The sequence below is a fragment of the Acinetobacter colistiniresistens genome (genome assembly GCF_000413935.1).
In the GTDB taxonomy this organism is placed as follows: Bacteria; Pseudomonadota; Gammaproteobacteria; order Pseudomonadales; family Moraxellaceae; genus Acinetobacter; species Acinetobacter colistiniresistens.
This window is the reverse complement of the sequence record NZ_KE340379.1, coordinates 1-82527: the sequence shown is the minus strand read 5'-3', so window position 1 is coordinate 82527 and position 82527 is coordinate 1. Positions and strand designations below refer to the sequence as shown.

67 protein-coding genes, 1 tRNA gene, 4 pseudogenes and 1 other annotated feature are annotated in these 82527 nt (G+C 39.5%); of the genes and pseudogenes, 28 read left to right on the top strand and 44 right to left on the bottom strand.

The annotated features are described in order from the left end of the window. Nucleotides 1-82 precede the first annotated feature (82 nt). A pseudogene (locus tag F907_RS12955) lies at nt 83-391 on the bottom strand (YqaJ viral recombinase family protein); the annotation flags it as partial. Between the two features lie 196 nt (nt 392-587). After that, nucleotides 588-1712 (bottom strand): hypothetical protein, encoded by a 1125-nt coding sequence (locus tag F907_RS12960; protein WP_005150491.1) that lies wholly within the window; start codon nt 1710-1712, stop codon nt 588-590. A 537-nt stretch (nt 1713-2249) separates the two neighbouring features. Between F907_RS12960 and F907_RS12965 the strand changes: the two genes are divergently transcribed. Next, nucleotides 2250-2570 carry a pyrimidine/purine nucleoside phosphorylase gene (locus F907_RS12965; protein ID WP_005146015.1) on the top strand — a complete coding sequence of 107 codons (321 nt, stop codon included), beginning with the start codon at nt 2250-2252 and terminating at the stop codon, nt 2568-2570. 312 nt (nt 2571-2882) lie between these two features. Here the strand turns inward: F907_RS12965 and F907_RS12970 are convergent, their stop codons facing one another. From F907_RS12970 to F907_RS12980, 3 genes are all read right to left on the bottom strand, one after another. After that, nucleotides 2883-3125: an AlpA family phage regulatory protein gene (locus tag F907_RS12970; protein WP_005146011.1), complete on the bottom strand. Its 243-nt coding sequence runs from the start codon at nt 3123-3125 to the stop codon at nt 2883-2885. Between the two features lie 142 nt (nt 3126-3267). Beyond that, complete coding sequence (locus F907_RS12975; RefSeq protein ID WP_005202028.1) at nt 3268-4227, bottom strand: hypothetical protein; 960 nt, start codon at nt 4225-4227, stop codon at nt 3268-3270. Nucleotides 4228-4291: 64 nt separating this feature from the next. Further along, nucleotides 4292-5218, bottom strand: a complete 927-nt coding sequence (locus F907_RS12980) for an inovirus-type Gp2 protein (RefSeq protein WP_005150481.1) — start codon at nt 5216-5218, stop codon at nt 4292-4294. Between the two features lie 917 nt (nt 5219-6135). Between F907_RS12980 and F907_RS12990 the strand changes: the two genes are divergently transcribed. Then, nucleotides 6136-7355, top strand: a protein-coding gene (locus F907_RS12990) for an IS3-like element ISAba19 family transposase (RefSeq protein WP_087486619.1) whose coding sequence is annotated in 2 segments (ribosomal slippage) — nt 6136-6412 and nt 6412-7355 — 1221 coding nt in all. Because the reading frame shifts where the segments join, the coding sequence is not laid out codon by codon here. Then, nucleotides 6411-6527: a sequence feature (AL1L pseudoknot), on the top strand. It overlaps the preceding gene by 117 nt. A 36-nt stretch (nt 7356-7391) precedes the next feature. Here F907_RS12990 and F907_RS12995 read toward each other — a convergent pair. Next, on the bottom strand, nt 7392-9491 hold the full coding sequence (locus tag F907_RS12995; protein ID WP_032861978.1) for a hypothetical protein: 2100 nt from the start codon (nt 9489-9491) through the stop codon (nt 7392-7394). A 275-nt stretch (nt 9492-9766) separates the two neighbouring features. Between F907_RS12995 and F907_RS13000 the strand changes: the two genes are divergently transcribed. Next, nucleotides 9767-10510: a hypothetical protein gene (locus F907_RS13000; protein ID WP_228129549.1), complete on the top strand. Its 744-nt coding sequence runs from the start codon at nt 9767-9769 to the stop codon at nt 10508-10510. 260 nt (nt 10511-10770) lie between these two features. On the opposite strand, the gene F907_RS13005 is transcribed toward F907_RS13000, so the two are convergent. Continuing rightward, entirely contained in the window at nt 10771-11622 is an 852-nt protein-coding gene (locus tag F907_RS13005) for a hypothetical protein (protein WP_005150475.1), read from the bottom strand. Nucleotides 11623-11825: 203 nt separating this feature from the next. Here F907_RS13005 and F907_RS13010 point away from each other — a divergent pair, with 203 nt between their 5' ends. From F907_RS13010 to F907_RS13020, 3 genes are all read left to right on the top strand, one after another. Further along, the gene (locus F907_RS13010) at nt 11826-12092 is read left to right on the top strand and encodes a helix-turn-helix transcriptional regulator (RefSeq protein ID WP_005150474.1); all 267 of its coding nucleotides are present in this window, start codon (nt 11826-11828) and stop codon (nt 12090-12092) included. Nucleotides 12093-12435: 343 nt separating this feature from the next. Beyond that, nucleotides 12436-12699: a type II toxin-antitoxin system Phd/YefM family antitoxin gene (locus F907_RS13015; protein ID WP_004671839.1), complete on the top strand. Its 264-nt coding sequence runs from the start codon at nt 12436-12438 to the stop codon at nt 12697-12699. Then, complete coding sequence (locus F907_RS13020; protein WP_005150473.1) at nt 12683-12946, top strand: Txe/YoeB family addiction module toxin; 264 nt, start codon at nt 12683-12685, stop codon at nt 12944-12946. Before F907_RS13015 ends, F907_RS13020 begins: the two co-directional genes overlap by 17 nt. 157 nt (nt 12947-13103) lie before the next feature. On the opposite strand, the gene F907_RS13025 is transcribed toward F907_RS13020, so the two are convergent. Further along, nucleotides 13104-13652 (bottom strand): ComEC/Rec2 family competence protein, encoded by a 549-nt coding sequence (locus F907_RS13025; protein WP_228129548.1) that lies wholly within the window; start codon nt 13650-13652, stop codon nt 13104-13106. 102 nt (nt 13653-13754) lie between these two features. Between F907_RS13025 and F907_RS13035 the strand changes: the two genes are divergently transcribed. Further along, a protein-coding gene (locus F907_RS13035) for an IS3-like element ISAba22 family transposase (protein ID WP_085944217.1) occupies nt 13755-14920 on the top strand; the annotation gives its coding sequence in 2 pieces (ribosomal slippage) (nt 13755-14013 and nt 14013-14920; 1167 coding nt in all). A 39-nt stretch (nt 14921-14959) separates the two neighbouring features. Here F907_RS13035 and F907_RS13040 read toward each other — a convergent pair. Next, the gene (locus F907_RS13040) at nt 14960-15481 is read right to left on the bottom strand and encodes an MBL fold metallo-hydrolase (protein WP_016651608.1); all 522 of its coding nucleotides are present in this window, start codon (nt 15479-15481) and stop codon (nt 14960-14962) included. 269 nt (nt 15482-15750) lie between these two features. On the opposite strand from F907_RS13040, the gene F907_RS13045 reads away from it, so the two are divergent. Further along, the gene (locus F907_RS13045) at nt 15751-16497 is read left to right on the top strand and encodes a hypothetical protein (RefSeq protein WP_005150471.1); all 747 of its coding nucleotides are present in this window, start codon (nt 15751-15753) and stop codon (nt 16495-16497) included. A 202-nt stretch (nt 16498-16699) separates the two neighbouring features. Here the strand turns inward: F907_RS13045 and F907_RS13050 are convergent, their stop codons facing one another. Then, nucleotides 16700-17905: a tyrosine-type recombinase/integrase gene (locus F907_RS13050; RefSeq protein ID WP_005150469.1), complete on the bottom strand. Its 1206-nt coding sequence runs from the start codon at nt 17903-17905 to the stop codon at nt 16700-16702. A gap of 330 nt (nt 17906-18235) precedes the next feature. Here F907_RS13050 and F907_RS13055 point away from each other — a divergent pair, with 330 nt between their 5' ends. Then, nucleotides 18236-19510 carry a tyrosine-type recombinase/integrase gene (locus F907_RS13055; RefSeq protein ID WP_016651607.1) on the top strand — a complete coding sequence of 425 codons (1275 nt, stop codon included), beginning with the start codon at nt 18236-18238 and terminating at the stop codon, nt 19508-19510. 123 nt (nt 19511-19633) lie between these two features. Here F907_RS13055 and F907_RS13060 read toward each other — a convergent pair whose 3' ends face one another. Beyond that, nucleotides 19634-19957: a nucleotidyl transferase AbiEii/AbiGii toxin family protein gene (locus F907_RS13060; protein ID WP_016651606.1), complete on the bottom strand. Its 324-nt coding sequence runs from the start codon at nt 19955-19957 to the stop codon at nt 19634-19636. Here F907_RS13060 and F907_RS18375 point away from each other — a divergent pair. Both F907_RS18375 and F907_RS13065 read left to right on the top strand, forming a co-directional pair. Then, nucleotides 19933-20130 (top strand): annotated as a pseudogene (locus F907_RS18375) (IS4-like element ISAba33 family transposase); the annotation flags it as partial. The gene F907_RS13060 and the pseudogene F907_RS18375 overlap by 25 nt on opposite strands. A 93-nt stretch (nt 20131-20223) precedes the next feature. Next, entirely contained in the window at nt 20224-21348 is a 1125-nt protein-coding gene (locus tag F907_RS13065; protein ID WP_016651605.1) for a Fic family protein, read from the top strand. Nucleotides 21349-21365: 17 nt separating this feature from the next. Here the strand turns inward: F907_RS13065 and F907_RS13070 are convergent, their stop codons facing one another. The 7 genes and pseudogenes from F907_RS13070 to F907_RS13085 form a co-directional block, all read right to left on the bottom strand. Continuing rightward, a complete protein-coding gene (locus F907_RS13070) occupies nt 21366-24242 on the bottom strand; it encodes a type I restriction endonuclease subunit R (RefSeq protein WP_016651604.1) in 2877 nt (958 codons plus the stop codon). A gap of 180 nt (nt 24243-24422) precedes the next feature. After that, nucleotides 24423-24752, bottom strand: a complete 330-nt coding sequence (locus tag F907_RS13075) for a hypothetical protein (protein ID WP_016651603.1) — start codon at nt 24750-24752, stop codon at nt 24423-24425. 53 nt (nt 24753-24805) lie between these two features. Beyond that, nucleotides 24806-25615, bottom strand: coding sequence for a hypothetical protein (locus F907_RS18250; protein WP_016651602.1), 810 nt, complete (start codon nt 25613-25615; stop codon nt 24806-24808). Nucleotides 25616-25624: 9 nt separating this feature from the next. Continuing rightward, nucleotides 25625-26737, bottom strand: a complete 1113-nt coding sequence (locus tag F907_RS13080) for a hypothetical protein (RefSeq protein WP_016651601.1) — start codon at nt 26735-26737, stop codon at nt 25625-25627. A 44-nt stretch (nt 26738-26781) separates the two neighbouring features. Next, nucleotides 26782-27525, bottom strand: a pseudogene (locus F907_RS19435) (restriction endonuclease subunit S); the annotation flags it as partial. After that, a pseudogene (locus F907_RS19430) lies at nt 27514-27981 on the bottom strand (restriction endonuclease subunit S); the annotation flags it as partial. The pseudogenes F907_RS19430 and F907_RS19435, both read right to left, overlap by 12 nt. Further along, nucleotides 27981-29549, bottom strand: coding sequence for a type I restriction-modification system subunit M (locus F907_RS13085; protein ID WP_016651599.1), 1569 nt, complete (start codon nt 29547-29549; stop codon nt 27981-27983). The pseudogene F907_RS19430 and the gene F907_RS13085, both read right to left, overlap by 1 nt. A 378-nt stretch (nt 29550-29927) precedes the next feature. On the opposite strand from F907_RS13085, the gene F907_RS13090 reads away from it, so the two are divergent. Next, nucleotides 29928-30620 carry a hypothetical protein gene (locus tag F907_RS13090; RefSeq protein WP_016651598.1) on the top strand — a complete coding sequence of 231 codons (693 nt, stop codon included), beginning with the start codon at nt 29928-29930 and terminating at the stop codon, nt 30618-30620. Nucleotides 30621-30684: 64 nt separating this feature from the next. On the opposite strand, the gene F907_RS13095 is transcribed toward F907_RS13090, so the two are convergent. From F907_RS13095 to greB, 9 genes are all read right to left on the bottom strand, one after another. Beyond that, a complete protein-coding gene (locus tag F907_RS13095) occupies nt 30685-30909 on the bottom strand; it encodes an AlpA family phage regulatory protein (protein ID WP_016651597.1) in 225 nt (74 codons plus the stop codon). Nucleotides 30910-30991: 82 nt separating this feature from the next. Beyond that, nucleotides 30992-31903 carry a recombination directionality factor gene (locus F907_RS13100; protein WP_016651596.1) on the bottom strand — a complete coding sequence of 304 codons (912 nt, stop codon included), beginning with the start codon at nt 31901-31903 and terminating at the stop codon, nt 30992-30994. A gap of 242 nt (nt 31904-32145) precedes the next feature. Beyond that, nucleotides 32146-33180 carry a YqaJ viral recombinase family nuclease gene (locus F907_RS13105; protein WP_016651595.1) on the bottom strand — a complete coding sequence of 345 codons (1035 nt, stop codon included), beginning with the start codon at nt 33178-33180 and terminating at the stop codon, nt 32146-32148. Nucleotides 33181-33333: 153 nt separating this feature from the next. Beyond that, nucleotides 33334-34368 (bottom strand): DUF932 domain-containing protein, encoded by a 1035-nt coding sequence (locus F907_RS13110; protein WP_016651594.1) that lies wholly within the window; start codon nt 34366-34368, stop codon nt 33334-33336. A 17-nt stretch (nt 34369-34385) separates the two neighbouring features. Continuing rightward, entirely contained in the window at nt 34386-34652 is a 267-nt protein-coding gene (locus F907_RS18365; protein WP_016651593.1) for a hypothetical protein, read from the bottom strand. 127 nt (nt 34653-34779) lie between these two features. After that, nucleotides 34780-35628, bottom strand: a complete 849-nt coding sequence (locus F907_RS13115; RefSeq protein ID WP_016651592.1) for a YagK/YfjJ domain-containing protein — start codon at nt 35626-35628, stop codon at nt 34780-34782. Between the two features lie 420 nt (nt 35629-36048). Continuing rightward, on the bottom strand, nt 36049-38565 hold the full coding sequence (locus F907_RS13120; RefSeq protein WP_016651591.1) for a hypothetical protein: 2517 nt from the start codon (nt 38563-38565) through the stop codon (nt 36049-36051). Between the two features lie 700 nt (nt 38566-39265). After that, nucleotides 39266-39355, bottom strand: a tRNA-Ser gene (locus F907_RS13125). Between the two features lie 96 nt (nt 39356-39451). Further along, on the bottom strand, nt 39452-39940 hold the full coding sequence (greB, locus tag F907_RS13130; RefSeq protein ID WP_016651590.1) for a transcription elongation factor GreB: 489 nt from the start codon (nt 39938-39940) through the stop codon (nt 39452-39454). A gap of 372 nt (nt 39941-40312) precedes the next feature. On the opposite strand from greB, the gene F907_RS13135 reads away from it, so the two are divergent. Then, on the top strand, nt 40313-41422 hold the full coding sequence (locus tag F907_RS13135; protein ID WP_005269701.1) for an MltF family protein: 1110 nt from the start codon (nt 40313-40315) through the stop codon (nt 41420-41422). Nucleotides 41423-41476: 54 nt separating this feature from the next. Here the strand turns inward: F907_RS13135 and F907_RS13140 are convergent, their stop codons facing one another. Together F907_RS13140 and ttcA are read right to left on the bottom strand one after the other, a co-directional pair. Continuing rightward, on the bottom strand, nt 41477-41860 hold the full coding sequence (locus tag F907_RS13140; protein WP_004651955.1) for an SCP2 sterol-binding domain-containing protein: 384 nt from the start codon (nt 41858-41860) through the stop codon (nt 41477-41479). Between the two features lie 196 nt (nt 41861-42056). After that, entirely contained in the window at nt 42057-42962 is a 906-nt protein-coding gene (gene ttcA, locus F907_RS13145; protein ID WP_005243687.1) for a tRNA 2-thiocytidine(32) synthetase TtcA, read from the bottom strand. Between the two features lie 497 nt (nt 42963-43459). Between ttcA and F907_RS13150 the strand changes: the two genes are divergently transcribed. Beyond that, on the top strand, nt 43460-44341 hold the full coding sequence (locus F907_RS13150) for a lytic transglycosylase domain-containing protein (RefSeq protein ID WP_016651589.1): 882 nt from the start codon (nt 43460-43462) through the stop codon (nt 44339-44341). A gap of 217 nt (nt 44342-44558) precedes the next feature. Then, complete coding sequence (gene htpX / locus F907_RS13155) at nt 44559-45464, top strand: protease HtpX (RefSeq protein ID WP_004660837.1); 906 nt, start codon at nt 44559-44561, stop codon at nt 45462-45464. A 59-nt stretch (nt 45465-45523) separates the two neighbouring features. Here htpX and F907_RS13160 read toward each other — a convergent pair whose 3' ends face one another. The 3 genes from F907_RS13160 to F907_RS13170 all read right to left on the bottom strand — a co-directional run bounded on the left by F907_RS13160 (nt 45524) and on the right by F907_RS13170 (nt 50926). Further along, on the bottom strand, nt 45524-46117 hold the full coding sequence (locus tag F907_RS13160; protein WP_005269696.1) for a DUF4112 domain-containing protein: 594 nt from the start codon (nt 46115-46117) through the stop codon (nt 45524-45526). A gap of 77 nt (nt 46118-46194) precedes the next feature. Beyond that, a complete protein-coding gene (gene mgtE / locus F907_RS13165; RefSeq protein ID WP_005269694.1) occupies nt 46195-47532 on the bottom strand; it encodes a magnesium transporter in 1338 nt (445 codons plus the stop codon). A gap of 289 nt (nt 47533-47821) precedes the next feature. Next, nucleotides 47822-50926, bottom strand: a complete 3105-nt coding sequence (locus F907_RS13170; protein WP_005269690.1) for an efflux RND transporter permease subunit — start codon at nt 50924-50926, stop codon at nt 47822-47824. 329 nt (nt 50927-51255) lie between these two features. On the opposite strand from F907_RS13170, the gene F907_RS13175 reads away from it, so the two are divergent. Continuing rightward, the gene (locus F907_RS13175) at nt 51256-52869 is read left to right on the top strand and encodes a phosphoethanolamine transferase (RefSeq protein WP_016651588.1); all 1614 of its coding nucleotides are present in this window, start codon (nt 51256-51258) and stop codon (nt 52867-52869) included. 173 nt (nt 52870-53042) lie between these two features. After that, the gene (locus F907_RS13180) at nt 53043-54185 is read left to right on the top strand and encodes a glycerophosphodiester phosphodiesterase (RefSeq protein WP_032861874.1); all 1143 of its coding nucleotides are present in this window, start codon (nt 53043-53045) and stop codon (nt 54183-54185) included. Between the two features lie 41 nt (nt 54186-54226). Here F907_RS13180 and pnuC read toward each other — a convergent pair whose 3' ends face one another. Further along, nucleotides 54227-54829, bottom strand: coding sequence for a nicotinamide riboside transporter PnuC (pnuC, locus tag F907_RS13185; protein WP_032861872.1), 603 nt, complete (start codon nt 54827-54829; stop codon nt 54227-54229). 138 nt (nt 54830-54967) lie between these two features. Between pnuC and F907_RS19355 the strand changes: the two genes are divergently transcribed. From F907_RS19355 to F907_RS13195, 3 genes are all read left to right on the top strand, one after another. Further along, the gene (locus F907_RS19355; RefSeq protein WP_258958081.1) at nt 54968-55099 is read left to right on the top strand and encodes a hypothetical protein; all 132 of its coding nucleotides are present in this window, start codon (nt 54968-54970) and stop codon (nt 55097-55099) included. 96 nt (nt 55100-55195) lie between these two features. Next, nucleotides 55196-56146 (top strand): DMT family transporter, encoded by a 951-nt coding sequence (locus F907_RS13190; protein ID WP_016651585.1) that lies wholly within the window; start codon nt 55196-55198, stop codon nt 56144-56146. A 123-nt stretch (nt 56147-56269) separates the two neighbouring features. Beyond that, nucleotides 56270-57871 carry a CocE/NonD family hydrolase gene (locus F907_RS13195; RefSeq protein WP_016651584.1) on the top strand — a complete coding sequence of 534 codons (1602 nt, stop codon included), beginning with the start codon at nt 56270-56272 and terminating at the stop codon, nt 57869-57871. A gap of 35 nt (nt 57872-57906) precedes the next feature. On the opposite strand, the gene F907_RS13200 is transcribed toward F907_RS13195, so the two are convergent. The 6 genes from F907_RS13200 to rlmE all read right to left on the bottom strand — a co-directional run bounded on the left by F907_RS13200 (nt 57907) and on the right by rlmE (nt 64628). Then, the gene (locus tag F907_RS13200) at nt 57907-58221 is read right to left on the bottom strand and encodes a DUF5713 family protein (protein ID WP_005269684.1); all 315 of its coding nucleotides are present in this window, start codon (nt 58219-58221) and stop codon (nt 57907-57909) included. A 111-nt stretch (nt 58222-58332) separates the two neighbouring features. Then, the gene (locus tag F907_RS13205; RefSeq protein WP_016651583.1) at nt 58333-59973 is read right to left on the bottom strand and encodes a vWA domain-containing protein; all 1641 of its coding nucleotides are present in this window, start codon (nt 59971-59973) and stop codon (nt 58333-58335) included. Between the two features lie 133 nt (nt 59974-60106). Continuing rightward, the gene (locus tag F907_RS13210; RefSeq protein ID WP_005243710.1) at nt 60107-60865 is read right to left on the bottom strand and encodes an SIMPL domain-containing protein; all 759 of its coding nucleotides are present in this window, start codon (nt 60863-60865) and stop codon (nt 60107-60109) included. A 96-nt stretch (nt 60866-60961) separates the two neighbouring features. Then, complete coding sequence (folP, locus tag F907_RS13215) at nt 60962-61813, bottom strand: dihydropteroate synthase (protein ID WP_016651582.1); 852 nt, start codon at nt 61811-61813, stop codon at nt 60962-60964. A 132-nt stretch (nt 61814-61945) separates the two neighbouring features. Next, nucleotides 61946-63841: an ATP-dependent zinc metalloprotease FtsH gene (gene ftsH, locus F907_RS13220; protein WP_004651936.1), complete on the bottom strand. Its 1896-nt coding sequence runs from the start codon at nt 63839-63841 to the stop codon at nt 61946-61948. 136 nt (nt 63842-63977) lie between these two features. Next, the gene (gene rlmE, locus F907_RS13225) at nt 63978-64628 is read right to left on the bottom strand and encodes a 23S rRNA (uridine(2552)-2'-O)-methyltransferase RlmE (protein WP_005243712.1); all 651 of its coding nucleotides are present in this window, start codon (nt 64626-64628) and stop codon (nt 63978-63980) included. A 229-nt stretch (nt 64629-64857) separates the two neighbouring features. On the opposite strand from rlmE, the gene yhbY reads away from it, so the two are divergent. Next, nucleotides 64858-65184: a ribosome assembly RNA-binding protein YhbY gene (gene yhbY / locus F907_RS13230; RefSeq protein ID WP_016651581.1), complete on the top strand. Its 327-nt coding sequence runs from the start codon at nt 64858-64860 to the stop codon at nt 65182-65184. A gap of 5 nt (nt 65185-65189) precedes the next feature. Then, nucleotides 65190-65726: a DOMON-like domain-containing protein gene (locus F907_RS13235; protein ID WP_005243715.1), complete on the top strand. Its 537-nt coding sequence runs from the start codon at nt 65190-65192 to the stop codon at nt 65724-65726. Between the two features lie 45 nt (nt 65727-65771). Here the strand turns inward: F907_RS13235 and F907_RS13240 are convergent, their stop codons facing one another. After that, nucleotides 65772-66353 (bottom strand): hypothetical protein, encoded by a 582-nt coding sequence (locus tag F907_RS13240; RefSeq protein WP_016651580.1) that lies wholly within the window; start codon nt 66351-66353, stop codon nt 65772-65774. Nucleotides 66354-66712: 359 nt separating this feature from the next. On the opposite strand from F907_RS13240, the gene carA reads away from it, so the two are divergent. The 5 genes from carA (at nt 66713) to F907_RS13265 (ending at nt 73332) form a co-directional block, all read left to right on the top strand. Beyond that, complete coding sequence (gene carA / locus F907_RS13245; RefSeq protein WP_016651579.1) at nt 66713-67852, top strand: glutamine-hydrolyzing carbamoyl-phosphate synthase small subunit; 1140 nt, start codon at nt 66713-66715, stop codon at nt 67850-67852. A 14-nt stretch (nt 67853-67866) separates the two neighbouring features. Next, on the top strand, nt 67867-71100 hold the full coding sequence (gene carB / locus F907_RS13250) for a carbamoyl-phosphate synthase large subunit (protein ID WP_005243726.1): 3234 nt from the start codon (nt 67867-67869) through the stop codon (nt 71098-71100). Between the two features lie 92 nt (nt 71101-71192). Next, nucleotides 71193-71669, top strand: a complete 477-nt coding sequence (gene greA, locus F907_RS13255) for a transcription elongation factor GreA (RefSeq protein WP_016543034.1) — start codon at nt 71193-71195, stop codon at nt 71667-71669. A 370-nt stretch (nt 71670-72039) separates the two neighbouring features. After that, the gene (locus tag F907_RS13260; RefSeq protein WP_016651578.1) at nt 72040-72660 is read left to right on the top strand and encodes a CatB-related O-acetyltransferase; all 621 of its coding nucleotides are present in this window, start codon (nt 72040-72042) and stop codon (nt 72658-72660) included. A 234-nt stretch (nt 72661-72894) separates the two neighbouring features. Next, nucleotides 72895-73332, top strand: coding sequence for a universal stress protein (locus F907_RS13265; protein ID WP_016651577.1), 438 nt, complete (start codon nt 72895-72897; stop codon nt 73330-73332). A gap of 102 nt (nt 73333-73434) precedes the next feature. Here F907_RS13265 and F907_RS13270 read toward each other — a convergent pair whose 3' ends face one another. Further along, nucleotides 73435-73755 (bottom strand): MGMT family protein, encoded by a 321-nt coding sequence (locus F907_RS13270; RefSeq protein ID WP_005243740.1) that lies wholly within the window; start codon nt 73753-73755, stop codon nt 73435-73437. Nucleotides 73756-73846: 91 nt separating this feature from the next. Here F907_RS13270 and F907_RS13275 point away from each other — a divergent pair, with 91 nt between their 5' ends. Beyond that, nucleotides 73847-74572 carry a zinc metalloprotease gene (locus F907_RS13275; protein WP_016651576.1) on the top strand — a complete coding sequence of 242 codons (726 nt, stop codon included), beginning with the start codon at nt 73847-73849 and terminating at the stop codon, nt 74570-74572. On the opposite strand, the gene F907_RS13280 is transcribed toward F907_RS13275, so the two are convergent. From F907_RS13280 to F907_RS13290, 3 genes are all read right to left on the bottom strand, one after another. Next, entirely contained in the window at nt 74569-76290 is a 1722-nt protein-coding gene (locus tag F907_RS13280) for a CapA family protein (RefSeq protein WP_016651575.1), read from the bottom strand. The genes F907_RS13275 and F907_RS13280 overlap by 4 nt on opposite strands. A gap of 11 nt (nt 76291-76301) precedes the next feature. After that, nucleotides 76302-77975: a glycoside hydrolase family protein gene (locus F907_RS13285; protein ID WP_016651574.1), complete on the bottom strand. Its 1674-nt coding sequence runs from the start codon at nt 77973-77975 to the stop codon at nt 76302-76304. Nucleotides 77976-78090: 115 nt separating this feature from the next. Next, nucleotides 78091-82527: BapA/Bap/LapF family large adhesin (locus F907_RS13290; RefSeq protein WP_016651573.1), on the bottom strand; the 4437-nt coding region annotated here is incomplete at its 5' end.

Below are 82527 nucleotides of genomic sequence, written 5' to 3'. Positions count from 1 at the left end.
AACCGCTCTTTCTCTAATTTCGGGGGTATAGTTTGGTTTTGTCATCGGGATAGTCTCTCAGAATATTGACTCTCCGACAAACCCGGTACGGTTCAACCTTATACCTCTCTTCAAGCAACTGATTAAATAGGTAATTGGCTTGTTCATTTTGAGTCAGGTCTTCCACTGTTAATGGAATCTGTTCTGGGTAAAGCTGTTGCAAGGCTTTGGCTGCTGAATCAGAGGCATCTACACTGGGTGGAATACCTGTTTCCACACATTGCCAAAAGTGGCGTTCGGCATTGATAATGTGCTGAATCACGGTTTCATTACGTGTCACTTTATAGATTTTAGTTTCATGCCCACAGATCAAAGCACATATATGTGCTGCCTGTTTTCCTGTCACGGCTAACCCACCGAAGTGATTGCTTTCATTGGATAGGTATTTGCATTGGCAAAGGCTTCCCTGAAATAGATCCCTTGCGTCGTCAGACACAATCCATTCTTGCCATGTCCTTACTGCCACATCCATACAAGCTACCGAGTAACAACAGACCACACAGGAGTTGGATATTTCGAACGGATTTATTTTTAAAGATCTCTAACATTTACAGTGTCCCCTCGATATCACTTGACCCTGCATTGAGGTTAAGCTGGGTGATTTCTTCCTCAGTTGGTGGTCTGACTTCTAATTCAGGTTCAGCTTGCTGCTGTTCAGGATTACGGTAATGCTTAAGCCCAAACTGGAAGGACAACTTTTGTTTGAGTGAGTATGGTTGTTCTGAATTGAGATTCTTGTTGGACTCATCTGCATTCAATGGTCGGGTGGTCAAATACAGTTGTGACGGATTAATCGTTGCAAGGCGTAGATAGCGATCATTGTTGTTGTGCTGATAGAGGATGGCTTGTTCTAAAACCAATTGCCCTTGCTGCATACTCAAAATAAAACCGAGATAGTTTCGCTTATCTCGTTCATCACGTAGATTGCCTAGGATAATTTCAGCATTTTTGGGTGATGCACTAAATACTAGATTGAGCTTGGATACAGTCGAATCGTAGTAGCCCGCAGCATTGGTGCTCGATGCCTGTATATGCATGACTTGCCGATCCGCATCATACTGAGCTGAGTCTTCACTAGATGGACTAAGTACATTGATCGCAATTGGGTAAGCCAAATAATTTAAGGCATCCTCCAATCGTCCAAGGTCAACATTGAGATTGGCTGTGGCTTTTTTTAAAGTGGCTTGTTCTGCCTGAATCCGTTGCTGGTATTGCTCCGTAGTTTCAAATTCGCCTTTGCTCTCTCCTGTAACTGGGGTCTTCAGCATTCGTGCATGGTTAATCACCAGATCATTAGCACTGGCAAATAGGTCATTCTTTGGAAATTCCAGTAAGGATTGCTGACTTGGTTTTTCTATCCCTAAGACCAAAATTTGATTCGGCTTGAGTTGCAGTTTTTCTCGGAATTGTAGCAATGCAGATCGATTGCCTGATTGGGCATGCAGATAGTCACGGAAGCCTGAGACATCTGCTTCGGGCAGTTGTTGTTGATTTAAGAAAGGTTGTAATGCTTTAGCTTCGACCAGAACAGGTCGATGTGTTGGTTCAAGTCGTTGGCTGAGTGCTACATTTTCGTCAGGGCTTAAAACTTCAGTGGAAGAATTTTTATTTCCACAGCCGATCAGTAAAAATGATCCGAGCACACAGACAAACAGAGGATGGACATCCTTCATTTGTTTACCCCAGATAAAATTATTGTTTTATGTATGCTGTTATTGGTTTAGTGATGACAAAGCCGTACACAGCACTGAGGTAAAAATAGAATGATAATTTAAGAATGTAGTGCACATGGTCGACTCCGTTATCAACTTGGAGTTCTGCCCAAAATACAAAGATTATGGTGGCAGAACGAGAAAGGGTTGACGGACTGGGTAAGACTCCAGCACACCCGAAGGTGTCCCTCTCTCGCCCTACCGCAACGAGAGAAGGACGAGAAGTACACACAAAGTCAGCCCTCAGAAGGGAAAACTCTGATGTCGTCTTACAAAACGGTCCGTCAAAACCGACTGACAATGTAGGTCAGCAAGCAAAGGATAATCAGCGAAGTAAAGGGTGTCAATACGTTTAGCTGTTTATAGCTTATTCGACACGCCATAATGTAAGTGAATCAACCATGATCTAGTCAGAATTTATCAATCATTAAATCCTTGAGAATTTTTAGTATAATTTATTAATATAGTCTCAATACATTAAATATTAGGAACCAGCCTATGTCAGAGCAATTTGATTTTATTTCAATAAAAAAGAAAGCCAATGTTCATTTTAATGGCGCATCGATCAGCCATGCTATTGTATTAAAAGACGGAACTAAAAAAACTTTAGGTGTAATTCTTCCATCTGAGGAACCACTAACTTTTAAGACTCATCTAGCCGAACGTATGGAAATTATCTCTGGGGAATGTAGTGTGCAAATTGGTCATGTGCCTGACATAAAAATCTTTAAATCTGGTGAGTCGTTTCAAATCCCAGCCCATAGCCAATTTAAGATTCATACAAGTGAAGTCGTAGATTATATTTGTCATTTTGAATAACAAATAAACTTAATATACCCAAAATCATAGTGTTCTATTCTGATATATAATTTACCAGTAGTAAACTTGACGGAGATAAATGTTGCGACCCAAATGTATTCGTGGTCCAAAGTATAGGCAAGAATATTCTCATCCATATAACGAATTCACCTTTCGTGATCAATAAAAAGATGAACAGCCCCGTTTCTGTAAACAAATCTTAGATTTTACCCCACCTCAAGCATTCTTCATTGCTGAATAAATTTTTCCTTATTTTGCTTACGCGCTTGTATTACAACTGATGGGGCAACAATCTTAATTCATAGCTTTTATTCAATTAGTACTGATTCCACGTTCACTGATCTTTTTATCAATCCACGTATTCACTTCATGCGCAACCCAACCAACTCGATTGCTCGTTAAATTAATCTGCTGCGGAAAACTGGCTTCGTAATATTTTGATTTGGGGTCTAGAAGTGAATAAATTATGGCACGACTCAGCCCTGTGATTTCAACTAGTTGCCTGATGTTTAAAATTTGATTGATCTGAAATGTTTGTGAATTTAACGCGTTCATCTGATGTACTCAGATGTGGTATGAAGGCGTGCTTTCTGCACATATCATGTCCATCACCGTAAAAAAATATATGCCCTCAAACTCCTCTGTATCTAATCAAATAGATACAGAGGTCAATTGTTTTACATTTGATTTGATTCAATCACCATTTTTTGCCATGAAAGGCTTTAAACCCACGTGTTAGGATACAAATCTTATTCATCTTTTCAGATACACTAGAAGCAACTTCAGGCACATTATCTAAATCATCTAATGGGTCCTGTGGCTCAGGAAATGCCAGAACGTCATCACGACCCAAACCAAAAGGATTACCTAATGGCTGCTTAGATCGCTCCTCATCTACAATCAACAATGTTCCTAATCCATCAGTTGCTTCCTGCCATAATCGCAGTATCAAAGCTGAATAATTCGTATCGATAGAATAAAAAACTTTTTGAAAGGTTAAATAAAAACGAATCACATAACAGTTTCTGTAGCCATCACGAATTAAGTGATAGTAAGTAAATATGACTTGGCCTCTAAACCAAGGTTGGCATTTCAAGTTTTTTTCAAATTTTCGAAAGGATTTAATCACCCAATCAATCGATTGCAGTTGCTCTGTCCCTGAAGGAAAGCTCAGATAAAACTTAATATCTGGTGCATCTACACTTGTCTTGCTCACCCCAATATAAGAATCTCGAATTTGATTGATATGCTTCTCATATTGCTCATTGCACTGATGTAAAAACTCAATAAAGCCCGTCGTCCAAAATAGTGTCTTGAGTTTTTCAAGAATCTGCTCAATCATCCATTTCTTAGTATACGTCGTATCTGGTACAAAGTAACGCGCATACGGATTTACTTCTGATAACACACAATAATAAGCATTTCGAAATAGAGTAATCCAAAAGCCAAGCTCAGCATCTCGATGCGAATACATCAAAAAATTCCAATCGCCAAAATAATCTAAAAAAACCTGTGACCATTCCTGTTTCAGATTCTTTTCATTTTCAACATCGCTTTTCTTGGGACCTGAAGCCCCATAGCGTGCCTGAGTAAAAAAGTCATGCACATCTTTCTCTAGGCGTGGTGCTGTTTGGTGTTCAATGTGTGTAATATCCATGGAAGTCGTTCTACAAGGTTGTGGATTTCATAGAACTGCTCCATCCATATTTTTTTACAGGCACTTAATCGGATATGAGTTGATAGTTACGCCCATGCACTCGGTAAATGCCTTTAAAGAATGTTCTTTTATTAATCGGTTTAACTAACATCTGTTGTAGATACTTTTCTGGGTTGGTTAAGTATCTGGCAACATTCAAAGCATTTTGAAGCTCTTTTGGATGCTTACGGTGAATCAAACCAATACCCAGTAAGCCTTTATTGGCAAACTGCTCCTTGTTTTCTTTAGTATTACCATTCCTCCCATAACCCCAACCATGGGTAATAGTCTGCCACTTTTGTAAGACCTGATCCCCTAGAAACCAATCCTGACAACGTTCTGAACCGTTGTAGACCAACATCAGATGCGCATGATAGCCCTTTGTATAACACCCTTGCTCTAAAGCTAAACCATAACCCAATATATGCTTAAAACAGCCATTCTTATCTTTTAGGTACTTGCATAGAAACTGAATATGGAGATAGAAGTCATGAACTGTGACATTCGACATAAATTTCTTTAAATAACCTAAATCCACACGGACAATCAGAACTTGATAATGATCTTGAATCATTTGCTGAACATAAGTCAAAAAGCTGATTTGATTATCTGATTCCTGCTGCCTGAATAAGCGAATCTCATCTAGAATCAGACTACGGTAATCTCTCAAACTTCGCATTAACTTTACTACCTCAACAGAAGATAGCCGTAGCAAGTAATCCTCTAGACATAGAGTCCCTCTTAGTGCTTCAATGGCTTGAGTCATATCTTTAAAAGCCTGAATGGATGCACTGTACTCAATGCCGTCTTGATCAAAGATCTGAAATGCAGGAATCAGTGAGCAAAGATGCGTGATAAAGGAAGATTGATTTAGCTCCAGATTCAGCACCCAGTCAACAAAGCCATGTACGGCTGTCATGACGCCAGCTTGATGAGATAAGTCATATTGCATTGAGATGCTCCTTCGTTATGTTTGGTACATAACTAAGGAGACAACATTATTTTTTTATGTATGAAGATACCTATATGGCGAATCCTACACCAAGATTCAGATCGATCTCAGGACTGATAGCTATAAGTTGCATTTAGGGATTGTAGCACATTGATTGACTATATCAAGATTCAGTAGACATCACTATTAAGTCTCTAATATCAATTGATTATTTCACTATGAGTATCTTAGTGAAGTATTTATGATTGAATATTGAATATTAATTAATATTAAGTATTTAATTAATAATATTATTTACCGACTTATCACAAGACTCAGTAGTTGCAAAATCAATCGATTCATAGGTCTATCCAATTTCCCCCACCCTACAAATCCTGTATTTTTAGAAAAAATCTCATTTACGAGAGTTAAGGCAGAAATTAGTTTTTATTGCAAACCTAAGTCGTGTCACGTTCTACAGCTTGTTAGACTATAAATCCGATTACCATGATCCCCCTTCCACAAACAGGTTCACTTAACCACAAATCCTGTTGGCAGGTCCGCCTTTGAAATTAATGAGTGGATGAAACTAAACTTGCTCAACGCTAAGGCCAACTATTTTTTAAGTATCACACCTTTAATAAAAGCTTTAGGAACTGTCTGACTAAACCGAGCGTGGAATACATCCCGATAAGCGAAATAGGGTATGACATGCTCAATGACTCTTTTTTTCATTTTACGATCATGTGCTTCAAGACAGACATGATACGTACTCTGAGTCTTATCTTCTGTATTCAATCCATCAACCGAACACATTAATATTTTCGGTTTAATGGAGCCATAGTACTTTATATCTTCTGCATCTTGCAGCTTTAAAGTCTGAGCAGCTGAACCGTACCGGGTTTGTCGGAGAGTCAATATTCTGAGAGACTATCCCGATGACAAAACCAAACTATACCCCCGAAATTAGAGAAAGAGCGGTTCAATTACTAATTGAATCTGAAAAAGATTATCCTTCTACTTGGGCAGCAATCACAGCTATTGCTCCTAAAATCGGTTGTACTCCTGAAACATTGCGTGTTTGGTATTTAAAGCATCTGGATCAACTAAATCCTGCCAAAGTACAACAGATATCTGACCAAGAAAAAATGAAGCAAATGGAACGTGAAATTAAAGAATTAAAACGTGCCAATGAAATTCTACGTAAAGCAGCCGCTTTTTTCGCCCAGGCGGAGCTCGACCGCCCACACAAATAATGGTGGATTTTATCCATAACAATAAAGATCGATATGGTGTTGAAGCGATTTGTAGAATTTTACCGATTGCACCTTCAACCTATTACCGAACTTTAGATCTCACTGACAATCCAGAACATCGAGCGAAACGAGATCTACATGATGAGTATCATGCTGAACAAATTAAACGAATTTGGAAAGAAAGTTCAGGTCGATATGGTGTACGTAAAGTTTGGCAAAAATTGAAACGTGAGGGTTATGTTATTGCACGTTGTACAGTTGCTCGATTGATGCAAAAGCTAGGTATACAAGGTGTTTGGCGTGGTAAGAATAAACAAACCACCCGTAACCGAGATGACCAAAAACGGGCAGATGATTTAGTGAAACGTAATTTTAATGCTGATCATCCAAACCAACTATGGGTGGGTGACTTTACGTATATTCAAACTCATTCAGGCTGGGTATATACCGCATTTGTTATTGATGTGTTCTCACGAGCAATTGTTGGATGGAAAGTATCTACACGGATGAATACAGATATGGTGCTTGATGCATTAGAGCAAGCATTGCATGATCGAGGCATGCCAAAGAATGTGATTCATCATTCCGACAGAGGTGTGCAATATCTTTCCATTCGCTATACCAATCGTTTAGAAGCAGCAAATTTACGAGCATCAGTCGGTACAACGGGTGATTCATACGATAATGCTCTGGCTGAAACGGTGAATGGCTTATACAAAACAGAGGTGATTGAATATTTAAAAGCAGATTGGCAAGGTTTAGCAGATGTACAACTTGCGACACTAAACTGGGTAGATTGGTTCAATAAAAAGCGTGTACACAGTGCACTGGGTTATGTATCGCCTTTTGAGTTTGAAGCAATGTACTATGATAAGATTAACCCGTTAGGTCAGGTGGCTTAACTTAAATAAAAAAGTCTCCGACAAACCCGGTACGGTTCAAGCTTTAGTATCAAGAAAGTTGTTCCAGCGCTGATCTAGATCATAGACTAGAGTTTGTAATTGCGCCTGACAACGATCATTAAAAAACAATACGACATCTATTGTAAATTCTGAAGCGATCGGCCAGTTCTTCTCTTGCCAAATACCTACGTAGCCACGCAACCAATAACAAGGTTTCGCTCGCTTTGCTAAGCGCATGAATTCAGTAAATAATTTTGATAGCTCAGACTGTTTCAAACACCCCTTTGATGAATTCGCATTGACAGTAATACGATAAGCCCAACAATTGTGCTCTAATACGCTATTCAAGTATTCTCGTGTATCTGTATACCTCCGTACACCTTGAGCATAATGCTTTTCCAGAAGTTCACGTTTATTTACTTCTAGTCTTTGTTGTTCAAGAAAATAATTCCTTACAGCTTGGAGGTTTGTATTTAACTGGCCTAACACAACAGAGTCGACAGGCTGATTGAATATAAATCCTGTAAAAATCTGCTGAAAACCAATCCACAAGTTCAAATTGTCTTCATGCCCAAACCACCATGTACGTAAACCGTAATTTTGAATTAAATGATCAATCTGCCTAAAAAAATTAAAATCACTTGCAACCTGCTTCACAAGCGATAAATACTGCTGACCAAGCTGTGTAGCGGATTCTTGCATATCTTTAGCATTCAAAAAGTAGGTCTGATGCGCTGATCTCACCTCATTAAAGACGGGTTGTTGATTATTTAACAAAGTCTCAATAAATACTTCAATTTGGAACAACCACTCACCATACTGTTTTGAAATACCTTGTTCAGCACAAAATTCTTTGTAGTAAATCTGGCTAACGAGCAGACGATCAGCTACGCGCTTCGCAAGATGTTTAACATCCCAGATACCTTTGAGTACTTTGCATTCCTGCAATACCTGTGCAAAATTTTTAGGTGGAGGGCTTATCTTGGATGACACAGCCTGCTTCTTTATCTTTGGCTGTTGCCCACTCGGATGCATATAAACCTTATTCACCTCAAGAGATTTTTCAGGATGTATAAGCTTTGCTATTGAATCCATTTTAAAAAAATAGCTGAGTACCCAATACTTAAATTGTTCAATCCGAACAGGCGTATTTATTCCGACAGAACCAACAGCATGTTTCTTACCATGTGTTCGTACAAACTCATTTCCATTAACGACATCAATCGCAGTATAGTGACTAAAATTATTCCTCAATAATGCTTGTAGACGAGTAACAATCACTTCTTCCTGATCAATGCTATAACTTCTTAGTATAAAAACACATGAAAGCTTTAAACCATTTTGATAATCATGTCCAAGCTTGGTATATGCTCGCAGCCAACCAGGGATCATCTTAAAAATTGTATTCTGTATCTCAGCCCGATCTCTAAGTACTTTTTCAATCAATTGCACTAACGGTTCATTCTCAGTTTGACTCACTATACGCAAGAAACGAACATCAATCACCAAGATATACACTTCCTGATGTATTGATAAAAGCGTATCAAAATGTGCGAAAGCATGATTGATCTCGTCTACAACCTGCTGAGTCTGCTTATTAGTTTCTTCGATATATAATGGATTTTTCTGCAACTCAGAAAAAAAATTCATCAATCTCCATGCTTTTTGATAATGGAATTTTGAAGGTGACCATTGTTGCTTTCGTTCCTGCAAACCACCAGAACCCGACAGAACCTGTTCAATACAAGCAGTATTATTTGGTAGCTTAACTGCATCTTCTTCTAAAAACTTTTGATAATAAACCCAATTTAACCCAAGCCCAAGATAAGTCATATCGAACATTTTGCGCTCAAATTGAAGGGCTTTAAAATAAACAAGGAATGAAGGGTCAAATTCAGCATGCCCAGTCACACTAATTCTCAACTGAGTCGCCCGAGGTAAACTTCCAGACTTCAAATCATCTACAAACTTATCGATTGCCCGAATAACCTGAACAGATTCTTTATATAAACAAGCAGGTTGGTACTCCTGATCTTCCTTCACGGAGCGATCTAAGGCTTGCCAGATATAAGGAACTTGATTAAAAAATAAATCAAATAGATCTTTATCTTTAATTATTAGCTTATAATTATCCATTAACATACCCAAAACCAGTAAATATCCTTTATATTAGCTGGATCGAGTCGAACTAAACAATAAATTCCATCCCATTAATCACAGTTATTTTCACTATTATTCACATCAAATTTTACCATCATTAACAATGAATAAAAACATTATGCACTGTGAGTAATATAACTACATCTTTTTAAATCTCTAATTCACTTAAAGAGTTAATTTAATTATGGCAAATCGGTCAATTTTTTTATAAAATTATGTCTAATTATACTTATTTTAGACATAATTTAATCATGAAAGAAGTGACTGTTATTGAACTGAGCGAACTGACAGGTCTCTCTAGATCAAAAATCTACTATCTCAATAAAAAAGGTAAATTAATGATTTTAAATGGTAAAATAAATTATGAAGATGCGCTACAAGTTATCACTTCATTAGTAATTAAGAAAACGAAGATAAACAATCAAGAAAATTTTAGACATATATTAAACATGATGCATTTGCAAAATATCACCTTACAGAAACAGCTAGATTTAGCTTATGAGCGTGAAAAAACCTATTTGGCAGAACTTGCAAGCTATCGGCAGAGTTTACGCCTGAAACCATCTCTCACCCCATTTATAGATGAGAATAATTCACAAGTAGAACTAGAAAATGATTTAGACAATATTGATAAAAATTGTCTAAACGGAATGCCGCCCGAGAGCGAAAATCATACCCCGACAGAATCGTGTCAAAGCATCAATGAAGAAATACAATCTACAAATGAGATTAGTCTCCACGTCCTCCCTACAGCCCCCCGTCAAAATGAAATGACCTTATCCGAGACAGAACGTGGAAAGACTGCATCTACAGAACAAAAAAAAGAAGCTATTGAACAAAAAGACGATGCTCTTGGCATGCAATCACCTACCCAAGGCCAAACAGGTCAACGAACTCTATATACACGCACAAAAGCCACAACCAAAGTAGACCCAGAAAAATTAAGAAGAGGTCTGATCATAGAACGCCGCCCACCCTCACCTAAAAAAACATAAAGAGTATTAGCAGTAAAAACAGGATTAAGAATCATGGGAACCAATCTATAGGAATCATCACCCACCATTTATTTAAATATGACCTCGCTTACATTGAACTGCTTAACTAATGTAAGTGTTGAATAAGTAAATTCCTAGTCTCTATCGGCTGCTAAGGGTAACTTAAATTCTGTAATATCCATCGTAATTCATCTACTAAATCAGCACCATCGATTGGCCTAAACGTTTATTCGTCACCACCCCATTACCAACACTCCTCCCTATTTGGAATCTTTTTCAATAATCTCTGCAAGCAGCTCTGGGCAGTTCCGTACATGATTAAGAAGTGTCTGTTCTTGATCATTCGAGTTAAAAGCCATTTTTTTCTTCAAAATATCTGCAACATTATGGGCGTTTAAAGCTCGTATAAATTCTCTGTTTTCTTCTTCCAGACTTTTAATGTAGCTAATATAGGTTCGATCCTGAATTTTGATATCACAAGATCCCTCATATCGTTTTTTATTATTTTCTAAAGCATCCTGTAATTCTGCAATTTTGCCGGTATTTTCTGCTATACGATTTTTAATCCAATTTTGATCAAAAGCTTTAAGCTCTTTTTCCAGTGTCGGATAAACATCATTAATTGCAGCCGTAACAGATTTCCAGCGTCCTTTTATTTTTGCAGTTTCTCGTAATACCCTATAAATGATCTCTCGCTTTTCATAGAGATTACCTTCATAGCGCTTTTTCACATTCTTTATACCATTGATTCGGCGTTGTAACTTAGGATGCTGAAAAACATGCTGATCAAAATCAAGTGCTAGGTATGCATAAAGTATTGGTTTATAGCCAGCAACACTATGTTTATTTTTTTGCTTATCATTAGCCCCCAATAATTCTTCTTTTAATTGAGCAATACGATCTAATAACTGATTCAGCCCATAAAACTGTGAAAGTTGAGCTTCTCCTTTGAGTGCAATCTCATCAGCCATACATTTTTTTATAAACTCAATTTCGTCAGAGGCAAATTCCCTCTGCTCTTTCAAAGCCCTTACACCACCTGCATGGTAAAGGTAACAATTAAGCATTTCCACCTCTAGAATATTGATGTCTTCATTAGTAACTTTCATCATGCTCAAAATAAAAATATTATAATAATTATAAATTTAACACATATTCTAGTATAATATTTTATTATCTTTGTAGTATGCTAAAAAAAAACTCACTGAGTCACTACCATCAGGTCATGGACAGTCATTAAGTCGGCATCACACGAAAAGTCTGATGAAATTGAATTGATGATTGAGTAGAATTTGGCTTAATGGAAACCAGTAAAATGTTAGAGTTACGCTATCGTGTAAAAGATTTAGTGAACTACCCTGAACGCCCAGCAAAGGACTATGTGGATCGTAGTGGTCGTAGACGGAGAGTTTCACACAAGCCTGCCAGCAAAGGTTTGTTGAATATCGCAGAATCTACTTTTTGGAAGATGATTCGTCGTGGTGATTTTCCTGAACCGACATACTTGACCACAAGTATGCCAACATGGACTGAAAGCCAAATCAATGCTTGGCTTGAGCAGAAAGTACTTCAAGCGGCATAAAAGGAAACAGCCTGTCGATGACAGGCTGTTTTTCTTATACTTTCACATTATGTACAAAATATTGTCTGTACAGAATATTGACACTTAAATTAAAGAGACTTATAGTTAGTATGCTTAGTCGCAATTGTAAGAGTAATAAGCTAACTAGTGTCTATCTAAGTATCTAAATTTAATGCCCAAAATTGAATGACGAAAATACAGCCAGCCATAGTGTCCAAATGTAATGATCAATGTATCTAAAGAAGTGACCAAAAATAGTGTTAAATGAAATGTCAAAATATAGTGGCGAATGAATATCGTAATTAATGACTTGTAATGCTTGAGTAATAGGAAAATTAAGACTATGCAAATTTTCACTTATACCGATGCTCGCAATAATCTGAAAACGGTTTTAGACCGTGTTATTGATGATTCAGATGTTGCAGTAATTACGAGGAAAGAAGGTCAACATGCAGTTGTAATGGGCCAAGACTATTACAACAGTATAATGGAAACATTGTACCTCATGTCTTCTCCAAGTAACGCAGCACACCTAGCGAAATCAATTGCAGAATTACGGGCATCTAAAGCAATCGAAAGAGAACTTTTAGATGAAACGGAAGACTAGTTTTACTCCAACAGCTTGGGAGGATTATGTGTACTGGCAAAGCCAAGACAAAAAAACTCTTAAGCGTATCAATACACTAATCAAAGAGTGTCTTCGTACTCCCTTTGAAGGTATTGGCAAGCCTGAACCATTACTCGGTGATTTAGCGGGGTTTTGGAGCAGACGAATAGATGAAAAAAATAGATTAGTCTATGAAGTAAGTGATGTAGCGATAACTATCATTTCTTGTCGTTATCACTACGAATAAAAGAGAAGCCCTAACTTAGCATTGGGGCTTCTTTACATAAATCATTTACTATATAGCCCACTTAACTGCAATAAGCCTACTTGGACTGAAAGTCAAATTAATACCTAGCTCAAGCAGAAAAATAATTAAGCAGTATTGTAGCTAATTTTAGAAAAAGTTAATTATCAGTATCATCTACTTCATATGAAAACTCTAATGGGGTTACTGAACCCCAGCCAGCTCGTTCAGGCATTCCATTATAATGTCGTTTTGTACTTCCTTTAGTTGCAACAACTTTAAATCCCCTACGCATAAAAGCATTCACAACACGGTCTCTAGGGTGCTTTTTAGAGGATTGGGATGCTGAAACAAATGCCGTCTTATTTAAAGTAAGATTATGCGCATCAAAATTGATCGGCTCACCTAATAAACGGTTTAGTACAGTAGTAGATACATTTCTCCGACTACCGTGATGTGGTACTTGAACAAACTTTAAATCTTCTTTCAGTCTTAAATTGTTTCGTTCAGCAAAAATACAAGCCCTATCAATAGCTTCGACACCACTATCACCAGTAAGTACGAATCCGCGTCCTAATAAATTGGCATATAGCACTACACTACTATTATTTTCTGCTGAAGTTTGAACGTTATTAGGAAGATTCTCATCACCCCAAGATTCCTCTAGTAGCTTAGCAACTGTTTCAACAAAATTTTCCATGCCATCCATAATATTTTCAAAAACCATTTTTGCTTTTGGTGGAGTTGATGTGTGCTGAAAAAACAGGAGGTTTTAACTTGGTAAACTAAACACACTCATCAGGAGTTTACCATGAGCAAGAAACACAAGACTTACACCACAGAATTTAAAGCTGAAGCCATCAAATTAATTGAAGCCAATCAAGGCAATGTCTCGGAAACAGCTAGACAACTTAGCATTTCAATGCAAACTCTTTCAAATTGGAATACCAAAGCAAAGGCTGGAACTTTAGCAGGTACAAAACAGTATTCACCTGATCTAAACGCTCTACTCGAAGAAAATAAAAAACTCAAACAACAGCTCAAAATAGCTGAAATGGAACGTGAATTTTTAAAAAAGGCAGCAGCGTACTTTGCCAAAGAAAGTCAGTAAGGTACGCCTATATGAAACAAAAAAGATATTCTTTTCCAATTACCTTAATGGCTCGATTACTTCATGTTTCAGTTTCATGTTTTTATGATTGGCTCAAGAGAGGCGTGAGCAAAAGAACGATTCAACGAAATCAACAGACGATATTGGTGAAAATAGCCCATGAGGAGACAAGGCAGAGCTATGGTTATATTCGATTAACCAAATACTTACAAGCTCAGGGCATAAAAATGAGTATGTACGCTGTACGTCAGATAAAAGCGCTGAACCACCTGTATTGTAAGCGACACAAGCGTTTTAAAAGGACTACGAATAGTGACCATAATCGAGCGATCTATGAAAACCTGCTGGAGCAACAATTCTCAATGACTAGACCAAATCAAGCATGGTCAAGTGATATTACGTACATATGGACTGTTGAAGGATGGCTGTACTTAGCAGCGGTAAAAGACCTTTACACGAAGCAAGTGGTTGGCTATAGCTTAAATGAGCGCATGACAGCACAGCTTGTTTGTAATGCGCTAAATATGGCTATTCACAATCAAAAACCAACCAAAGAACTGATTGTGCATTCAGACAGAGGAAGTCAATATTGCAGCCATGAATATCGAAATATACTTGAGCAATATGGTTTTCAAGGTTCAATGAGCAAGCGCGGAGACTGTTACGATAATGCACCGATTGAAAGCTTTTGGGGAATACTGAAAAATGAGTTAGTGCATCATTACAACTATCAAACCAGAGAAGAAGCCAAAGCAGATATTATAAAATACATTGAATTATTTTATAATCATCGAAGAATTCAAAAGGGTTTGGGTTTTAAGACACCAAATCAAATGGCCGAAGACTTTTATAAGTTGGCTGCCTAGAATCTCCCAAGGGAAAGTCTCCTGATAATTCAGCGTATATCAAGTTTTTGAAAAGTCTGGTACTAGTGTATTTTTATACCAATCCTCATCAGGAGACAGAACTGTAAATGGTCCAATTTTTGCGCCTGCATAGGGTTCATACACTGGAATAGATTGTTCTATAGCTAGTTCATACACACGATGAGCCAGTCTCAATTTAGTTTTCATACGTTCACTAAGACTATTTGCAGTCATACGTCCATCATGAAATAGATCTAGAATCTCTGCACTATATTTCCACGGTTGATGAATCCAAACTTCACCAACTTGCATATTTTCCAACACATAAGTTAATCCAGAAACATGGTCACCATCCGGATGTGAATTAATAAGATAGTCAATCTTATCCATACCATAGTATTTTTTAATATGTTCAACCATAGCTTTGCCAGATGTTTGAGTGCCACCATCGTAGGCAATGATTTTTCCTACATTATCTTCAACGTAATGAAAAAGAATGCAATCTCCACTTTTTTCCCCACTCCCAACAGGCAAAAACTCTATCTCATAACTTGTAATCATCTTAAAACCCCATAATCATTCTTGTATAATAAGTGGTAGCTATTTTTGATATTTCAATTAAAATTTAATGATTTATTTTAGTTAGCAAGTTGTGCGTTATTGGGCTTTTTTTAAATTTCCCCATCCCTGAAGTTAGCTATAATTTCTACTGATAACCTTGGAGAGTGAGGGTAAGTCTTTAGAGTTCATGTAGGAATATCTAAGCACCAAATACTTGAAAACCTGCATCCAACCGAAACCATATATACTTTATAGAATGAGAAAATATAGTGAAACTATCAGACTATTTTGATCAATACTCACTTTCTGCACGAGTAAGACCTGCACTCTTTATTGTTTTACCAATAATATTAACGGCATATATACTGTTTGAACCACTTAGAACACTATTAGGCTCTCTGTTAACAATCTTATTGACTTGTGGAGTAGTTAATTTTTTTTCCAATCAAATGTCATCAAAAGGAAATGTAATTCAACAAACGTTATTTACTAAATGGGGTGGCGCTCCTACAACTCTTATTTTACGCCACTCAAACAATGAACTTGACAAATATACAAAACAAAGATATAGAGAAAAGCTAGTTTCATTAGTATCAAACTTTAAAAATGTCACTGAAAGAGCTGAAAGGTCTAATCCTGCCAATGCTGATCAATACTATATTTCAGCAATTAACTACCTAAAAGAAAAAACAAGAGATAGTAAAAAATATCCTTTAATTCTTAAAGAAAACATGAATTATGGATTTAGCAGAAATCTATTAGCTTTTAAAACCACAGCTATAATAATTATTTTAGCCTCATTACTAATAAGTCTTTCAATAATCTATGTTAAATTTAAAGATAAATATGTGGATATAAACTCTCTAATCTTATTACCATCTGAATACTATGTTCTAATCATCCTACACGTTATTTTTTTATTAATTTGGTGTTTCATGATAAATGAAACATGGGTAAAAGTTAGGGCATACGCATATGCAAAACGTCTTTTATCCTCTTGTGAAGAGATAGCTTAAAAAATTACTCACTCAGCACTCATTACAACTGCCATTTAAGACAATGGTCATTATATAAAATTAATTACTTATACATAAATATCTCATTTATTTAAAGTACACAGAGCCAATTTATTACAAATTGGCTTCTCTTAGACTTCTCGGTAATATTTTGACTAGCAATTTAATTACAAGATCAACATTCTTCTCGCTTCAATTCACTTTATTCAAGTAAAGACCCCAAATAATCTGCCCACTCCTGCATCATCTCACGACGATTATTCAGAAACTTGGTTCGGTTATAAGCTGTACCATTGTTGTCTTTTACCTTATGTGCCAGTTGATGCTCAATAAAGTCCACACGCTGCTCTAGAATTTCATCCAGCATAGTACGTGCAGTTGCCCTGAAGCCATGTGCTGTCTGTTCACCACCGTAACCTAGACGCTTTAAAGCTGAATTGATGGTATTATCAGAAATAATGTTTTTGCCATCTCGACCAACAAAGATATATTCGCAGTATGGATGTAGATCAATGATTGACTCAATTAGACCAAAAGCCTGATCTGACAAGGGTACAATATGAAGCTGCTTGGTTTTACTGGCTGTAAATTTAAAGCAGCGCTCCTCACGATAAAAATACTCCTTTTTCAGCTTGCGTATCTCCCCAGGTCGCTGAAATGTCAGCACAGAGATTTTCAATGCTACCTGCGTGGTCAATAAACAACGTGTATAAAGTTTGGAGTAGTTCCAAATTTTATTCAGCATCGGAGCTAAATCCTGTTCTTCTGTTACAGCTGCAAAGTTTCCGCCCTGTGGCTTTGGTAATTCTATATCCTCAATAGGATTATACTGAATCAGCTTTTTCTTACGCGCTGACTTAAAGATTTGGTTCAGGTCTGATTTAAGACGCTTGGCTACTGACAATGCACCACGTTCAATGATGCGCTTAAAGACCTTAGCTTCTAGTATCTCTAATGTGAGTTGTGGAAAAGTTAAATCACCAATATAAGGATAAGCATCATGCTTTAAACGACGAACAGTTTCTTCATCCTGCTTTTGTTCCAACTCCCGTTTATATAACCATGCTTCAGCAACAATACGAAAGGTGTTTTCTGCTTCTTTCTGTTTCTGAGACTTAGTTTCAATCCTTTCCATTGCAGGGTCTATGCCCTGTTTGATAAGTTTTTTATATTCATCACGAATCGTACGAGCATCGTCTAACGAAACTTCTGGGTAAGTGCCTAAAGATAAATCGTTACGCTTGCCTAAGAATGGGCGTGTGTAATTGAATATCCAATATTTGCTACCGCCCTGATCTATACGCAGATAAAGATTTCCACCATCTGACAGCTTATACATCTTATCAGGATCAGGTTTGGCTTTTTTAACTTGTAAAGCACTAAGCTTATTGATTCCACGAGTTGCCATAGTTCAGACATAAAAAAATGCAGTAAGAAATAATCTTACTGCATTTTTTACTACTTTATAACCACCGATTGGCGTAGTGCGTCACGGCTTGTTATATCGTACATTCCCAACTTTAACCTTACAAATCATAAACTTATATAGTGTTAAACAGTGTCAGAAACTTGAATTTGGCGGAAGCGGTGTCCGTCTAACAGGCATCCTATACCGTCCAACTTAATATTTTAATTTCATTATTATCAATAATTTATAAAAATACTTGTCTGATACTATTTGATGTAGTAGAGTCAAATCCATAACTTTATGTGGGTTTTAATGTGGGACAAAACACCTATGCCAAAGAAAGCAAAAGAGCTATCCGCTCTTAGTGTAGCAAAGATTAAGGAAAATGGTAGACATGCTGTCGGTGGTGTTGATGGCTTACATTTGCGTATTGTTGGTGGCTCTCGTGCGTGGGTACTCCGAGTTGCTGTTGGTAAAAAAGTTGATGATCACGGCAAAGTTAAAATTCATCGTAGAGATATTGGGCTTGGGTCTTTTCCAGAAGTTTCATTATCAGAAGCACGAGAAAAAGCTCGTGAATTAAAGAAAAAAATTCGGGATGGAATTGACCCTCTCCAAGAAAAACAGGAACGCCTTAATGCTTTAAAAATACAGAAACATCGTGCTAAAACCTTTCGTGAATGTGCAGAAGTTGTCATTGCCAAAAAAACGCTTGAACTCAAAAATCAGAAACATATCGGGCAATGGTCATCAACCCTTGAAACTTATATCTATCCAACTCTAGGGGACTTAATTGTTGGAACAATTACCAAAGTCGATATTGCAACAGTTCTTGAACCAATCTGGATTGAAAAAAATGAAACAGCCAAGCGTATTCGTGGTCGGATAGAAACCATTTTTGATTATGCTAAGGCTATGGGGTATTTTGTGGGGGACAATCCTGCTGAATGGAAAGGCAATCTTGAACCTATACTGGGGAACTTAAAGCTGGAATCACGCCCACATCCATCCCTGCCTTATGAACAGGTTGCTGAGTTCATCCATCATCTAAGACAGAAAAAAGGGATTTCACCTAAAGCTCTGGAATTTGCGATTTTAACCGCCTGTCGTTCTGGTGAGATTTTTGGGGCTAAATGGCAAGAAATTGATTTTAAGAATAAGGTCTGGATAATTCCTAAGGAACGGATGAAAGCAGAAAAGGAACATCGTGTTCCCCTATCTCAAGAAGCCATTACTTTGCTTGAATCCATTCAAGAACATACTCAGCTACAAGATTTCATATTTACAGCTCCACGTACTGGTGAAATGCTTTCTGATATGTCATTAACCACATTGATCAAGCGTATGCACGAACAAAAGCTTAAAGAAAATGGCTTAGGCTATATTGATCCTAAACAAAATCGAACGATTACCACACATGGATTCAGATCAACATTCCGTGACTGGTCAGCCGATAAGACCGATTACCCTAGAGAGGTCTGTGAGCATGTTCTCGCACACAAACTACCTGATGAAGTTGAAGCTGCTTATTTACGTGGAGCTTATTTAGAAAAACGTAAAAGTTTGATGGCAGATTGGACTAGGTTTTGTTTTCAGAAGAATTAGTACATGATGGTTTGAATCCTAAAAGATTCAAACCATCAAGATCACGTTATTTAATTATTTCACATTGATATTCTTTTCAATGTCACGAATTAAATCAATCATGTTGTCAAAGTCAAGAATTGTTCAATACAGCATTCCAGATATAACCATTTGCTGATAGTCCTTTTTCAAGGCACCTAAACTATCTGTATTTGGAATAAGCACAAGCTTACCCTGTAGGCATTGATCATAATTGGCATAACTTGCATTAAAGAATATTGACTTATGCTTAACCACATCTTTAAAAAGGTCGTGATTGAGTACAGCCTTTTGTCCACTCTCATGACCAGCCAATTTTACCAAGTCATACCAGTGTCGGGATAGTCGATCAGCACCAGCTCTCAATCCTTGTTGGCATTCTGCATGAATGAGAGTAGCCTTTTCCCAGAAAGTGCTTACCACAATCATTTTATCGACGTATACAACGCTTCTTTGCAGATCAGTATTTCGATTATCGTCAAATTTCTCAGTTAATTTTCAATATATTTTTATTCGATAAAGTCTAATTAACTTTGGATAGAACCAACTGGAAATGGGGAAAACGAGATATCAATATCTTGATGTTAGCCATCGTCTATCGCTGAATCATAAGTTTATTTGACTCACTTAATGAGTCGAATATACACTACAATCTACTCACTCCCATTCTTCACTCTTTCAGAGGATGACCAAATATGTATGATGACTGGATTTGGAAACAGCCTAACTGGACAACCTTTACATGGAAAGATGAAAATATCCTTCCTCTCACCAGACACATTCATCAAAAAATTGGAATCCTACTTGGACAAAGCCAGCATAATCCTGAAAAAGAACACCTTACCCTAGACAACCTGATTGCCAATCTTGTCTCATCTTCAGCTATCGAAAATGAAACGCTGAATGTTTATTCGCTTCGTTCATCTCTGGCGAAACGTCTAGGTGTATCACTGGAACAGCCCTATCCAAGTTCTGAACGTTCCGATGGTCTAGCCAATATCATGCTGGACGCTTTAAATAATTTTGAACAAGACTTATCTGTTGAAAGATTATTTCAGTGGCATCAATGGCTATTTAATGAAACTGACTGGACCATGCAACGTATTAGGATAGGACAATTGCGAGGGCATGAACCCATGCAGGTTGTCTCGGGGCGCATGGATTACCCTACTGTACATTTTGAAGCTCCGCCACGAGATGCTTTAGAACAACGTTTGGATGAATTTATCCAGTGGTTTAATACGAGTAGAAACAATACCCTGCTTGACCCACTGATTCGGGCTGGAATTACTCACCTATGGTTTGTGACACTCCATCCTTTTGATGATGGTAATGGACGTATTACCCGTACATTGACTGACTTGGCTTTAGCTCAGATGGATCAACAAAGTATTCGTCTATATGCAATGTCACCTGTCATCCTAAATAAGCGTAAGAGTTATTATGAAATTCTTGAAGCCACTCAAAAAAGTGATTCTGATATTACGGATTGGTTACTTTGGTTTCTACAGGCACTCAATGAAAGCCTTGAGCAGACATTAAAGCGTATTGAAAGGACGCTTCGAAAAAGTACGTTTTGGCAGGTTTTTTCGGAAGTGGATTTACATGAGGGGCAGCGTAAAGTTTTAAATCGACTGCTTGATGGTGGGGAAAATGGCTTTGAGCATGGCATCAGTGCTTCACAATATCAGAAAGTGGCTAAAGTTAGCCGAGCAACGGCAACTCGCCACCTGACTGATTTATTGGAAAAAGGCTGTATCATAAAACTTGAAGGTGGTGGGAGAAATACAAGGTATCAAATCCAAAATTTAAGGGTTTAAGTCATTCTAAACCCTTACTACAACCCCACATAAAACTTCTCAATCAACTGTCGTGTTTTCACTAACAAATTGGATAATACACTGTCCCGCTCAAAAAGCTTGATCTTGTAGTTTGGCAACTCTTTCATCTCTTCCTTTCGCGGCAAGCGCTTATTAAACTCATAATTATCTAAAACCTGTTTCATTGCTTCAGGTTTAAGCTTTTCTTGCTCACAAAAATGCTGATAGGCTTGTTCTTTTTCCGCATCCCAGAACTGAGCAAAAGCCACTTGTACGCTTTGCCCGTTGATCATTTTTGGCATATTTTCTTCGATGAATTTTTGAATCAAATCTTGCTTGTCATGCAAGCTAATATCACTACCAATCAGATCATGGACTTGAGCTTCGTATTTCTTACGCTGCTCATCTGTTTCAGCATTCACTGCCATCTGTAACAGTGTCAGGATATAACCCACATTGATACGGTCACTGTGCAGCAAATCCAATTGGAAATCGACATCATCCAGCACGGAAACTTTTTCTTTTTTGGTGGTTTTCCGAATCGCTCGACAGAGATCAGCATATTTAGATGCAAAATTCGCAAAGTGCTGTTTATCAAGCTTAGTGTCGTCTTGATCATACTCAATGAAGGTTTGTAGCTGGGCGTTGTAGCGCATGACCTCACGGAATGCTTTAATAAATTCAAGTTGTTCATCTTCTGTGACTAAATCATCTACTGTTTGATAGTCAGGCGTAATACTGAGTAGCTTTTCAACCGCTTGCTCATAATCTTGTTTGATTTCATCAAAGCTAGGGACAAGAACGGTCTTCCGTGCTTCTTTATTTGAAAATAATGCTAATGCTTCATCTGTAGCACGTTTTAGGTTACGGAAGCTAATGATGTTCCCAAATGGTTTTTTATCATTGTAAACACGGTTAGTCCGTGAAAAAGCCTGAATTAGACCATGATATTTAAGGTTCTTATCGACATACAAGGTATTCAAAGGCTTTGAATCAAAGCCCGTCAGGAACATATTTACGACCAACAGAATATCAATCTGCTTTTTCTTGACTCGATCTGCAATATCTCGGTAGTAGGCATAGAAGCCGTCACCAGAATTATAATTCGTGCCGAACTGGGCATTATAATTGGCAATGTAGCGATCCAATTTATCACGACTAGACTGATTTATTTGGCTCGGTGCATCTGTTGACTCTTCTTGAATCAATCCATTTTGGTCGTTGCTCTCAACAGCTTCATTCGCACCGTATGAGAAAATAGTTGCAATGGTGAGAGGTTTAAATAATCGACCTTCCGCTTCATCTTGTTGTTGCTTCTCAGCTTGTACCTTTTCAAACAGTTCATAATACTGCGTTAAGGTATCCACTGAACTGACACAAAACATCGCCGTAAATTCACGGTTTTTGGTTTTAGTGTCATGTGTCTCAACGATATAACGGGCAATCATTTCTAATCGTTGTGGATTATCATAAAGCTCTTTGGTGTCAATCCCCTCAACATCTTCGTCATAATCGAGGTTATTCTGCATACCCTTAGCAGTATACTTGCCACGATAATCTATTTGGAACTGCAATACGTTACGGTCTCGAATCGCATCTACAATGACATATTGATGCAAACACTGATTGAATAAATAATCTGTGGTGAGTTTCAAACCTGCTTTGGATTGACTATTTTCCTCAAAGATCGGTGTTCCCGTGAATCCAAACATCTGCGCATTACTAAAGAACTTTTTTATGTTTTGATGGGTATCACCAAATTGGCTACGATGACATTCATCAAAAATGAATACGACTTTTTTGTCTTTTAGATAATTGATCTGTTCTAAATATCGGTCTGTACTAATCGCACGATTCAGCTTTTGAATGGTGGTCACGATCAGTTTGTCATGGCGTTGATCGAGTTGCTTCACTAAAGTATGCGTACTGTCTGTGCTATCTACACTATCCGCTTTAAAAGCATTAAACTCGCGTGAAGTCTGGGTATCAAGGTCATTACGATCCACCACAAACAAGACCTTTTCTACATCAGGCATCTTCATGATGAGCTGACTGGCTTTAAATGATGTCAGTGTTTTACCTGAACCTGTGGTATGCCAGATATAGCCATTTTGTTCTGAATTTTGTACATGGGCAATAATCTTTTGCACGGCATAAATTTGATATGGGCGTAATACCATCAAACTTTTACTGGTTTCCAACATCACCATGTATTGGGTCAGCATGTCTGTAAGATGCTGATGATTTAAAAATGCATCCGCAAAATCGACAATTTCATTGATATGTTTATTGGCAACATCTGCCCACGGAAAGGCAAATTCAATCCCAGTTGTACCATTAGAATAATAGCGAGTATTTGCACCATTACTAATGACAAACAGCTGAATAAAACCAAATAGTCCTTGCCCTGCCCAATAAGCTTCACGAATATAGCGTTGCGTTTGATTGAAAGCTTCGGCAATTTCCATGCCTCGTTTTTTCAGCTCGATCTGCACCAAAGGTAAACCATTTACCAAGAGCGTGACATCAAAACGGCTGGTTCGACCATTAAAATCACGATGATCTACCGTGATTTGATTGGTGACTTGGTATAGGTTTTTGCTTGGGTCATCTGATAAAAAGAAAATGTGCTTGCTTGAACCATCATCAAATTTAACAGGAAACTGGTCACGTAGGTTTTTAGCTCGTTCAAATACAGTGCCTGTATTGAGAAAGCTAATGACCTGCTTCCATTCCGTTTCTGACAGTGGCGCTAGTCTGTTGGCACGTTCAATTTGTGTTTTGAGATTAGACAGTAGTTGGCGTTCATCCTTGATGGTAACGGTTGCATAGCCCAGTCCTTGCAGTTGTGCAATCAGTTCATTTTCAAGTTGATATTCGCTTTGTACTGTCATTTCACCATCACTTTAAATCAATATTTAACAACAACTTAACCAATACAATAACTAAGCATAGTTTTAGCTATTTATCAAATTTTAGACTCTATTTAAACAAAATATGTGCAACGCATATTTTTCATTAATCTCATTTAAAGACTTGATAAGAGGAATACCACATAGAAAACTTTTAAAGAATCAGTGCATTAATCTTAAAAACTGAGGATTATTCACCTTCATTTGCAAATTGTTTTTATATTCTTCAATTGTTCCTCGAGCACAGAAACGCTTACCTACCATGCCATCAATACGACCGAAGCGCTCTTCAAACCATTTGTAGTTATTGTCCCAAACTAAAAGCGTCAACGTTTGATTCGGATACATTCGATCAAGATTTAAATAATGCCGATTTTCTAAATGCTTAATCTCAGCTAACTGCCCACATGCCATCACGGTCTTACCAACATGGAATGGAGCTTTAATTGCCTCAATTTTAATTTCCTGCGAAAAAGCATTTAAGCTCGCCATAGACAACAAAGAAGTAATTAATATTTTTTTAGCATAGGGAACACCTTAAGTATTTAATAGCTTGAAATCTGATTTTCAACAGAGCGAATCACAATTTGAGGAACACCTTTATAGCTTTCGATTAAGCCAGTGATACAAATATTGCTACCCTCTGATGTCGGCATGATGTTGTTTGACCAAATCACTGCACTGAATTTATGTTTTGGATATATACCTCCAAAATTTATATACGTTGCTTTTGATGTTTGTGAAATTTGACTCACTTCACCACACACAGTCGTACTTTCTCCAATATGTGCATCTGCTTCATATACTGAAATCTGACCAGATGTCGATAAATTTGTATCGTCTATATTGCCTTCAAATGGATTTAAAACAGCCTGTCTTGGCTCTTCAATTTTAGGTTGATCAATTGGTTTAGTAGTTGATGCTGTATCAGTTTCTATTTGTTGCTCATGCACATTCGATGGCGTAAATCTTTCTGGCAAGCCTTGATTTTTTTGGCTGTCCACTGGCAATTGTCGTGAGGCATCCGCTATTTCTTCTGCGTTAAGAAGTATGTGATCTTCTCTAGCAACTGCAGATTCATTGTTTGAAAATAAAATATAGCCACCAATAAAAATTATCAAAGCAATCAAGCCAACAATTACAGCCTTATATTGTTTATTTTTGCGAGTCTGTTCTTGATATAAAGGATTTAGCCCTGCTAGTTTTTTAATCTCAAGCTCATGTTCTTGTTGCTTTTTTTGATACTCTAACTCATCTTTCCTTTTTTTATGCTCAATTTCATGGTCGTCTGCCATTTGAGAAAAAAGAGCTAAAAAGAAAAGCACTGCAAAGATAATCCCTATAGTCTCTAACATCATTACCTCCTAGATAATTTGCTGTAATGAATTTAGAACCATTTGTGGCTTCCCTCTGTATTCCTCAATTTTACCTTGAATACATAAGGTATTATTTTCTACATTTCGCAGTTGTTTGCTGATATGAGAGTTACTATTCCAAATGACTACTGTAAATGTTGCTTTTGGATAAGGTTGATCAAAGTTCAAATACACCCCTTTTGAGAACTCTTTTAATTGGGCTACCTTACCGCATACTATTCGATTTTGACCAATAAACATACTAGCTTGAATAGATTGAATATGATTCGCACTTGAAGTTGAATTTTGATCTTCCTGAACATCTGATGAAAGATAACTAGGTGAAACTTGCTGTGTTATGGGTATATTTTCAGCAGATTGTGAGGTCGATTTTATATATAACACTGCGCCTAGCGCAATAGAGGCAACAAGACCTACTCCGATATAAATCTGTTTTTTGATTTCATTTTTAACTGAGCCAAGCTCTTGTGTTTGCCTTCCTTTCATCTCTGAAAGTTCTTTTTGTAAATTTTGTAGTTCTTGTAAATGATTTTGTTTAAATGCATCTATACCTTTTCTTACATTGCTTAGCTCATTTGAAACATCTGAATGATTTAGTGAATTATTTGTAGTTAGCTGTTTTTCTAAATCGGCTATTTTAGCTTCTTGTTCAGCGATTAGAACTTGAATCTGTTTTTGTTTAGATTGTTCAGTAATTTGATGGCTCACTTGAGCTTGTAATGCTTTACGAATCTCAAGGATCACTTGTTGCTGTTGTTGAAATGCTTTTTTATTGGTATAGCGTAAGACAATTCCAAATTGTTGAATTAAATCATTCTGACGCTCGAGAAAGTCATTAAACTTTTCATACCCCTTATTATTGATTTTTGCGTAACCGTCCAACTCAATTGGCAATTGATAACCTTTGCTTTTATTAACGATCATGAAATCAATATACCGATTACCCGATTTATTATCTTTAAATGGATACTGAGCGATAACATCATCGGGGGAGATTTCTGGCATTTGACTTAAGATTTCATCTACAAATTTTTCTTCATACCCAACAATATGCTTAATCTTGTCTCTATTTTCATATTTCCACTTTTGCCAGTCCAACATTCCACACCCATACAAAAAAATTAAAAAACTCTAAAGTTTAAAATTCACACAAACATCTGCTGCAACAACCCTTTTTTCCACTGTTTGGCTTGTTCAATTTGCTGTGCCACAACTTCAATTTTTTGGTCGATGCTTGATAAAAAATTGGAGATTTTAATCTGCTCAGTTAGACTTTTAGGTATCTCAAAATTAATATGAATCATTTGAGAGACTTTAATTGATGGCTGAACTGCCTGCATTTCAATTGCCTTAAACTTTTTATTATTAGATTCCACAATTAATAAATAGTATAAAAAAACGGATTCAACTACTTCTTTTCTAGCTCTAAGCCCAACAAGATTTTGAGCTATACCTGCTTGAACTTGTGATGAGTAAATACTACAAATAGCTGTATTTCCAACTGTAGAAAAAAGTATATCTTTATCTTCCAAGTATGCTCTAAACCAACTATTAAAAGTATCTTTGGAAACAAATTTTGAAACTTTGCTATAATCTACATTACGATTGCCAACCGCATTAATTTCAATTAATGGGATATCAAGATCAGGTTTTGTATCTGGTGTTTTCCCTCTGTTATCAATAACCTTTAACAATAACTCTTTTAAACTATAGTTCTCCCACTCCCCAAACTCACTGCCATCATCCGCTTTAAAACGAATCTGCTGACTAAACAACTTCTGCATCATGCCTTGTTTATACTGGCTGAGTAGCTCATGTTTTTGAGTCAGTTGGCTAATCTTTTCATCGACTGCGGAAAGGAAAGAGGCGATTTTGGTTTGTTCTTTAGAATTAGGAAAATAAATTTCTCCTTTTGAAATACTTTCCCAATCAGCTCGTGGCATTTTAGAACCAGCTTGTATTTGAGTTAGTTCAAAAAAATTATCTGTCTGAATATATTGAAAAAGAAAATCTGGTTGTAATTTTTTACTTTTTAGTACCCAAATTTCAGAAGAGCAAACACCTTTAAAATCAGGTCTTGCAAATTTTCGGAGGTATGGTCTTAATTTACCGAATAAAACACTGTTTTCATCAAAAATATTTTTTATACTTTTTTGATCCTTAGCAGAAATAGTATCTAAGATTTCTCCTGTTTGCTGTGAAAGATGTTCCAGTTCAATACATGGTAAATCCTCTATAGCTTTGATAGGGTCATATTTTTTACTTTTATTACTGATGACTGAACTAATTGATTCTAAGTGCCAATCTTCACTAAAACTATTGAATCTTATTACTGGTACAGACATTACTTCACCTCCACAAAAGGCGAAGCAATCCCTAACTCTTTGCAAAACTCGCTAATCAAGGCATCGGTCTTTTGACTCTCAACTTCCAAAGTCTGCAAGGCTTGAGCAATTGCATCAAGGTCAATCTCATTCTCAGCTTCAAAAGTATCCACATAACGCGGAATATTCAGGTTAAAGTCGTTGTCTTTCACTTCTTTTAAAGTCGCCACATGCGCATACTTTTCAATATTCTGACGGTTTTCAAATGCCCCAATAATATTGTCCAAATGCTCAGGCAATAACTTGTTTTGATTCTTCTGCTTCTCAAACTCGTTGCTGGCATCAATAAACAAAATATTGTCTTTATGCTCACGGTTTTTCTTCAGCACCAAAATACAAGTCGGAATCGACGTACCATAGAAAATATTGGCAGGTAAACCAATAATGGTATCAATCACATTGAGCTGTTCAATCAAATACTGACGAATCACACCTTCACTCGAACCACGGAATAAAACACCGTGTGGCAGCACAACTGCCATCGTGCCATGCTCATCTAGTTGATGCAGCATGTGCTGAACAAATGCCATATCTGCCTTAGAACTTGGTGCGAGTTTGCCATACGCTGCAAAACGCTCATCTTGTAAAAATAATGGATCAGCAGACCACTTTGCCGAAAATGGCGGATTGGCAACCACTGCATCAAAACGCTTGTTCAAATGCTGAGGACGAATCAAGGTATCTTCTTGCTTAATATCGAACTTGGCAAAATGCACGTCATGCAAAATCATGTTCATACGAGCCAAGTTGTAGGTAGTACGGTTCATTTCCTGACCGTAAATCATATCCACATCTTGCACTTCACGCTTTACACGTAACAACAACGAACCAGAACCACAAGTCGGGTCATAAACAGAACGTAAACGGGTTTTTCCTTGCGTCACGATCTTCGCCAGTAAAGTCGATACCGTTTGAGGCGTATAGAATTCCCCTGCTTTTTTACCTGCACCTGATGCAAACTCACCAATCAGATATTCATAAGCATCACCCAATACATCCGATTCAGTATTGGAAATATCAAAATCAATATCGTCTAAATGACTGAGAACCTTTGCCACTAGCTCATTACGATCACTCGCCGTATTTCCGAGCTTGGTCGAATTTAGATCAAGGTCTTCAAACAGATTGGCAAAGTCATCGGCAGAGTCTGAACCCAGCGTACTTTGTTCAATGGCTTTTAGCGTTGCAGCCAAATCATCTAAAATAAATTCGCCTTTACGACCACGTTCAGCAAGCGTATGGAATAGTTGCTTTGGTGTCAGCGCATAGCCGACTTCTTCAATGGCATTCTTTTTAATTTCTTCAATATATGGCACATGCTCAGCGTTATTTTCATCAAGCTCTAAAAAGCTAATGTCTTCGCCATCCAATAACTCGTTGGCGAAGTTCACGGCTTTTTCAGATAAATATTTAAAGAAGATAAACCCTAGAATATAGTCTCGAAATTCATCTGCACCCATTTTGCCACGTAAAGTATTGGCAATATTCCATAGTTGTTTTTGTAGCTGTTGCAGTTGTACTTGGGTCATTGTTATAAAAATCCACAGAGAAGAATGAAACGTGAATAGTTTACCGAAAATTAATTATTTTTCAGCTACATTTGCAAGATAAAAGACATAATTTGTCGTACTAAATTTAACAGTACAGTCAATCGTAGCCAACTTAAAGATGCGTGTACCATCCTTTTGACCATTATCCCTGAAATGATACAGGTCATGCTGAATCATCCCAATGACAAAACTTGGGGTAAACCCTTTTATCCTGTGGTTAAATCTTAAAAATCTTGATTTGATTGATAAAACACTGCGACAAACTATGACCTAGTCGCAACTTGGCTGGGTTCTCCTGCCCCCAAGATTTGATAAGCTCAATTATGTTCTCTACAACATTTTCATCGAGCTAATTTCATGCAAACACAAAATAACTCATCACTCCAGATGATTCACATTTATTCCAATATTGATCTTCATCTCGAATTCTTTGATCCAACAACAGAGAAATTACGCCCTTTTTCTATTATTCAGAAATCATTATCTGAACTGCCATTTTCCGATGCAGATAAAGTTACTGCCATCATTGTAGATGATTTGGCAGAATTAACCGCAATTCCGATTGGCTGTGAACATAGCATCGTGATTACAGCCAAAAATAACCTAACTCCTTTACCTGAGCATTTATCTAATACCCTTATTTACCAGCAGGCATCCAATGAAGACTATCAGCAGGCACTGGAAAAGGTTTTTAATGCATTGATTAAAACCTATTTCTCAACAGAAATGTTTCTTGAGCCAACGGATCTTTACCAGTCTGATGCTTTTGGAAAAGGGCAACACCGTATCAATATTCATTCATTACAAGAACAACAGTTAATGAATGAAAATATAAAACCGTTGTTTAGCCCTATTGGTAAAGACGATACAGTGATACTTAATTTCAATCTGCATCAATCTTCATTCTCACTCGACAAGGTTCAGGATTTAGCTGAAATCATTATTGAACTTTTAGGAGAAAAGTTTAATGGGGAAATTTTTTATAGCTGTAACGCCACATCCGAGCCAGAGCAATCAGATTTGATTTATCTAAGTTATTTGTCAGCTTAAATACTCTATTAACTTCCCTTAACCATATCTATTTATAACAAAAAAATAAGGGGATCATTTCCCCTTACTCTTTTCGCTGAGCGATTTTTAACTCCAGCCAGTCATAGATTTCCTGAGCTACCCAGCCAACCCGAATTTCTGTTAAACGAACAGGTTTAGGAAATGTTGAATCGTAATATTTAGATTTAGGATTCATCATTTCATAGATGGTTGAACGACTCAGTGCAGTAATTTCAATCACGGCTTTGATATTAAAAATACGATATTGATATTCATTGGATGACATCATCTTATTACTCCCAGTTTGTGATTGAGAGGTGCTTCTCTCAATACAAAACCGAGTTCTGTATTTTTCTGCCAATAACGCTGACCTAATTTACAGCCCGCACACTTTGCCGAAGTCCCTGTTTTATTTCTACGGCATCATCCATTCCCTGATGAACAGATGCTGAATCAGGCTGTACCTCAACAGCATTTTGCTGATCACTATAAAACTCCTCCACTATATCCAGTCCCTCATCACTACTCATCTCAAAACTGGTATTGCCATAGCCTTGTTTGGCTATAAAATCCAGCGCCTCCTGATAAAAGCCTGCTGCCTTGCTTTGTTGGTCAATCTGCTTGGCTGAAACAATCGCATCCTGTAAATTCACACCGTCACGTAAAGTTAAGTCCACGTAATAGATCGGAGTACGATAGCTTTGCGTGGTGCTTTTACCTCGTAAAGTGAGCTGTAATGGTAAACAGGACAGTAAATTACCTGATGCCGCATGGTAATAACTCAGCCTTGCTGCCAGTGTCCGAATACTGTTAAAGCCTGTGGTTCTAAAAATAAATGTGCCAAACTCATCTGATTCATCCAGATTGACATACAACCTACCGTAAGGCTTACAGAGTCCACCTTGTGCCAGTGGGCATAGATCAGGTGATGGACAAGGATGTTGCTCAATGCCGCTCTGCCCGAGTCGCTGGCAAGTTTCCCCATTACCTGTACACACTGGTCGCCCAGTCTGTCGGTCAAACAAGGTATATTCAGCTCGTAAGTTCAGTTCAGGTTCATTAAAAATCATCCTTACTGGAATGGTTCGGAGTTTTCCATTTTGGGCTTTAGCTCTAAGCTGTTCATCTAATGGGTGTTTGACCCAGCCATCCTTAGTTTGAATCTGACTGGTAATGGTAAATTGGTCATCCTTTTCAGGCAGTCGCTTGCCATTCTTTTCAACGATTTTACCAATACTGATACGCCCCAACACAGGTGGGGTAATTGCTAAACCTTTAATCATATTTTAATTCCTTGTATGGTTAAATATTTACGAAATTACGATATTTACCGTAAAGCACTACCTCTTCACCTATTCCTGTTCAGCCTAATCAATCCCCTATTGTTATTTATTGGTCATAAGAGATTGTGTGCATCCCAGATTGACGCAAAGCTGCTCCAACGTCCTTTCTCTGTAATTTGGAGGGAGGGCAAGTGGGGGTTGCTTTGCGCTTTTTTAGGTTTAAGGGGTATTACGATTGGTGTTTAGGAACGTAGATAAATGTTAAATCTGCGACTACCTGTACGGGATTGAGGGTACTGTTGCAGAAGTTCGGGCTGTGCCTGTAACAATGCCTTTTGGTCTAGCACGGTACTGTCTTTGGATTTTTTCCATATCACGCTTCCCTGACTAAAGATGGCTTTCTCGGCATCTTTCATTAATACCTGAATCCGATGCTTGATATAGTCATATCGGGTTTGGTGATGGCTCAGTTGTTTTTCCTCATGCAACAGATCAGTAAACAATTGATCGACACCTTCCAGACTAGAAAAATCAACGGTCTGTAAAGGGATATGTTGTGGGTAAAGCAATTGCAGGGCTTTGGCGGCTGATTCACTAGCATCAACACTGGGCGGTGTGTCACTTTCCACACAGTTCCAAAATATCCGTTCGGAAGCCATGATTCGCTCAATCACAATTTCATTGCGTTCAACCTTAAATATCTTGGCTTCATGTCCACAGATCAAGGCACAGATATGGGCTGCCTGTTTGCCTGTGACTGCCAGTTGGTGCTGTACCTGAATAATCACGTATAAAGGTACACCATCACGCCACAGTTTGGTTCCCCATTCACCGACAGATTTACATTCCAAAACCTGTACTTCATCACAGCCCACAACGGTATAGTCCAGATTTGCCAGCATAAAGTATTTATCAGGATCAGGATGCTGTAAAACTGCATTGACCTTACGCACTTTATGACCTGTCTTGTGCTGGTAATAGTTGGCAATTAAAGGTTCAAGCTGATTGCCCCAATATAAAGGTGAATAACTGTTTTGGGTTGGTTGATCTGGCTGGGTTTGCATCCGACCTGTTTTAATCATCCATAGCTCTAACATGCTCATGTGGGGATTAAGTCCACAGGCTGCTGCGGCATCACTACTGCCAATCCCCTGTTTTCTAACTTGTAGCCATTGTTCACGGTTCATGCCTTTAGTTTTGGCAAGCCGTTTAGCACGATTAAGATAAGGTTTGTACGGTTTGGATTTACTGGTTTGTGGCTCAACGATATGGTTCATTAGATACTCCATGTCTGTAAAAATTAAAATTGCGGCATAAAAAAAGCCACATCAGGGCGATGTGGCAAAAGGGAGTTTTTGGGTAGAAGAAAATAGAGAGTAAGCAATGGGTATTTGCTTAGGCTAATTTGATTGACTCAAATCCAACTAAAGTTAAGCCACCATTCTTAACGCCTGTTCCAGTCCTCGCTGTTTCATGGCTGCACCTGTACCAAACCATGCAGAATCCAGTCGGTGATCGGTACTCATGGCTCGACGTTCGTGATCGACAAACTCAGTGATACTACACAGCAAACCATAGGCTGTACCTTTGGCTGAACTGAGTTCTGCACCTCGTCCCTGACCATTAAAGATATCCATGACTTTGGACATGGCTCGTCCATTCGGTTCAGTTTTATTGGTCGCATTGTCTTGATTTGCCACATTACGGTAGAACTGGATAATGCTGTCATCCTGTTCGGCAATGCTTAGACTGGTATTGTTAAATACCACATCAAAGTAGGCTGCCGCTTCCTGTTGGGTGACTTTACGCTGACTGAGTTGTTTCATTTCATACATATGCTCATCCCATGCACGTACTGAAATACCCAATTGTTGTTTGACCTTTTCCGCATCAAATCGGGTGCTATGTGGAACTTTGACTACGCCTGCACTGGTATTCTGTCCACGTAAGGCAATTGCCAGCGTGTTGTTACACACCACACGGATACTGGTAAATTGTGCAGTTGTGGCAAGTGTGCCATCACATGCTGTAGCGAGAAGAATATAGCCATTACTGACATCCTTGACCTTTAAGGCTGTACTTTGTCCTGTACGTGCCAAAGCCCAGAACTTCTTGCCACCTTTAAGAACGCCTGCGGTTTCCAGTTCAAAGCCTGATTGTTCAGTCAGATCACGATAAAACTCAAGGATTTCTTTGGGTTGAACTTCCTGAAAGCGTTGGCTGACCACCGATAAAGGTGCATGGGTATCAGAACGGTATAAGACACGCTGTTCCTCATAAGGCAGGATGATGCTTTGTCCCCGATCATTCTTTGCCATGTAACTCACATTGGATGATTCAATACGCCAATCCATGCCTGCCTGCTGTGCCCAGACTTCAATCGGTTGATGTGGACTGAGTTGATTACCCAGTCCATGCCACGGGGTTTCACCGACATACGCCATTTGTTCAAGTTGATGTGCCATGATGATTTCTCCTGTCCCTAGTTGAAATTGCACTGGCAATTGTTGCAGTGGAAATAAGCGGTAGGCTGCTGTGGCTGTGAGGGCTGTGTCAAACTATCAATTAGCCCTCCTACAACTGCTCCCATTAATCCGCCCAATAATGGTGACATCGGTATAGGCAAGCTTTTAGAAATCATCGTACCAACTCCTGCACCAGCCATAGAACCATAAGTATTAGAACGTCTAGATGCTGATGTTGAGCGGCTAATATTTTCAGAGTAGCAATATGGGCATGTAATATTCATAAGATAATCCTTATTAAATGAAAAAGGCTTACCGATCGGCAAGCCTATGTTTTTGAATGTAAGGGAAAAAGAAAACATTCAATCTTCATGTTAATGATGTATATCTATGAATTTTTGGAATCAACATTTATCCAAAGCAACGCATCCCTTTAATTTTTTCTCTTAAATATTGGTCTTTCTTCTCAGCCCTTGCCAAATAGCTAATAGCGTTCAAAGCATTTTTCACTTCATCGTTATTGTTCCGATAAATCATCCCAATACCTAAAATGCCTTGCCTGCGATAACTGTCCTTATGACCTTTTCGATGACAGCTAAAATAAAAACCATTATTTTGGGTAATATTCATCCATGTCTTGCCTATCTCTTCAGCATAGTACCCATCACGCCTATGGATCGAACCATTATAGATAAAAAGAAAATGACAGTGATAGCCTTTAGCTCGCCCCTGTTCAATTGCCCATGAATAAGCAAGTACACCCTTGAAACATTTTCGACGGTCACGAATACGACTTCGCAAAATGTTAAGGTCAGCATCAAATTGACGAATGCCTGTGTCAGCTTCATATAGATAACCTACGTCTACACGTACCAGTAGCAATTTACAATGATTATCTAGCAGGTCTTCAAACTCATCTTTTAATGCCCTGAAATTACGTTGCCGTTGTCGTTTATGTCGGTTAATGAAACGATCATGCTCATCTAAAAGTTCATCACAGAAGTTTTTGAAATCAGTCTTAGAATGAAATAGTGATCTGCTTGAGTTTGTTGCTCTTCCAAAACTACATGAACGTTCAATAGACATCAGATCAAAATAGCCTTGTAACAACGGAGAGTATTCAATGTCAGAATCATAAATTTCTATGGCTTTTTTACGATAATCTTCCAATTCAGATTGAACATCTTTCCAATAACATTTTCCTGAGCAGATATACAACATCAGGTCTTCAATCTTAATCAATAGTTCACTATGGTTCATGTATGTATCTCCTATTTGCTGGTAAGTCATAGGAGAGATGTCACTGTATTTAATTACCCAAAAATCTAACTGGTCAGTTATGGAGTTCTTAGGACTCGATTACTCAATTTGCCAATAACACTAAATTCTATAAAAATAGAGAACTCATAGTTATCACTCTTGGGATTACTTGATTGGACTATTACTTAATCCATTGTTTATTAAATATTTATATAATAATTAAATTTATATCCTAGCCATACTTTCTAATTCTTGGTATGGAAAATAATTGATGAGACAGCCCCAAAACCCCTGATGAAATATGGCTCTTCAACCATTAGATGGCTTTACTGCCTCCTCATAAATTAAGCTAGCGTAGAAACAATAGTTACGGCTTTTCTAGCCCAAGAAAGTCATCACAATTGCACAAGTTTTTAAACCTTATCCAGAGCTGTCATCACTCATCAGCTCAGAGGTTATTTCTTTTTCTACAAATTCCTCTATTTCATCTGGAGATGATGAGACAGGTTGATTGTCCTTTTTGGGGTGTGCCGAACGTACTCGCCCAAGAATCAGGCAATTTTTACGAGGTAATAATTCATAGTCATCGGGTACTACCAAGATCATAGGACTGTAAGCGTAGTAAAGGGATATTTTTTCAATAAATAACTTCTGAAGTTTTTTTTGCCCTTGAAATATTTCCACATAGCTCTGATTCAATACAGCTTCAGTTTTAACTATCTCTATGGATCGAGCTATTAATTGTTGATTTTCAAAACAACTAAACGGATTAGCATCACTTTGAAGCTTGGAATTTTTTTGTCTTTTCTTATATTCCTGAATTTGCTTCCCTTTATTTTCAACATAATTTCTCCAATATTGAGCCACAGACGCTTTTAAGTATCTAATGTTATTGTCTGTATTTTTATCATTCTGGAAAATCAGTGTTGCATCAATGTAATGTTCGTATCCATGAGGAATGTATGCGCCAACATACCCTTCAAGACGGAAGCCCTCAGTATAACGACGTTTAAGATTATTGGTATAATCCCTAAACATCTCATCAAATTTGTTGGCTTCATGCTGTTCAAAATTACCACATTTAAAGATAAAGCGAAGTATAACCGCATCTTTATCAAGTACTTTGATCAAATACTCCTGAATGGATTCAGCTTTTTTACTACACTTTCGTAATGCTATTCGTTCTTCCTGAATCATTGATCTCAATCGCCCATTCTTATAGCGCTCTAAATCTTTTTTTAAATTAGCAATTTCGTGAATCTTATAGTTTTTCTCTAAATAGTAACTAAAGCAATCAATAAAGGAAATAGCTTTACTTATTAATTTTTTTGGCAATACCTTTTCATTTTCAAAGCACCTCATTTCTAAAATCAATAAAAATTGCTGGAACAGCAACGATAACTTTGCAAATGCAGGAGTAGGATAAAAATCCCTTTGCGTGTATGTTTTACTAAATTCATAAACAGGCAAATACATCAATCTCATCAAAAATGACTCAACCCGCATCAGGTCATTTATGGTTCTTTCAGACATTTTCTCAATACCTTGCTGCATATATAGAAATTTCATCAATTGAAGCTGTGAAATTGCATCTTTTGGTAATTCTTTATTGCCAAAAAATTTATCTTTTTCAATGCGTCTACCAACCAACTGACTCAAATGAGTGATTCTTGGTTTTTTTTCTTTTTCCTCTTCAGAGGCTGCAAACTTATACTCTGCTACATGAGCATCATTTAATATTTTTTCCTTGTAGAATCTATAGTTATTCAATGTGAGATTTCTACTAGCTTCCAGATACTCTAAGTCCTCATCTTTTTCAAAATTTATAAGAAAAATACTGGATAAGAAATACTTCAAAAATTTATCACGAAAGGCTTCTTTTTCTTTTTTTGATGATAGTACCCCTGTAAAAGTTTCATTTGGATATAATTTTTTTATCATCCCCTCCCGATTTATAACTTTTACCTGCTCATCATTCCCTTTAAAAAATCGATATATGCTTTCCTTAATTAGTATCGATAGTGCTGTTGAGTTTTTATGGATCTTGGCGTTATAGAGGAATAAATAAGATAAGACAAAGTAATTGTTACTTCTGGCGTAAGCATGATTGACAATGAACAATAGCCCTTGATCCCTGCTAAACGCATATTCCAACCAATTTATAAAGCCCACTAATTGTTGAGTTGATAACAATTCAGAGTGATCCCCATCACCTAGACTATATGGTAAAACAATATCTACGACACTAATGCCAATCTTATTAACATTCGTATTTAATTCTTCATAATCACGCAAAAGCTTTTTATACAAATCATTCTGCTGATTAATAGTTTCACGAATCGAATGATAGCGGTCTTTCACTATCTCTGCACTGGGTGGTGGTAATGACAACCATGCCTGATAACCTTCAATAAATTGAAAAACCATATTCGCATTAAAATTTTTTTTATCCCATGCTCCTACCATCCTAGACAATTTGTCATTAGTAGTAATTTTACCAAGGTTATTGTTTCGATCTATCCTAGGATACTTATCCTCATTGAAGTCAGGATTCACATATTGATCCAAGAAGACTGAATAACTACTAATCACTGAATCAAAGTAGTAAAAACGACGAAAATGCTCAAAAGCATCGAACTCACTATCATTGAGCAAAGCCAACTTTTTATAGAAGTCTATAATTTCTTTTTGTCGCCCATCATTATTTTGCTTGAGTGCCTCTTCATAGTCTTCTCTGGTTGGAGCAGATCCATTTTCAATTTTTCGAAGAACCTCATGCACACTTTCTAGAGCCACGATGCTCTCATGATAAATATATTTCCCCGTATTTTTTTGCGTAGCATTTAAAGCAGAAAATTTAACTTCAAACTTACTTTTTAAGTACGCAAATACTCTTTGGAAAAACTCTTCATCAATTCCCAACCATAGTTTCTGCACTTTTAACAACTCATTTCTATACAATAAATTTAAAAAATAACATAAAATTGTACTGAAAGTACCTATTGGAAAGAGTTTTATAAAAAATATTAAAATTCTATACCTTAAATTAAATATCTATATTTCATGAAATTCAATGTTCTAAATATTAATTTTTTAATATTTATTTCTTAAAATTTTGGCAAGAAATAAGGGGTATTTGAGAAAGGTTCACGCCAAAAATAGGCATAAGAAAACCACACCTGTAACGCTGTGGTTCAGTAAGAATGGGCAAACATAAAACAAGTCAGGTATGAGAATAATGACTAGCATGACCAGACAATTTGATAAAAAGTGGTGGTTCGGACAATAGTGAGATTTTGGTTATAGTAATTTTTAATTTGGGCTTTATAGCACAGTCTCAACACAATACTGCTTGCTCTCCTAACTAACAGGAAGAAAACACATGTGATTTATAAAAGGCTGAATGGAGCTTGGAATCAATGAAATAATAAATAGTCAAAGTGATGCTAAAGACCTGAATATAGTTTTTTATTTTGAAGTACGATAAACAACTTGCAACTTTAAGCAACTGTCCAAAGGCTACCAATTTCATCCAGTTACCATTGATTTAATCAGAATTTTAATGTGGGTTACATTGTGGGACAAAAGTGTAGATAAAAAATAAGCCCTTGTAAAAACAAGGGCTTATTTCGATATTTGGCGGAAGCGGTGAGATTCGAACTCACGGAGGACTCACACCCTCGTCGGTTTTCAAGACCGGTGCATTAAACCGCTCTGCCACGCTTCCAATGGCGGCTATCATATAAATAAAAGTTCGACTTGGCAAATCTTTTATTTAAAAACATGCATCAAATGCTCAAAATAAACTCAACAACCTGTTTTTTTATGCATTTTCAGGCTTTTCATAGCGAATTGAGTTGATATACCACAGTTTTTTACCCAATGGTGTATGTACTTCAACCTCATCATCGACCTGTTTACTGAGTAATGCGCGTGCCATCGGTGATTCAATCGAGATATGCTGGGGATGGTGATCATAAATTTCATCGACACCGACTATACGCAAGCTTTTTTGCTCCCCAGTCTCATTTTCAATTTCAACCCAGGCACCAAAATAGACCTTGCCCTCTTGCTCAGGCACATAATCTACAATCTTTAATTCTTCTAAACGTTTTCCTAAATAGCGAACCCGACGATCAATTTTTCTCAATAATTGTTTATTGTATTGATAGTCCGCATTTTCTGAACGATCACCTAGACTTGCCGCCCAATTTACCTTCTTGGTAATTTCAGGCCGCTCCTCATGCCAAAGTTTCTTCAACTCAGCAACCAATAGGTCATGTCCAGTACGCGTAATTAAATTCGATTTCATAAGCCCCAATACGTGAATACAACAGTCCATTTACAAGTTTTTGCATTGTATTCCTTATTTCACCACGACTAAAGTGTATAAATTTTATTCTTTTTCGAATCATAGGTTTGTGATGCAACTCTCGCTTTTTTATTGAACAAAATTTGACATTCTTTATTTTGCCGCTTAATATGCGCCCCTAAGTTTGTTTTTGTTTATTTTTTATACACTTTGTAAATGTTGTGAAACATTTGCATTATTTTCCCTTTAATTAATGTCATTTTGAATGACGTTCATGACTTGCCCACCCCTTATTGAATTTATCAACTTTTAAAAGTTAAGGCATTGTTTTACTTAACTTTTTGGGCATAAATTACCTGTAGCGGAGACAACATGCACAGTAATTCAAGTTCTGGGTCGAGGCCTAGCCTTAACTCTTTATCTTCCAAACGACCTTTTCAAGCTTTGGCCTTAGGTGTTGCAATCCTGCCGTTCAATAGCTTGAATGCTGAAAAATCACATCAATACAACACCGTTGTGAACACGAATGTCTTAACGGTGGTTGCTGTTGAAAACCCAACAACCGTCTTCAAAGAAGATGAATTCCTACATGGTTTTGGATACGATTTAACGCGCAAATATGCACAAAGCTTAAATGTAAAACTCGATTTCAAAACCGTTCCAGACAATGCCACCGCATTGAAATGGGTTGCACAAGGTAAAGCAAACATTGCCATGACAACTGCCAATCTGGCTGCAATTGAAAATAAACAACTGGTTTCATTTTCAGCGAGCTGTGGTGATCAAGCAAGTTTGAGTAAAAATGGTTTAAACCCTCAATTGAATTGGGTGTTTAAACAAGCGGATGACCCACTCACACTAACTGCCAGTGGTTTTATCTGTCAAAGTAAACAATCGGGTATGACACAGCAATTGGCCTCATTCTATAACCGTAATGTGGTTAAGCCTGAGTCTTGGTCAACCATTCAAAGAGATTTGAAGCAACGTTTACCAATTTACAAAGCCAGTTTTAAACAGAGCGCTTCTAAATACAATTTAGATTGGCACTTACTTGCAGCGATTGGCTATCAAGAGTCCTATCTTAAACCGACTTCAGTTTCTCCCACTGGTGTCCGTGGTTTGATGATGTTGACCAATAGTACAGCGCAAGCAATGGGAGTAAGTAATCGCTCCGATCCTGTTCAAAGCATTCAAGGCGGTGCCAAATACTTTGATCTGATGTTAGATCAGTTTTCTAACGTCCCTTATCCGGACCGTAACTGGTATGCATTGGTTGCCTACAATATGGGCCCAGGTGCAGTTAGCCAGATTCAAAAACGAATCCGTGCGCAAGGTAAAGATCCGAACCAGTGGGTTAACCTGTACGATCACTTACAGCGTAATCAGGCACGTAATGGTCGTTATAAACAGGCTGTTCAATACGTTACCCGTATTCGTACCTATTTAGAGCATCTCAAAACTAACAACCGTGTAGATGTCTAAATTAAATGAAAAAAAAGCTTACCTCAGGGTAAGCTTTTTTTATGAAGAGAGAAATTAAGCAGTTTGCTCAAGAACTTTCTTGAATAAATCTTTTTGCTCTTGGCTTGGCTTAGCAGTTTGTAAAGCCATCAGCTGAGACATATCACCTTGTACTTTGATTTTGCCTGTCATGAATGCCTGCATTGCAGCAGCCATATCAAACTCTAAGAATACTTTACGTAATGTTTCAGCATCCATGTTCAAAGTCGTTTTAGCATTTGAAGATAAACCTTTTTGGATTTTACCCGCATCTAAAGCCAACTCTGTATTACCAGCTGCATCTGTTACAACCAAGTTAATCGCTAAATTCGCAAGTGCAGGTGGCAAGTTTAAATCACCAGCTTCAGCAGTCAGTTTTTCAACAGTTGCAAACCAATCATCAGTTAAAAATGCAGCCATGATTATTCCTCAAATGTATTTGTTCAATTTCTTGTGCCATCTATCCAGACGACATCACATGAAGCAATTTGCTTGTGCCCTGTTATAGCATGTAATTTTTATTTTAGGCTATGATTTTTTGTACGCAGGATTCAATTTTTAAATTTTTTATAAAAAAAAGGTACTTAACAAGTACCTTTTCAAAAAGTTTTACACTTTACTCAGCAGCAAAACTCAGATTGACCACATCCAGACGGTTTTTCATCTCTTCTGGATCTTTCAGATCAAATTCACGTTGGCCATCCAACGCTTCGAAATCAAATAATTCACGATCCGCCAGTTGTGATGGAGAAACGTTCTGTAGTGCACCAAAGATACTGTGTAAGCGTTTTGGATGCTGCTTATCCCACTCACGTAACATGTCGTTAATGATGGCGCGTTGCAAGTTCTCTTGTGAACCACATAAGTTACACGGAATGATCGGGAACTGGCGTAACTCAGCATATTTAATAATGTCTTTTTCTTCGACATAGGCCAAAGGACGAATCAAAATATTCTTTTTGTCTGAAGAAAGAAGTTTTGGCGGCATCGCCTTCAAACTACCACCATGGAATAAATTCAAAAAGAAAGTGGCCATGATGTCATCACGATGGTGACCCAACGCGACTTTGGTTGCGCCAATCTCTTGAGCGAAACCATATAACGAACCACGACGTAAGCGTGAACACACCGCACAATAGGTTTTACCCTCAGGGGTTAGGCGCTTAGTAATGGTATAGGTATCTTTTTCCAAGATGTAATATGGAATATTGTTTTCTTCCATATAGCGTGGCAAAACATCTTCAGGGAAACCTGGCTGTTTTTGATCCAGATTCACCGCCACAATATCAAAATTGATCGGTGCAATACGTTTAAACTGCAACAAGATATCCAGCAAGGTATAGCTGTCTTTACCACCAGACACACATACCATGACCTTATCACCATCTTCAATCATGTTGTAATCACGAATTGCATGCCCAACCTGACGACGAAGTTTCTTCAACAGGCGATAATACGCCGAACTTGTCGGAAGCTCTGGCTTGAAATTAAATCCTTGATTGGACTCCACTGGCGCGTACATAGACGTGATTTACTCATAAACAAAAATACCGCAAGATTTTATCTCATTCCGAAAAGATGCGCATCTAAAGAATTTTTCAATTTCTTTCAATCGTCATATTTGAGTTTCATACTGGTAAAATTCTGACCAAAATAATCCAAAAGGCGCTGGATTGCTTATATTTCAAACTTTTCCACAGTTGTCCACAAAAGCTGTGGATAAATTTGTGGATTTCTTAGCTATTGACAAAGTGTTTTTATCTTAAAATAAGGCTTCCGATTAGATTGATCATTTTTTAACCACCTATTTTATCAATTTAAAAACAATGACTTATATAAGTCAAGACTTAGTTTTTAAAAATTTTTTTTTAATTTTTTTTGCTGAACATTCGAACAAATTGACTTGATTTTTGTCTGACAGTGAAAAATAAAAAAATTGTAGCAAAAGTTCTTTTTTTACTTTTTTTTGTTAAACTTCGGAATAGAACTTATGCTCATCCTTTCGTGAATATTATAACGATGAACAAAACAACTTATTTTTTTGCTCTTTGTCTGGGATCAATCGGTTTTTTTAATAGTACAGTGTCTAGTCATGCTGGGCAGACCATTTACCAATTTAAAGACAATAATGGCACCACGCTACTCACCAATAAGAAAAAAGCCGAGTACAGTCACTTAAAAGTGATTAAAGCGACGTATTACCCTGACAGCAATATTCATAGTTATAGTAACTGGGGCACAAGTGAAGCTTCTGTCTTACCCAGCTATAGTCGCAATAAAAATGCCTTTGATCACCTGATTCGCCAAGCAGCGCAACAACACGGTGTCTCGGAAGGGTTAATTAAGGCAGTGATGCATACCGAATCGGGTTTCAATATCAATGCGCGCTCCCCTGTGGGTGCTCAAGGCTTGATGCAATTGATGCCTGCAACAGCACGCCGCTTTAATGTCAACAATGCCTATGACCCACAGCAGAACATCTTTGCCGGCGCACGTTATCTCAGTTGGTTAATCAAACGTTTTAATGGCGATACCCGACTTGCGATCGCAGCCTATAATGCAGGCGAAGGCAATGTTGATAAATATGGCGGCATTCCACCATTTCGTGAAACACAAGATTACGTCCGTCGCGTCACTAGCCGTTATCAAAATCTCTATGCCTCGGGTCTCGGCACTTCGCTCAACAATTCAAACAATGCTGCGACCAATAGCCAAGTCTTGGCTCAATCGGCAAATTATACCGCCCCTACCAATGAAGCTGTGGAAGCAGCACCTCCTGCGCAAAAACAATATAATCGCCAAATTATTACCTTGGCGGATGGTACCTTTACCGACGCCCCATCAGGCACTTATACCACCACCAATGCCACCGCTTCAGCCCGAATACATTTCAGTAATTAACAATTCCGGGGCATTATTCTCACGGGATGATTTTATCTGATATTTTTTGTACAAAATCTCCTTTAAGTCCTTGTTTCACATTCAATTCACTGTTTTATAGGCTAAATGTATCTACGCCTATTTTTTGCTTGAATTTTTAGGGTTCGCCCTGCATATTAGCGTTATGATTTATAATTTATAAATCAGATCAGTTTTAATTTATAAGAGGATTTTCTCAATGATGCGGATTGGTTTGTTCTTGCTTACCAACCTCGCGGTACTGGTTGTAGCTGGCATTATCTTGTCACTCTTCGGTGTCGGTAGTTACCATGGCGCGGGTGGCTTGAATCTAGGCAACCTATTAGTCGTCTGTTTTGTCTTTGGTATGGTGGGTTCTTTAATTTCCTTATTCATGTCGAAGTGGATGGCTAAAAAAACCACTGGAACTGAATTAATCGACCCAAATGCACCTCGTAGTCAAGCAGAAGCTTGGTTATTACAAGAAGTGGCTCAATTATCCCAACGTGCAGGTATTAAAATGCCTGAAGTAGGTATTTTCCCTTCTTACCAATCCAATGCATTTGCGACAGGTTGGAATAAAAACGATGCGCTAGTATCCGTCTCTACGGGTTTACTTGAGCGTATGAACAAAGATGAACTTCGTGCAGTACTCGCTCACGAAATTGGTCACGTTGCCAATGGCGACATGGTCACGCTTGCCTTGATTCAAGGTGTGGTCAACGCCTTTGTGATGTTCTTTGCACGTATTGCAGGTGACTTCATCGACCGTAATGTCTTTGGTCGTGAAGATGGTGAAGCACCAGGACTTGCTTATTTTGCCATTACGATTGTTCTCGACATCGTCTTTGGTATTTTGGCCTCTGCCATCGTGATGTGGTTCTCTCGTCAACGTGAATACCGCGCAGACGAAGCCGGTGCACGTTTAGCAGGTAAACAAGCAATGATCTCTGCCCTGCTTCGCTTACAAGCAGAATCAGAAATGCCAGATCAAATGCCAAAAGAAATGAAAGCATTTGCGATTGCGGAAGGTAAGGAACAAGGCTTTAGCTTAGCGGCTCTTTTCCAAACCCACCCAACCATTGAACAGCGTGTTGCAGCATTACAGCAATTAAACGTTCAATAATCAGTATCAGATAAATGATAAAGCCTCCATTCTGGAGGCTTTATTTTATTCGGAATACATCAAGATGCGTGGAAAGATTGGAAAAATTGCCACAGATAACTCAAGCCTGCCCAGAGCGCTACTACCAATAAAATCAATACCGCAATCCCCAATAAATCGGGAATACGCAACCAGATCCAGCTCACCACTGGATTACGCCAAAAGGCAGAAGTTTTCTGTTTTTGCTCAAGTGACTCATGCAGGAATGGATGAACCACATGGATATCACTGTGGACCTGATATTCCTCACGGATATGCGCATGTACAATCTCAAGCGTCTTTCTGCTAGGGCGGATAAACACGTCAAATACCGTACCAATAATCGGGATAAAGCCGACTAACATATCCATAATCGCCAGCTTCACCACACCCTTGAGTTTGTGCTGTGGAACACCGACTTCTCGGGCTTTTTTAAAAGCGTATAGCGTTAAAACAAAACCTGCGACATCACCGGCAAAAGGAATGGTACTCAGTGCAGCATCCGCCCCCACGCCTTGTTTGGTAAATGGAATCCGAACCAGACTGTCCATGGTGTTGGCGAATTTTGCTAAATCACGCTCAACAGCAATAGCTTGCTGTTGAGTTAATTTTTTTTGTTGTGATCGATCAGTCATTCACTTAACCTAAAACAATGTTTATGCTTGAGAATAAAGTAGTTTTGAACTTTTGTCGGTACAATTATTATTACGGTCTAGAATAAAATCATCGATGCAATAAACAAGTACACAATTACCCCAGTAGCATCACAAATCGACGTCACCAAAGGTGCAGAAGCGCTGGCAGGGTCTAAACCGACTTTATTCAGAATAAAAGGTAAACTCATGCCAATCAGACAGCCCATTAACACAATCCCCATCATACTCAGGGCCAGTACCAAAGCGACCAATTCATCACCCCGGAAATACCCCAACAAGGAAACCGCAACGGCCATCGTTCCGCCAAGACATAAAGCTACCAGACTTTCGCGCCCAAGTAGATAGAACCAGTCTTTAAACTGGACATCCCCTGTTGCCAAAGCTCGAACCATCAAGGTAGAAGATTGAGAGCCTGCATTACCGCCACTTCCCACCAACAAAGGCAAGAAAAACACCAAGACCAGATGCTGTGCAATCACATCTTCATAGTGCGCAATCCCAAGCCCTGACAACAAGCTTCCGAAAACCAGAAAGACCAGCCAGAATACCCGCTTCTGATAGAGTTGCAGAATAGGAGCCGATTTAATGCTTAGTTTGGACGATGCATTGACCGCACCAACTTTCAAGAAGTCTTCGGTTGCCTCTTCACTCGCCACATCCATGGCATCATCATAAGTCACAATTCCGACCATCATCTGTTGATGATCAATAATCGGTAAGGCCAGTAAATCATAACGGGCAATGGTTTTGGCCACCTCATCCTGATCGGTATCGACATAGGCTGTCAGGACATTGGTTTCCATCAGTTCATTAATATTTTGCTCTTCAGGTGCAAGAATTAACTGCTTTAAAGTCAAAACACCCAAAATTTTACGTGCTTCATCCAGCACATAGGCAAAATAAATCATTTCCGTATCTGGTGCTTCTAGACGCAACATTTTAATCGCATCTTTGACCATCATATCGGGTTTGAGCGTGGCATATTCCGAGCTCATGATGGCCCCAGCGGTTCCTTCCACATAGGATGAAAGCTGACGAATATCTTCTCGTTCCGCCTGCGCTAATGCGGGCAATAGTGCATTTTGTTGCTCTTCATCCAGACGCTTGAATACATCAGCCCGTTTATCCGATGACATTTCCCCAATAATTTCAGCCAAAATATTTCTTGGCATGGTTTGAGCAAGTTTGGCTTGTTCATGGGGAGGAAGATAAGAAAAAACATAAGCGCGTTCAGGTAAATGCGTCAGTAGTAATTGACTCTGTTCTACCGACAATTGTGTCAATACATCCGCAATATCAACGGCCCGAAAAGTTTTAACCGATGCCAATGCAAGTTCAATATGATTATTCTTTAACGCATCATTTAATAAATATAAAAAATTGTTGTAGCTCATATCCGCCTCTTCACTACAATTATCTGCAACGAAGAGCCAAATACAACAGATTATTTTACTGTCGAGTAATGGTCTTCATTCAGATTTTGGGAAATACAAAAATGTGTAATTCTTGAAAAATTACAACTCTGGGTGTCCATGTAGGCAATCAATCCTCATTCAACCGCTTATACGGCACGGCAATACTACAAATATTTTTTTATATTCTCAACTTAGACAACAAAAATGAACAATTCGAACCGCTATGCAGGGCACTAATTGTTCATTTCTACTGCTAATTTTACTGCCTTTAAGCAGTTTCAATTTTCGCTTTTGGTTTAAATAGGGTTCTGACCAAGACATACATAAATGGAATAAAGATCAGTACCAGAATAGTGCCAAACACGACCCCACCAAATACACTATAACCAATCGCCTGCCGGCTTAATGCGCCTGCACCACTCGAAAACATCAAGGGGATCACACCCGCACCAAAGGCAATTGAGGTCATCAGAATTGGTCTGAGACGAAGGCCTGCTGCTTGTAATGCAGCTTCCAGCGCACTTCGTCCCTGTTGTTGCAAGCTTGCTGCAAATTCAACCATCAAAATGGCATTTTTACAGGACAGACCAATGGTTGTCAGCAGTGCAATCTGGAAATAGATATCATTGGCGAAACCAAACCAATAACTAAATAAAATTGTTCCTCCAATCCCGAGTGGAATCGCCGCCATCACCACTGATGGAATTGACCAGCTTTCATAGAGTGCTGCAAGGCAGAGGAAAATAAAGGCAACAGAGACTAAATATAACCAGATCGCCTGATTACTGGATTCTTGTTCCTGATAAGACAAGCCACTCCATTCCAGCCCCACATCAGGCATTTGATCGACTAAGCCACGAATTGCTTGCATGCCTTGCCCACTACTAAAGCCATTGGCTGCATCTGCTTCTAAACTGATCGCAGGATAGCCCATAAAGCGCTCTAACATTGGTGGTGCACCTTGCCAAGCAATCTGGCTAAATTGTGAGAATGGCACCATTTGACCATTGGCATTTTTTACATACCAATAGTTCAGGTCTTCAGGCTTAGAGCGATATGGCGCATCACCCTGTAAATAGACCCGTTTAATACGCCCACGATCAATAAAGTCATTGATATAACTGCCACTCCACGCCGTCGAAAGGGTGCGGTTAATTTCACTGACATTGAGACCATGAATCATTGCCGCCTTATGATCAATTTTGATATTCAGTACTGCCTGATCATCATTGCCTTTTTTATCGAGATTTGCGACTGAGCCTAGCGCATTGCCCTGCTGTTGTAGCTGTTTGAAAGAATTCAATAAACTTTCTCGCCCCAGACCTTTGGTATCCTGTAACCAGAACTCCATTTTGTCAGAGTTGCCTAGACCACGGATGACCGAAGGCATCAACACCATAATACGCGCTTGATTATTTTGTGAAAAATACTTCATTGCACGCGCACGAATCTGCTGAGCGCTGTTTTCTGTGCCTTTGCGATCATTCCAATGTTTCAATGAAACAAAAGCCTGCCCCAGATTTTGTCCTGTTCCTGAAAAGTTACGCCCATGAATCACCATGACACCATTCAAGTTGGCTTTTTCATGTTCAAGGAAATAATCTGAAATTTGTTTTCCGACCTCTTCGGTCTTGCTCATCGGTGTCCCTTCCGGTAAACGGAATTGAACCCCTAATAAGCCCTGATCTTCTTGTGGTAAAAAGCTGGTTGGCAGATCACGATAAACCCAGGTAAAACAGCCAATCAGTAGCACGATACCCAACAGCGAAATAGCTTTTAAATTAATGACTTTTTGTGAAACATTGAGATAACGCGTTTTAACATAGTCTAAGCCCTGATTGAACTTGATCGCCCAACGTGCCTGCTTCTGCTGCGGTTTCAATAAAATGGCACAAAGTGCCGGGGTCAAAATTAACGCCACAAGTAATGAAAGCCCCATGGCGACCACGAGGGTAATCGAGAACTGACGATAAATAATGCCTGTCGCGCCGCTAAAGAACGACATTGGAATAAATACAGCAGTGAGAACCAAGGTAATCCCGACTAAGGCCCCACTGATCTCATGCATGGACTGAACTGAGGCCTCCTTGGCACTGAGTTGCTGCTCATGCATCAGACGTTCAACATTCTCTACCACCACAATCGCGTCATCGACCAACAAACCAATTGCCAGTACCATCGCAAACAAGGTCAGAGTATTTATGCTCATCCCTAAAACCGCTAACACGGCGAAGGTTCCGAGAATGACGACAGGAACCGTGACTGCTGGAATCAAGGTTGCTCGCCAGTTCTGCAAAAAGATAAACATTACCAAGACCACCAGACCAATGGCTTCAATCAAGGTAGACACCACTTGTGACATCGACTCTTTCACGAAAGGTGTATCATCACGTGGATAAACCACAAAATAACCTTCTGGTAATGCTTTCTCTAAACGGGCAACTTCCTTATAGACCGCATCGGCCACCTGCATCACATTGGCACCGACGGTCAAGGACAGTGAAAGTCCTGAAGCAGGATAACCATTTAAACGGTTAAAGACTTGATAATTTTCAGCACCGACTTCAACCCGTGCGACATCTTTTAAATAGACAAAGCTGCCGTCTGTATTGGCTTTGACGATAATATTTTTAAATTGTTCAGGTGTACGTAACAGTGAACCCGAAGTTACCTTGGCGTTTAAATACTGGTTATCCGTTGTTGGTAAATCTCCAATTGCACCAGCGGCCACTTGCGCATTCTGGTTTTCAAGTGCCGTACGGACATCACTTACTTGTAATTGATAACGTTCCAGACGCTGTGGATCCAGCCAAATACGCATGGCATATTGCGAGCCAAATACGCTCACTTCCCCAATGCCTTCAATTCGGCTGAGATTCAGCTCAAAGTTATTGGTTAAATAATCTGAAATATCTAAATTGGTTGAACGTCCTGATTTATCTCCCAGACCGATCACCATAAAAGAATCACTTAAGGATTTCCGAACATTCACCCCTTGTCGCTGTACATCTTCAGGTAAACGGTTGATCGCACCATTAATTGCATTCTGGACTTGCACCTGTGCCTGATCGGGATCTGTCCCCTGATCAAAGAACAGGCTAATTCGGCTATTACCACTGGCATCACTACTCGAATTGAAATAGAGCAGATGATCAATACCTTTAATCTGTTGTTCTAGAACCTGAGTAACACTATCTTCTACCGCTTGAGCATCCGCTCCACTATAGTTTGCAGCAACCGTGATTCGTGGTGGTGCAATATCGGGATAACGTTCTACAGGTAACTTCAAAATTGCAAATAAACCAACAGCCATAACAATGATTGCTAGGACACTGGCAAAGATTGGGCGATGAATAAAAAACTTAGATAACATGGCTGTTCATTCCATTGTTGAAACAGTCAATTTTTTCAAAAATACGATAAGTACAAATACGCTCAGTCCATGATCATTACCGAGCTTTCAGGCAAACACCATCCCTCTTAACATATCATTTCAAAAAGCGAGAATTGAGGAGAAATGATGGATTTTGAACGACTTCAACACAAATTCTTGCGTTGAATTTTCACGATTTGAACAGTCTAGCTGTAATGTTCACTTTAATTTGCTGTGCAATCAAATACTTCTCAATTTGTAATTGACAGGTCTCACACTTAAACCGATATTAGCACGCTCATTTCCCCTCCCCATTGTATTAGGCACATATGAAGGCCAGCTTAAAAAACTTGAATATTCTGCTGCTAATTTTGCTGCCCGCACTCATCACAGGTGGCGTGCTCATTATCGCAGGTAATTTATCCGATGGTTTGAGGCTAGGCTGTTTATCTTTACCAGGTATATTGCTCATTTATTTAGCAATTACTCGCCAAAAAGTATATTGGTATGTGCTCACCGTTGCTTGGTGGTTTATTGCTTGGTTAGACGTTTTGCTGCGTTCCAGTACCTGGTTTTTATTCAATAGTGATAATGAAGCCTATTTCATTATTGAAGCAATTGCCAATACCAATCATCACGAAATCTGGGAGTTCTTACAGCTGCATCTGCTCAGTATTGCCGCTGTGGTTTTTGCTTTACTCGGTCTACTGACCCTGTATAGTTTTTCAGTGTTTAAACTCGTGAAGCCTATCCACTTCAAGCAACTTTGGGCAAGTTATTTTTATCGTAGCTGCATTATTCTGCTTGTCTTACTGGCTGTGACCAGCTATCTGATGAAACCATCACGGAAAGTACACCCTATAATCTTCTGGTCAGAGTTCCAAACTAAAATACAGGATTTCAAAGACCGAATTAAACAGCATAAAGATGTCCATCAGCAGTGGGACGTCAGTGCTCAGCAGAATCTGAAACTGACCCAACAAGCTGCTGGCAAGCAGACCCATGTTTTGGTTATTTCAGAAAGTCTCACCAGCTTAAATTTAGGGGTGTGTGGTTATGCACGGGATACCACCCCTGAACTGGCAAAACGATTGGCCGAAATCAAGGTATTTTGTAATGCCTTTTCTCCATCGCCCTCAACTATTAACGCCTTGCGAGTCTTGTTGACAGAAAGTCCAGCCGCTGAACATGACAAATATTCACCTGAAAGTATTTTGGCTTATGCACGTGCTGCTGGTTATAAAATCTATTGGCTCAGCAACCAAGATGATACTTATTTATCGTCATTATTTGGTTCTTATGCCGACAAAGCCATTTATAAAAATACCCGTTCTGGCCGGAGTAGCACCTCTTTAGATGAAAGTTTAATTCCCGATTATCAGCAGGCACTTGCAGATCCAGATCCCAAAAAACTAATTATTCTTCATTTGATTGGTGCACATCCAAACTACCAAGAGCGATATCCTGCGGCATTTAATAAATTTAGCAGCGCCAGTAATGATCAGGTAGAGAGTGAACTTAAAAGTCGTAAGATTGATCCATGGGTACGTTCGTTACGGAATGATTATGATAATGCCGTTTTATATGAAGACTCTCTACTCGCCAAATTTTTAGATGCTTTGCAAACTGATAGGGTACCAGACTTTCGATCTTTCACCGTTGTGTCGGATCATGGCAATGAAGTTGGTCATGAAATTGACTATGCTGGACATAGCCCGAATACCAAAGCAGGTTATCAAGTGCCTGTGATCATGTGGTCTGATCACTTACAGGTCACAGGTGTCAATAAAGACAAAATCTTGAATACTGCTGAGCTCGATAATAACCTCATGCATATCATGGGACTAAAAGATAAATCATCCCCGCATCAATCGTACTGGCAAGATAAAAACTATCAGTTTACACCAGAGATCAATTGGCCCTATTGGAAGCAAAAAACTTAATCTGTGCCCCGAAAATCCAGTTTTATCTAAGAGAAACTGGATTTTCTAATGAGGAAATCCCGCTTCGCAATAAAATTCTTGATATTTTCACAAATGCATCATCAAATTGTCATTTATTTGAGAACTTTAGCTTTCACACTAAGGGCTTAAATAAAAAACTGATGAGTTTATTCATGTTTAAAAAAGCTGCTCTTTGTCTCTGCCTAATCAGTCTTGCAGGTTGTAATGATGACAATAATAATCAAGGCAATACCACTCAACCTGAATACCAACTTCCAAAAATTCTGGTGATAGGACACCGTGGTGCAAGTGCTCTTCGCCCTGAACACACGCTTGCGTCTTATCAAAAGGCCATTGATGATGGCGCAGATTTTATTGAACCAGATTTGGTTTCAACCAAGGATGGTGTCTTGGTTGCTCGTCATGAAAATGAAATTGGTGGAACCACTAACGTTGCCACCCTACCTCAGTTTGCCGATCGTAAGAAAACCAAAGTCATTGATGGCGTGACGTTAGAAGGCTGGTTTACCGAAGATTTCACCTTAAAAGAATTACAGCAGCTTAAAGCACGTGAACGTATTCCACAATTCCGACCAGACAATCAAAAATACAATGACCTCTATCCTATTCCAACCCTAGAGCAAATTATTGAACTGGCAGAAGCCCACTATAAAAAAACAGGAAAAATCATTGGTCTCTATATTGAAACCAAACATCCAACCTACTTCCAGCAACAGAATTTGGCTCTGGAAGACCCCCTGCTTAAAACACTGTCTAAGTATCAATATAGCCGCGATATTGCGCCAATTTATCTACAATCATTTGAAGTCAGTAATTTAAAATATTTAAAGAACCAACTCGATCTACACAAAAGTGTTAAACGCGCTCAATTGATTCAACTCTATGATGCGCCAGAAACAAGACCAGCAGATTACGTCGCACAAAATAATCCTAAAACCTATGCTGATCTGGCAACAGCACAGGGCCTCAAAGACGTTTCAGCCTATGCCAATGGTGTCGGTCCTTGGAAAGTTTATGTCTTTAAAGATGCCGCAATGACACAAACCACTTCTTTCATTGCCGATGCACATAAAGTCAATTTAAAAGTACATCCATATACTTTCCGTCCTGAAAACAACTTCCTGCCAGATACACTGAAATGTAGTACAGATAAAGCCAAAGCAGCTGAACGTTGCCCTACAGGATCGCTCAAAGAAATGCAGCTTTATTTTAAAGCGGGTGTGGATGGTGTCTTTACCGATGACCCTGCTTTAGGTCGCCAAGCGGTACAAAACTATCAAGCGACCTCGAAATAACCTATGGGCTATAAATAAGGGCAGCTCAGCTGCCCTTTTAATCAGGAAGCAAACTGTTTCCGCTTGACCTGCGTCCATTGCCACCAGCCATAAGCGGCTAATCCAACAAAAGCAGCGTAGAGTCCTGCGGTCAGGAAAACTTCTTTATAACTAAACATCCCCACATAGATGATGTTGACAAAAATCCACAGAATCCATGTGGCAATATGCTTACGGCTCGTCCAATAGGTTGCAAGTAAACTAAAGGCCACCAGTTGTGAATCCAACATCGGTACAGCAGCGTCGGTAAAATGCTTCAGAATCAAACCAAACAGCACACCAAAAATTAGCGCTAAACCCATTTGTGCCAATACCGTGGTCTTGGCAATCGGCTCAATCCGGATATCATGCTCTTGACGTTTACCTTTGAGCCAGTAATAGAACCCATACACATTCATCGCAATAAAGAAAAATTGCAGGATCGTTTCACCATATAACTTGATGGTAAAGAAAAAATAGGCGTATAAGCTACAAGCGAGAAAATTAAACCACCAGCACCACATATTTCGTCGAATGGTTAAGGTCACACCAATCAGGCTAATGATCACCGCAAAAATTTCTAAAGCAGACAAGAGCAAACTTCTTTCAGAATTTGATCGCATCATTATGGAAAAATCTGCAATTTAAGCAATGCCCAATTGTTTATTCTCTTAACTGATATTTTTATCTTAATTTGAGAAAACGACTATTTTTCAGCCAAAGCCTATGCTATAAAAATCTAAAGCGCATTTAAGATTTTTGATATGTTCAGCAACAAAGTTTCTTCAGCACTCATCATGATTATTTTGCATGGCATTTCTGCCCATGCAGCATGGCGACGTGTCTGCATTTCCTTGCAAGGAGACTTTGCCCCGATTCATCCGATGACAAGTTAAAACATCATTTGAACTGCAAGGTCGCCTCAACAGCGGCCTTTTTTATTGTCTAAATTTTTTAAACCAATCTACCGTTGTTATAACAGGAATATCAACATGAACCAGTTACCCGACAAGAATCTGATCTCCAGCACACAGATGCAACCGACTGTGGCCCTCGTTTCCCCTCGCCTTGCTACAGTCGGTCAATTTATTGCAGTCGTACTCATTTGGTCATTCACACCGTTGGCCGCAGTTTTGACAGTGCATGAAATTCATTGGGCTTGGGGACTGTTTTTTCGCTTCAGTATTGCCATTCCATTGGCATTGTTTTGCCTGTTTTATTTTAGACTTAAGCTTATTTTGGCACCTCAAGCTTTTATTAGTTATATCGCGGGTGCAGTAGGTTTATTTGGTTCTATGACTTTTTGTTATATGGGCGCAACCCGTGTTTCTTCAGGCATGATTTCAATTATTTATGGCACGGCGCCCCTCTGGTCAGGTCTGATTGCAGTCTTTATTCTAAAACGGGAACAGTTTTTAAAACGTCAATGGTATGGGCTGAGCGTAGCAATTTTTGGTTTATCCCTGACACTGGGGATTGTTGCTGATCATATTCAACTGGATTTGCTTGGTCTGCTTTATGAGTTCATTGCGGTTCTACTGTATGTGCTTTCAATGTTTGCCGTTGCCAAAGTTGGTGCCGAGATTCATCCCATTATTCAAACTACAGGCTCAACTTTGGTTTCATGGTTCGGCTACTTGTGCTTATTACCCTTTTTCCTTACAGAAATACCGGCACAGCTTCCCAGCCTGCAGACCTGTCTGGCATTGCTATATAGCGCCTTATTTTCTTCTGTGCTGGCCATGATTTTTTATTTTCATTTAATCCAGAAACTTAATCCAACCACCGTGATGCTGATCACCATTCTGACTCCCGTTTTTGCCACCTGTTGGGGGATCTGGTTGAATCATGAGCCTATCAGCTCACATCTGGTCATTGGCTTAATATTGCTGTGCCTCGGTCTATTTCTTTATGCCTATCGCAATCGACCACGGTTGTTATAAATATACAAACGATACGATCAGGCAACACGACCAATCCGTGATAGTAACTCTAGATTGACTCAAGTACACTGTAGCAACGCTCCGCGTGACGTCTCAAAGATTTGATCAAGGATGAAATAATCAATGCGCTCTTACGTTTTATGGCTTTGCTGCAGTCTGATCTTGCTCTTACAGGGTTGTGTACATGCGACAACACAGCCCAGTTCGCTGACGCTCAAAACAGCAGAACTCAAACAACGTTATTATCAAGCCAAAACCACTGCACCTGATGGTACAGTGCTCGCATTTACCGTATATCAACCGCATTTAACATCAAATCAAACCGCCCCATTATTGTTACATACCCATGGTTTCGGTTTGTCTCGGATGAAACGCCCAGAACTCAGTTTATATGGCTTTTTATTGCCCACAGGGCAAGTTGCAAAAACAGCGTGGCAGAAGGGCTATTGGGTGATTAGCTATGACCAACGTGGCCATGGCGATAGTCAGGGAAGAATTCGACTGACTGATCCAGAGAAAGAGGCACAAGATGTCATCACGATAATGAACTGGGCTGAAAAAAATCTGCCTCAACTGGCCAAGAATCATAACGGCGTACGCACAGGTATGATTGGTGAGTCGTATGCAGGCAGTGTACAGTATCTTGCTTCAGCAATGGATCGACGTTTGCAAGCCATTGTTCCGATTACCACATGGTATGACATCGTGGATAGCCTTGCACCGAATGGCGTGCCGAAAAGTAACTGGATTGGCTTTCTTAACCTGATTGGAGACTGGTGGAACTGGAATAAATTTGATCCAGCACTCAAACAAGCCTACTTGGATACCCAACAAGGACAGTTAAAACAGTCCACCTATAATTTCCTCAACACCCATCAAGCCAGCTGGTTTTGCAATCATAATCAAGCGCCTCAAGCAGACGCCCTGATTATTCAAGGTTTCAGGGATGTGCTCTTCCCTTTCAATGAAGGAGTTAAAGCAGCGCAATGTATGCAACAAGCGCAACACGAAGTACATTTGATTGGAGTTCAAGGTGGGCATTTACAGCCTTTTGTTCAGCATTCACCCCGTGGAAGCACTCCATTTTGGTATATTGGCCAATCCGTGCACTGTGGAAATCAACAGCAGTACAATCTACAAAACACTATCTTGGCGTGGTTTAACCAAAAGTTAAAAGATCAATCCCCAGCTGAATCATTACCAGAGTTATGTGTCGATCAAAGTCCCGTCAATCATTTTAGCGATCTTCAACCGATCAGCAGCTATGATTTGAAAAAAACATGGATCGTACCAACAGCAGCCCAAGCTGTCTTTGTGCCCATCCATACTGCCCAACAGCCTATCTCAATCACAGGCGCAGCGCTGCTGAGTTTAAACATGGAAACTACCCATGAATATGCAGACGTAACCTTGTTTATCTCCATGGCGATTAAATCAAAGATCACGGGAAAATATACCGTTTTAAATGATCAAACCGCCCCATTTAATCCAGCAAAAAAACGAAGTTATGATCAGATTCGACTAGGCTCAGCAGGTTACAATGAAAAAATGCAAACTATCGAATTACCAAGTGTTTATGGGCAACTTAATGAGGGAGATACACTCGGCTTGTTGATCAATAGCGAAAGTGTGTATTATCAAAAAATACAACAGCCTAAAATCGAAGCATGGATTTCAGGGCAAATTGTTTTACCAAAATTCTGGAAAGAAGTTGCTACAAAATAGTTGTACTTATTATAGAAACCAATCGAGAGTGTAATTTACCACTCTCGATTGGCAATCAATTCTTCCATTTCAATATCGAGATAACCGACATCTTGCACCACCATCATCATGGCTTCCGCAATATAGTCTGCGGCAGTATCATCTAAACTAGACTCCAAGTCTTCAAACTGAGGTTTCATTTCGTTAATTTCGATCAGGGTCTGATGTGCATAACGATAGATTTCAGTCTCAGATAAATCGGTACGACTCACCTTTTTAGAAAACTGTTGAATATGCTGCTTCACTTCAGCAACGAGAATATCGGGATAATATTCATCGTCAAACATGGGGAGGAGTAAATCTTCAAACATAAAAAATAATATGCCACTAAAACGCCATGCTTATAACATAATCTGACCAAAATCACGATATTTAGCCATAAAAAAAGCGGCCTTTCCGACCGCTTTTTTTAAAAATATAACTTAATCTTTTTTCGCACTTAAGCTTTTAGCAATCTTGGCAAGCTCTACGAATTCTTCACGCATTTGATAAGGATCTGGTTTTGCAGATTGCTGTGCCAACTGAATAATTTGATCCCACCCCATCGCGCCATTGTATTGCCCACCTTTTAATTGCTGCGCATAAGCAGCCACTGCAATCGCAAAACGGGTATCCGAATTGGCTTGGGCAAGTGTTTTGCTGTCTGCTTTCACCGCTTGATTGAGCAAAATACTTTTTTCTTGATTCGGTAATTTATAGCGCACATTGACAAAAGCATATTCAGACTTTTTCGCTGCATCTGTTTTTGTCGATGCTTGATAGCGTGAATCATTCAGCCAACCTTGTTGACCGGCTGGAATAATTTCATAAAGTGCGGTGACATTATGTCCTGCACCAATATCACCGGCATCGACTTTATCGTTATTGAAATCTTCCTGTTTCAACATCCGGTTTTCATATCCCACCAAACGATATTCTTTCACTGTAGCAGGGTTAAACTCGACTTGAATTTTAACATCTTGTGCAACTGTTGCGAGAGTCGATGAAAGCTGGCGTTGTACAACTTTTTTCGCTTCATTTTTATTGTCGATATAGCTGTAATTGCCATCTCCAGCATCTGCCAGTTGCTCCATCAGCTGTTCGTTATAGTTTCCTGTTCCAAACCCTAAAGTCGTTAACGAAATCCCACTTTTGCGTTTCTCAGCCACCATCCCCTTTAAAGTATTAAAATCAGTAATCCCGACATTAAAGTCACCATCGGTCGCCAATAAAATTCGGTTAATTCCGTTTTTCACAAAGGCTTTTTCAGCTTGCTTATAGGCCAGTTGAATTGCCTGCTCACCAGCCGTTGCTCCGCCCGCTTGTAAACTATTAATCACTGCGAGAATCTTGTCTTTTTGATTACCCGCAGTCGGCTCTAAAACTAACTTTTCACCACTGGCATAAGTAATAATCGTAACTTTATCTTGGGCTCTTAATTGCTCAGTGAGTAAGCGTAACGTTTGTTTGACCAAGGGGAGTTTGTCTGCTGAATCCATACTGCCAGAAACATCAACTAAAAATACCAGATTGGCAGGGGGTAGTTGTTTGGTAGTAAGGTCTTTGGCCTGAATCCCAATTTTGATCAGCTTGGCATTTTCTTTCCATGGTGAATCGACCGTTTCCGTTGTGACCGAAAATGGATGCACATTATTCGGCTGCGGATATTGATAATCAAAATAATTAATCATCTCCTCGGCACGAACCGCATCAACAGGGGGTAAACGGCCATCATTTAAAAAACGACGGGTATTGGTATAACTGCCTGTATCGACATCAATACTAAATGTTGAGACCGCTTGATCCGCAACACGATGAACAGGATTGACCTCATTCTTTTGGTACTTTTCAGTATTCTGTTCTAAACGTGGTCGCTCCATACTCGGCATAATGGCAATATAAGATGCTGGTGCGATCATTTTTCGCGCCTGAGCCAAGCCCTGATTTGACATGGTCATCGGGGCTGGTGACACAGGCATTGTCGTCTCAATCATCGCTTGATCATTTCGTTTGGCAGGCATACTACAGGCCATGATCATGCAACTGAGCAAACTAAGTGTGAGTATTTTGGTAGATGGATGCATGTTTAAATTCCCAAATTCTATTTTGTCTTTCAAATGAAATAAATATGCAAAGATTGTATGCAAAAAAACAAAGCGACACCGTATTTGTATGTATCTTTCTAAGATGACTTATCAATGATTTAAAGCTAAAGCTTTATTCAATCGCGTAATTGATCGTCACCACCACACGGGCAATTTTGTTGATGGTGGCCTTGTCATAAGCTCCACCATAATCACTGTCATCATCAGAGCCACTTTCAGGCAGAATATAGAATGCACCTTGGCTGGCTGAACGCATCATCCCGACTTTGGCTCCACCGACCTTGGCAAATTCATTTGCGCGGCTATAGGCATTCTTGGTCGCATTGGCAATTAACGACATTTTGATTTCTTCAAGATTAGACACCAGATACTCTGGCTTCTGCTCAATGGCAATTCCTTTTTCATCAAGCAAATAAGCATCTCGGGCTGCCTTTTCAATTTTCTTGATATCACGACTACTAATCACAAAAGACTGCATGGCTAAATAGCCTTTAAACTCACGATTGATACGTCCCTCCCCCATATTCACTTCCTCATAATACGGCTGCGAACTTTTATTCCCCAATTGCATATCAGCAGCTTTAAAACCATGTTCAACAAAGAAATGCTGTAAGGCTTGCATATGCTGATCCAGTAACTGATAGGCTTGAGGAATCGTGTCAGAAGTGTGGTTGGTTTGTAATTTTATTTCCCAGCGCGCCGAGTCTGCTTGAATCGGTTTTTCAGCTAATCCTTTGACTATAATTGAGTTTTTATTGTTATTTAACTGTTTAAGCGCATAGCCCATCACCGCAGCCGAGATAATAAAACCAAGGCTTAGAATCAGTGCGCACAGCCATAGACTTCTATATGTAATTGTTTTAGCTTCCATTTTATTATATTACCTATTTTATCTTATAGGCTTGTTATATTGAATCTGACTCAGCAAGTCAATAGAGCCTTAAGCGCTCTACTGACTCAGCCTAGCTTAGTTATTTTGCATCATTTTCCATACTTTAATGGCATCACTGGTGGCTTTTACATCATGCGCCCGAACAATGCTAGCACCCTGTTGAATACTCAACAAATGTCCCATTACGCTCCCCACGGCACGTTCTTGCGCAGGTACACCATTCAATGCTTCACCAATAAAACGTTTCCGCGATAACCCAGATAGGATAGGATAGCCCATTCGGTTCAGCTTCCAGAATTCATTCAGTAACTGAAAATTCTGTTGTGCATTTTTAGCAAAGCCAAAACCAGGATCGATAATGATATTTTCAGCTTTAATACCAACAGCAATCGCTTGATCCAGACGTTGTTGTAACTCCAGAATCACCTCTTCAGTTACATCCCGATATTGGTCCAACTGGTTCATATTGGTGGGTTCACCCCGCATATGCATCAAAATCACAGGGATATCCAATTCTGCTGCTGTTTCCAACGCCTGTGGCCGTGTTAAGGCACGGACATCATTCCAGATATGCGCACCTGCCTGTACAGCTGCACGCATCACTTCTGGCTGACTGGTATCAATCGACATGATCACATCGTATTGGGACAAGGCTTCAACCACAGGGACAACACGGCGGATTTCTTCTGCTAAAGCAACAGGCGATGCATTCGGACGTGTAGACTCTCCACCAATATCAATGATGCTGGCCCCATCTGCCATCATCTGCAATGCATGTTGGATGGCTTGGTCTTTTTGATGATGCTGCCCACCATCACTAAATGAATCAGGTGTCACATTCAAAATCCCCATCACTTGGGGTTCTGAGAGATCTAATCTAAAACGGCCACACTGTAACTGACATTGTGCTAAGGGCATCAACTGCATCAAAACGCTCCACATTGGAATGTGACTATATTAACAAGACTGCCATGTCGACGCTGATGATTTATTTTCAATTTAGAATGAAATCCAAACAAAAAAGAGCGACCGAAGTCGCTCTTTTTATCTTATCGTTGATTAGCCCATTGCTGGTAATGGCGGTGGTGTAGATGGACCATCTTTCGGTGGTTCAAATGCAGCCACTGGATTATCAGCAACATAAACTTTAGGTGGTTGAGGCTCACGACCTTCCATGATGTCACGGATTTGGTCACGATCGATTGTTTCCCAATCCATCAATGCTTTTACCATCGCATGTGCAATATCTTTGTTATTTTCCAAGATATCACGTGCAACTTTGTACTGTTCATCCAAAATACGGCGAACTTCTTCATCTACTTTTTGCTGAGTAGCTTCAGAAATGGTACGGCTACCAACATTACCGAAGAAACCATTTTGGTTTTCATCTTCATACACCATTACACCAAGCTTATCTGACATACCATATTTGGTCACCATTGCACGCGCCATTTTAGTGGCACGTTCAAAGTCGTTAGATGCACCTGTCGACATTTGGTTGATAAAGACTTCTTCTGCAATACGACCGCCAAACAAGATTGAAAGTTCATTCAACATCTTATCTTTATAGTGGCTGGTCTGATCTTGCTCAGGCAACTGCCAAGTCACACCCAGTGCCCAACCGCGCGGCATAATGGTTACTTTATGCACAGGGTCAGTACCCGGTAAGATCTCAGCGACAATCGCATGGCCTGCTTCATGGTAAGCTGTCGCACGACGCTCTTCTTCACGAATCACCATCGATTTACGCTCTGGACCCATGTAAATCTTGTCTTTGGCATCTTCAAAGTCGTGCATATCTACCGTGTTTTTATTACGGCGAGCAGCGAACAATGCAGCTTCATTGACCAAGTTTGCAAGTTGCGCACCAGAGAAGCCCGGTGTACCACGTGCAAGTACTTTAAGATCTACACCTGTCACTGAAGGTAATTTCTTCAAGTGCACATTCAAGATTTGCTCACGACCACGGATATCGGGTAAACCAACCATCACCTGACGATCAAAACGGCCTGGACGAAGCAAGGCTTTATCCAATACGTCTACACGGTTGGTCGCAGCAATAACGATTACACCTTCATTGCCTTCAAAACCATCCATCTCAACAAGCATTTGGTTCAAGGTTTGTTCACGCTCATCATGACCACCACCTGTACCAGAACCACGATGACGACCGACTGCGTCAATCTCATCAATAAAGATGATACATGGCGCATGGCGTTTAGCTTGTTCGAACATGTCACGAACACGAGAAGCACCGACACCGACAAACATTTCAACGAAGTCAGAACCCGAGATGCTAAAGAATGGAACCTTAGCTTCGCCCGCAATTGCTTTCGCCAATAATGTTTTACCTGTACCTGGAGGACCAACCATCAGTACACCACGTGGAATGGTCGCACCCAGACGTTTGAATTTGGCAGGGTCTTTTAAGAAATCAACGATTTCAACCACTTCTTGTTTTGCTTCGTCACAGCCAGCAACGTCACTAAATGTTAGCTTGATTTGATCTTCAGATAACATTTTTGCTTTTGACTTACCAAAGCTCATAGGACCGTTTTTGCCACCAGCGCCACCGCCCATATTACGCATGAAGAACATGAATAATAAGATGATGAGCAATACTGGGAAACTCGCAATGAGAAGTTGCATCAAAATGCCTTGACGTTGTGGCGCTGTGCCTTCAACCACTACATTTTGTTTATTCAAGCTTGGTAGCAACTCAGTGTCTTCGACTTGAGGACGAACCGTCTCAAATGAAGAACCATTGGTTTTTTCACCATTAATATTTAAACCGTCGATTGTGACTTGTTTAATTTGCCCAGCATTCACCGCTGCAACGAAATCAGAATATTTCATCGCTGCAGGCTTATTGCGGTCACTGACGTTGCTAAAAATCAAAATCAGAACACCGAGTATGATGAGCCACAATACGGCATTCTTGAAGTAATCGCTCAAGGCTTTATTCCCATATCAATCTAATTTGATCATACCTAATCTTGGCTGACCTTCACAAAAACAGCAATGAATTTGCGTTGCAAAAAACTTAAAAGGTACAAAATGCACAATTTTTAACAACTTGGCAAGTACACTTTTATTGCAATGCCTTTTTACGACCTTGGCCAATCAAAAAAACTTCTTTCGATCGAGCACGTGATGCCGCAGGTTTGGCTGTTTTTAATACATCAAAACTATCGACCACCTGTTTTCGGAATTCATCAAATCCTGAACCCTGGAACACTTTAACAATAAACTGTCCGTTTGGCCCAAGTACTTTTTGAGCAAAATCCAAAGCCAGCTCACATAAGTAAATCTGACGTGGTTGATCAACAGCCCTATTACCTGATGTATTGGGGGCCATATCTGAAATTACAACGTCTACTTGACGTCCATTTAAAATATTTAACAATTTTTCGAAAACTTCTTCCTCTCGGAAGTCACCTTGCAGGAAGGTTACATCTGGAAGTGCGTCCATTGCCAAAATATCTGATGCAATGACCAAGCCATTGGCACCTACCAATTTACCCGCAATTTGCGACCAGCTACCTGGTGCCGCACCCAGATCAACCACGGTCATGCCCGGCTTGATCATTTTATATTTTTCTTGAATTTCAAGTAACTTATATGCCGCGCGCGCGCGATAACCTTCCTTCTGTGCTTTCTTTACAAAATGGTCATCTAAGTGCTCTCTCATCCATGCACGACTGCTTTTAGACAATTTTTGATTGGTAATGCGTGTCGCCATAACTCACTAAATTTCAAAAAACTTCTGATGCATCATTGTACGTGAAAATTACTCTCAATACAGTACGGATGTACTTCATTCACACGAACTTTTACAGATTTTTTTCGATTATCATCATTGGTTATTTCGTCAATTTTTCACATATTTGTTGCAAGTGCTGTGCTCATGAATCTATCTTAGAATCGGGATGCAAGTTATACTAGGTCGTTTTCCAAATCAGGTATTTTTAATGGCGGCTTTATCTATCCATGAACGTAAGCGTTTACGTCAAATCGGTCATGCACTTAATCCAGTTGTAATGATTGGTAGCCAAGGTCTTACAGAAAACGTCATTGAAGAAATAAATCGTGCTTTAAATGATCACGAATTGATTAAAGTGAAAATTGCGGGTGAAGACCGTGATGCACGTGGCGCAGTTATTGATGCCATTGTTGAAGCAACAGGCGCTGAGTCTGTACAAAAAATTGGTAAAATTGTTTTGCTCTATAAAAAAGCAGCCAAACAAAACCAGCACCTGTCTAACTTGGTTCGTTTTGCTCATTTAAGTAATAAGTAATTACGATGGCAAGTTATGAACTGTCGGCTTTTGATCGCTTTAGTGCCATTACCGTGGTTGGAGCGATTGAGCAACAAACACCAGCAAGCTTAAATGTTGGTTTTTGGGTTCGTGACCCAAATCAATTTTTGATTTACCCAGATCAAGTCACAGCGCACCCACGTCGTGACTTTTTATGGGAACAAACTTGCTATGAAATTTTTGTGGGTGTGAAAGATCAGGATTTCTATCGTGAAATCAACCTTTCCCCTTCTCAAGCTTGGCAAGTCTATCAATTTGAAGAATACCGCTTTCCTGAAGATATGCCGCCTATCGCTGCCTATGATATAGAACTCAATCATTTGCAACGTACGCATTATGGATTGAATGTCAGTTTAGATCTGTCTCAATTTATGCGTGAGCATCAACTCAAATGGGCAGACCTCTATATTGGCTTAACAGCTGTATTGAACACGACACAAGGTCTGCATTATTTTGCAATGCAACACAGTAGTCCTCAAGCAGACTTCCATAATAAGCGCGACTGGTTACATCAGTTTTAAATAAAAAAGCGAGAAAAATTCTCGCTTTTTTATCGCTATGCCAAGTTAGCTGGCACGAACCTTATTCCAAGCTTCAACTGCTTGTTCTTTGGTACGCTTAAAGCTACCCACTAAAGTATCTTTATGCTTTACTGAAATTTGGCTAATGTCATCTTTCAGTTCTTTACTGACTTTACTCAGGTCTTCAATCAATGCATTTAATTCTGTTTTCAATGCATTTTTCAATTCAAGCAGGTTGCCTTGAGATGAATTGAGTTGGGTTTTAATCACCTCTATACGCTCTAAGATATCCTGCTTGATTTGAGTCAATTGATTTTGAATGTTTTGATTCAACTCTTTCGCTTCAGTTTCAATTTTCTCTTGCGTTTCAGCCAGTGCTTCTTTGACCTGACCTTGCGTTTCAGCAATCACTTCTTTTGCTTGTTCTTGGGTCTCGGCAATCACTTCTTTTGCCTTTGCTGTTTTTTCTGCCACCACTTCTTTCGCTTTTGCAGTTTTCTCAGCAACCACTTCTTTGACTTCAGTAGTCTTTTCTGTAACAGCTTCTTTGGCTTTCGTTGTTTTTTCAACGACAACCTCTTTCACTTCTTCAGCAGTTGCAGCAGGTGTTGTTTGATTTGCAGCCATTTTAATTTCCCTCATTTTTGATTGTTGATTTTTCGGCTAGCCATAAGATAAAACGCTCATTTGTTAAACACCTTAAAAATTGTTAGACAATTTGCATAATATCTCATCATATCGATACACGGATGATCGATTTTGCAATAGACAGCTTTGTCCGCCTCTTAAAAAAGAATTCGAGAATTCCTGACTTTAATAAATAAAACACATAGACTTTTCACCCACTCATGCGTATAATGCGCTGTTAAGTTACAAGCGAGCAGACTGGAAGGAGGGGCATGTTTTTTTAAGACGGCCTGCCTTTTTTTATGTCTACTCGCTTTTTTACAGCCCTATTTTTGTGGTCTTAGTTCAGGAGCTTTGGTTTGAGCACCCCCGCCATTTTAGCCCTCGCAGATGGAACGATCTTTAAAGGAACGTCTATCGGTGCATCGGGTAGTACGACTGGTGAAGTCGTTTTTAATACCGCCATGACTGGTTATCAAGAAATTTTGACTGACCCAAGTTACGCGCAACAACTTGTGACGCTGACTTATCCTCATATTGGAAATACTGGCTGTAATAGTGAAGACGTTGAATCAGGTCGCATCCATAAAGTATGGGCGAATGGTTTAATTATTCGTGATCTTCCTTTATTGCACAGTAACTTCCGTGCTGAACAATCACTCAGTGAATACTTGGAACAACATAATGTTGTGGCAATCGCTGATATTGATACACGTAAATTGACACGTATTTTACGCGATAAAGGTGCACAAAACGGTTGCATCCTTGCTGGCGAAAATATCACAGAAGAAGAAGCAATTGCCAAGGCACGTGCATTCGGCGGTTTAAACGGTTTAGATCTTGCAAAAGAGTGCTGTGATCCGACGGGTTTTGAATGGACTGAAGGTTCTTGGACTTTAGGCCAAGGCTTCACCCAACCAGAATTTAAATTTCATGTTGTTGCATACGATTATGGTGTCAAAACCAACATCTTACGTATGCTCGCAGACCGTGGTTGTAAATTAACAGTTGTTCCTGCACAAACGCCTGCTGAAAAAGTACTCGCTTTAAATCCAGATGGCGTGTTCTTGTCCAATGGTCCTGGTGATCCAGCAGCATGTGACTATGCCATTGAAGCAGTGAAAACTATTGTTGAAACCACAACATTACCCGTATTCGGTATTTGTTTAGGTCACCAAATTTTGGCACTCGCTTCTGGCGCAAAAACCATGAAAATGGGACATGGCCATCACGGTGCCAACCATCCTGTACAAAATCTTGAGAACGGTACAGTGATGATTACTTCTCAAAACCACGGCTTTGCTGTCGATGAAAGTACCTTACCTGCAAACTTAAAAGTGACACATCGTTCACTGTTTGACGGTACAAACCAAGGTATCCATCGTACTGACAAACCAGCATTCAGCTTCCAGGGTCACCCTGAAGCTAGCCCAGGTCCACATGACTGTGCTCCATTGTTCGATCATTTCATCGAACTTATTGAAGCCGCTAAGAAGTAATTAAGGAGCGAATAATGCCTAAACGTACGGATATTAAAAGCATCTTAATTATTGGTGCTGGTCCTATTGTCATTGGTCAGGCGTGTGAGTTTGACTATTCAGGTGCACAAGCATGTAAAGCGCTTCGTGAAGAAGGTTACCGCGTTATTTTGGTGAACTCTAACCCAGCGACCATCATGACTGACCCTGCGATGGCGGATGCAACCTATATCGAGCCAATCACTTGGCAGACAGTTGCACAAATCATTGAAAAAGAGCGTCCAGATGCAGTCCTGCCAACCATGGGTGGCCAAACTGCATTGAACTGTGCCCTTGCCCTAGACGAGCACGGTGTTCTTGAAAAATATAATGTAGAACTGATTGGCGCATCAAAAGAAGCGATTGAAAAAGCAGAAGATCGTAAACTATTTGATATCGCAATGCGTAAAATTGGTTTGGAATGTCCAAAAGCAGCCATTGCTGAAACAATGGAAGAAGCGTTGGCGATTCAAGCGGGCTTCGGTTTCCCAGTGATCATTCGTCCATCATTCACCATGGGTGGTTCTGGTGGTGGTATCGCGTATAACCGCGAAGAATTCCTTGAAATCTGTGAACGTGGTTTCGACCTCTCTCCGACGCATCAGTTACTGATTGATGAATCATTGATTGGTTGGAAAGAATACGAGATGGAAGTTGTTCGTGACAAAAACGACAACTGTATCATCGTCTGTGCGATCGAAAACTTCGATCCAATGGGCGTTCACACTGGTGACTCAATCACAGTTGCACCTGCTCAAACATTGACAGACAAAGAATACCAATTAATGCGTAATGCATCGGTTGCAGTTCTTCGTGAAATCGGTGTTGAAACTGGCGGTTCGAACGTTCAATTCGGTATTAACCCGAAAGACGGCCGTATGGTTGTGATCGAGATGAACCCACGTGTATCACGTTCATCTGCACTTGCATCTAAAGCAACAGGTTTCCCAATTGCAAAAATCGCAGCGAAACTTGCGGTAGGTTATACCCTTGATGAATTGAAGAATGACATCACGGGCGGCGTAACACCAGCATCTTTCGAACCGTCGATTGACTATGTTGTCACGAAGATTCCTCGTTTTAACTTCGAAAAATTCCCGCAAGCTGAGCCAGTATTGACGACTCAGATGAAATCTGTGGGCGAAGTGATGGCGATTGGTCGTAACTTCCAAGAATCTGTACAAAAAGCACTTCGTGGTCTTGAAGTGGGTGTATGTGGCTTTGATGAAAAAGTTGAAGCGGGTACAGCCAATGCCAAAGACATCATCTTAAAAGAGCTTAAAGTGCCTGGTCCTGAGCGTATCTGGTATGTTGCCGATGCATTCCGCCACGGTTTCTCTTTAGATGACGTATTTGAAGCAACCAAAATCGACCGTTGGTTCTTGATTCAAATCGAAGATATCATCAAAACTGAAGCACAAGTAAAAACTTTAGGCTTTGGTGACTTAAACGCTGACAATATCCGTTCGTTCAAACGCAAAGGTTTATCTGACCTGCGTATTGCCAACTTAATGGGTATTTCACAAAAACAATTCCGTAAGCATCGTTGGAACTTGGGTGTCTATCCAGTTTACAAACGTGTTGATACTTGTGCAGCCGAGTTTGAATCGGGTACTGCTTACATGTATTCAACTTATGATGAAGAATGTGAAGCAAATCCATCAAACCGTGACAAGATCATGGTGATTGGTGGTGGTCCAAACCGTATCGGTCAAGGGATCGAGTTTGACTACTGCTGTGTACACGCTGCGCTTGCAATGCGTGATGACGGTTATGAAACCATCATGGTGAACTGTAACCCTGAAACAGTTTCAACTGACTATGACACCTCTGATCGTCTCTACTTCGAACCTGTCACTCTTGAAGATGTACTTGAAATCGTACGTACCGAAAAGCCTAAAGGCGTGATCGTACAGTACGGTGGTCAAACCCCATTAAAATTGGCGCGTGCTTTGGAAGAAGCAGGCACTCCAATTATCGGTACATCTCCTGACGCAATTGACCGTGCAGAAGACCGTGAACGTTTTCAGCAAATGATTCAACGTTTACAGCTTCGCCAACCGAACAACAGCATCGTAAAATCTGCTGAAGAAGGTATTTCAGAAGCAGCGAAAGTGGGTTATCCACTAGTTGTGCGTCCATCTTATGTATTGGGTGGCCGTGCAATGGAAATCGTGTATAACGAAGATGAACTTAAACGTTACCTTCGTGAAGCAGTTCAAGCATCGAATGAAGCCCCTGTCCTGCTTGACCGTTTCCTTGACGATGCAACAGAAGTTGACGTGGACTGCGTATCTGACGGTAAAGATGTTGTGATCGGCGGTATCATGCAGCACATTGAACAAGCAGGGATTCACTCAGGTGACTCAGCATGTTCGATTCCTCCGTACTCGCTTTCACAAGAAGTTCAGGACGAAATGCGTCGCCAAACTGTGGCTATGGCAAAAGAACTTGGCGTTATCGGTTTGATGAACGTTCAGTTTGCGGTTAAAGGTGACGACATTTATGTACTTGAAGTGAACCCACGTGCATCACGTACTGTTCCTTTCGTATCTAAATGTATTGGTGACTCTTTAGCAAAAGTTGCGGCACGTTGTATGGCTGGCCAATCTTTAGCATCACAAGGTTTCACCAAAGAAATCATCCCAACACACTATGCTGTAAAAGAAGCCGTGTTCCCGTTCGCCAAGTTCCCTGGCGTAGACCCAATGCTTGGGCCTGAGATGAAATCTACAGGTGAAGTAATGGGTGTGGGTAAAACTTTTGGTGAAGCATTCTACAAAGCGGTATTAGGTTCAAATGAACGTTTACCGGGCTTGCCAACTGAAGGTGAAGTCAAACATGCGTTCTTATCGGTTCGTGAATCAGATAAGAAATACATCGCTGATGTTGCGAAAAAGTTGATTGCTTATGGCTTTAAACTTGTTGCAACAAATGGTACACATCGTGTACTCAAAGAAGCGGGTATCGAGTGTGAAGCAGTCAATAAAGTGACCGAAGGTCGCCCACATATTGTAGACCGCTTGAAAAATGGTGAAATTCATCTTATTGTCAACACAACTGAAGGCAAACAAGCTCAGTATGATTCTGCCATGATTCGTCGTGCTGCCCTCCAAGGCAAGGTGTATTACACCACGACAATTAACGGTGCAGAAGCAGTTTGCCAAGCATTTGCTGTGAAATTGCCAATGGATGTATACCGCTTGCAAGATTTACAAACTGTAGGTTAATTCTCTACCGATAAAGTCCCGTCACCTTATCGGTGGCGGGCTTTTTCTTTTTTTAATCCTGTATTTTCCCAACCAATTTAGAGGGGACCAGAATGCAACGTTATCCTATGACTCCCGAAGGCAAGGTTGCCTTAGAGAAAGAATTACAACAGCTCAAGACAGTGGATCGCCCACGTATTATCCAAGCGATTGCTGAAGCTCGTGAACACGGTGATTTAAAGGAAAATGCTGAATATCATGCTGCGCGTGAACAGCAAGGTTTCTGCGAAGGTCGTATTCAGGATATCGAAGGTAAACTGGGCGCAGTACAAGAAATTGATGTCAAAACACTTGAGCAAAACGGCCGTGTGGTCTTTGGCGTGACTGTAACCATTGAAAATCTGGATACGGAAGAACGTAAGACTTATAAAATCGTCGGTGATGATGAAGCAGATTTTAAAATCAATAAAATCTCAGTGAACTCACCGATTGCGCGTGGTCTTTTAGGTAAAAATGAAGGCGACGAAGCGAAAATTCAAACACCACAAGGTGAAGTTGAATACGAAATCGTGAGTGTCGAATATCTTTAATCGACATTCGATAGAATAACAAAAGGACTCTTCATCAATTGAAGAGTTCTTTTTTTCAGACACTCTTTTTCTAAATAGAATAAAATACAGGCATGCAAGATCAACTGATCAGTGCATTGATCTATGCTATTGCAGGAATTGTTCTAGGTATTGGGTTTTCCATTACATCAGCATTTCATGTGAATTTTACGACCAACTCTGTACGCATTATTTTTTAATCTCTCCCTATTCAGTAGGATTCTAGACTTTATATTGCCCAATCAAATTCAGCATTTATTGAGTTCGCTTTGGAAATTCTTCTGCAACTCGTATTCTCTGCTCATTTAAAAGCTATAATGACGCAGCTTTGTTTCGGTATTTTGTCTCAGTTATGGAATCATTAATCAACTCCCCTGTTAAACATTGGTGTGAGTTCGAGTTTATTGCTAAAACGGTGAAAAATCCGAATATCCAGATTAAAGGCAATTATTCTTATTATTCGGCTTATTGGGATCAAGGTTTTGAGCGCTGTGTGGTGCGCTATCTGCATGACAAGGTAGCTACGCCTGATAAGCCCATTGACCAACTGCATATTGGTAACTTTGTCTGCTTTGGGGCTGAATGCGTGATTATGATGGGTGGTAATCAATTGCACCGCCCTGACTGGATCTCAACTTTCCCATTTGATACACGTAGCTTTCAGACCGCAGGTGATACGATGATTGCCGATGGTTGCTGGATTGGTAGCCGTGCCATGATCATGCAAGGGGTCAAATTGGGTGAAGGTGCGGTGGTTGCAACAGGCGCTGTAGTCACGCAAGATGTACCTCCCTATGCGATTGTCGGTGGTGTTCCAGCCAAAGTGATTAGATACCGTTTTTCTGAACAAGATATTGAAAAACTGCTTTCCCTGAAGCTTTATGACTTAGATGAAAAGCAGATTTTAAAAATGCGTGAACAATTGCAGACTGATGATGTGGATGCACTGATTCAATTCTTTGAGCGTAATTAAGACTACTTTTATAGATAAATCATGATGATACATGTCTTTTATTTTCATGGAAATTTCATCTATTCTTGAACCCATCCAAGCTTAACCATAATGCTATAAATAATAACTATCCCTATAAAAATGCTAGGTTTTATTCTCATCCTAACAGGTTTAGAATACAATCATAGCTTATATATTAATCAAATTTTATTGACTGAATTCAACGTAAAATCATAAATATAAGGAGTATCCAACATGGCTTATCAAAAAATCTTAGTGGCGATCGATGACTCTGAAATTGCAGCAAATGTCATTCGAGAAGCAGCTCAACTGGCCAAAGCCTTAAACAGTGAACTGACGGTTGTAGAAGTGATGACTTTAGATCCTTATCTTGCAGATGCCTATATTCGTATGGGGCAAAGCAATGATTTAATAGAAAGAGTCCGAAGTTATGCTCAAGACAATCTCAGCAAAGCTGAAAAAAAGTTTGAAGAGCATGGCTTAACGGTTGCAACGCAGGTTCTGGAAGGGTTTTCAGTGCATCAAGAAATTATAGGTGCAGCACAGAACCTAGGCGCAGACTTGATCATTATGGGCTCGCATGGGCGTACAGGCTTTAAACAATTTGTACTCGGTAGTGTGGCGCAGAAAGTTTTGGCGGAAAGCCACATTCCCGTATTGATTGTACGTTGAATATGTATTGTTCAAGACACATACACTAAGGACGTATAATGATGCTATCCATTAAAATAACATGGATGTAGTGATTTATACGTTCTGAGAAATCAAACCAACCTAAGGCTGCCAAGCAAAGATTTTTAAACTGACCTTGCCATTTAATAAATACACCCCTTCCTGCTCTAACAAATTCTGCTGAACATTTTCACCCTTCTCATTGATTCGAGTCACACTAATCTTGCCTTGCGAGTTAATCACACGATACCAGGGAATCTCACTGTCTTTGTCTAAATGCTTAAGTACATAACCGACTAAACGAGGATGTTTAGGCAAACCAGCCAGCTTGGCAATTTGCCCATAACTTGCCACTTTTCCATAAGGAATTAAGGCAATCACTTCTAAAATTTGTCGATGTAGTTCATTGGTATCTCGCACCATACAAGCTCCAAAAATCTGCTAAGATGATCAAAATCATGCGAAAAGCTAGCTTTACAATAATTAAAACGCGACCATTTGAGAGAACAAAAAAATGCGATTAAAAATCACAGCGCTAAGCTTATTATTCTTGACCATCGGGACTTCTTGTACAACTCAAAAACCAACCGTAAAAACGCCCCGCGATCAATATCCTCAAGAAACTAATGATTTACCTGTAGTTAATGTCAGCTTTATTGTGACCAGCAATCGCCCTGAAGTCCAAGCCTTAGATAACAAAGTACAGATGAATAAAGAATTAGCCATTCTGAATCAATATTTTGTCGATGAAAATAATCATAAAATCTTTAAGTTTAAAATCCACCATTACTATTCATTCCAAGATTTTAGTAAACGTAAATGTGATCTCGCCAACCAGTTAAGTCAATCAAAAGTAATCATCCCCGCAAAGCTACCAAGTGCGGTCAACGCTTGTTTTCCTCGCAGGAAAAGTAAAGAAGTCTTATTTATTATTTACGATGCTTATAGTGAAAAACTCAAAGATGCCGATATCACCAGTTGGGGATTTCGCAATCAAGGGCAACCCTTTATTCTGATTGACTGGAAAAGACTCAATTATCAAACCCAAGCAGCCAGTATTCATGAAATGGGACATGCCTTTGGCCTTGGTCATGTATGTTCACCTAAAGCCACTAAAACAACACCAACCAATATCATGAGCAGTTATGATTGCCGTTTAGGCAGTGGCGGTCTGCGTAATCTTGGTTTTACAACAAAACAGGTCAATACCATGCTCAATAATTACCAACAATATCCTTAAAAACCGAATTGAAGATAAGTACCCAAATGATCTTGTCCCACACTGTAATGAGTTGGGTCTAACTGACGAGTCAATAATGCTCGGGCTTGTTCAAACTGTTTCTGATCAACGATACGTGGTTGCCAAAAGGTTTTGCGGTTATGTGTATAAATCGGATACAGCTTTAACTGCCACTCCATGACATTGATTCGAACAATGGCTCCATAGGGCAAAGCTTGATATTTCTCAAAATCACCATTGCTGTTAAATACACCATTCCCGATTCCAAAAATAACAGGTTTTTGATTGACAGATTGAATCGGTTGAATGGTATGTGCACCATGTCCAATCACCACATCTACCCCGATCTGTGTAAGCACTTTTGCCAGTTTCTCTTGCTCAGGATGGATGGGTTTGAAATCAACACCCCAATGACAAATCACCATGATCTTGTGCTCTGGATGTGCTAAACGATATTGCATAATCTGTTCAAATAAAATGGCATTGATACATGCCACTCCAGAGCTGTGACCCAGTGCATAAAACTCGTAATCTTGATAGGCCGTTTGCCGATGCCAATAGCCATTAAAAATAGCCAAACATTGCCCTGCATTATTGATGATTTCTAAACCTTGATGTGCTTGTTGTTGATCATTGCCCGCCCCAATATAATCAATATTGGCAAGCTCTAACTGAGTTAAAGTGTGTTTTAGGCTTGCCTCACCATAGTCTTTAAGATGGTTATTGCCCAAACACAGCGTATTGAGATGAATCCGTTTAAATTCGTCTAAAGTTTCCTGAGCTTTTGCCCCCAGAATATAGTCTTTTTTCCCCAATAAAACAGAATGTTCATCGAGATTAAAAACAGCTTCTAAATTGGCAATATTAATATCATCTGCGCCAAAGAATGGTTTGATCGCCTCAAAAGAGTGACCGTAACCATAGCGTTGTAAGGCATCATCAACACCTTTATTTTTTCTTTTAGCTGTATAAAACTCACCGAAATAAGTATCACCAATAATATTGATCCATTCTGTCTTGGCTTGGCGCTGCTTTGTTGGTAACCGACCTTGTTGGAAATAATGATAATACGGAGCTAAGTGATCAATACGATGTAACGGATCTAATAACTGAAAAATACCAAGTGTCTGATTGTGATGGAGGTAAGAAAAGTAATAATCTTGCTTTTGATCAGTGAGATAAAGAATTGCATCAAGTGCCTTACACGTCATTAAGGAACTGGTGGCTGCAATATCCAGATCATTTAGATTCAGTGATTTAACAAAAACTTGTTGTAACAACGCCATTGGCATACTAAATATTGCCTGAGCCAAACAGTATAAGTTTGTAAGGCTATTTTTATGGCCAATGCGCAAGTCAAATTTTCTGGCTTTTTCAGTAACGTTCATCCGCATCTCGGCTAAATTACGAAATAGATGAAAACCAAGAACCTGTTGGGTGTTTTGAGTTGGATTAAAAGTCAGTAATTGCAATGAGGCTAGAACAGTGTAGCGTTGTTGCAAGATCAAATCGGAGAGATCAGCCTGTTCGGTATGTAGTGCATGGTCTGTAGTAAGCAGCTCTTGAAGTTGCAGCTTTCCATCAATCACTCGTTCTAAAGCCTCAAGTAATAGCAGCCAATATGAACAATCCCCTGCGATTTCTGTCTGCCAAACCGGATGTTGAAAGTCTTCATGACCAAACAGACTAATAATTTTTATTTCTTGAGGCGTATTCATTTATTTCACCCTCAAGCTTCAGTTTCAAAATGCTGCACATAAGCAACATAGCCTGAAAGATTATGTTCTTGGTCATCGATACGTACACGAAAACGATCATGCCGAACATAAAAAGCATTCAGTATTTTATCTGGGCGCGCCATATACATCGCCACTTCAGGATAGAAAAAACCGGTGCGCTGGAATTCAGTTCGAAACTCAATCATCTTTTTTAATTCATCGAATCGTGCTTTGACAGACAGCTCCTGTAAACCTAAATCCCGCATGCGCTGCACCATTTGATAAGCAGCCATCATCATTTCAAGTAAAGTTGCATAAGCTGTTTTACGATTTCGAATAAACATCATATGTTTTAAATAATTATTCATGCCAAATTGAAAATATTTTTCCTCTGGACAAATTTTTGTCAGCTCATTGGTGCAGTAGCTCAGCCAATGGTCATGATAACGGTCATATTTTTTTTCAATAAATCGTTCAAACATGCATTTGACGGTTTCAAGTAGTTTTTCATCTGCATCAAGCTGATAGAGACGCAATAAAGCCAAGGCAGCTTCACCATCATAGTAAATGATGCGGAATTTTTCTTTGATGTCATAGCTTGGATAATGCAATACATGCGTGGTTTCACCTGCTTCATTGATCATCGACAGGATGCCATTGGCCAAGGCCTGAGCATCCTCAAGATATTGATCATCTGCTGTAATTTCCTGATATTTGGTCAGCATCAAAATTGCCGCAGCATTGGCTCCCAATTTAATTTCATCCAACTGTCCCTGCTCTGTTCCATCGAGCATATAGGCCAAACCTGCCTGTTTTTCGATATAAAAATGCTGTAAGGCATAATCGATTGCAGAGCGAATTTTTTCTATCAGCATTGGGTATGAATGAAGCACTAACGTCTCAATAAGTGCATAAACCGAAGTACAGTGCCGAACTGTGTTGTAACTACGAATTTCACGATCATAGGCAGGGAAAAAACCATAGTTGAATTTGCCGTCCTGCTGGATTTGTTGAAAGAGAAACTGCGCATTTGTTTCAATCATTTTTTTAAAATGGTGTTTTTTGGGTTCAAGCAAGCAACGCACACCATTTTCAGTGAACTGACTTTGCAATGGAATCAGTTGCCCCTGTTCATACATCACCGCATAGGTATCAAAAGTCCACACCTGTTGAATTTCTATTATTTTTATAGTGTGATGCTGATCTGGATATTTTCTTAAAATACTGCTATTTAAGTTTTTCTCATCAATAAAATTTGGTGTGCTATAGCTGAGTGCCCGAATAATTGCCTTACCATAGAGCTCTTGCTCCAAAAAGCAGATCTTAAAGTCTGCATCCAAACTCATCCCTTTACGATAATGATTATTATGGAATTGGTTTTTTAACGTTTGTTCGATGTGCTGCCATTGTTCGACTTGGATATTAAAGGCTACGTCAATTTTAAGAAAGGTGCTGAGCGCTTCAGCCGATGAAAATTGCTGCTCTAGAAAATCCAATAATTGTTGCTGTGTATCAGAAAAATCGGAGCAGGATGAATTCCAAACTTGGCAACGTTGTGTCTGTTCACCAAAGGAGCAGAAAATAGCTGTTTTAGACACATCAATATGTGATCGAAGCTGTTGAAAGAATTGCTCATTGAGTTGCTGTTTTAATTGCTCAAATGCTGAAATCGTTGTAATGGTCATATCTTCAGTTTTTAGAATTTTTTAAGTCTTTTAAATAAGATACCACATATTTTGATCATCTTCTCAAAATGAAAAAGAGAGCCCGAAGGCTCTCTTTTAGAGTTAAAGATTTGGATTAGTAAATGATTTGACCATTGTTGAGTAAATCATTGAGTGTCAATGATGCTGTCGGATGATCTAAATGCAGCGTCAACAATTGAGTACTTGTATAAGTTCCGCCCAGGCCATCACGATCCACACTAATGGTCGCACTTTGAGTCGTCGCATCGTAGCTTACTGATACATACGAACCAATGGTGAGACTATTTGGAGTACCAATTAATAAGTTGCTGATGTCAATCTTGTCAGCCTGATCATCCGTAGTGACATTACCGAGATGGAAATCTGTCCAAGTATCCACGCCACCTGCTGTTGTATTACCACCTGTTGCGCTAACCGTACCCGCAGCAGTTAAAGTATTGTAAATCAAGGTGTCAGAACCATTACCGAGTGTGAAGGTATCATTTGCAGCAGTACTGACTGCCAGACTGTTCAACTCTTGACTCAAATGAATTGTTAAAGTGCTCGTTGACTCGGCACCTGTAACAGATACAAGTTTATAATTAATCGTATCAATGGTTGCATTCGCTGCACTATCAAAAGCTTTGTAGTAATACGAACCATCATGGTTGAGATACAATGTCCCTTCACCTGTATTAATCGCCTGACCTGCCGCAATCTGATAATTGCCTGGTGATACTTCAACAAACAATTGAGAAGCAGTCGTAGTATCTGCGACACCACCAGCAGTATCACCCAACAGGATATTGCCATGAATCCAGTCGCTTAAACCATCTGGTGTATAGCTGTCCAAATGCGTTGTTTTGGTTGTTACCACAGAGTCAAGCGTCACAGCACCAATTGGAAGCAGACTTGATAGACTAAAGACCACTCTATAAGTACCTTCAGACAAGTGATTAACATCCGCTGAATAAGCTGGAGCACCTAAAATACCAGCTAGCGCTGTCGCAGATCCCGTATAAACAGTATTGACCCATGTACCACCAACGAGTTGCTGAATGGTATAACCAGCAGTTGGTAACACCGAAAGACTCAATGATGTCGTGTAATTCAATTGTACATGCACATCATTAACCGTATTTGCAGCAATCACAAATTGGTTAGATGTTACAGTACTACTCAACACAGGAAGCGGTGGGAAACCTGCCAAATTACCGATAGTGACATTACCGCTTGGTACATCTACTGCCGCATCCACCACAGGTTTCATGCTAATTGTTGCATCATTCGAATCCGCGTTGGCAACTGGAGCAGGAATAACAGCATCTGCACCTGGATTTGCGATATTCCAGTTGAGATTCACATCAGGCGAACCAATTTGGATATGCAATGTCGCAGTATCAGTTTTACCTGTTACAGGATCAGTGACCGTATAAGTGAAACTGTCCACTTTACCAATGTTCAAGGTATTTGCTGCTGCTTGGTAACTATAACTACCGTCCGCATTAATGGTCAAAGTACCGTATGCGCCAACAATCGTTGTTGCTGTACCTGCGATGACACCAGATACATTACCATTTTCAGATGTGACAGCAGTCACAACCGTCGTGGTTGTAATATAGTCTGGCTTATAATTCGAACCATAACCTGCTGAATTATCATCAGAAAGAACATTACCCGTAATTGGGTTTACAACCAAGGTAGGTACTTGAGTAATATCACCATTATTCAGAGTAATACCAGCCGTAACACTACCAAGCGCAGTAAGCAGTGTATTGCTCTCCATAAATAACTCATATGTACCTGCACTTAAGTTATCCACTTTGAACTTCACTTCAGAACCGAAGATACCCAGCAAATCAAGTATGCCGGCATTCGAGCTATCTGCAATTACCGTACGCGTACCGTCTGGATTGACTCGGGTTAATACCACATGTAAACCATCAACCACCGTTGCAACTGAGCCAAAGTTCACTGCAAAAATTGCTTCCGTAATATGACCAGGAGCAACCGTGAATTGCGCTGTACCTTGTTTAGTACCAATTACAACACCACCAACACCAAGTAACCAGTTATAGCTAATCGCGTTCGCAATGACTTGTGTCGTCGTTGGATAAACAAGATCAATCGCAGCAGAAGCAACGTTATCCATTGCATCCACAGGGACTGGACCGGTAATGACTGCTGGTTGTGATGGATCGTTCGGATTCCAAGTCATGTCCACATTATTACTATCCAAGTGAACATAGAGAATCGCTTGTGAAGTATTCCCCGTAGCTGGATCCAGTAAGGTATAAGTAAACTGGTCAACCTTACCGAGATTCAATCCATTGGCATTTGGTGTATAGGTATAATTACCATGTTGATCAATCACTAAGGTACCGTAAGTACCTGTAATTGTTGTTGTACCTGTTGCAGCCACCGCATTGCCATTAACCACCGAGATGACAGCATTGTTGCTTGCTGCATCCACTGCTCCGTTTAGACCTGCGTCTTTAATCACGTTGCCAGAAATCGGATCCACTGAGTATCCAGCTACAACATATGGGTTATAAACATCCATTGTACCTGTTAATGTTCCACCTAGGCCGACACCTAGTAATCCGCCATAACCGATAAAGGCACGATATTGACCAGTGGTTAAACCATCAACCACAGCCGTTGCCACGCCTCCAATCAACGATAGGTTAACCAAAGTGGCTTGTGGATTTGTTCCACCAACAGAAACCCATTGTTGTGTTGTTGCATCGTATTTTTGAATAACAAGTGAATAATCACTTAATACATTCGCAGTGAGTAAACCACTGAACGTAAATGTTGCTGAACTTTCTCGATCAGCATCTACATTAAATGCAATCGTTGAGTTACCTAACAGTTGTAAATTCAAGCCGAGTAGCGAAACTGCTGCCACATAACTTGCACTACCAAGCGCAACGTCATTCGCCACAAGTAATGACTCTGGATTAATTTCAGCCACTGCAAGGTTATCTGCAGCTTTCACAGAGCTTAATTGGATATTCAGTGCTGCTTGAGCCGTATCGCCAGAAGCAGTATCTTTTAAGGTATACACAAAGTGATCTACCTGTCCAAGCCCTGCTGCATTTGCATTAGGTGTATACGTATATGAACCATTCAAGTTGATCACTAAAGTACCATAAGTACCCGCAATCACCGTACCATTTGCAAGAACAGGATGGCCATTCACCGCATTAATCACTGTTGTTGGTGTTACAACATCAACCTGACCGCCTGCATTGGTATCAAGAATCACATTACCCGTCGCATTTTCGGTAAAGAATCCACCAATTTGCGTCGTATCATAGATATCCATAGTACCCGTTAAAGTACCGAGTAAACCAACACCTGCAATACCAGTATAGGTCATAAACGCACGATATTGACCCTGTTCTAGCCCATCGATAACGATACCTGGTGTAGAACCCAATAAAGTCAGTTTCAGAATATCCGCCTGACCACCACCATAAACCGAAGTCCATTGACCAGTCGCTGTATCCAGTTTCTGTAAAACAAGCGAGTAGTTTGATAACGCATTCACACCGATTAAAGCACTATAAGTGAATGTCGCATTCCCTTCTTGATTCGCTGCAACGGTAAAACCAACCCCATCAGAACCGAGTTGTAAATTAAGGCCTAATAGTGAAACAAGCGCTAAGTAGGTTTTACTGCCCAACGCAGCATCATCTGCAATCAATAATGGTTCTGGTGCAAGAACTGCGGTAGCAGTATTGTCATAGGCAATGATCGTTGTGTTTGTAAGGGTATAACTTTGTGAACCTTGAATGCTACTACTATTCCCTGCCGCATCAGTAAATGTTGCTGTTGCCTGAATTGTCAGATCTGTATCAGCTGCAAGTTCAGTACCAGGGACAATGGCCGTCCATGTATGTGTCACAGGATTAACCACTGCTGAGTAATTTATACCATTCACATTCACTTGAATCGTGGTGGTTACCGCATCTGCTGGAATGGTTAATGTACCTGAGATTGAGACTGGACCAGATACTTCTAACGGATTAAGAACATTATCGCCAGTAATTGGATTAATTGCGATTGCAGCAGTACTAATATCCGGAGGCGTTGTATCCACTGTAATCGTGACATCTGTTGTGTTATCGACATTACCATATGCATCCACCGCTTGTGCATGAATGACCAAGGAGCCATCGCCAGCCACTGCAACTGCTGCCGTGATGTACCCATTGAGTAAATCTGCTGCTGTCACGGTGTGGTTGTTTCCATTCACAGTCACGACAGTGCCTACAACTGCATTTGGTCCTAAAGCAACACGGGCATTGAAGCTAGCATCATTGCCTAGTTCCGTAGCGTTCAAGATACCATCGCCATTTAAGTCATCTGGTACTGTGATCGCACCAATCAAATCAGCTGGAGTCGCAACTGTTTCTGTAGCTGGTAAGGACACATTCCCTGCCGCATCTGTTGCTGTCGCGGTCACCGCCTCACCATTCAACAAGCCACCCGGGTTCGGTACACTCCACACCCCAGTCACTGGGTCTGCAGTCACCTGTTCGGT

Coding starts and splice junctions, on each gene's coding strand:
- F907_RS12960 (WP_005150491.1), bottom strand. CDS start 1,712: ATGAAGGATGTCCATCCTCTGTTTGTCTGTGTGCTCGGATCATTTTTA.
- F907_RS12965 (WP_005146015.1), top strand. CDS start 2,250: ATGTCAGAGCAATTTGATTTTATTTCAATAAAAAAGAAAGCCAATGTT.
- F907_RS12970 (WP_005146011.1), bottom strand. CDS start 3,125: ATGAACGCGTTAAATTCACAAACATTTCAGATCAATCAAATTTTAAAC.
- F907_RS12975 (WP_005202028.1), bottom strand. CDS start 4,227: ATGGATATTACACACATTGAACACCAAACAGCACCACGCCTAGAGAAA.
- F907_RS12980 (WP_005150481.1), bottom strand. CDS start 5,218: ATGCAATATGACTTATCTCATCAAGCTGGCGTCATGACAGCCGTACAT.
- F907_RS12995 (WP_032861978.1), bottom strand. CDS start 9,491: ATGGATAATTATAAGCTAATAATTAAAGATAAAGATCTATTTGATTTA.
- F907_RS13000 (WP_228129549.1), top strand. CDS start 9,767: ATGAAAGAAGTGACTGTTATTGAACTGAGCGAACTGACAGGTCTCTCT.
- F907_RS13005 (WP_005150475.1), bottom strand. CDS start 11,622: ATGATGAAAGTTACTAATGAAGACATCAATATTCTAGAGGTGGAAATG.
- F907_RS13010 (WP_005150474.1), top strand. CDS start 11,826: ATGTTAGAGTTACGCTATCGTGTAAAAGATTTAGTGAACTACCCTGAA.
- F907_RS13015 (WP_004671839.1), top strand. CDS start 12,436: ATGCAAATTTTCACTTATACCGATGCTCGCAATAATCTGAAAACGGTT.
- F907_RS13020 (WP_005150473.1), top strand. CDS start 12,683: ATGAAACGGAAGACTAGTTTTACTCCAACAGCTTGGGAGGATTATGTG.
- F907_RS13025 (WP_228129548.1), bottom strand. CDS start 13,652: ATGGATGGCATGGAAAATTTTGTTGAAACAGTTGCTAAGCTACTAGAG.
- F907_RS13040 (WP_016651608.1), bottom strand. CDS start 15,481: ATGATTACAAGTTATGAGATAGAGTTTTTGCCTGTTGGGAGTGGGGAA.
- F907_RS13050 (WP_005150469.1), bottom strand. CDS start 17,905: ATGGCAACTCGTGGAATCAATAAGCTTAGTGCTTTACAAGTTAAAAAA.
- F907_RS13055 (WP_016651607.1), top strand. CDS start 18,236: ATGCCAAAGAAAGCAAAAGAGCTATCCGCTCTTAGTGTAGCAAAGATT.
- F907_RS13060 (WP_016651606.1), bottom strand. CDS start 19,957: ATGATTGTGGTAAGCACTTTCTGGGAAAAGGCTACTCTCATTCATGCA.
- F907_RS13065 (WP_016651605.1), top strand. CDS start 20,224: ATGTATGATGACTGGATTTGGAAACAGCCTAACTGGACAACCTTTACA.
- F907_RS13070 (WP_016651604.1), bottom strand. CDS start 24,242: ATGACAGTACAAAGCGAATATCAACTTGAAAATGAACTGATTGCACAA.
- F907_RS13075 (WP_016651603.1), bottom strand. CDS start 24,752: ATGGCGAGCTTAAATGCTTTTTCGCAGGAAATTAAAATTGAGGCAATT.
- F907_RS18250 (WP_016651602.1), bottom strand. CDS start 25,615: ATGTTAGAGACTATAGGGATTATCTTTGCAGTGCTTTTCTTTTTAGCT.
- F907_RS13080 (WP_016651601.1), bottom strand. CDS start 26,737: ATGTTGGACTGGCAAAAGTGGAAATATGAAAATAGAGACAAGATTAAG.
- F907_RS13085 (WP_016651599.1), bottom strand. CDS start 29,549: ATGACCCAAGTACAACTGCAACAGCTACAAAAACAACTATGGAATATT.
- F907_RS13090 (WP_016651598.1), top strand. CDS start 29,928: ATGCAAACACAAAATAACTCATCACTCCAGATGATTCACATTTATTCC.
- F907_RS13095 (WP_016651597.1), bottom strand. CDS start 30,909: ATGATGTCATCCAATGAATATCAATATCGTATTTTTAATATCAAAGCC.
- F907_RS13100 (WP_016651596.1), bottom strand. CDS start 31,903: ATGATTAAAGGTTTAGCAATTACCCCACCTGTGTTGGGGCGTATCAGT.
- F907_RS13105 (WP_016651595.1), bottom strand. CDS start 33,180: ATGAACCATATCGTTGAGCCACAAACCAGTAAATCCAAACCGTACAAA.
- F907_RS13110 (WP_016651594.1), bottom strand. CDS start 34,368: ATGGCACATCAACTTGAACAAATGGCGTATGTCGGTGAAACCCCGTGG.
- F907_RS18365 (WP_016651593.1), bottom strand. CDS start 34,652: ATGAATATTACATGCCCATATTGCTACTCTGAAAATATTAGCCGCTCA.
- F907_RS13115 (WP_016651592.1), bottom strand. CDS start 35,628: ATGAACCATAGTGAACTATTGATTAAGATTGAAGACCTGATGTTGTAT.
- greB (WP_016651590.1), bottom strand. CDS start 39,940: ATGAAATCGAATTTAATTACGCGTACTGGACATGACCTATTGGTTGCT.
- F907_RS13135 (WP_005269701.1), top strand. CDS start 40,313: ATGCACAGTAATTCAAGTTCTGGGTCGAGGCCTAGCCTTAACTCTTTA.
- F907_RS13140 (WP_004651955.1), bottom strand. CDS start 41,860: ATGGCTGCATTTTTAACTGATGATTGGTTTGCAACTGTTGAAAAACTG.
- ttcA (WP_005243687.1), bottom strand. CDS start 42,962: ATGTACGCGCCAGTGGAGTCCAATCAAGGATTTAATTTCAAGCCAGAG.
- F907_RS13150 (WP_016651589.1), top strand. CDS start 43,460: ATGAACAAAACAACTTATTTTTTTGCTCTTTGTCTGGGATCAATCGGT.
- htpX (WP_004660837.1), top strand. CDS start 44,559: ATGATGCGGATTGGTTTGTTCTTGCTTACCAACCTCGCGGTACTGGTT.
- F907_RS13160 (WP_005269696.1), bottom strand. CDS start 46,117: ATGACTGATCGATCACAACAAAAAAAATTAACTCAACAGCAAGCTATT.
- mgtE (WP_005269694.1), bottom strand. CDS start 47,532: ATGAGCTACAACAATTTTTTATATTTATTAAATGATGCGTTAAAGAAT.
- F907_RS13170 (WP_005269690.1), bottom strand. CDS start 50,926: ATGTTATCTAAGTTTTTTATTCATCGCCCAATCTTTGCCAGTGTCCTA.
- F907_RS13175 (WP_016651588.1), top strand. CDS start 51,256: ATGAAGGCCAGCTTAAAAAACTTGAATATTCTGCTGCTAATTTTGCTG.
- F907_RS13180 (WP_032861874.1), top strand. CDS start 53,043: ATGTTTAAAAAAGCTGCTCTTTGTCTCTGCCTAATCAGTCTTGCAGGT.
- pnuC (WP_032861872.1), bottom strand. CDS start 54,829: ATGATGCGATCAAATTCTGAAAGAAGTTTGCTCTTGTCTGCTTTAGAA.
- F907_RS19355 (WP_258958081.1), top strand. CDS start 54,968: ATGTTCAGCAACAAAGTTTCTTCAGCACTCATCATGATTATTTTGCAT.
- F907_RS13190 (WP_016651585.1), top strand. CDS start 55,196: ATGAACCAGTTACCCGACAAGAATCTGATCTCCAGCACACAGATGCAA.
- F907_RS13195 (WP_016651584.1), top strand. CDS start 56,270: ATGCGCTCTTACGTTTTATGGCTTTGCTGCAGTCTGATCTTGCTCTTA.
- F907_RS13200 (WP_005269684.1), bottom strand. CDS start 58,221: ATGTTTGAAGATTTACTCCTCCCCATGTTTGACGATGAATATTATCCC.
- F907_RS13205 (WP_016651583.1), bottom strand. CDS start 59,973: ATGCATCCATCTACCAAAATACTCACACTTAGTTTGCTCAGTTGCATG.
- F907_RS13210 (WP_005243710.1), bottom strand. CDS start 60,865: ATGGAAGCTAAAACAATTACATATAGAAGTCTATGGCTGTGCGCACTG.
- folP (WP_016651582.1), bottom strand. CDS start 61,813: ATGCAGTTGATGCCCTTAGCACAATGTCAGTTACAGTGTGGCCGTTTT.
- rlmE (WP_005243712.1), bottom strand. CDS start 64,628: ATGGCGACACGCATTACCAATCAAAAATTGTCTAAAAGCAGTCGTGCA.
- yhbY (WP_016651581.1), top strand. CDS start 64,858: ATGGCGGCTTTATCTATCCATGAACGTAAGCGTTTACGTCAAATCGGT.
- F907_RS13235 (WP_005243715.1), top strand. CDS start 65,190: ATGGCAAGTTATGAACTGTCGGCTTTTGATCGCTTTAGTGCCATTACC.
- F907_RS13240 (WP_016651580.1), bottom strand. CDS start 66,353: ATGGCTGCAAATCAAACAACACCTGCTGCAACTGCTGAAGAAGTGAAA.
- carB (WP_005243726.1), top strand. CDS start 67,867: ATGCCTAAACGTACGGATATTAAAAGCATCTTAATTATTGGTGCTGGT.
- greA (WP_016543034.1), top strand. CDS start 71,193: ATGCAACGTTATCCTATGACTCCCGAAGGCAAGGTTGCCTTAGAGAAA.
- F907_RS13260 (WP_016651578.1), top strand. CDS start 72,040: ATGGAATCATTAATCAACTCCCCTGTTAAACATTGGTGTGAGTTCGAG.
- F907_RS13265 (WP_016651577.1), top strand. CDS start 72,895: ATGGCTTATCAAAAAATCTTAGTGGCGATCGATGACTCTGAAATTGCA.
- F907_RS13270 (WP_005243740.1), bottom strand. CDS start 73,755: ATGGTGCGAGATACCAATGAACTACATCGACAAATTTTAGAAGTGATT.
- F907_RS13275 (WP_016651576.1), top strand. CDS start 73,847: ATGCGATTAAAAATCACAGCGCTAAGCTTATTATTCTTGACCATCGGG.
- F907_RS13280 (WP_016651575.1), bottom strand. CDS start 76,290: ATGAATACGCCTCAAGAAATAAAAATTATTAGTCTGTTTGGTCATGAA.
- F907_RS13285 (WP_016651574.1), bottom strand. CDS start 77,975: ATGACCATTACAACGATTTCAGCATTTGAGCAATTAAAACAGCAACTC.